The organism is Petrotoga sp. 9PWA.NaAc.5.4 (assembly GCF_002895485.1).
GTDB lineage: Bacteria > Thermotogota > Thermotogae > Petrotogales > Petrotogaceae > AZRK01.
In genome coordinates, this window is the sequence record NZ_AZRK01000015.1 from 41,214 (window position 1) to 148,726 (window position 107,513).

Here is a 107,513-nt window from a genome sequence, read left to right on the forward strand (position 1 = left end):
ATCTCTATGCGATAAACCCAGATGGTTCACTCAAATGGAAGTATAAGACAGACTATTGGATTTATTCAAGCCCAACAATAGGCAGTGATGGAACTATATATGTGGGATCATTGGATAGTTATCTCTATGCTATAAACCCAGATGGTTCACTCAAATGGAAGTATAAGACAGACGATGGGATTGCTTCAAGCCCAGCGATAGGCAGTGATGGAACTATATATGTGGGATCATTGGATAGTTATCTCTATGCGATAAACCCAGATGGTTCACTCAAATGGAAGTATGAAACTGGCTCTGGGATTGATTTCTCAAGTCCAGCGATAGGCAGTGATGGAACTATATATGTGGGATCAAGGGATAATTATCTCTATGCTATAAACCCAGATGGTTCAGTCAAATGGAGGTATAAGACAGAAGATGGGATTGCTTCAAGCCCAGCGATAGGCAGTGATGGAACTATATATGTGGGATCATATGATAGTTATCTCTATGCGATAAACCCAGATGGTTCACTCCAATGGAAGTATAAGACAGACGATGGGATTATTTCAAACCCAGCGATAGGCAGTGATGGAACTATATATGTGGGATCAGGGGATAATTATCTCTATGCAATAAACCCAAATGGTTCACTCAAATGGAAGTATAAGACAGACTATTGGATTATTTCAAGTCCAGCGATAGGCAGTGATGGAACTATATATGTGGGATCATATGATAGTTATCTCTATGCGATACAAGGAGAAAGTGAGGGGTTAGCAGACACATCTTGGCCGAAATTTAGAAAGAACAACAGAAATACAGGTAATTATGATGCTGCTGAATAAGTTTGTTTATATTATACAGGAATGTTATACACATTCCTGTTTTTCCTTTAATAATTGGTAACATTATAAGAAAACAAATAATAGATATTATAGTCAACCATTACGGCCTGACACCCTGTTATATTGGAAAACATTTTCAATGTTTTCAAAAGAATTCAATCAACAACAAAGAACAATCTTGTTTTGAAATAAAAAGAGCTTGAACTCATATGAAAATAATTCAACTGAGAAAGAGAGTTAAAAGGTATAGAATATTCATTTGAAAAATCTTTTCTCTATTTGGGGTGATTATGATAAAGTAATAACAGTAAAAATAAAATAAGAAAATTGGCGAGATATATTATTTATGGTTCTAAAAAAGAAGTAAGTCTGCTCAAAAAACTTTGCAATAGAGCAGACTTACGTCACAACTAATTGTATCTGGTTTTAATATTTTTATTAGCTTTTACCTCATCAAGCCTTTTAACTGGCGTTTTATGAGGAGCTTGCTTTAAAATGTCAGGATTGTTTCGAGCTTCGTTATACACACTTTCATATATTTGTGCAATTTGATCCAAAGTTTCCTTGCTTTCAGTTTCTGTAGGTTCAATCATCATTGCTTCATCAACTATTAAAGGAAAATACACTGTTGGTGGATGAATTCCATAATCTAACAGTCTTTTTGCAAAATCTAATGTACTTACTCCGTATTGCTTTAAAGAGGAACCTTTTACGACAAATTCATGTTTACATACACTTGGATATGCAATATCCAAAAATTTTGATAATTTATTTTTCAAATAATTGGCATTAAGAGTTGCCAATTCACTTGCTTTTTTTAATCCCTCTTTGCCCATAGACAAAATATAACTGTATGCTTTTACCAGCACTAAAAAATTCCCATAAAAACTTCTAACTCTCCCAATACTCTTTGGAATATCATAATTGAAATAATAGACACCTTCATTATTCTTTTCAACAATTGGCCTTGGAAGATAATCCTTTAAAAATGATTTTACAGCTATAGGACCGCTTCCGGGACCTCCCATGCCATGTGGAGTAGAAAAAGTCTTATGGAGGTTTAAATGGACAACATCAAATCCATTATCTCCCGGACGAACTTTTCCCATAACTGCATTTAAATTAGCTCCATCATAGTATAAAAGTGCATTTTTGCTATGTGCCATTTCTGCAATTTCTTTTATATTCTTTTCAAATATTCCTAAGGTATTTGGATTTGTAAGCATTATAGCAGCGGTATTATTGTTTATTAAGTCTCTCAGGGTATTCAAGTCAACGCATCCTTCTTTATTAGATCTAACTTCCACTACTTTAAAACCAGCCATAGCAGCAGACGCTGGGTTAGTTCCATGAGCAGAGTCCGGTATAATTACTTCATCTTTGTAGCCCATATTTTTATCTTCTAAGTATTTTTTTATTATGAGCATTCCAGTTAATTCTCCATGAGCACCAGCAGCTGGTTGCAAGGTTATATAATTCATGCCGGTAATTTCTATTAAAAAGTTTTGTAATTCGTACATAAGCTCCAATGCACCTTGGATAGTTTCTTCTTCTTGATATGGATGAATCATTTTAAAACCATCAAGTGAAGCTAATTCTTCATTCACTATTGGATTATATTTCATTGTGCAAGAACCCAAAGGATAGAACCCTCTATCTACAGAATAATTAAGAGAAGCTAATTCATTGTAGTGCCTTACAATATCAACTTCATAAAGTTCTGGAAGATTGGGAGGTTCTTTTCTAATCAAATGTTCGGGTATATCGATATTGGTTTTTTCTATCTCTGATTTTGGAAGATTAAAAGCACTCCTTCCTTTCTTTGACTTTTCGAATATTAATTTCATGATAATCCCTCCAAAAATGTGCATAAAAATTCAATATCTCTTTTTTTTGTTAATTCAGTAGCGCAAAATAAAACCTCATTCTTTTTATCTGGAAAATATTTCATAAGAGGTAGAGGTCCAAAATAATTTTGTTTTAACAATTCAGAGTTTATTCGTTGAGGGTCTATATAAGATTTTAAAACAAATTCGTTGAAAAATGGTGCCTCAAAGGCGAGCTCGAATTTTTCGGTTTCTAACAATTTTTTTAACAAGTAATGTGCATTATAATAATTTTGTAAAGCAATTTCTTTAATTCCATCTTTGCCAACTACGTTTAGATATATCGACGCAAGCAAAGCATTAAACGCATGGTTAGAGCAAATATTAGATGTAGACTTTTCTCTTCGAATGTGTTGCTCTCTTGTTTGGAGAATCATAACAAACCCTCGTTTGTTTTCTTTGTCTGTTGTTTCACCAATAATTCTTCCAGGCATTTTTCTTATATATTTTTCTCTTGTTGCAAAGAATCCTAAACCAGGGCCACCCAAAGACGGAACGTTTCCCAAGGATTGACCTTCACCAACTACTATATCTGCGCCAAATTTACCCGGTGCCTCTAATAAGCCTAAGGAAATAGGATATGTTGAGACAATGAAAACGATATTTTCTGGTATATTATTTCTAATTTCTCGAAGATCTTCTATGATCCCAAAAAAATTAGGATAAGACACAACAACGCATGATGTTTCACTTGTAATTTTTTCCCTTAAATCTTTTAAATCTACTTGACCAGTTTCTTTTATATAATCAATTTTTATTAATTTCATTTCTTGGGCCTCAACATAGGTTTGAGATACTTCATAGTATTCTGGATGAACTAAACTCGAAATTAGAACTTCGTTTTTACCGTTTATTCTTTTAGACATTAAAATAGCTTCAGCTAATGCTGACGCACCATCATACATAGAAGAATTCGATACTTCCATTGCAGTAAGTTCACTTATAAGTGTTTGATATTCAAATAATATTTGAAGCGTCCCCTGGGAAACTTCAGCTTGATAAGGCGTATATGCTGTTAAAAAATTTCTATTTGAAGCTAAGGAATAAACTAACGCAGGAATATAATGATTATAAATGCCTGCTCCTCTGAAAATCCCAAATTCTTGTATATTTTTGTTTAAATTTGATAGGTCTTTTAATCTTTCTTTCAATTCCATTTCTGACATAGCTGAAGGTATATTAAGTTCTTTATCAAAAAGGGAAGGAACGTCAGCGTACAATTCGTTAATTTCTTTAATGTTGAGAAAATCCATCATTTCTTTTATATCTTCATTGGTATGGGGCAAATATGGAAATTTATTCATCTAAAAAATTCACCTCTTTAAAATATTTTAAAAGATAATCATTTTTTACTTTTTACAGAACCTTTATAGAAGGGAGTTTTTACTACTTGAGCTTCAAGATCCTTATTTTTAGCTTTTATCGTTAAATTTGTACCAATTTTTGAAAAAGGTATATTTACATATCCTAAAGCAAGATTTTTTTGTAGAGTTGGTGATTTTAAGCCACTTGTAATATAACCTATCTTTTCATTTTCGTTGTAGATTTCATATCCATGTCTTACAGGCATTTTATCAAAAATTTCAATTCCTACAAGTTTCCTTTTTATTCCTTCTTCTTGCTGATTTATTAGAGCCTTTTTTCCTATAAAATCTTTTTCAAAATCGACAGTCCACTTTAAAGCAGCTTCCAAGGGAGTTGTGTTTTCGTCTATATCGTTACCATATAAAAGTAACTTTGCCTCAAATCTTAAAGTATCTCTACTTCCAAGACCACAAGGTTTACCGTCTATTTCTTTTGCTAAATCTAATAATTTATCCCACAATTTAGAAACGCTATTTACAGAAGAATAAATTTCAAATCCGTCTTCTCCTGTATATCCTGTTCGTGAAAGTATTATATCTTCTCCTTCAACTTTAACAACTTTGAAAGTATAATATTCAATATCATCAAGTAGCACATCTTCGAGATATTTTTGTAACTGACTTTGAGATTTCGGACCTTGGAAAGCTATTTGACAAACTTCTTTACTTTTGTTAGTAACAGAAACATCAAAATGATTTTTATGAGAGTTTATCCATTGAAAATCCTTTTCAGTGTTACCGGCATTAACTACAAGGAGGATTTTGCTACTCGAAAATTTATAAGCAAGCAAATCATCTATTATACCTCCGTTTTCATTGCACATTGGAGAATATACAATTTCACCTTCTTTTATTTTTTTTACATTGTTAGTGATCAAATAATTTACAAAATCTTCTGCTTGCTTACCTTCAACAAATATTTCACCCATATGAGACACATCGAATATTCCCACAGAACTTCTTACAGCATTGTGCTCTTCCAAAATAGAAGAATACCACAATGGTAATTCCCATCCGGCAAACTCTCCCATTTTTGCTCCAAGTTGTATATGTCTTTCAAATAAGGGCGTTCGTTTTAATTCTTGCAAAGTAGTCCCTCCTTTTTCGAAGTTTTCAATAATATTTAAAGCTTTTTGAAAATCTTTATCATCAACATATATATCAAAAACGGTGCCCTGACCAAAATATTCTTTACCTATTCCACCAGAAGCTTTTAAAAAAACTTCTATACTCTCATCTTCCAAAATCTGTTTTATTATTTGACTTTCTACGTAATTCACAAATTCTTTTAACTTTCTCATAGATACCACCTTAAAATATATTTTATTCAAATAGATTATAGCATTTTTTACGAATAAGAAAAAAGAGAAGGATTCATAAATAAAAGCAGTTAAAGGGAAGTAGAATCATCTAAAAGCTATATACAATTGAAATTCTAATTTTAAGCTTGAAGAACTACATATTTGTTATCTTCTGTAATACCTAAAGCGGTAAGTTTGCCCCCATATACACAACCTGTATCAATATCAATGCTTATTAATTCATTGTTTTCATCTTTTCTCATTATAATTTTATCACTACCGTTTAAATATAATGTCGGTGTATGTCCGTGTACTATTATATAATTTTCATATCTTGTTTTCATATATAAAAATTTCTCTCTTATCCACAAAAAATCCCATTTGTTTTGAACAGAAAGAGGCTTGTCAGGATTTACACCTGCATGTACAAATAAGTAATTATATCTACCTATCTTTTCATTATAAAAGAGAGGTAGTCTTTCCAAAAATTCAACGTATTCATCTTCTACTTTGTTTTCAAAGCTTTTAATAGTTGTAATAGCTCCATTATAAAACCAAACACCATCGTCATAATCATGTGTCTTTCGATAATAATCAACCAACATGTCATCGTGGTTTCCTTTAAGAAAAACATGTTTACCTGCTTTGCTTAGAACAATAAGAAGATCAAGAACCTTTTTTGAATCAGGTCCTCTATCTACATAATCACCCAAAAAAATTATTTTATCGTTATCTTTTATTTTCTTCAAAAGAGAAATTAAATTTTCATACATTCCATGAATATCTGATATAGCCCAAATCATAATCACACCACTTTTTCTAAACTTATTAATGTAATAAAGTATAGATGTTAACTTTCTACATAGTTTTTATATTTTTAAAAAAGGCGGAATAAATTCCGCCTTTATTTTATCAAGATGGGAGGATAACCTATTTCTTCCAACAACTTTTCTATTTTCTCAATACTTTCTGTTGTTTCTACTTCCACCTTTTTTTGTTCTAAATCTACCTTAAAATTATTGGCTAATCCAGATTCTTTTAAATGCTTTTCGATGGTCATTTTACAATGATTACAAGACATATCTGGTACTTCAAATAGATATTTCATATTTTTTCACCTCCTTAATCTTTTGTTTATACTCACTTTAGAAATTCTAAAATTCTTATTATGTGTATGTTTTAGCGTTGATTTTTTACAAAATACCTTTCCACTTCTAACCCTTACTAATTCTTAATTTCTTTAGTTTTCAATACTTGTAGTTAGATAGGAGAGGGCTCCGCCCTGGACCCAATTTAAATCAACTGCTCAATTTTTAAAAACTCTCATTTCTAAAGTCCTTATCTAATACTTACTAACTATGAATTTTTTTAACTTTTTCGCTACATGTACCGAGACAGGGGAGGGCTCCGCCCTGAACCCATCTTAAATTCAAATGCTTATTTTCTGAAGATCATCTTTTCTAAAGTCCTTATCTAATACTTACTAACTACGAATTTTTTTAACTTTTTCGCTACATGTACCGAGATAGGGGAGGGCTCCGCCCTGGACCCAATTTAAATTTAAACGCTTATTTTTAGAAAACCTTTATTTCAAAAGTACTCATCCTTTATATTCCGTTATTTTACTTATTCTACTTGAATTGTAAATTACATTTATAGAACTAAATAACATAGCTATCTCAGCTATAACCGGATGAAGAACTCCCATCATTGCAAATGGTATTGCGATTATATTATAAAAAAAAGCCCAAAATAAATTTTGCTTAATCTTTTTGAATGTAACTTTTGATATTTCAATAGCATCCAATACTTTCGAAATCTCTCCTTTTGAAATTATTACATCAGCACTTTCTATAGTCAAGTCCGTTCCAGTTCCTATTGCTATCCCAATTTCCGCCGATTTAAGTGCGGCGGCATCATTTATACCGTCTCCTACCATGCAAACTTTTTTGCCTTCTATTTGATATTTTCTAACAATTTCGACTTTATTTTCAGGAGATACATTTGCCCAAAATTCATCTATTCTAACGGTCTCACACACATTTTTTGCTGTTATTTCATTGTCACCTGTTACCATAACAGTTTTTATATTCATCTCTTTTAATTTTGTAATAGTTTCTATTGTATCTTCCTTTATTTTATCAGAGATTCTTATATAACCAATACTCTTATCGTTTTTTAGAACTTCTATTATAGTTTCTCCTTTTTCCATAAAATTTTTATATTTATCAGGAACTTGTGGTTTACCAATAAAGTAATTATCGTATTGGTATGTACCTTTAATACCTTCTCCAGTTTTTTCTTCAATGTTTATTACTTGTATGTTTTGCAACTTATTTCTATCGTAATTTTGAAAATAATATTCAACAATAGCTTTAGCTAAAGGATGAGTAGAATTTTCTTCAATTTTTGTAATAATTGAATATGTTTCATCATCCAACGTATGTCCTTTAACGGTAGGATGTCCTTCGGTTATTGTTCCTGTCTTATCAAACAAAACAACATTTATATCCTTAGCAATTTGAATAGCTTCACCATTTTTTATGATTAAACCTTTTTTTGCAGAAATACCGCTTGCAACAACAAGAGCCATTGGCGTTGCTAATCCTAAAGCACATGGGCAAGCGATAACTAAAGTTGCAACAAAAACAAATATAGACATAGATAGCCTTTCCACATCAGTTAAAACCCAAGGAAAAACTTCAGATGCTCTTATTAGAAAAGGTTGAAAACTTTCATAATTAAAAAACCATATTATAGCACTAACCAAAGCCGCAAAAAAAACTATCGGTATAAAATAAAGTGTAATTCTATCTGCAAATGCTTGAATTGGTACTTTTGAGGATTGAGCTTCTTCAACAAGTTTTATCATTTGGTTTATAAATGTGTCTTCCCCAACTTTTTCAACTTTTATCTTTATCAATCCCGATTCTAAAATGGTTCCACTTATCGCTTCTTCTCCTATTTTTTTGTACACAGGTAGAGGTTCTCCGCTTACCATTGATTCGTTAATATAACCTTCACCTTCTACAATGATACCATCTAAAGGAATTTTCTCTCCTTTTCTTACAAGTAGAATCTCTCCTATTTTTACTGTTTCTATAGGAATAGCAACAACACCTTTTTCAGTAACAACATTTGCTTTATCTACTTTAAGAGAAAGCAAAGAAGTAATTTCTTTTGAAGCATTTTTTTTCATTCTTGATTCTATGTATCTTCCAATTAAATTTATAGTAATGAGCATAGTTGCTACAGTACCAAAAGAAAATATATCTATTCCTAAAAGAGCCAGTACAGTAGTAAACCAAGCAGAAAGTGCTCCAATTGTTACTAAAGTGTTCATATTTGAATGTTTATGTGTCAATGCGATCCAAGCACTTTTCAAAGTTTCTCTTCCTGGAATAAAAATTACCAAAGCTCCTGCAATGAGTTCAAAAATTAAGAAATACGGAACATGAATACCCACCATATGTAATATCATAAGAACCATTAAAGGCAAGGTAATCGATATAGAAATCAACATGTTTTTTCTTGCTTTTTTAAAACCTTTTTCTATAAGATCTTCTGAAGGAGATTCTTTAGAAACTTTATAGCCAGCACTTTCTACAGCCTCTTTTATTTCATTAAATGATATAGGTTTCTCAGAAATCACTACCGCCTTTTCTGTGGCTAAGTTCACAGAGACATACTTCACACCTTCTATTTTATTTAAAGCTCTCTCTACATTTCTTACACAAGAAGCACAAGTCATGCCTTGTACGGCAAAAGATATTTTATTCTCTGTAAAATCAATCGTTTGGTTTACATTTGTAGTTGCTTGACTCAAAAAAATCACCTCTTTTTAAGCTGTCTTGTTTAAATAGCCTATAACTTCTTCAAGTTCTTCCAACTTTTGACTTATCAAATTTTGGTCATTAGATGAAGTTGCTTCTTTTACACAAGTTTCTATATGTTTAGTTAAAATATCAGAATGAGCATTTTTCAAAAGTGAAATGGTTGCTAACAACTGTTTTGAAATGTCTATGCAATACCTTTCCTCTTCAATCATTTTTATAGTTGCCTCAATTTGTCCCTTAGCCGTTTTTAATTTTCTTAATGCTTTTTCATGTTTCATAGCTTTTCCTCCTCACATAATATGTATTACTCACTTTAGAAATTGCAAAATTCTTATTATATGTATATTTTAGCGTTGATTCTTTTACAAAATACCTCCTAAGTTCTAATCCTTACTAATTCCTAATTTCTTTACCTTTTTTGGTACTTGTAGCCAAGGAGGGGGGAGGGCTTCCCCCTGGACCCATTTTAAATTCAAAAGCTTATTTTTTAAAAACGCTTTATTTCTAAAGTTCCTATAATATGTATATACCCACTTTAAGAAATTTTAAAAACCGTTTTTTATGTACATTTTATTGTTAAATTTTTATAAAATGTGTGCATAACTCTAAATTTTACTAAATATAAATTTCTTTTCGATATTTTCATCGAAGAAGAAAGAAAAGGACTCTGTATACTTTTTTTCTTAAGCGTTATTCCCTCCCCATATGGGATGGTTTAACAAAATTATAGCTAAGATTTTTGACCTTAAAGTTACTTTTGTGTAAAAAAATACGGATTGCTATACAGCAATCCGTATTTCGATAATTTATAAATTTTTGAATTATTCTACTTTTGAAATATCTATTTTTACCTGTTTTATTCCATTTTTTTCGTTTGTACCTAATAATTCGTTTAGAGCAACCATCATTTTACCCTCTAATTCGTCAGTTATATTAGCCTTTTTAAAATCTTCCACAGAATACGTTGATAATACTAATCTTAAAGTATCAAAAATCCTAGCAAACGAATTATCAACTACACGCTTCATTTCTTCATTTGGAACAACAACAGAAAATTCAGTAATAAATACACGATTTGATATATTTATCCTTACAGGATATTCTCCTTTTATTATATCGATTTTTATATCTTCTTGTTCTTTAACATAACGTATCTCTGGTTCAATAGAACCATAAAATCTAATATCGGTATAACCAAGAAATTGTGGTTTCGCTGGATTTTCTTTAAGAGAATAAACGCCTACGTTTTCATTGGTAAATTTAATGTATAAGTAACCATTGGCAATTTTTACACCATTCGCACCTTTTAAGTCCATTCTTCCTATTACCGAAGGTGAAGAAGGATTAGATACATCTGCTATATCTATACCTTCATTAAATTTTAAAATATATAAATAATTTTCATTTTTTACTACATCAGTTACGTTCCCAGAAGTATTAATAACAGCTATTTCTTTGGGATTGTTAGGATTTGTAACATCGTAAATTGTAACTCCCATAGGTCCACTTGGCGAATAAAGATATATCTTTTCAGCAGGAGCAGAAACGGTTGAAAACCTTATTTTAGAGGTTGATTCTCCTCCTTTCCCATCTTTTGCTACTATTGATAATTCATATTCTTTTGCAGGTTCTAATTTATCGTATTCATAAAAATAATTAGTTATGTTAGAAGCTATTAATTTTTCTGGTTCAGAACCAGATTTTAAATACAAATCAAAAGTGAGAGAATCTCCATCAGGATCCTCCGCCTGCCATACAAAGTAGACTCTATTTTCTGTTAATATCTGATTATTTGTTGGAGATAATACAATAGGTTTAGAAGGGTTTGAGTTCATTTGGAAAACTTGAGAATCTGAAAAATCTAACATCCTACCATCTTTTATTACGGCAAACTTTAACTCTATTCCTTGTGAAGGTATTGAATCTAACACGATAATATTTTGATTATTACTTTGAAAAAGCTCAAATTTCCCATCGAGATTTTTTCTGTAAACAAGATATTTTTCATATCCTACAGGAAGAGTTATATATAGCTTATTATTTTCCCAACGACTACTTATAGAATAAATCAAAGGATCTTTTTTTAAAGTTATATTGTCAAATGTTTTATCTTCGTTTATAAACAAATTAGATTCATGATAATAGTAATAGGCAATATTATTATCATCAACGGCTAATATATTTAAATTGTATGTCCCTTCTTCTATGGATTTAAGTTGTACAGGTTCATTTAGGGGAAATGTTGCTTCGTAAGTGTTAGTCCCTACTAACTCTACTTTTATTTTATTGAATGGTTCTACAACATCTTCTTTTTTATCTATAGTGTAGTTGATAGTTATATTATAACTTTTACCAAAAAAAAGCAAAGTCAAAATAATAACAACAGTAAGAACAATTATAGCTATTAATGTTGAAAATATTATTATCCGATCTCTATTTGGTTTAGGAGTCTTTTCCTGATTTTCGATAAGTTTTTCATATTCTAATTTGTTATCGCTATTTTCTTTATTAAAATCCTTCCCATTGGCATTTTGTTCAGCCATCTTTTATCCCTCCAAAATAAAAAATATTTTTACTCACTTTAGAAATTTTAAAACTTAAGCTTTACCAATAGTTTAGTTTTAAATTTTTTCAAAAATACCTCTTCACTTCTAATTTTCACTAATTCTTAATTTCTTTAACCTTTTCGGTACTTGTACCGAAGGAAGGGGGAGAGGGCTCCGCCCTGGACCCGTTTTAAATTCAAAATTCTATTTTTAGAAAATTATTATTTCTAAAGTCTCTACATAATTCTCACTAATTCTTAATTTCTTTAACCTTTTCGGTACTTGTAGCCAGACAGGGGAGGGCTCCACCCTGAACCCGCTATAAATTCAAATGCTTATTTTCTGAAAAATTATATTTTCTAAAGTCTCTACATAATTCTCACTAATTCTTAATTTCTTTAACCTTTTCGGTACTTGTAGTTGGGTAGGAGAGAGCAGTGCCCTGGATCCGTTTTAAATTCAAATGCTTATTTTCTGAAAAATTATATTTTCTAAAGTCTCTAAAAAAATATTTTTACCTACTCCAGAAATTCTAAAAATTATATTTTATCGTTAACTAATTTTTCTTCTAACATTTTATACAATTGAATATATTTTTCAATTGGAACTTCTTCTGGTCTGATCATATGATTCAAATTAATTCTATCAAATAAATCTTCAATTTTCAAATTAATTCCTTTTAAATTATTTTTTAGGGTCTTTCTCCTTTGAGAAAAACAGATATGAGTGAATTTCATAAATTTTTGTGGAGTCATAATTTTAGTATATTTTTCTGTTGGAATCAATTTCAATATTACAGAATCGACCTTAGGGGAAGGTATAAAGTTTGACTTGGAAACTTCTAATACTTTTTCTACTTCACAAAAAGTTTGAACAAATATACTCAATGGGCTGTAATTTTTTCCTGATTTCGACATTATTCTTTCCGCAAATTCTTTTTGAAACATTAAAATCGCATATAGAAACTTTGGAGATTCGAAAAATATTTTTTCCAATATTGGAGATGAAATGTAATAAGGTATATTCGCTATATATTTTAAATTCCCATAGTTTATCAATTTCGAAAGATCAAAATCTAAAAAATCGACAAAATATATTTCTACATTTTCATAATTTTTAAATCTTTCTTCCAATAAAGGTTTTAATCTTAAATCTATTTCAAAAGTTATAACTTTTTGTGCTTTTTTTGCAATTTCTTCTGTTAGTACACCTGCACCTGTTCCAATCTCAATTACAGTATCATCTTTTTTAACGTCACTTTTTTCAACAATTTTAAAAGCTATATCTGGATTAGAAAGGAAATTCTGTCCTAAACTTTTTTTCAGAGTTATTTGATATCTGTTTAACAACTCAGAGGTTTTCAAACAATTATCACCTTCAAATTAAAAAATTTCGGTTATATTTTGATATGTATCAAAACCGGCGTTAATAAAATTCATAAACATTTGGACTGTACTCATGACTTCTACAACACTTGTTAACGCATTTTTAGGTACAAATATAATATCTTTAGGTTTTATTTCAGGATTCATTCCTGTTTTTACGGGAGCAGCTTTATTTATACCAGCTAAGTCTAAAGAAACAGGTGGATTTTCAGGTCCATCTTTAAATAAATACACTGTCGACATTTGGGCAGTTTTTGAAACGTTACCCGCTTTAAGTATGGCATCTAAAACGGTCATACCTGGATTATAGGTAACTAACCCTGGTCTTACTACTTCTCCGAAAACATAAACTACTAACTCCTCGGTAGGAGGTACATATACTATTGATCCAGGATTTACCAGAACATTTCTTAAAGAATCAATATCTTTAATATTTACTTTTATTTCTGCGTTTTTCTCTGTATAAATATACACTAATTCTTGATTTTTCCAATCTATCTGAGAAGTCGAAAGAATTTCTACTAATGATAGTGGAACATCACTTCTAATACTTTTAGGGTTTATGTTACCTAATACAGCAATATATGAATTTTCTAAATTAGGTTTGACATATACATATGAACCTTGCGGAATTTCTAACATTAAGTTATTTAATAAGTCCTGAGAATCTATTTTGTTTATTATTTTTCCATCTTTGTATATTTCGATTGTACCTTTATCGACTGGAGCAAAACCATTCACTGAAGAAAATACATCTATTAATCTTACAATTTTATTTTGGATAACTTTAGTTTCTCCAGCTTTATAAACTATAACTTCATTTGAAGATGTTTTTGCTATTTCTAAAAATACTTTTCCTGATAAAGTAATTTTTTCCAACTTATCTTTCTCAGAAGCATTTATAACTTCTGATTTATCAGAAATTTGGTATCTAATTTCATAAGATTCATTTAAATTGAAAGGAATAAGTAATTCAAATAATGTTTGCCCATTTTTATATTGTACGACATCGGAAAACTCTCCAAAAATATAGGCAACTTTTAATTCAGTATCAGCAATAATTGTAGAACCAGGTAAAATATTAATATTTTGAAAACTACTCAAATCGTATGGATCAACTTTTAAATTTTTTGAAATACCATTTTCTTCTATTATAATCAAATTTCCTGAAAAATCCTGTGTAAAACCTTTGGATATTGCCAGAATTTTGTCCAATGTGATGTTCTCTTGTGGTAAGAACGTTACCTTACCAGGTTGAACAAATGCACCGCTTAAGTAAACATAGTTTCTTTTTACCTTTATTTGCACAAAATCGCCCGTCTGCAACATTGATTCTAAGCCATATATTTCATTGTTCACCCTCACTTCTTCAACAGAAGACTCATTTATACCTGTCTTCACTAAGAGTGTCCTAACATTCATCGTTTCATTTTTTTCAAAGTCTACTCTTTTTGAAAGTTCCTCCGAACTCAAATATACGTAATTTTGAGATTTATTAATTAAAACTGAGTCTCCGGGTTGTAATAGAAAATCGTTTCCTTTTGTGATATTTTCTAATGACAAATCTATAACATCTGTTCCTCTTATAATCGTTATCTGATCATTTATTTGACTTATAGGCATACTTATACCTGCATTTGAACCAATTAGAGTTATTAAAGATTTAATTCCCATACCTTGAAAAAAGTCTAAAGAAACAGAACCAAAATCTGAAAACACCAGTACTTTATTCGTATAGTTGTAAGGTATTATTAAAGTATCTCCTGGTTTCAAAACGAAGTCTTCTTCTTTAAGTGTTTTTTCAAAATTAACCTCCATTATTTCAGAATTTCTTATTATTATTATATTAGAAGCTATCTTGTTAGTAGGAATATTTATTGAAGCTAATACACTTTTTAAAGTCATTCCTTCAAAATAATTCAACGAAGAAGTACCAAATTCAGAGAATATATTTATGTTATTTGAATAATCGAAAGGAAACAATACAAAATAATTTTGATATATATAAGGATCTTCGCCTTTTTGACCAGTTTTTATCCATTCAATATTTACACGCTGTTCACTACCGTCAGGCGCTTTTATCAAAGCATAAGATGACTTAGATATATCCTTAATACCTCCCACCAAACCAATTAGTTCTGATAACTTTATTCTTTCAGCTCTTATATCTACTATTCCATTAACGTTTGTATTACCCAAAACTGTTACAGGAAATGGAGCATACTGTGTTATACCCACAGTAATTTTGTTAGTCTTAATATAACTTTCCATTTTTAACGAAATCTCTTTTTCCAACTCTTCTAAAGTTTTACCTTCTGCCATAACTCTTCCAATAGGAGGAACCGTAATATCACCTTGTGGACCAACAATCAATTTTTCAATGGAATATTCGGGATATCCTAATACCCAAACACCTAAGGTATCTCCTCTTCTAACAGTATAGGAAAAAGAAAGAGATGACAAAATAATAAAAATAATTAAAAATGAGAAAATATGTTTTTTCATGTGCAATTTCCTCCTCAGATATTTTATTATACTCAATTTAGAAATTCTAAAACCGCCTTGGACCCATTTTAAATTCAAATGCTCATTTTCCGAAAATATTCATTTCTAAAGTCCCTACATTTTATTATTTATATAATCATTTTTTCTATTAAATCTAATTCCTGAGACTCATAACCAGATACTTTTAACATTTTTATAATTTGTAGGGCAAGATCTTTATTATTAATTTTCATAGCAGATTTTACTTTTAATATTAAAATATCAAGTCTTTCTTTATATCCCTTAGGCTCACTTAAAGATAAAACCCCTCTATAATCTTCAAGTTCGTATAAAGAATTGGCAAGATAAATAATTGTTTCGTCTAAACCAATATTTTTATTAATAGCTTCTTGCAATATTTTACTTGCATTAAAATAGTCTTTTTTCATCATAAAACAAACTCCCATATTATGATAAAAAATTGGTTCATCAGGTAAAAACTCAATGGCTTTTAAATAATATTCTATTGCCTCTTTATAATTCTCGGATTCTAACAAATCATTAGCTTTCTGATTCAAATAATACGCATCTTCTTTCATTTCATATCACCGCCAATATAATAAAATAACGTGTCTACCAATATTTTATCTTGTAGAAGTAACGTTATCCTCGTGGACTTAATATCGGAAATTATTGGAGGATATAATGTATACTCTATATAATCGATCAATTTATATGAATCATTTAAATATTGCATCAAATAGTCTTCATATTTCTTATCTACAACCATCCCCCCACTAATATAAGCTAAAGTTTCTAACGATGCCTCTATAGAATCTGTTTCTGTTAAATAAAACAACGAACTATTGGATAATATGAATGGAATTACATCTTCAGCACTTAAACTTTTGTTTAACTCACCGTAGGTTATTATGTTCGCATCAGTATTAATTTGAGGCATATGTATTTTAAAAAAATCATTTATTTCATACTTATAATTAGTAGAAATTGAGTAGTAGCGTATATAATTAAAAGGGACTCTTCCCCCAGCATCCATAACAGTTATATTCTTAGTCAAAAATTCCATTTTTTGACCAGAAACATCACTTATATTTAACTTTCCCCTAACCTTTCGTTCGTCATCGTAGTAAATTAAACCATACAAATTCAAAATATAAAGATCTTTCTTAGAGTCTGCATCGATTCTGTGCAAAATAACTTGATTATTTTCTAAATCATTCAAAGCAACAATACCATTTTTTATTTTTATAATTCCTTTAAAATCAGAAAAATTGCTGTTTTCTAACTCTGTATCCATATTTATGATTTCATTACTTTTACTTAATAACTGAATTCCATTCTCAAGCGAGGAAAGCATTATCATATTCCAAGGTAACACTTCTATAGATAAGTAAAAAGCTTCTGGCAATTCTATAATTTTAACAACTTCATTTTTTAATATATCAAAATGAAAAATAGATGAACTTTCGTATTCTAATAGATACAAACTGTTATGCCAAAATGCCCCATCGATAAAAATAATATCATTTTCAAACTTTTTACTTTGCAATATTTCTCCGTTGAAACCGATCACTTTTATTTCATTTGCATATGGATCGTATCCGATTAATCTTCCAGCGTTATCAACATCATAGATAATAAAAGGGAATCCTTCTATTAAAGTATTTAACTCATTTTCAATTTCTTTTTTCAAAGATATACTTTCAACAGTCCCATCAATAAAAACTTCTTTTCTAATAATAGGCGAAAAACTTTCGAAATAATAAATCCCTTCATTACTACTTACATATATTCTATTCAAATTTTTATCTGAGTTAATCGAATAATATTTTTTATTTTTATCCAATCTTATCCATGTTTCATCTTGCCCATTTGTCTTAAATATTAAATGATTTTGAGGATCTAAAATGTATAAATTAGAATTAAAAACTTCTAAATCAATCGGGACGTAAAATTTTTCAAAAGAATTTTTTACACCATGAACATTCATTAATTCATAAACCCGAGGAAATTCATAATTACTATAAGAGAAATCTTTTATATTATTGATAAAATTTAACAAAGTATTAGCTTCTTCGTTAACTACAGAAAATAATAAGGCATTTTCCAAATCCTGAATGGCTCTTTCAACCATTCCTAATTGTAAATCTAATTTTGCAGCATAATACCAAAATTTTGGAATATCTGTTATATATATTTCGCCGGTCATAGCTTCATTAAGCTTCATTCTTGCTTCATACTTTTTATCAATAAACAACAAATCTAAACTTTCAGAAAAAAGTTTTCTTGATTCCAATTCACTTTCAGAAAGTTCTTGTGAAAACGAAACAACACCTAAAAAAAATAAAAGAAGCACTAAAAAAAACTTTTTCATTTCATTTTTCCTTTTCTTTAATTATTTTTGGAAGATCTGTCTTATTTTCTGTTCCCAAAAATAATCTTTTTACATTTTCTCTATGCTTATATAAACTTAAAAAAGATAAAATTAAAAAGGTTATCCCTAATTTAAAGTCAAAAAAGAACCCTAAAACAGAAGAAATAAATAAACCCAACAAAGAAGCTAAAGAAACATATTTAGTGGTAAGTTCTATAGGAAACCATATTAATAAAAATATTAAACCCAAAAGAGGTTTCAAAGCAAAATATCCTCCTAAGGTTGATGCCACACCTTTTCCACCTTTGAATTTTAAAAATATTGAGTAATCGTGTCCTAAAACAACCAAAATCAAAGAAACATAAGGTATCCATGAATCTAAGCCAAAGATGAACCTTCCAATTAAAACTGGGACAAAGCTTTTTGAAAAGTCAAGAATAATAGATAAAAGCCCCCATTTCAGTCCCAATATCCTTAAAACGTTGGTCCCTCCAACATTTCCGCTACCTTTTTTTCTTATGTCGACCCCATTTAACCAAGGTATTAAAAAACTAAATGGAATAGCTCCGCAAAAATAACAAATAATCAAAAAAACTATGTTCATAGTATTTACTCCCTTGAATTTTAGAGTTTTTAGACTATTTTTTCCTTTGAAAACTTTGCTTGTTCTTTTTCCTCAAACTTTAAAAATATTGGAGAACCTATAAATGGATTAATATTTTTTCTAATCATATTTCGTAATCCTTGCTGATAATATTTTGGGATTTCTCTTGGCAAATTTGAATAAAATACAAAAACAGGAGGTCTAACTCCCACTTGTGCCGCATAGTAAAATTTAATCCTTTTCCCCTTTCGTACAGGAGGGGGAGAAATCATAACGTATCTTTCTAAAACAGAATTTAATAGATTATTAGATATTTTTATATTTCTTGATTCATTAGCAACTATTATAGATTGGACGAGATCTTCTATTCCCTGTTTCTTTGGAGCCGAAGTGAATACTATCGGACTATAATTAACAAAATAAAACTCTTTTTCGAAATATTTTAGGAATTCTTCCTTCTTTTTTTGATTGTTAACTACCAAATCCCATTTATTAAAAACTACCACACTAGACTTACCTAAATTTTCCGATACTCCAATTATACTCTTATCTTGATGCGTTATTCCTTCCGTTGAATCCAATACGAGCACAACAACATCAGACTTCTCGATTGCTTTAAGCGTTCTGGCAATCGAAAACATTTCTATACTACCATAAGTAATTGTACTTTTTTTCCTCATACCTGCTGTATCAATAAATTTAAATTGATGGTTATTTATAATAACATCTTGGTCTATTGCGTCTCTTGTTGTTCCTGAAATTTCTGAAACAACAGCCCTTTCAATTCCTATTATAGAATTAAAAAGAGAAGATTTTCCTACATTTGGTCTACCAATAATCGCTACTTTAATAATTTTTTCTTCACTTAATTTATCAAAATTTTCTTGATCTTCATTTGAAGAATATTGAATATCTTTTTTCAAAATAGCAATAACTTTATCTAAAAGTTCATCGATATTTTTATTATGTTCCGCAGATACCGCTATAGGGTCTCCAAATCCTAAAGAAAAAAGCTCCGGTTTAACCTCTAACTCATACTTTTCAAAGTTTTCGCATTTATTAGCTACCAATAATACATTACCCTTAATTTTTCTCAAATATTCAACAATATGGAAATCTTCTGAAGTCAAACCATTTTTACCATCAACTACAAATAAAATTAGATTTGATTCATTAAGACTATTAAATATCGCTTCTTTTTGTTTTTCTTCTATAATATTTTGAGGTTGTTCGAAAATACCACAAGTATCTACTAAAGTAAAACTCACATCGTCCCACTTAGCTTTAGCGTATATAAAATCCCTTGTAACGCCAGCTATATTGTGAACTATAGATTTCTTTTCTCTTATTATTCTATTAAATAGTGTGGACTTACCCACATTTGGTTTTCCTATGATAAATATTCTTTGCTCATTCATGTTACTACACCTCTTAATTTTCTATCATTTCTTTTAACTATTAATTTCCTTCATAACTTTATAAGCTTCTTCTTTTTCTCTTTCTTCTTGTAAATGGGAAACGCTTATTATCATATTACCTCTTTCATTTTCATTTTCAAGGTTAATTTCTAATACTTTAGCTTCTACTTCATCTCCAATTTTATAAATTTCTCTAATGTCTTTAAAATCTGTAGAAGCTTTACTTGATGGTAAATAAGCTTCTACTTGATATTCTTCCAACACAACAATAGCACCTTTATCAACAAATCTTTGAATTTTACCTTTTACAACATCCCCAACTTTTACTTCGTTTATTACTTTTTTCCAGGGATTTTCACCAACTTTTCTCAAAGATAATCTGATCTTTTTATCCTCTTTATTTATTGATATAATTCTAACTTTTATTTTTTCACCTTCTTTAAGAAGACTTGCTACATCGTCAACAAAATTCCATGAAAGTTCTGAAACATGGAGAAACCCAGTTAAACCTTCTTCTAATGAGACAATAGCTCCGTTGTTTAGAATCTTTTCAACTGTCCCAAAAGTGACGTTGCCTTCACTATATTTTTCTTCTACATCTTCCCATGGATCTTTTTTTACTTGTTTATAACTTAAATTTATTTTCTTTCCATTTTTATCTATGTTTAAAATCTTAACCTCTACTCTGTCACCTATTTCTACTATATCTCTTATTTTCCCCTTATGTCCCCAGAATATCTCTGATTCGTGAACAAGCCCTTCTATACCTTCTCCAATTTCAACTGTAAAACCAAAAGGAAAGATCTTCTTAACTTGGCCTATAACAACGCTTCCAATAGGATATCTTTCTTCTATATTTTCCCAAGGATTTTCTTTTAATTGTTTTATTGATATCAACAATCTTCTTTTTTCTCTATCAATCTTAATAATGACCCCTTTAACTCTTTGACCTTTTTTTATGTAATCGAATATTTCAACTTTATCATTCCAACTTATTTCACTTCTTGGAAGCAAAGCAGTAATATATTCTGACAATTTTACAAAAGCTCCAAAAGGTTTAGTTTCTTCAACTATACCTTCTACAATCATTCCTTCTCTATAATTTTCAAATGCTTCATTTGTTTTTTCTTCAACATAATCTTTTCTGGAAACAACTATATTTCTACCCTTTTTAGATAATACTTTAACCATAACTTCATTATCAGGTAACTTCTCATCATGCTTTAATAGAGATAAAGATTCAGGAAGAAATGCCGTCACTATTCCCTCGATTAGCACTGTATAACCTTTTTTTAATCTATTTTTAAAAATTGCTTTGTAATTTTTCCCTTCTTTTATTTCATTCATTAATTTCTGAAAAAGCGCTTCTTTTTCAGAAGCCATATTAAATCCTTCAGCATCATTTATTTTTAAAATCTTTACTAATATATCCTCACCTATTTGATAATTTTCTTTTGGCTTGACTAAGTTTTCCTGATTTACAAACACATCTCCTGTTGCTTTTTCTAAAGCAACCCATATGCCGTCGTTATCTATCTCAAAAACCTTTCCTTGCAATATTTTCCCTTTTTTTAACTCATTTATTTCTTCTTGTTCTAATAATTCTTTAAAAGATTGTCCTTCCATTAAATTGAACCTCCTTTAGAATCAAAGATTACTTACTTTAGAAATTTTAAAACTTAAGTTTTGATGATCTTTTAGCTTTAAATTTATTCAAAAATACCTTATCACTTCTAATTCTCACTAATTCTTAATTTTTCTAACCTTTTCGATACTTGTACCGACAAGGGAAGAGGGCTCCGCCCTAAACCCATTATAAATTCAAAACCTCGTTTTTAGAACGTACGATAATTGTTTTTTAAGTAATCCAGTACTTCGTGTAGATCTTTATCTGGTGTTGATGAACCAGTGACAATCCCAATTTTATCATAAGCTGATAAATAAATATTTTTGAGTTCCTCTACATTTTCTATGTGAAAAGATCTTTTACAATATTTTTTTGCTATATTGAAAAGCTTGTTAGTATTTGAACTATGTTTGCCCCCCAATACAAGCATAACATCACATTCATTAGAAAGCTTTTCGGTTTCTTTTTCTCTCAAAATAGTTTCTGGACAAATTGTATTTTTTATCAATACTTCTGAAAATTTATTTATATTTATCATTTCTACAACGAATTTCTTATATTCTTCTTCTTCAGCTGTTGTTTGAGCAACAAACAAAACCTTTTTATTATCTATTTTAAGAGCTGACAGAGTAACCAGTACATTTTTTTCATCGATATTACCTATTACGCCTTGAATCTCCGGATGTTCTTTTTTCCCATAAACTACTGTATAATAACCTTCCTCTTGCTTTTTTTTAATATAATTTATTAAATTTTTTACTATAGGACACGTCATATCTATTACCGAAAAAAACTTATTCTTTAAAACATCCTTTTCAAATTTAGTTATTCCATGAGCTCTAATAACCACTGTCTTTGTCTGTGAATCTTTTGGGATATCTTCTAAATATCTTAGAGTTATAGCACCATTTTCAGTGATTTCAGCTATAACATCGTTATTATGAACTAACTCTCCATATATATAAATTTCTTCGCTATTTTTCTGAAGTAGATTTTTGACTTGATCATATGCCTTTGAAACTCCTGAGCAAAAACCAGTTCTGTTAGAAACTTTTATTTCCATTTATTTCTTTTCTCCTCAAAATGCTTAATATTTCTTCAACTACTTCTTGAATAGATTTATTAGTAGTATCTATAATTAACGCATCTTTAGCTGGCTTTAACGGCGCTATAGACCTTTTTGAATCAGCGTTGTCTCTTTCATAGATTTCATTCAATATTTCTTGATAAGAAACATTCTCACCTTTGACCTTTAATTCTTTCCATCTTCTTCTTGCTCTTTCTTCAAGCGTCGCTGTCAAAAAGATTTTTAAATCAGAGTTGGGTAGCACAACTGTACCTATGTCTCTTCCATCAACAACTATGTCAATACTTTTCGATACATCTTTTATTATTTCATTAACCTTTTTCCTAATTGATGGATTTTGAGAAAATGCTGATGCCAATTTCCCCGCTTCCAAAGTTTTTATCTCTTCAGTTACATCTTTTCCATTTAAAAAATACTTATTATCTTTTATCTCAATGTCTATTTCTTGCAAAGCTGTCTCTACCTTTTCTAAATCTTTAGGGCTAATTCCTTGTTGATTCAGATATAGACCTATTATTCTATATAATGCACCACTATTCAAATGAAATATATGTAATAACTCCGAAAGCTTTTCTGCTATCGTTGATTTTCCAGATCCAGCAGGACCATCTATAGCTATTATTAATTTTTTATTTTTTATATACATTATTCCACCTTTTTATAAATTTTATTACAATTATTTTAGTATGAAGATTATTGCCCTGCTAAATCACTCGATATTGTTAAAATAATGTGCAATTCTTCTAATTGCCTACTTGAAACCACAGAAGGAGCTCCTGTCATAGGATCAGAACCGGAAGCTGTTTTAGGAAAAGCTATAACTTCTTTTATTGACTCTTCACCGACTAAAATACTAACAAGTCTATCCATTCCTAAAGCTATTCCTCCATGAGGAGGTACTCCATATTTAAACGCTTCGATTAAAAAACCAAATTTTTCTTCTATTTCACTTTCATTCAGTCCTATTATTCTAAAAACTTCTTTTTGAACTTCTCTATTGTGAATCCTTATACTTCCGCTTGCAATTTCATATCCATTTATTACTAAATCATAAGATTCTGATTTTATCTTCATCGGATCTGTTTTCGCATATCTTTCCAAGTCTTCCAAGTTAGGCATAGTAAAAGGATGATGTTCTGCAACAATTCTTCCTTCTTCCTTATCCCATGCGAACATAGGAAAATCTGTAACCCATAAAAATTCAAACCCTTCTTTTTTTGAAAACTCCTCCTTAATTATTTTGTTTCGCAATTGACCTAATATATTGTTAACTGACTGTAGTTCCCCCATAGTCAAAAGCATTACAGCTTTCTTTTTTATTATACCATGCTCTAATAACATATTTATTTCTTTTTCAGCCACTTTTTTGATATTTGATCTAACCTCATCACCATAAGATATCCATATTAATACAGAGCTCCCCATTTCTTTTGAAAACTCTATAAGCTCATCCAATTTTTTTCTCGAAAACTTTTCTGAACCATTTTTTATTAAAAATCCTTTTATTATGGAACCTTCATCGATTGCTTTTTTTATAAAGTTAGCTTCGGTATTTCTAAAATAGTCAGTTAATTCAAGAAATTCCATACCATATCTGGTATCTGGTTTATCACTTCCATATGTATTTATTAGATAATCATAAGTATACCTTTTAAAAGGTATGTGTACATCAAAAAAATTTATTGACTTTTGAAAAATCTCTTTTATGAGTTTCTCTGTTAAATCAAGAATATCCTCTTTGGTTACAAAAGAAGCTTCTAAATCAATTTGAGTGAATTCCGGTTGCCTATCCGCCCTAAAATCTTCGTCTCTAAAACATCGAGCTATTTGAAAATACTTATCAAATCCTGACACCATCAAAAGTTGTTTGAATAATTGGGGAGATTGCGGCAAAGCATAAAATGTACCGGGTTTAAGACGTGAAGGTACCAAAAAATCCCTTGCACCTTCGGGTGTAGATTTGGTTAAATAAGGAGTTTCAACTTCTAAAAAATCTAAAGAAGAAAGAAAATCTCTGGTTGTTTTCATCACTTTATGACGAGTAATTAAATTTTTTTGCATCTTTTCTTTTCTTAAATCCAAATATCTATATTTTAGCCTTAAATTTTCGGATACTTCTTCTTCAACGTTTATGTATATAGGAGGTGTTTCAGATTCGGATAATATTTCTAAATTAAGAGCCAAAACTTCTATTTCTCCGGTTTCCATGTTTGGATTAATATCTTTTTCTGGCCTTAATCTTACTTTCCCTTTAATTGAAACAACATACTCATTTCTAAGTTTTAAAGCTTTTTCATATAGTTCTTTATTCTCATTGGAATCAAAAACAACTTGTGTTTTACCGTATCTGTCTCTAATAAGAATAAAAATAATTCCTCCTAAATCTCTCACTCTATCTATCCAACCATTTAGAATTACTTCTTGATTTATGTCTTCTTTTCTAAGTTGATTACAATGGTGCGTTCTTTTTTGGAACAATAATAACACCTCCGAATTTTTATTCATTTTATTTTACCATTTTTTGTGATAAAATAAAATAAGTAAAATTTAAAAATTTTATTGTTTATCTAAACCTCTTCTATTTTTGTGGCTAAAATTAATAAAACCATTAGATAAAAATACAGTTAATCAAAATTAGACGGGTGTTTTGGAAAAGAAGCTTTTTGAAGAAAAACATTTTGAATTTATGATAGGTCTATAGTGGTTTTAAAATTTTTAAATTATCTATAATTCTTAATTATACAGGAGGTGTTATTGTGAAAAAGGTAGGTATTGTTCTTTTATTGTTGTTTGTTAGTGTTGGTATGATGGCTCAAAGTTTTAAAGATGTTCCTGTGAACCACTGGGCATACGAAGCGGTAGAAAGGCTTTCAAAGATCGGCATCATAGAGGGCTATCCAGACGGTACTTTTAAAGGATTGGAAAATATGAACAGATATCAGTTAACAGTCGCCCTTTCAAGGACCTTAGACTATACAGAAAAAAGCCTGATCGCTCCTTTAGCTCAGCGTGTAGCAACTTTGGAACAAAGGGTAAATACTTTATCAACTTCTCCTGCTATTCCTTCGGCTGATTTGCAGGAACTTCAAAACAGGTTAAATACAGTTGCAAACAACGTTTCTACGGTTCAAAACAGGGTAGATTCTATTTCAAGTAATGTTTCTAACCTTCAAAGCACAGTAACAAGATTAGACAACTCTGTCAAAGAGCTTCAAAATTCTTATGAATTATTAGGATACACTACAACAAAAATCGACGAACTCGAAAGAAAAGTCAATTCCATAACTGCTTCCACTGTAACTAAAAGTGATATAGATGCTTTAAATACAAGAGTTTCCAGGTTAGAAACTTCTGTTACAAGTTTAAATAGTAACTATCAGAATTTATCACAAACCACATCTTCACTTCAAACACAGATAAGAAATTTAGAAGCCGCTAACGTTACTATACAAAATAACGTTACAAAAGCTAATGAAGAAATAGCAAGAATGAATTCTTTAGTTAACAATCTGAACTCTAAAGTAAATTCAAAAGTAGATGTCACAGATTTTAATCAGCTTAAAAGTACAACGGATCAACTCAGTAGTCAAATAGCTGCGAACACACAAAGAATAACCCAATTAAACTCTAATGTTCAAAGTGTACAAACAAATGTTTCTCAACTTTCTACTGAAGTTAGAGAAGTAAGAACTATAGCTGAAAGTAAACAAGGCGGCGGAATTAATTTCTTAGATATAATTATTTCTGTTGTTATCTCTTCTGCAATTACTTTTGTATTAACAAATTTCTTATAATCATATGATATTTATAAAAAAATGCCGCTTTGTGCGGCATTTTTATTTTATGTTTCTTTTCAAAATTATTATTTCTACCCTATCAGAAGCATCTTCCGCTCTATCTGCTATATCCCCAATTTGTAAGAATAAATCTTTTAGCTGTATTTTTTCGGCTAATTGTAATTTTTCCATATCAAATAATTTTTTTATTAAAGCTTTTTCTAATATATCTTCTTTATGTTCGTACTCTTCAACCTTTTTAACAAATTCATGCCCCTTTTCAATGTTTTCAAATAATGATTCTATAGATTTTTTCAAAAATTTATAACTCTTTTTTACAAGCTGGATTTGACCCAAGAAATCCTCTTTAAATTCTTCAGGAATATTAGGTTTTTGAAACTCTAAAATTTCTGATACACTTTGAATTTTATTCATAACTTTATCTGCGGCTTCAATAAGCCCCAAAAGATCTCCTCTGAAATTCGGTAAAAAAGCCCCTTCGTACATAACACTCTCTGTCTTTCTTCTCAAAGAATCTGCTTCACTCTCGATTTCAGATATTTTTTCAAGTGTCTCCTTGGTTTTTTCCTTGTCATTATTTAAATACGATACAACCATCTCTTCAAACGAAGACAATCCTTCTTCGATTTTGCTTAAATGCTTTGAAAATAGATCTATAATCTTTTCCTCTTTTTTACCAAAAAAAAGTTTCATAAAAACACCTCCAGACAGTAAGGAGAAAAGAACAACTATGTCTTTAACTACTATAATATCTCTTCTATAAAATTATTAACTTTATAGAATAATAATAATTTCACCCATTTCTTTCTTCTTTTAATACGCTTGCACAACGAGGACATACATTGGGAAATTCCGTATCTAATCCTGTATTTGGGTCAACTTTCCAACATCTTTCACATTTTTCTCCTTCTGCTTTTACAACTTTTATTTTCCCATTTCTACCATCAAAACCATTATCTACTATACCTAATTCAAATTGAGAAACTATTAATATGTCCGCAATAAAGGTACTATCATAAGAACTAATAACTTCTTTCAAAAAATCGTCAGACAATTCTACTATTACTTTTGCTTCTAAAGAATTTCCTATTAACTTTTCTTTCCTTTTTTCTTCAAGAGCTTTCAAAACATCGTCTCTAAAGTCCAAAATCTTATCCCATTTTTCTTCTAATCCTTTATCAATATAATTTTCATTATAAGAAGGCCATGTTTCAGCAAAAATAGTTTCATATGTTTTTAATTCATCAAGGTGATCGTACACTTCTTCTGCTGTAAATGGAAGTATCGGCGCCATCATCTTTGTTAGCGCCAGAACAGTCTCATATAAAACTGTTTGCGCAGATCTTCTCAAATTAGAATTTTTACCTTCAACATACAGTCTATCTTTTATTATATCTAAATAAGTAGCGCTCATATCGATTGTACAAAAATTATTTAATAAATAATGTACCTTATAAAATTCATAATTTTCATATGCCTTAGTTATTTCTCTTATTAATTTATGAAGTTTCAATATAGCCCATCTATCTATTTCTAACATATCTTCATAAGCTATCGAATCCTTTTTAGGATCGTAATCGTAAATATTACCTAACAAGAACCTAAGGGTATTTCTCAATTTACGATAAGTTTCAACCTGTTGTTGTAAAATATTGTAAGAAATTTTTATATCCACAGTGTAATCTGCAGATGCAACCCATAACCTAAGTATATCTGCTCCATATTTATCAACCACTTCTTTAGGATTAACTACGTTACCTAAAGATTTTGACATCTTTCTGCCTTCTTCATCTTTTATAAATCCGTGAGTTAATACCGATTTGTAAGGAGCAATACCGTGTTTTGCTACAGACAAAAATATTGAACTTTGAAACCAACCCCTGTGTTGATCGCTTCCTTCAAGGTACAAATCAACTGGGAATTTTTTAAGATCTTCTGTGCTATTAACCACAGCTTCAAAGGAAGCTCCAGAATCTATCCAGACATCTAATATATCTTCTTCTTTTTCAAATTTTGAACTTCCGCATTTTGAGCAAGTAATTCCATGTGGTAATAAATCTTCTATATTTTTTTCAAACCATGCATTAGTTCCATTTTCTTTTACAATTTCAATAAAATTCTCTATAATTTCTGAGTTAAATATGACTTCTCCACAGTTTTTACATTTTACAGCAGGAATAGGGATACCCCAAGCTCTTTGCCTTGAAATTACCCAGTCCGGTCTTTCTTTCACCATAGAAGTTATTCTGTTTTCTCCCCATTTTGGAATCCAGTTAACTTCCTTTATTTGTTCTAAAACTTTTTCGCGATATCCATTCTTTTCTAAGTCAATAAACCACTGTTCTGTCGCTCTAAAAATAATAGGGTTCTTACATCTCCAGCAATGTGGATAAGAATGAGTTATTTTACCAGCAGCTACAAGAAAATGTGAATCATTTAGATCTTTTATAATTACTTTATTTGCATCCCAAATCTTTAAACCTTCATATTTCCCAGCTTCCTTTGTAAAATATCCTTTATCATCTACAGGAGAAATCATAGGCAGATTATATTTTAAACCTGTTTTATAATCATCAACTCCATGACCTGGTGCCGTATGCACACAGCCAGTCCCATCTTCTAAAGTTACATAATCCGCCAAGACGATTAAACTTTCTCTATTCATAAAAGGATGAAAAGCCTTTCTACCTTCTAATTCTTTTCCTTTGTATGTTTCAATTATTTCAAAATTACTTATATTCGCTTCTTGTAATGTTCTTTTTATCAAATCTTTTGCTAAAATCCAATATTCACCATCTACTTTAATTTTCGAATAATCATAATCAGGATGCACAGCAATAGCGGTATTTGCTGGTAGAGTCCATGGTGTGGTCGTCCATATTATAATGTAAGTTTCTTTTTCATCTTTCATTGGAAACTTAACATAGATAGAATCAGATGTATGATCATGGTATTCAACTTCTGCCTCTGCCAAAGCTGTTTTACATTCAGTACACCAGTATATTGGTTTTTTACCTCTATAAACATTTCCTGAATCTACCAAACTTTTTAAAACTTCTAAAACTTTTGCTTCATATTTCGGATCCAAAGTCAAGTAAGGAGTATCCCAGAAACCAATTACTCCTAATCTTTTAAAGCTATTCCTTTGTATATCTACAAATTTTAGTGCATATTCTTCACAAATTTTTCTGATTTGTAATTTGTTTAGTTCGTTAGCTTTTTCTCCAAGTTGTGTAGTAACATTATGCTCTATTGGAAGACCATGAGTGTCCCATCCCGGAATATAAGGAGTGTTAAAACCCTTAAGAGTTTTGTATTTTAAAACAATATCTTTTAGAATTTTATTAAGAGCTGTACCAATGTGTATATCGCCATTTGCATAGGGAGGGCCGTCATGCAAAATGAATTTCTCGCAATCTTTTCTATGATTTTTTATATAGTTAGCAATATCGATTTCTTCCCACTTCTTTAAAATAGTTGGTTCCTTTTCTACTAAATTTGCTTTCATTTTAAAATTTGTTTTGGGAAGATTTATTGTATCTTTATAATCCAAAATGTGCACCTCCGCTTTTTCTATTGAATTTTTGTAAGATGATCAATAGTGTCTTTTATTTCTGTTACATCCATTGATTTTACAACGTATGCATCTGCAGCCCAAGAAGCCATCTCACTCTTATAATGAGAATATGCTGTAAGAAAAACGATTTTCTTATTTGAGTATTTTTTCCTTATTTCAGCCGCTAACTCCAAACCATTTACATCCGGCATCTCGATATCTGTACAAATTATTTCTATATCTTTATTATTTTCTAATATTTCTAAAGCTTTTTTGGCGTTGGGCGCACAAAAAACTTCATATCCTGATTCTTCTAACTCTTCTTTTATCAAAGTTCTTATATTTTCTTCATCATCAACAACTAAAATTTTTGACAATTTTATCCCTCCAATATATCGTTTTTTATATTATCGAACTGAATTCATTTTAAATTCAAACGCTTATTTTTTTAAAAATATTATTTCTAAAGTACCTAATAATTTTTTATTGGAATTTCAAATCTAAAAGTAGTACCGCTTTCATCAGATTTTACCAAATAAATTTTTCCTTTATGTTCTTCTTCTATTATCTTTTTGCAAATAGCCAAGCCTAATCCTGTACCTTTAGATTTTGTTGTGAAAAAAGGACTAAATAAATTTTCTTTAACTTTATCAGAAAGCGGAGTTCCATCATTTGTAATTTCGAATATTACATTTTCACCTTCGACTTTAACTTTTAAGTCAATCTTTCCGTTTTGATTCACAGCTTCTATTGCATTTTTTATTAAGTTAATCAAAACCTGCTTTATTTTATCTTTATCGGCATTAATAAATATCTTTTCTTCCAGCCATTCTGTATTTAGCATAATATCCTTTTGCTTTATAAAATCTTCATACATCATCAAAACTTCTCTTATCGATTCAACTAAATTAACCTGCTCTATTTGTGTAGCTTTAGTGCCTCTAGAGTATTCCAAAATTTCATTAACTATGTTTTCTAATCTTGAAAGTTCTTCACTAATTATTTTGGTATACTTTTTAATATCTTCGTTATCTTCCAATTTTTTGTTTATTCTATTCAAAAATCCGCCTATTACTGTGATAGGATTTCTAATCTCGTGAGCAATTTTAGCAGTCATTTCTCCCATTGAAGCAAGTTTTTCTCTTTTTTGCATTTCTTTTTGAAGGTTGTATAGTTCGGTTATCTCGTCAAGAACTATAATTACCCCTTCAATTACACCTACTTCTTCATTTCTTAAAGGTGAACATTGAATGTCAAATATTCTCTCATCATCGGAAATTTCTATTTTATAGTTTTTTAATTTTAAATAATTTTTCGTTTCATAGACTTTTTCTATAATATTAATAATATCGTTTCCAAAAATATTTACTAATTCATTTATTGAAGAACCAATCATATTTTCCCGTGGAATAGAAAATAAAGATTCAGCCTTTTTATTCCATTCGTTTATTTTACCACTTTTATCAATAACTACAACAGCAAGAGCTAAATTCTGCAAAATATTATCTTTAAATCTTCTATAGTAATCCATTAAATCTTTTTGTTCTTCTAATCTTTTCGTTTTCTGTCTCAACTCTTGATAATTTTCTATCATTTCTAAAGCTAAGCCCATGTTATCTTTAAAAAGTTTCACAATTTCTATATCCATAGGAGTTATAGGGTTTTTATTTATTTTATTATCCACTATAATCACAGATTTTGTCTCCATCATTCCAGTAAGGGGAAATATAAGAAACTCCTCATTTTTTAAAATGTCATAAATATCTTCCAAATCTTCCCATTTTATTTGAAGCATTTGAGGAACTACATGAATTATTTGTTTCTTTTCTACAACCCTTTCTAAAATAGGATGGCCCTTATAAGCTAAAACCTTGCTCTCTAATTTAGTGGTTAATTTATTATTTGTAGGTAATTTTAAAGCTTCTTCTTTTAAATATTGCACCATACTACCATATTTTAAAGAAGTTATGTTGGCTTGTTTCCAAATTTCATTGGTATCTTCTTCATCATCAGGCCCTATCCAAAGTTTTGGAACTAAAAATCCTCGAATTTTATCTTTTTCTAAGTAAAGTGCCCTATTGAATTTTAATCCCCTACCAGAAGTTAGTCCCAGAAGCATAATTTTTATCGCAATGTTCTTATCATAAACTGAACGAACAGCTTGCGAAATTTTATCTAAAGAATTCATTCTATTCAAGTATTCTTTTTGTTCTTCTATAAGTTTTTCATGACTTTCTTTTAACTTTCTTAATTTATCAACTTCACTTTGTAACTTATTGTATAACTTAATTCTATGAATAGAAAAAGCCAACCTTTTAGCACTATCTTTTAAAATACTGAAATCTGTTTCATCAAAATTCTTATATGTTCTAAAATCATATCCTTCTACTCTATTATACGTAGCTATTACTCCATATATTTCGCTGTTTTGCTCAATTTTAGCGTACATAGAAGACTTTAAATCAATATTAAAGGGAATAACGTAATTTTCAAAGCTCTCCCTTCCAACAAATATGAAACTATTCTTTTCAAAAACGACTCTACCTTCGATGGAATTGTTAATACTTAAAGTCTTATGTAAAACTTGATCTTCATTTATTCCTACAAAATTTTGAAGTAATAATTCATCTTGCGATAAATTCCAAAAAGCTACGCATTCAGCATGCAAAGAATCTTTTAAAAAGCACAGTACCTCATTTATAATAATTTCTTCACGATCAATCTTTTCAATAATTTCAGTTAATTTCTCCATAATAGAAACTTTATTTTCAAGTTCTTTGATTTTTAAAGTTTCCAAAGATAAATGAATTAATATACCATAAGAATCAATTTCCTTAACGATTTTATCCTCGTTATTATTTTCGAAAAAACCTGCGGCTGCTATTAATTGATTACTAAAAAAAATAGGGTATATATATAATAAGTTATTATCAACATTATCACACGACTGATCCAATCGAATTAAATTTTTTTGAATATCATAACAAATTTTTTTGCCGGAAAAAAAACTCTTTTTAATCTCTTCATTACCTCTAAGATATACTCTAACTTGTCTATATTCTTCTAAAGAACTCGCCATACATTTTAAAACTTCTCTTGCCGATTCATAAATAAAAACAACATTATGTTGTGAAAGACTTTTCTGAAGTTGCTTAGAAATTTCTTGAAAACTTAACTCTAATATTTTGTTAGGATCTTCACTTGTTATTATATCTAAAAAGTTATTAATCAATTTAATCATCCTCCATAAAAGCTTTCATAACGCCACTTTCAAAAGGTTCAAAACTTAAGTTTTTTCAGTCTTTTATTTTAATTTTTAAAAATATTCCTGTTTTGCTATTCTAAATTTTTATTAACTACCGTTTCATTCAACGTATTAGATCCCAAAGTACCAAAATTTACTTCACCTTCGACGAATACACTCCTCTTATTTATGAAACATAGACTTCAATTCATTATTCTCGTTCAAATATTAATCTTTAAAAGATGTGTTTTCTTAACTTATATATATATTATATCACTTACTTTATTTTATGCTTACTTTAGAAATGATAATTTTTAGAAAATAAACTTTTGAGTTTATAACAACCAAGTTCGAAACCTGACAGAGACGTATTTCTTTCTTTAGAATGGTGTTCTTTAGCTACATGTACCAAAAAACTAAAAAAATTAAGAATTAGTGAGAATTATGTAGAAACTTTATAAAAGATAATTTTTCAGAAATAAGCATTTGAATTTAAAACGGGTCCAGGGCGGAGCCCCCCCTTTGTCTCGGTAAAAGCACCGAAAAGGTTAAAGAAATTAAGAATTAGTGAGAATTATGTAGAGACTTTATAAAAGATAATTTTTCAGAAATAAGCATTTGAATTTAAAACGGGTCCAGGGCGGAGCCCTCTTTCTCTCTTTCGCTACACGTAGCGAAAAAGTTAAAGAAATAGATAATTTAAGATCAAAACTATAAACATAAATAATTTATTTTTTGTCTTGACAAATAAGATAAAAAAGGTTATAATAAAAACAGGATTTAGCACTCATAAATTAAGATTGATAAAACAAAACATTTCTGTATATTTAAAGTGGAGGTGAATAATATGAGATTTAATCCTAACGATTTTACTGAAAAATCTTTGAAAGCAATTCAAGAAGCACAAAATCTATTAGCTTACTCAGGCGGTAATATCATGAAGCCAGAGCATCTTTTGTTGGCTATTTTAAATATGAGCGATCCTGAGGTTGAGAAAATTTTTGAAGGGAAGGATTTGAATCTTTTAAGAAATAAACTTGAAGATGCAATTTCAGAAGAGATGGGAGTTTATTATTCTTTTCCCTACTCAGGAGGAGGGATTTACATTTCGAATAGTTTGGGAAATGCGATAAACATTGCAAAATCAGAAACTATTAAATTGGGAATGAAGAAGATTCCTGTTATTGCACTTGTACTTGGCATTATGTTAGAAGGTAATTCTTATGCTTCAAAACTTTTGTCGTCTTTTACTTCAGAAAGAAGAGTCCGAGAAGTTCTTCAAGAGCTTATGGAAAACGGCGATGAAGAAGTAGATGCTGAAGGTGCAGATCCACTCAAAAGATTTGCTATAGACTTAACAAAAGAAGCAAAGAAAGGGAAACTACTGCCTGTAATTGGAAGAGAAAAAGAAATAAAAAGAATTATTGAAATATTGTCTCGAAAACAAAAAAACAATCCGGTGTTAGTCGGAGATGCAGGTGTTGGAAAAACTGCAATTGTAGAAGGATTAGCTCAATTGATAGTAGATGAAAGTGCCCCGGATTATCTAAAAAATAAAAAAATTTTACAACTGGATATGGCAGCTTTATTAGCCGGAACAAAGTTTAGAGGAGAATTTGAAGAGAGATTAAAAGCTGTTATTGATACTGTAAAAAAACATAAAGATGAGATTATCTTATTTATAGATGAATTGCATAATATAATCGGTGCAGGTGTAGCTGAAGGGAACGCAATGGATGCTGCAAATATTTTGAAGCCTGCCTTAGCAAGAGGTGAAATAAAAGTAATAGGTGCCACTACATACGATGAATACGTAAAATATATCGAAAAAGATAAAGCTTTGGCAAGAAGATTTCAACCAATATTTGTTCAGGAGCCAACTGTAGAAGATAGCATTGAAATATTAAAAGGACTTAAAGAATCCTATGAAAAACATCATAGAGTAGAAATACTCGACGAAGCTATAGAAGCTGCTGTAAAACTTTCACAGAGATATATTACAGACAGATTCTTACCCGATAAAGCTATAGATTTGATTGATGAAGCATGCGCAAGGGTAAAATTAAGAAGCTCAGGAAAACCTGAAAAAGTAATCGAATTAGAGAGAAAAATGCAGAAATTAGAAGAAGAAATTAATAAATTAACCCTTGAAGAGAAGTATGAAGAAGCTTCAAAGAAAAAGGCAGAATATTTTGATTTACAAAAAGAATTAGAAAAAACCGAAAAAATGGCAAAAAGTTTGCAAACAGAAAGTAATAATGTAGTTGATGAAGATGTTATTGCTTCTATAGTCCAAGAATGGACCGGAATACCTGTTACAAGAATGGTTGAAGATGAAAAGAAAAAACTTGCAAATCTTGAATCAGAAATTCATAAGAGGTTGGTTGATCAGGATGAAGCTGTTAAAACTATCGCAGAACACATAAGAAAAGCAAGAGCAGGATTGAAAGATCCTCGTAAACCGGTTGGATCTTTTTTATTCTTAGGGCCAACCGGAGTAGGTAAAACAGAGTTAGCAAAAACCTTAGCTGAAATTTTGTTTGGAACAGAAGATGCTCTAATAAGAATAGATATGAGTGAATATATGGAGAAATTTAACGTTTCAAGATTAATAGGTGCTGCTCCCGGTTATGTAGGATACGAAGAAGGAGGCCAATTAACAGAAGCAGTAAGAAGAAGACCTTATTCAGTAGTATTGTTTGACGAAATAGAAAAAGCTCATCCCGATGTGTTCAATATGTTATTACAGGTTCTTGATGATGGAAGATTGACAGATTCACAAGGAAGGACTGTCAACTTTAGTAATACTGTCATAATAATGACATCAAATATAGGTTCTGAACAGATAAATAAAAGTAAAAGAAATTTAGGATTCATAGGAGAAGAAAGCGAAGAACAAAACTATGAAAATATAAAAAATGAAGTTATGACTCAAGTTAGAAATGTTTTTAGACCCGAATTTATAAACAGATTAGATGATATTATTGTATTTAAACCATTAAATGTAGAACACATTAAGGAAATAATTAATATAATGATTAATAAATTGCAAGAAAGATTAAAAGAAAAAAATATAAAGATTCAAATCACTGAAGCTGCTAAGGATGTCATTGCAAAAGAAGGGTTTGATCAAGTTTACGGTGCAAGACCTTTAGCAAGAGTTATCGAAAGAAAAATAGAATCACCTCTTGCAAACATGATAATTGAAGATACAATTGGTGAAGGAGATACTGTTATAGTTGATTCAAAAGATAGAGAAACTTTAGAAATAAGAAAAGCAGGAGGAGAATTATTAAAAAAACGGGATTAATAAATCCCGTTTTTTTAATATCGATGATTTTTAATCCATTACTTCAAAATCTTCTTTTGAAGCTCCACACACAGGACAAGTCCAATCATCTGGTAAATCTTCAAAAGAAGTTCCAGCTTCTACTCCGTTATCTGGATCGCCTACTTCTGGATCATAAATATACCCACAAATCGTGCATCTATACTTTTTCATTTTTATCAACTCCTAAATTCACTTAATTTACTGTCACTTTTTTCGTATTTTCCCATAATCCATGAATATTACAATGTGAAAGAGCAATAAGTGTAGCAGATTTTGACAATCTGATCTTAGCTTTTACATAAGGTTCTCCCACTACAGGTCCAAAAATATACCTTCCTAAGTGAACAGTGTTGGGATCATCTTCGTATTGAGCAAAAAGATCTATCCATTCTATATGGTGTTCAACGGTGTTAGGATGTTTTATTTCTTTTCCAACTTGTACTTCAACTTCAAATTCTTCGTTTGCTTTAACGATATCTGGGCAATCGATTGTTGGAACGTGTTTCTCTTCTTTAAAATCTTTAATTTTGATTACTTCACCTAACAATCTTATACCCCCTTTCCTTTCAAAAAGTATAAAAATTAAAATTCATATACATTTTAAAAACAACTATATTTTCAAAAACCTTCGTTCCTACAAAACATCAAGTTAAAATTCTACAAACTTACTCTTTGGGGCTCCACAAACCGGACATTTTTCAGGAGCTTCTCCTTCCACAGTATAACCACACACGTCACAAATAAAGATCTTACCAACCTCTACATCTTTACCTTGATCTGCAACCTTTTTAGCATTTTTGTACCATTCTGCGTGTATTTTTTCAGCTTCTAAAGCAAAATGAGTGGTTCTTACAGCTTCCTTTTCTCCTTGAAAATCAGCAGCATTTTTGTATACTGGATACATCTCTTCTATTTCAAAAGTTTCGCCGTCAATACATTGTTGCAAATTATCCGTTGTTGAACCAATATAACCCAACGCCCTATAATGGTTTCTTGCATGAACATATTCTGCATGAGCTATAGCCTTCCACATTCTTGCTAAATTTTTAAGTCCTTTTTCCTCAGCCTCAGCAGCAAAAATCAAATATTTCATATGTGCTTTAGATTCTCCACAAAAAGCATCCTCTAAAAATTGCTTTGTCATAGCTCTATTAACCATTGAATCAACCCCCTTTTTACAAAATTTTTAAAAAATACAAGTTCTTTAATGTAAATTATAGCATGATTATTTTTAGTAAAGATTAAAATTTTTTAAAAATATACTGAATTAATTAGTTCTTGCTTGAAAAATTGCTTTTGAGAGATTGAATAAAACGTTGAATTTGTTCGATGTTGTCCAATACAACCCTTATATTATTTATGAATTCTTTTACAGAAGAAGAAATTTCTTGAGCTGTGGCGGATCCCTCTTCTGAAATAGCTAACAAACTTTGAGTATTTTTACTTATTTCTTCTAATTTTTTCCCTTCGGTTTGAAGTTCTACTAATATTTTAGAAATTTCAACTGAAATGTTTTCTATATTATCTGCAGAGATTTTATTTTCTTCCGAACTAATTTTAAGATTTTTTGCCCCTTCTTTCATAGATTGAAACTCTTTCGCTATACTTTCAGAAAGATTCTTGATTACACTCGAAATTTTATTAAGAATTTTATCAATTTGGGAAGCTGCGTCTTTACTTTCTTCGGCAAGAGATCTTATCTCATCTGCTACAACCGCAAAACCTCTGCCGGCTTCTCCAGCTCGAGATGCCTCTATAGCCGCATTTAAAGCTAACAAATTTGTTTGATCAGCTATTCTTCTTACAGTATCAACTACCTTTAGTATTTCCCGTGTATCGTTTTCTAAATTATTACTGTCTTGAACTAATATATCAAACCTCTTACTCATATTTTCAATTTCCAGAGAAGATTTTTCAACTCTTACTGAAGAATTTGTTATTTTTTTAACAGCATCCTGTAAAGATACAACCATATCATTTTCTCTTGAAATAATGTTTTGAATAGTATTAACATTCACTTCTACTACATTTGATATAGATTCGGCATCGTTTGCGGTCTGTTGAGAACTTATCGCTACTTGTTCTATCAATTCATTTATTGAATCACTTATGGACTTCATTTCTTGGGCATTTTCCGCAACTCTTCTCGTAAAAGTTTCTATTTCCTCTATATCTCCAGTAATATTTATCATTAATCCATTTAATTCACTTCTCAATTTATCTATCTCATATGAATGTCCTTCTAACATCTTTTCACCTTTTAAAAGCTCAGGTTCATCAAAATTCCTTTCAGAGAGTTTTTTAATTCCACTATTAGAGGCACTAAATATATTTTTAAAGTATCTTCCCATAGAAAAAATAAATATCCCCGAAGAAATTGCTGTAATTGCTGAAACTAATAAATTGTTATTAAAAATACTTCCCAAAATCCACGACACAAAAAATACAATTAGAATCGTATAAAAGGTAAGTGAAGTAAAAAATGTTTTCATAAAAGAAAGACTAATTGCTATAAAAAATCGGGCTTTATTTATTTTTGCATAGGGTTTTTCACTTTTCAATTTTATCTTCATGAAACTACCTGTTTTACTTTTTCCTTGATCTATTATTTCATAATCAATCTTTTCCCCAAAAAGCTCTGACGATCCTTCTAAAAGACCTAAAAAATAATATCCCATGTCTCTAAAAGAACGATAAATGATATAAGCAGAATTACTATCTATGATTTCAAACTCAATCGCAGGAGGTTTTGCACCGTTAATTCGTTTAGTTAAAGACTTATGAACATCGTTCATGGTTGATAGGAAAGCTAACAATCCTTTTCTTTTAAAAAAATTAGGATAATATTTTTTAAAGGTATAAATATTATTTTTTCCAAGTTCTTTCATAAGTTCTTCTTTGCTTTTATTTGCCTTTTTTGAAGCCAAATCAAGCATCTGAAAAACCTTATCGTCTTCTAAGTCTTCAAAAGGCGAAAAATGTTTATTTTTAGAAATTCCAATCTGAGAAAGCATATCATTCACAAAATCTTGTCCATAAGTATTTTTAAACGTTTCTAACCATGTTTCAACAATCATTCCTTTCATAAACTTTCCCCCTTATATATTATATAAAATTATATAAAAGTCATGCATTTTTACAGCTTCAAAATTTTGAAAACAAATATAATTTTATTTAAAAAATAAAAATAATCTAAACTTCTTGTTCTTAAAATTATACCATAAAAACAAATAAGCTATTAAAAAAATTTTTTGAAATGGTATAATTAAATTGGTACAACGTACTAAACAGGTTAAAGGAATATAAAAACTAATCATCAAAACATTTATAGAATCAGAGTTTCATAATTTCTAAAGCAAGTAAAAATTATATAGAGACTTTAGAAACGGAGAGTTTTCCTAAAATAAGGTTTTGAATTTAAATTGGGTCCAGGGCGGAGCCCCTCTCCCCTCTCGGTACAAGTGCCGAATAACTTAAGAAATAAACAATTTGCCAAAATAGATAAAGACTTTAAAATGGAGAACTTTTTAAAAATAATCTTTTGAATTTAAATTGGGTCCAGGGCGGAGCCCCTCTCCCCCTCTTTCGCTATACATAGCGAAAAACTAAAGAAATTAAGAATTATTGAGAATTAGAACTTAGAATGACTAAAAAAGAAGTAGAGACTTTAGAAATGAGAGTTTTCAAAAAATAAGCTTTTGAATTTAAAATGGGTCCAGGGCGGAGCCCCTCTCCTCTCTCGGTACAAGTGCCGAATAACTTAAGAAATAAACAATTTGCCAAAATAGATAAAGACTTTAAAATGGAGAACTTTTTAAAAATAATCTTTTGAATTTAAAATGGGTCCAGGGCGAAGCCCTCTCCCCCTCTTTGGCCACAAGTACCAAAAGAGTTAAAAAATTCATATCTTGTAAGGATTGAAGTTATGGAGGTATTTTTAAAAAACTTTAAAACTAAAATATTGGCAAAACTTAAGTTTTATAATTTTTAAAGTAAGTGAAAAATTATATTTTAGGAGGATAAAATGTCAGATTATTCAGATTATGACGATAAAAACCTTGAATTACATATGTTAAAAGAAAAAATCGAAGCTTTAGAAAAGAAAGAAATGACAGTTAGACAAGAAATCGAAGATTTAAAATATCATCAAATGCAGGTAAACAATCAATTGAATCAAATTTTTCATTTACTTAAAATAATCTTTTGGTTAAGTATCGCTTTATCTGTATCTTTGTTGATCTTTTTGATTTTTATTCCACCTGTTATAATTGGCCTATGGATTATTTTTGGTATATTATTCTTAACTATAACTCTTTTATATTTTGGAATTAGATTTACTTCTAAAAAAATTGAATGAGAGGCGATTTTGTTGACAAAGCAAGAGGCTATTGACTTACTTCATGAAAATATTAAAACAGAAAGTCTTATAATACACTCATTATCTGTAAGCGCTATAATGAAAGAGCTTGCAAAAAGATTAGAAAAAGATGAAGAAAAATGGGAAATAACTGGGTTATTGCATGATCTTGATTATGAATTTACAAAAGAAAATCCCGAAATTCATGCAATAAAAACTGTAGAAATGCTTGATGATAAAGTAGAAGATGAAATTAAAGATGCAATCTTAGCTCACAATGAAAAAAAAGATATCGAAAAAGATATTGAAATTGCACTTTATGCTGCCGATCAACTTGCTGGGTTGATAACAGCCGCAATACTTGTTAGACCTAATAAAGACATAGAAGGTTTAACCGTTAAATCTTTAAAGAAAAAGTTCAAGGATAAAGCCTTTGCTAAAGGAGCAGACAGAGAAAAGATACAACAAATCCAAAGGCTAAATATAGAATTAGAAGAATTTTTTCAAATAGGAATAAACGGTATGATCAATATCAAGGATAAATTATCTTTTGATAAAGCTTAGAGACTAATTTTTGTGTTCATCTTCATTGCTATCATCTTTATTATCTTCTAATTCTTTTATTCTTAAGTTTACAATAGTAAAAAAAGATATGGATATCACTCCGAAGGTTGAAAATATCCATATAATAAGCGAAAACCAAAAAATTTTTTTAAACAAAAAAAAGAAGACTAAAAGAAGAGCAATTGAAATACTGAAATAAAATAAAAGAAATTTAAATATTCTTTTTTTGTTGTTATCCAAAACTATATTGCCTCCTTCTTTGAAGGTATGGAAAGTTCTACCTTAATCCCACATAAGTTTAAAAGCTTATTTTTATAAAACTACGTTATTTTCTTATGAACTAATTACAATAAAATTATAAATAAAAGGTGATGTCCTTGCAAGCTTTATTGACAATATTACCGGATCCTTTTTATACCAGAATAACAAATATTTGGATAGACTTGGAAAAAAGGTTTGGAATAAAATGGATAAAAGAAAATGTTCCATTTCCACATATAACTTGGAATGTGGCAGAAAAATATAATACAGAAAATTTTGAGCAAACATTAAAAAACTCATTAAAAAATTTAGTTTCAATAAACATAAAAACAGAAGGTTTAGGGATTTTTACTGGTGAAAAAATCGTACTGTATTTACCTATTAAACCATCAAAAGAAGTTTTAGAATTTCATGAATTTTTTTGGAATTTAGTTAACGTAAATCAAACAAAATTAAATAAATATTATGCACCTACTAACTGGTTTCCTCATATAACTTTAGCCGTAGAAGACATTAACAAAGAAAATATTGGACAAGTAGTTAGCTATTTATCTGATAAAAAATTTAAATATAACATAAAATTAGAGTCAGTTTCCATAGTTCAACGAGAATTAGGAAAAGAAGTAATTATTAAAAACACCTTCGGCATACCAAAAAAACCAAAAATACGAAATAATTAAGTGTTCCTTGATTTTCTTCCCAATCTTTCTAATAAAACAACAAATAATACGCCTATTAAACCAAATATTATAAGGACCGTTAAATTATCTATTCGAGACAAAGGGGCTCTCAAACCTCCTACCATTAATCCTATTAAGAAATACATTGTAAAAGCATAGAATTTTTTCAACAACCATTGTAAAAATTTGCTCATAACGGCTATACCTAATATGGCACCTAACACAAAAACCATTAAAACTATAAAATTCAATTCATTTACAGCCTTAACTATATAATCATATTGGTTCATCATTAACAGTACAAAAGATCCAGATATTCCTGGAAGAACCATCGCACAAATTGCAAAAAAACCAGATAATAAAATTACTGGTAAAGAATGATCAACTGTTAGGGTTTTCAAACCCGAGATGTAAAAAGCCAATAAAAATCCTAATACAGAAGAAAAAATAAACAAGATAGTTTTATTCTGAGAAACTTCATGCTTCTCTTTTTTAGATATTTCACCAAACAAAAAGAAAATACTGGCAATGATTAAACCTGTAAAAAAAGAAAATACACCATTTTCATAATTGGTCATTAAAAAACCTATAACGTTTAAAGATGCAAATAAACCAACAAAAACTCCTATATAAAGTATTAATAGAAATCTAAATTCCTTACTTTTTATTAACTTTTTCAAATGCGAAATATTACTAAAAAAGTAAGACCATGAAGAAATAAACTTTTCATAAATACCAACTATTAATGCAATAGTAGCTCCTGAAATTCCAGGAATTGAATCAGCTATGCCCATGAGTATTCCGTCTATAAATACAATGAATTTTTGTAAATTCATATTGCCTCCTTAAACTTCTTTTCTTTAACTTCTTCGCTGCGTGTAGCGAAAGAGGAATGAGGGCTCCGCCCTGGACCCGCTATAAATTCAAAAGCTCATTTTCTGAAAACCTTCATTTCTAAAGTTCTTATCTAATTCTCACTAATTCTTAATTTTTTTGACTTTTTCGGTACTTGTACCGAAGAAAGGAGAGAGGGCTCCGCCCTGGACCCGCTATAAATTCAAATGCTTATTTTCTGAAAATCTTCATTTCTAAAGTTCTTATCTAATTCTCACTAATTCTTAATTTTTTTGACTTTTTCGGTACTTGTACCGAAGAAAGGAGAGAGGGCTCTGCCCTGGACCCGTTTTAAATTCAACCGCTTGTTTTTATAAAATTCTCGTTTTCAAGGTTCCTGTCTAACTACGATTTTTTTACTTCTTCGCTGCGTGTAACGAAAGAGGAATGAGGGCTCTGCCCTGGACCCTTTTTAAATTCAAAAGCTCATTTTCTGAAAATCTTCATTTCTAAAGTTCTTATCTAATTCTCACTAATTCTTAATTTCTTTAACTTTTTCAGTACTTGTACCGAAGAAAGGAGAGAGGGCTCCGCCCTGGACCCGCTATAAATTCAAAAGCTCATTTTCTGAAAATCTTCATTTCTAAAGTTCTTATCTAATTCTCACTAATTCTTAATTTCTTTAACTTTTTCAGTACTTGTACCGAAGAAAGGAGAGAGGGCTCTGCCCTGGACCCGTTTTAAATTCAAACGCTTGTTTTTATAAAATTCTCGTTTCCAAAGTTCCTACTTCTTTCCTAAAAAATACCTAAAAAAAACCCCGCATAATGCGGGATAAGTTGGGGATTTTATTGGGGGTTATTATTTTTCTATTAGAAATTTTATATTCAAAAACTTAATGTTTCCTTAAAATTTTAAGAAAAGGTTCTATGTCCATTATATCGACGTTCAACCCCAATTCAATGCCAACTTTATTTTCCCCATGATAGTCGGAACCCGCTGTCATAATTAATTCATATTTTTTTGCCAATTGCTTATATTCTTGGACCATGGTTTTTGTATGAGATGAGTAATACACTTCTATGCCATCTAATCCCATAGCCTTTAAGTCAGAAATGAGTTTTTCTAAATCTTTACCATATACCTTTGTTTGATACGGATGGGCTAAAACAACAATTCCACCTGCTTCTTTTATAAGTTTTATTGCTTGTTCTGGCTCTAATCTTTTTTTGTCTAAATAGAGCGGTGCTCCTTTTTTTAAGTATTTATCAAAAGCTTCTTGTTTATCTTTAACATATTTCTTTTGGACCATCAAGTTAGCGAAATGCGGTCTGCCTATTAATTCTTTCCCGGCTTCTTGCTGTAATTCTTCCAAAGTTATATCAAACCCATAATTTTTCATATTTTGTATCATTTGATCATTTCTTTGTTGCCTATATTCCTGAAGATTTTTTAATATATCATTCAAATTTTTATCTCTTATATCAAAATTATATCCGAGTAAATGCAGTGTTGTTGGAAATTCAGCACTTATCTCTACTCCTGTAACAAAAAACAATTCGTTCGGGAATATCTCTTGTGAATCTAAAATGGACTTTACTCCATCAACGGTATCGTGATCAGTTATTGAAAAATATTCTATGCCTTTATTTAAGCCGATTCTTATCAATTCTTGAGGGCTATCCGTCCCATCAGAAGCGGTTGAATGAACATGCAAATCTATTCTCAGTTCTTTCCTCATTTATGTTTTCTCCATAACACTTTATTTCTTTTATCGTCATAGATTTCCATAACATCTTCTGGCAAGTCTAAATCATCAATATGTTTTGTAATAACCTCAATTATTAAATCTTCTGGAAGTGATGTAACAAACCACAAATCGCTTAAATATACTTGATTCTCTCCTCTAATAGGAGATTTATATATTGCACTTTCTATTGCTTTAGCAAAAGTCATTAGAGGAACTTCTTTTACAAAACCTTTTCCTGAATCTTCACCATAAAAATTACTCATTTGATATAATTGTACTCCTTTCTAAGATTTTGGCCTGCCCTCTTTCCCATACAAAGCAGCCGATGCAGCGCCAAGAATACCAGCATCTTCCACTAAAGAAGATTGTTCAATAATATAAGTATCGGCAAAACTGCTCATTACATATCTTTTTGTCATTTCACGCAGTGGCACAAATAGAGCATCACCTGCTTTACTCAGTCCCCCACCAATTATGATTTTTTCCGGATTAAAAGCGTGTATATACCCTCCTATTGCACGAGCCAAAGAATCAATAGCAAAATTAACTACAATCGTTGCTAAGGGATCCATTTTCTTATAAGCTTCAAAAACATGTTTAGATTCTATCTTTTCTTTAGAACCTGCAAGTTTTAGAACTAAACTATCAGGAAATCTGTCGATTAAATTCTTTGCTTCTCTTGCAATGGATTTTGCGGAAGAAGTTGCTTCTACACATCCCCTATTTCCACATCCACATTCCGGACCATTTGGTACTACAACAATATGCCCTAACTCAGGTGCTAACCCGTCTTTTCCAGTAAGAAAAATATTATTACAAACTACCCCCGAACCAATCCCTGTACCTAAAGTTAAAGCAATAAAATCTTTAAGACCTTTGGCTTTACCAAAATACCATTCACCAAGTGCAAACGCATTAGCATCGTTTTCAACAAACACCTCTTTTTGAACATTTTTCTTTATTTCTTTCGCCAATTCAAAATTGCGCCAATTAGGGAAGTTAGGAGAAAATTTAACAATTCCATTATCTCGATCAATTGATCCAGGAGACCCTATTCCTACTGATGAAACGTTTGTATCTTTAGCTAATTCCCGGATTACATTGGAAATATTTTCAATAACCTTATAATTACCCAGTTCTACTTGTGTTGGATAAGAAACTTTATTAATAATACCCTTTTCCTCATCGACTAATCCACCTTTAATCTCAGTACCTCCTAAATCTATTCCTACAACGACCACTTTTATCACTCCTCAAAATCATTCTCTCCTATAACCACTGTTTTGTTCTTAATTATTATACCAGATGGTACAATTAATAATACGAAATAAACATTTTTTTGTCAAAAATTAACAATTTCTTTAACATTTATACGCACAATTGGTTCCTATGAAACTTCATTTTTTTAAAAAATTGTTTTTGAATTAAAATAAGCATCTGAATTGTTCTCATAAAATATCTTATTATATTATCGTAAAAAACAATTACACAGTTCTTAAAATAAATGTTTGATGATTTGTAAAAAGTAAAAAGAAAAGAATTTACTATTAAGAATTATTATCAAAAAAATTTGATGGAAAATTATCAGAAGAATTGAAAGAGAAAATTCAAAACGCGGAAGATGAAACAATAAATTACATAGCTGTCAATTACGCATCTTAAAATCAATGTTTTAAGGGTTGTTAAAAATATTAATCGTTTGAACGTTTTCAAAACCACGAGATACACAGGCTGCATATGAAACTAATTACCTTTCAATTTAAATCAGTGTTTAAAACTATTTACTGTATTATATTGCATTTGATTTTTTACTCTTCAATCTAACAATTTTAAAGTTATCTTTGTAAATTCAAGAAAATCGTTTAGATGTTCTTCAATAATTTTTTGAACTATGCTCAAATTAAGAGTTCGATAATCATGAACAGCTATATTTCGAAATCCCACCATTGCTTTCAATCTGTCAGCTAACCTTTCATCAATAATGTTCGCTTCATTTAGAATATCAAAAACTTGACGAGTTGTCTGTGGAACTCCTAATTTATTAGTAGAAACAATATGCATGGCTATATCAATACAAGCTTCACACGCTCTTTGAATATTTAATATTATTGAGTCTTGCTTTGTATAATTTTTTAAATTTGCTGGATCATTGTTATATTCTTCGTTTATTCTATAAATACATCTCTCAATAATCGCAGTTTTATTTATTATAATATCATTTTGCATATATGCTCCCGCTTTCTTTTATTTTATTTAGAATTTCTTCTCTTTCTTCATTTAACCTTGCATAACTTTTATAGGTAATCATTTCAAAGATGGCTCTTTTTTTCTCATCATAAGAGTAAATTACAAGTCCGGTACTTATGATTTGAGTTTGAAAAACAGTAGATGCTTTTTTAATATCTATTAAATCTACTTCTCTGCCTACTAAATCAGCTAATTTCTGAGATAAAAGGAAAAGATCAAACGCATCTACGGATTTTTCACTCAAAAAGGCAATATCAATATCACTATCTTCTCTCATTATGTTTTTTACTGAAGATCCAAAAAGATATATTACATCTACATCTAAATTTTTGATTAAAAAGTTTTTTATAATTTCAATTTGCTGCTGGGTTATCATTTTAACATCCCCTCTTATTCGATTTTCAAATATTTTGCAATAGAGTCATTAAACGTTATTTTTGCTAATTTTATTATATCATACAGTTTTAAATTTAAAGAGAAGAGACCTTTGGTTTATTAATTGCAGAAGATGAAACAATAAATTACATAGGAGACAATCTATATTCTTAAAGTTGGCTCCATAATTTAAATTCTGAAAAATATAGTAAAATATTTATTGATAGATTATTTAGAAATAAAAATAATCAAGAGGTGAAAATTGAAATGAAAATCCTTCATACCGCAGATCTTCATTTGAAAGAATATGAAGATGAAAGATGGAAGAGTTTAAAACAAATTATAGAAGTTGGAAAACAAGAGAATATTGAGCTTCTTTTAATAAGTGGAGATCTTTTTGATAAAGATATGGACTCAGAAAAACTTAGACCAAAAATTCGAGAAATCTTTTCAAATAACAAATTCAGAATAATTATTCTTCCAGGCAATCATGACAGCGATTCATATAAAAATGGTTTGTATTTTGGAGAAAACGTAACTGTTTTAAATAATCCAGATCTTTCGCTTGAATTTAACAATGTCTGCATATGGGGCTTCCCTTTTGAACCTTTATCTTCAGAAGATATTCTAAGTAAAATTAGACTGTTTTCTTCTAAATTAGATAATACCAAAATAAACATATTAATGATTCATGGTGAATTACTTGATGCCTTCTATTCAAGAGATGATTTTGGAGATGAGGGTAAAGAGAGGTACATGCCTATAAAACTATCTTACTTTAAATCTTGTGGTTTTGATTATGTACTTGCGGGACATTTTCACACAAACTTTAATAATTATGAATTTGAAAAAAATAAATATTTTGTATATCCAGGCTCGCCGGTGTCAATTACTAAAAAAGAAGTCAAACAAAGAAAGGTTAATGTTTTTGAAGTGGGCCAACCACCTCATGATTATTTGATAGATACATTCCATTATGTAGAAATTAAGATTAACTTAAACCCTTTTGACGATACTAACCCAGTTGAGTTAGTAAAAAAAGAAATAGAGAAAGCTCATAAAAATGCTAAGATGATTTTTACTATTACTGGGTACATAAACAGTGACTCGATTCATATGAGTGAACAAGAGATAGTTCAACAGCTAAAAAAGCTTGAGGGATACAATGCAGAATTTCCTAATTTGGAATTTATAGACATAAAAAGAATACTCGAAGACTCGCTTTTCGATAAGTTTTATAAGAAGGTTAAAGCTAAAAATTATCCACCTGAGAAAGAAAAAGAATTGTTAGATTTTGCAATTAGAGCAATGATGGAGGTTGTGAAAAAATGAAAATCAAAGAATTTTTTATAAGTCACTATGGCCCTTTGGAAAACAGAGAAAAGATAAAATTAGCGGATTTTAACTTAATATGGAGTAAAAACGAGGGAGGCAAAACACTTACTATAGAAGCCATTATTAAGCTTTTATTCAAAAAAGGAGTTAAAGAGTTTGAAAACTTAAACAGGGTAGAGGAAGTCCCTGAAGGATATATGATTTTAGAAAGCATCGATGGAAAAGAACATAAACTTTCTAACAGGGGAGAGTTCAACGAATTAAAAGAGTTTACTCCTACAGATTTTAAAAATATTTTTATCGTTAGAAATAGTGATATATCTATTGAACAAAGTAAAAATAGCGGTATTTCTTATTACGAGAACATAACAGAAAGACTTACAGGTTTAAGAACAAACGAGATAAATAAGATTTCTCAAAAAGTTGGAGAAATGGCAAGATTAACTCATAAAGGACTTTTTAGAGATGTAGGAGAGGAAAAGTTAAAGACAAGAATAGATGAAGCTAAAAAATTGATCGAGAAAATTGAAGAAATTATAAAAGATAGCCAGGAAAAAGGTTTAGAACAGTTAGAAGTAAAAATTGTGACATTGAAAGAAAAATTAAAAGAAATTGATAATCAAATCAACCTACTTGAAGAAGTTAGAAAAAGAGAAAAATATGAAACAGGTAGCAAAGCTTTAAATACTCTTAAAACTCTGATAAAAGAAATAAAAGAGCTGGACATATACAATGAAGCAGAAGCAAAAGAATGGGAAACATTAGAACAAAGGCTAAAAAATTATAATTCTGAAAAAGAACAAAAAGAAAAAGATCTTCAAGCTAAAGAAACCGAACTTGACGAGACAACACACAAGCAAACTGCTTTGACAGAAGAATTCAAATTGTACGAAGAGAAAAAACGAAAAATAGATGGAGTGATAAGGCCAAAAATAGAAGAGTATAAATCTTTAAAAGAAGATAATATAAAGCAAGAAAAGCAAAGCAAAACGTATACTATTTTATCAATTGTTTCTGTTACCTTTTTTGCTTTTTTTCTTTTGGCTTCAATATTTCAAAGGTCTGCCGTGTTTTACACATTAACAGGTGTTTCTGCTATCGCATCTTTTTCTTTTATATTCTTAAGATACATAACTTTAAAAAGCAAAAGCCATACGATGCGTTCAATTGAAGAGTTTATAACAAGTTTAAAAGAACTTGAATTATTAGCAAGCAGCGTTAATGATATTTACTCTAAAATCCAAGACTTTGAAAGACTATATCGTCAGAAATCTGAAGAATTAACTCGTTTTAACGTACATAAAGAGAATTTAGAAAAAGAAATCAACAAGATTAAACTGGAAGATATTCCAGAAAAAGAGCAAAATATCAAAGAAACTAAGTTAAAAATACAAGAGATAAAAGACAAATCAAAAGAGACTTCATTAGAATCTTACAACGAAAAATTAAAGTTAAAAATGGAGATTCAAAAAGACATTGAAAAACAAGAGTCTGTACTGAAAAGCCATTTTGGAAATGTAGAAGGGGGATTAGAAAAAGCGATCCAATATTGGGAAGACGAAATATCTAAATTTGAAATATTCAAAGATGCTTATAAAGACTTGAAATATAGCGAAGAAGAATTGTCTAAACTACAAAGCGAAACGAAAAAGTGCCAAATCGAGCTTGAAAAGATAAAAAACGAGCTTAATACACTTCAAAAACGATTTGAAGAAGTAGAAAGGCAAGCTAATTATATATTAAATTCACAAGAGCCGATAATCTGTAATACATTAGTCGATCTGCAAGCAATTAAAGAATTACTTTTTAAATTTGTAGATACACATGAAAATAATAGAAAGAATGCTTTAGAAGTTATCGATATATTTACAGAAATAGCAAACGAAGAAAAAACAAAAATTTCACAGCTTTTTGGAAAAGACAGCCGCATATCAAAGTATTTTAGAGAAATTACTAACAATATGTATGAAGAAGCTATATTTGATGTAGATGAAAATAAAATAAAAGTAAAAAGAAAAGATGGTGTTATACTTAGCATTGAACAATTGTCAGGAGGAACGTACGATCAACTTTACTTCTCAATTCGATTGGCTTTAGGGGAAGCCTTGATGGCCAGCCAAAGTGGGTTTTTTATTCTTGATGATCCGTTTGTTAAATCTGATTCAGAAAGATTGATTAAACAGATAGCAATATTAAAAAATATAGTAAAATCAGGTTGGCAGGTTATATATTTTAGTTCGAAAGACGAAGTAAAAGATTTGTTAAAAGAAGATATAGCTAAAAAAGAAGTTAATTTTATCGAACTGCCGCCACTAATCGAATTAGACTCCTTAAAACAGTAAGCATTTTATAAATAAAGATTTTAGAAAATAAGCTTTTGAATTTAAAACGGGTCCAGGGCGGAGCCCTCTCCTCACTCTTTGGCTACACTTAGCGAAAAACTAAAAAATAGTTAACTTGTCAAAATTAGAATTACATAAGCATTTTATAAATAAAGATTTTAGAAAATAAGCTTTTGAATTTAAACGGGTCCAGGGCGGAGCCCTTCTCTTTCTCACTACACGTAGCAAAGAGGTTAAAGAAATCAAGAATTAGTGAGAATTAGAACTTAGAATAACTAGAAAAGAAGTAGAGACTTTAGAAATGAGAGTTTTCAAAAAATAATCTTTTGAATTTAAAACGGGTCCAGGGCGGAGCCCTCCTCACTCTTTGGCTACACTTAGCGAAAAACTAAAGAAATTAAGAATTAGTGAGAATTAGAACTTAGAATAACTAGAAAAGAAGTAGAGACTTTAGAAATGAGAGTTTTCAAAAAATAAGCTTTTGAATTTAAACGGGTCCAGGGCGGAGCCCTCTCCTCACTCTTTGGCTACACTTAGCGAAAAACTAAAGAAATTAAGAATTAGTGAGAATTAGAACTTAGAATAACTAGAAAAGAAGTAGAGACTTTAGAAATGAGAGTTTTCAAAAAATAATCTTTTGAATTTAAAACGGGTCCAGGGCGGAGCCCCCCTCCTCTCTTTCGTTAAGCTTAGCAAAGAAGTTAAAATTTATAGTTAGTCAGGAACTTTAGAAACGAAAAATTTTATAAAAACGAGGTTTTGAATTTAAAATAGATAAAACATCTTACAAGGAGGCATTACCGTGAAGAAAGCTTCTAAACCCGAACCCTTTAGGATTAAAATGGCCGAACCAATAAAGTTAATATCAAAAGAAGAAAGAGAATCAGCTTTGAAAAGGGCAGGATACAATGTATTTGCTCTAAAAGCAGAAGAAGTATTTATTGACCTTTTAACCGATAGTGGAACAGGCGCTATGAGCGACAATCAATGGTCTGGCATGATGCTGGGAGATGAATCTTACGCTGGTAGTAAAAACTTTTTACATTTAACAGATACCTGCCAAGAGATTTTTAATTACAAATACTTTATACCCACACATCAAGGAAGAGGTGCAGAAAAAGTTTTGTTCCCGGCTTTAATAAACAAACCTGGTCAATATGTTTTAAGCAACATGCATTTTGATACAACAAAGGCACATGTTGAATTAGCACATGCACGAGCTATAGATTGTGTGATAGAAGAAGCTTTTGACACCGCTTCATATCATCCCTTTAAAGGAAATGTGGATATTAAAAAAATGGAAAGATTTATTAAAGAAAAAGGCAGCGAAAACATAGCTTTTATTATAATCACTATTACTTGTAACAGTGCAGGGGGACAACCTGTTTCTATGAAAAACATCAAAGAAACAAGTCATTTAGCAAAAAAATATGGAATTCGTGTTTTTTTGGATGCAGCACGTTTTGCAGAAAACGCTTATTTTATTAAAACAAGAGAAGAAGGCTATAATAATAAAACAATTAAAGAGATAGTTCAAGAAATGTTTAGTTATGCCGATGGTTTTACAATGAGCGCGAAAAAAGATGCTATAGTAAACATAGGAGGATTAATAGGCATAAAAGACAATGAAGAACTTTATCATCAAGCATGTTCAAACTTAGTTCCTTTGGAAGGGTTTATAACATATGGCGGATTAGCTGGCAGAGATATGGAAGCTATAGCAAGAGGTTTAAAAGAAGGAATAGATTTTGATTATCTTGAATATAGAATAGCACAAGTAGAATATTTGGGTGATATTTTGAAAGATGCTGGCATTCCCATACAATATCCTACAGGTGGACACGCTGTTTTTGTGGATGCAAAAAAAATGTTACCACATATTCCATATTATCAGTTCCCAGCTCAAGTACTTACTAACGAACTTTATTTGCAATCAGGTGTTAGAGCGGTAGAAGTAGGTTCTTTAATGTTGGGACGCGATCCTGATACGGGTGAACAATTAGAATCTGATTTCGAATTTTTAAGGCTTACTATACCTCGAAGGGTCTATACAAATAACCATATGGATTATGTAGCTCAAGGATTGATTGATGTAAGTAAAAGGTCAGAAACATTGAAAGGCTTAGAATTTGTCTACGAACCAAAAATTTTAAGACACTTTACTGCGAGATTGAAACCTGTTGAATAATTTAAAAAGCGGTAGAAATTTCTACCGCTTTTATATCAATAATAACTTTATCTAACAGGAATCCAATTTGCGTAATCATTTAACCATTTTGTTAAATCAAAAGACGTTTGATTAGGATTGGTTAAAAATCTTATAATATCTTCAGTTAGTTTTTCTTTTTTGTCTTGTTTCAACCAATCTACTGTTAAGATTCTCCCAGTAGCCACTTCTCCAGGTTTTGTCGGAGCCGGTATTGTTCTTCCTTCTTTCAACATTTGTTCAAGCTTTTGATATTTTTGAAGCTCTAATTCCGTTACAAGATTTATCTTTACAGACACCTCAGAACCTGACCACAATGTATCTGCTTTTTTTAATATCAAAGAATCTCCCGTAAGTTCAAAACTATCATAAGCATCTAACCTATAGACTTTTAGTGTATTATCATTTATTATCAAGAATTTTTCTGCATACATAAACACAGAAAGAAGGACTATTGAAATAACTATCAAAAATATCTTTTTCTTCATTTTTATCTCCCCTTCATAATATTTTTTTACAGAATACAAGTTGGGTATTTATGCCAACTTGTACATGTTTTTAATAAAACGTTACTTTGTTAGTTCAAAAAAATCAAGATCCACTTCGTAGCCAGTTTTTACTTTTATTAATTCTTCAATTTCATCTTTTCTACCCTCTAAAGGATTGTATCCTTCAATTGCAGCTCCCGCTGGCGGGAAGTCGTATCTAAAAGCAAACCAAAAACCTTCAACATCATAAAATCCGTTATTTCCTTCATATTCTCCTGCCATTAAATCGTTACTATCATCAGATTCATTGTGGAAAATACCTGTTAACTCATAACTATATACGTCTAACCTTTCCATAGTGAATTCAACTTTATTCCCATTCATACTAAAAGTAGCTGTAATTTCTTCAATTGGGTCACCATATTTGTCCACAGCAACTGGCACATAACCATCGTCATCATCATTCACATCAATAGCGATATAGAAATAGTTTTCCAGATCATCGTATACACCGTTATTGTTTTCATCTTTAAGTAATGTAACCAACCAACCACCGACAGGTTCTTGAGAAACTCCTCTTAAAACTCCGTTACCTGCACAACCAAAAAGTAATAATACAGCTGCTCCTAAAATCATAAAAAATCCTACCCTTTTCATAACTATCCCTCCTCATGAAAATTATTATACTTACTTTAAAAATTTCGAAACCTAAGTTTTACCAATCTTTTAGTTTTAAATTTATTCAAAATACCTCCACGACTCTAATACTTACTAACTATGAATTTCTTTAACTTTTTCGCTACGTGTAACTAAAGAGGGGAAAGGGCTCCGCCCTGGACCCATTTTAAATTCAAAACTTCGTTTTTATAAAATTTCTTGTTTCCAAAGCTTCTGACTAACTATGAGTTTTTAAGTTCTTTGCTAAACTTAACAAAACAGGAGAAGGCTGCGACCTGTACCCTTTTTAAATTCAAAACCTTATTTTCTGAAAAATTTTCATTTCTAAAGTCCGTAAAGAATAAGAAGTTTACCTCATAATAAAATCCATCTAAATTATAACATAAAAATGATGAAAAATTAATGAAAAAATTTTTTGCCAATTTAATTCGCTTAAACTTTATTTTTAAAATGTGGCAGCTGATTTTCTCATATAAAAACTATCAAAAATTTAAGTTTTTAACTCAAAACAAATCTTAGAAACTATCCAATATACTGTAACCTGTTTTGAAAATAACGTAATGTAAAATATTAATCAATTTTTCTTCATAATGATATAATTATTATATCCCATGCTATAAAATAAATTAAAATTTTAATCAAAATGCTTTTTGAATTGAATTATGGTTTGAGGTGTGGAGGTATTTTATAAAAGTGAATAAACTAAATAAGAACTTTAGAAAAGAGAGCTTTTTAAAAATAATCTTTTGATTTTAAAAACGGGTCCAGGGCAGAGCCCTCCCCCCTCTTTGGCTACAAGCACCGAAAAAGCTAAAGAAATAAACAATTGGCCAAAATTAGATAAAGACTTTAAAATGGAGAACTTTTTAAAAATAATCTTTTGATTTTAAAATGGGTCCAGGGCGAAGCCCTCCCCCCTCTTTGGCTACAAGTACCGAAAAAGCTAAAGAAATAAACAATTGGTCAAAATTAAATAAAGACTTTAAAATGGAGAACTTTTTAAAAATAATCTTTTGATTTTAAAAGCGGGTCCAGGGCAGAGCCCTTCCCCCTCTTTAGTTACACGTAGCGAAAAAGTTAAAGAGATTCATAGTTAGTAAGTATTAGATAAGTACTTTAGAAATGATAATTTTCAAAAAATAGGAATTCGAATTTAAAATGGGTCCAGGGCGAAGCCCTCCCCCCTCTTTGGCTACAAGTACCGAAGAGCTAAAGAAATCAAGAATTAGTAAAGATTATAAGTGGGAAGGTATCTTGTAAAAGAATCTCCGCTAAAATATACATATAATAAGAGTTCCGGAATTTCTAAAGACAATGAATAAACTAAAATGTAGGAGGTCTAAAAATGAAAGAATTTTTAGTAAAAAATCTTCATGGAAGTCATTTTTATATGAAAACACCTTCTGGACATGATATCCATATTGATGCAGACCCAGAAGTATATGGTTATGATTCTGGTGCAAGGCCTATGGAATTTTTGATAGCTGGTTTAGCAGGATGTACAGGAATTGATGTTGTAAGTATTCTTAAGAAAATGAAAGTTGAGTACGACGAGTTCAACTTGAGACTTTTGACAGAAAGAAGCGAAGAACACCCAAAGAAATATACAAAGATTCATGTGATCTACGAATTTAAAGGGAAAGATTTACCCTTAGATAAATTACAACGTGCAGCACAACTATCTCAAGAAAAATATTGTAGTGCTATAGCTACCTTTAGAGGTTCTGTAGATATTACTCATGAAGTAAAAATTGTAGAATAAAAGTTATAGATAAGTACTTTAAAAATGCGCATTTTATAAAAACAGGGTTTTGAATTTAAAATGGGTCCAGGGCGGAGCCCTTTTTTCTTTCCTTTGATACTTGCAACAAAGAAATTAAAAAAATAGAGAATAGTTCAAAATTAGAATTACGGAGGTATTTTTATAAAAATTTTAAACTTAAAATATTAATAAAACTTAGATTTTAGAACTTCTAAAAACATTTAAAATTATAGGAATAAAGGAGAAAGAATATGGCAAATATACAAGAAATGAAAGAAAAAGTAAATCGCAAATTAGAAAATATAAACAACGTGATTTTAGTGATGAGTGGGAAAGGTGGTGTTGGAAAAACCACTGTTGCTGTTAATTTGGCAGTCGCACTTGCATTGGAAGGCAAAAAAGTCGGCCTTATGGATGTTGATTTACATGGGCCAGACGTTGTAAGAATGCTTGGAGGAAGAGATGTTCAACTTTCCCAAGTTGGAGATGAGATATTACCTCCAGAAGTCAATGGGATCAAAGTTATTTCTATATCTCAGTTTTTGGAAGGAGACAATCAAGCTGTTATCTGGAGAGGTCCTTTGAAAACAGGCGCAATTTTACAGTTCATAGGAGATGTTGCGTGGGAAGATTTAGATTATTTAATAATAGATGCTCCTCCTGGCACTGGAGATGAACCTTTAACTGTTTTTCAAAACATTAATAAAATAAAAGGTGCCTTGATAGTTACATCTCCTTCTCAAGTTTCTCAAGATGATGTTGAAAGGGCGATTAACTTCGTTGAGAAGATGAATAAAAAAGTTATTGGTATAGTGGAAAATATGTCTTATTTTATTTGTCCTAACTGTAAAACAAAGCACTATATTTTTGGTGAGGGTGGAGGAAGAAAATTAGCTCAAAAGTATAACTTAGAATTAATCGCAGAAATACCTTTAAATACGATGATCAGAGAAAATATGGACGACGGAAAACCTGTAGCATATTTTGGAACACCTGAGATAACTGATTCATTTGTTTCTTTAGCAAGAAGAATTATTGATAAAATTGAAGTGGAATAATAACGTAATCTCAATTCGGTAAGGAGGAATTTTCTCATGAAAAAAATATTTTTTGTTTTTTTAATCATGATTCCTTTCATACTGTCTTTTAGTGTAAACTCTTCATTTTTGTATTCAAAAGATGCTACTTCGGTGTATTTAATAGGTAGTTTCAACAACTTTGAACCCATTGAAATGCAAAAAAGTTTTACAGGGCTTTGGAGATACAATGTTGATTTAGAGCCAGGAGAGTATCTGTATAAGTTCATAGTCGATGGTGAAAAGATCATAGATTACTCAAATACCAATATCGCTGTATACAATGGTGAAATCTTTAACGTTAGAGTTGTGAAAGATCCTTTTGCTTTTCCACAACTTGGAGATGGCAAAGTTAAAGAGGTTAATTTTAAAAACGAACGCAAATATATAAACCCAGTAAAACCCGGTGAAATATATCTTTCTATAGAATTTGAAAAAAATGATGTTCAAGATGTTAACCTACAAGCTAATGCCACCTCAATTGAAAAGGATGTAATAGAAATAGATAATAAAATTCTATACAGATTCCATGTATTTACCGAAGCAAACGTCTTAAAATATAGATTTGCGATAGAAGATGGAAAAGAAATAATATACGGTTATAACGAAACAGAAAATTTCTTTGAATTTGACTTTTCTCATCCTATAGTTCCTTATTTTGATATACCCGAATGGGCAAAAGGCAGAATATATTATCAAATATTTCCAGATAGGTTTAGAAACGGTGATCCATACAACGATCCCAAAAACACATACAGTTGGTATGGTCCTCACAATAGAAATTCTTTGTCTTTTGGATTTTATGGTGGAGACCTGCAAGGTATTATTGATTCCATTGATTATTTGAATTACTTAGGAGTTGAAGCAATATATCTCAATCCTATTTTTGAAGCTCCAAGTACTCATAAATACGACACAAAAGACTATTTAAAAATAGATCCTTCATTTGGTGATGAAGAAGTATTTAAAGATATGTTGGATATTCTTCATGAATATGATATAAAAGTTATTTTAGATGGAGTGTTTAACCATACAGGGACAGAATTTTTTGCTATGGCAGAAAACTTTGAGAAACAAGAAAAATCCAGATATTTGGATTGGTATTATATCAACACATTTCCTATTCAAAAGTCCGTTGAAAGTTATAAAGGTTGGCATGGTTATGCAGATTTACCTATTTTAAACAACAATAATCCTAAAGTGAGAGCTTATATAAATCAAGTAATAGGAAAATGGATGAGCTTTGGTATAGATGGTTGGAGACTCGATGCTGTTGACCAATTACCAGTGGATTATTGGTCAGCTTTATATGAAAACTTCAAAAACATTGACCAAGAAACATTCATCGTTGGAGAATTTTGGAGAGACGCAACTTCGTATTTTGAAGATCCAAGTTTCGATTCAGTTATGAACTATATCTTTAGAGATGCCGTTGTATCATATGTAAAAGGCGGTAGTGCCACTAATTTTGTCAACACAACTAATGCCTATATAAACAAATATCCTCCACAAGTACTCCATGGACTATGGAATATTTTGGGTTCACACGATACCGAAAGAATTTTAACTACATTGGGTGAGGATACCGATAGAATGAAGTTAGCAGCTGTTCTTCAAATGACCTTTATCGGTTCTCCCATTATATATTATGGTGACGAGATAGGTATGACAGGATTAACGGATCCCTTCTGTCGAATTCCATTTTATTGGGATGAAAGTAAATGGAATATGGAAATTTTCGAGTTGTATGTTGATTTAATCCAACTAAGAAAAGAAAGCAATGCTCTAAGAATAGGGGATTATAAGGTATTGTATGCTGACGGTTCTGTTTTAATTTATCAAAGAAGTTATCAAGAAGAAAAAATTATCGTTGCCATAAATTCAAAAAATTCTTATGTAAATATTGATTATAACTTAGATGGTAATTATTATGATCTTTTCTCCCAAAATACAATAAACACAATTACTGATTTACCAGCCAAAGGATTTTGTATATTGAAAGCACTCTAAAGAACATTTGCACCAAGTTTGGAGGCAAAGTATGTATTTTTTTTACGACATTGTTCCTATAGGGCAAAGAATTTATAAACCATATACGTATAAATATTATAAAAGTCTTGAAATAGGACAAAGAGTAGTCATAGACCTTAGAGGAAAATTTGTACCTGGAATGGTATATAGACAAGCAGAATCAACTTTTCAAGATAATATTAAAATAAAAGATATTGAATTTCCTTTAGATGAAAGAAGTTTTTTAAATGAATATCATATAAAACTTTTAGAAAAAGTTTGCTCGTATTTTATAGCACCTATTGGAGAGATAGCAAAACTTTTGTTTCCTCCTTCATCTTCAGATGTTTATAAACTTAGGATAATTCCAAAAAATCCTTTGGCTCCTTATCAAAAGCCTGTTTTCTACAAAGAATTTTTAAAACGTTACCTCAATTCTGCTACAGCAAACAAAGAATTGAGAAACCTTTTAGATTCCAACTTGGTAACCTTAGAAGTGTATAGAAAAAATACACGAGAGTTAAAAGATAATTTTGTTGTTTTGAATATGGATTTAAAAGATATTTGGAAGTACAATTTATCTAAAACGGCAAGAGAAGTGGTGAACTTTCTTTCAATAAATGGAAGCGTCCTTGAAAGTGAGTTGTACAATAAAGGGGTTTTAAAAAAAGGTTCTACAGTTTTGACTACTTTAGTTAAAAAAGGTATAATAAATATAACAGAAAAGATAGAGCCAAAAGAAAATAGTATCGAAGTTTCGCTTTCCGATGAACAGTTAAACTCTGCAAATTTTATTAAAAATAATAAGGATAAACCCCATTTGTTGTACGGCATCACTGGAAGCGGGAAGACAGAGGTCTTTTTTGAAGTTTCCCGTGAGATTTTGGAAAATGGCGGAAAAGTTCTCTTATTAGTTCCTGAAATTTCTTTGACTTCGGAATTAATGAATAGGTTAAAAAAAAGATTTTCTAATTATAAAGCGTTGTTTTACCACTCAAGTTTAACAAGCTCTGAAAGAGTAAATACCTGGTATTCAGCTGTTAACGGGGATGTTGATATCATAATAGGTACAAGAAGCGCAATATGGTTACCTATAAAAGATTTAAAAATGATAATAATCGATGAAGAGCATGATCAATCTTATTATCAAATTGAAAATGTAACTTATGATGCCGTAGAAACCGCTATTTTCAGAAAAGAAATTGAAAATCTCCAATTAATACTTTCATCGGCTACACCAAGAGTTCTAGATCTATATAAAGTAAAAAATAATTCAATGTATTTAGAGACGATAAAATCTCGGTATTTTAGTGAAATGCCTGAAGTGGAAATTGTGGATATGAAGAAAGAAGAAAAGTATAACTGGATATTCAGCAAAAAAGTCATTGAAAGTATAAAAGAAGTGTTAAAAAAAGATAGAAAAGCCATAATATTTACTCCGACAAGAGGGTATGCTAATTATATAATTTGCAGTGATTGTGGATATATATTTAAATGTAAAAATTGTGATGTTTCATTGACCTTTCATAAAAAAGATAGAAAATTGACATGTCACTATTGCGGTAAAGAAAGTTCAATACCAAATTTTTGTCCAAAATGCGGTGGATTTAAACTGCAAAGTAGAGGCTATGGCACAGAGCGAGTGATAGCGGAACTTGGAAAATTGTTCCCTTCCGATCCACTTGTTAGAGTAGATAGAACGGTTATAAAAACGTTTAACGATTTAAACAAAACTTTCAATTTTATGAAAGAGCCCGGAAAGAAGATAATTGTTGGGACGAGGATGATAACAAAAGGTTTGGATATTCAGGATTTGGATTTAGTTATAATTCTTGATGCAGATAGGTATTCTAATTTGCCAGATTATAATTCAGAAGAAAGTACTGCTTCTTTGATAATGCAAGTTGCGGGAAGATCTGGTAGAAAAGAAAAAGGTAAAGTATTGATTCAAACCTTTGAACCTGACAATGAAGTCTACAAAGCGGTTCAGTCACATGATTACAATTTAATAGCGGAAAAAGAACTTGAACAAAGAAAATTTTTTAAATATCCCCCTTTTATTGATTTATACTTAATTATAGTTAGTGATTCAAAAATAGAGAAGGTTCAGAGCATTTCTGAAGAAATAGTAAAAGAGATTGAAACCCAAGTAGATAATAAAAACCTTGAAATATTAGGTCCTGTGACACCCGTAATTTCAAAGTTAAGAGGTAATTATAGATATCAAATTATAATAAAAAGTTATCAAGAACATTTAGATTTTTTGCCTAAAGTTGTAGAAAAATACGACAAATTTATAAAATTATATGTCAATCCTCCAACAACAATTATATAAATTTGCTATTTTACTTATTTTAAAAGTGATAATTTTATAAAAATACTTTGTAAATTTACCATGTGTTAAATGTGACACTGTTTAAAAATATTCAAGCTTAGAATCCCTAAGAAAGTAAAATTTACACTCATGGAGGTGGTAACGATGGAATACAAAGTTTTTACAAAATCCGTAGATTTAACAGATGCTTTAAAAAACTATCTTGAAAAAAGGATGACGAAACCTGATCATCTTCTTAAAAGGCACCGTGATTTGGTTTCAGCTGCAGACGTGAGGATCACAAAAGAAAGAGGAATTTATAAAGTTGAAATAACAACACACGTCAAAGGTTTAAATAAGATTATAAAAGTTGAAGAAAGAAACAATGATTTATACCAAGCTATTGATGAAGCTACCGATTCTTTAGAAAGAAGAATTAGAAAGATAAAAAATCGAGTTCAAGAATCTTATAAGAGTGAAAATATTTCTGTTACAAAGGTTCCTGTTGAGAATATGGAAAAGAAAATTCTTGAAAATTCAATTTATGAAGAAGTTACAGATGTTGAAGAAGAAAAGTTATCGGCTCCAAAAATCGTTAGAACTAAAAATTATGATTTGACAATAATGAATGTTGAGGAAGCTATGCTTCAAATGCAGTTGTTGGGACATTCTTTCTTTGTTTTTAGAAATTCTGAAAACAATGCAGTATGTGTTCTATACGAGAGAAAAGACGGAGATTTAGGGTTGATAGAATTTAACGAATAAGAAACGCTGAATTGGTTCAATAGAATTAATAGGACTTACATAAAAAATTGGGGAAATATTTCCCCAATTTTTTATATTATCTTTTGTTATTAAAATTATTCTGCTGTTAAATCTGTAGATTGAGAAGTACTTGTTACGGCGTTAGAAATTTGTTCGTCTATAATTTTTTGAGTCTCTTCAATTAACTGATCAATATTACTATAGTAATTAGGAGCTAATTCTTTTATGGTTTCCAAATAATAGAGTTTAATTTCATTTAATCCTAATAACTCACTCAAATCCAACCCGATTTCTAAAGCTTCTAATTTTGTATCCGTATCGGCTTGCGCAGAATCTACAACAATTTGTACGTTAATCAAAATTTCATTAATAGGCTGTTGAAAATACGCAAATAAAATCTGAGGCCCAAAATACATATAATATTGCTTCAATTGATTAAGTTGTAACTTTGAGTAACTTACTATTACTTTAGGATCTTGAGGATTTATCTGATAATATAATTGTACGACTGTGTTAGACGATGGATACTGTGCAAATAAATCTGCTAAAACTTTTGTGAGTTTATTAGTATACTCATTAACTTTATCTTGTAAATCTGTTCTCAACGTACTAGCTTCTTCCGTACTATTAACTCCTAACTTTTGAGCGCTTGTTAAATTGTTAAGATATTCTCTAAAATTTTCATATTTTGTTAATTCTTCTTCTATGTTGTTTATACTCGTTTCTTCTTGTAAAATAGTCGTCAATTCATCTATTTTTTGGTTAACTTCTTCTAAAGTTAAAGAAGATAAATTAGCATCTAAATTTTGTTCAGAAATGATATAACTACTCAATACCCTCAATTGTTCATCGTAAGTCCCTAATAATTGAGTAACAACCAACGTATAAATAGCAAGATAATCCGACTCAGCTTCAAGAGAAATTCCATCACCGTCAAACACAATATTTTCAAGTTCTTTTGCTAATTCTTCCAGTTTTTCTCTATCTTCTCCTACAATTGACAATTCATGAATATACATGAGTTTTAGGTCATAATAATTTCTTCCAAAATCTTCTTGTTGCTTGTACTCAACTAACCAAGAACTAAACTTTTGTTCTTCCAAAATACTTTCTATTTCAGCATAAACATCATCGTATAAAAACACATCTTCGGGATTTGAAAAAACCTTTTTGTCTAATACTCTTATTAGATGATAACCTTCAAAAGTTTCAACTGGTCCCACTATTTCTCCCACATTTGCATTAAATACGGCTTCTTCAAAAGTACTTTCATATTCTCCACGTTTTATCCATCCGATTTCTCCAGAATTAGTAGCATTTACAGTATCTTCGGAATACAACGACGCAGCTTCCTCAAAACTTATTTGATTAGATAAAATCTCTTCTTTTAAGTTGCTTGCCGTAGCTTCATCGAAAATAAGTATATGCTGTATTCTAACTTGTTCATAATTATTTTTTATACTGTCAAAATTTTCTTGTATATAATTAAGCCCCTCTTGTCTGGAAACAGAAGCCACGCTTTCTTTAACTTTTCGGTTAATTAAGTCATTTTCTATAGTAGCTTGTAAAGAAGTAACCAAAATGTTTCTTATATTTTGCTCACTTCCATAATACTGTACCATACTATTCCAACTAATTGGATCAGATTTATACTGTTGAATATATAGATTAACTTGCTTATTTAACTCTTCTTCAATCATTTTAGAATCAGGTAAAAGATTTTTACTTTCTGCATAGTATCTAACAACTTTTTCATCGTAAAGCAGATCTGTTACTAAGTTCTTTAAGATTAAATAATCAAAAACAGGGTCTAATTTTTGTCCATAATACTGTTGATAAATTTGAGCTTGCTGTTGAGTAATATTCTCTACTTCGTTTTGCATAATCCAATAAGGATAATTTAATTCTACATTTGCTTTAGTTATTACTAAAACAGAATCTTCTTTTCTCAAGGAATTACTCCGAACATCTGATACCGGATTTCTTGACGTAAGATAGGTAGCAACTGACCACCAAACAATTCCCGCTAAAAATCCTGCCACAACTAATATTGTAATAACTTTTTCGTGTTTTTTAAACCAATTATTCATTATGCTACTGCCTCCTGAACATTTATAATTTTAGTTTCTTTTAAATTTTTAAAACTTAAATTTATGCGATGTTTTAAAATATACCTATGTATTTTATCACAAACAATATTATTTTTTAATTAAAATATATAAAAAAATAAAAAAGGGGATGATAAAAACATCCCCTCATTAAAAATAATTCAAATTTTTTTCCTAATAGGTTTATCCTTAGATATTTCTTCCAAAGCTAATAATCTATCCCATTTTGCATCCACATAATGTTGTAATTCCTCTAAGATTTCATTTGCATCAGATCTTTTCATTAATTTACTGTACCTACCTAATTTTAATACATACTCTTTAACTGGTTTGAAGGTTTTAGGTTTTTTTGTAACTTTGTAAATTCCCATGTTATATTCCCACAAAGGCCAGTATTTTGTTTCTACAGCTAATTTTGTAACTTCAACTCCATAATCGTCAGGAATTCTCCAAAATCTTACACATGGGGCTAATATTGAAATAAAAGCTGGACCTGGAAATTCCAAAGCTGCCTGCATTTTTCTCATAAAATCCCATGGTTCAGAAGTTACTGCTGTTGCAGCATATACTCCCTCATGACCTGCTATAATGTCAACTATACTCTTTTTTAATTGTAATTTACCAGGTAATACTTTTCCCACAGGTTCTGTAGTAGAATCAGCTCCAGGAGGGGTGGATCCAGATCTTTGGTTACCCGTATTCATGTAACCTTCGTTATCGTATAGAATATATACAAAATCATGTCCTCTTTCTATAGCTCCTGACAAAGCTTGTAGCCCTATGTCATACGTTCCCCCATCTCCTCCAATTGCTATAAACTTAATCTTATCGTTATTTATCTTTTTTCTATTCATTAAAGACCTATAAGCTGCTTCAGCTCCCGAAATCGTAGCCGCTACATTCTCAAATGCATTATGAATGTAAGGTACATTCCAGGCAGTGTATGGATAAATTGTTGAAGAAACTTCTAAACAACCCGTGGCAAGTCCTACTACAGGATGGTATCCTAAACTCTTTGCAGTTAAAGTAGCCCAATTTGCAACCATTGGTGCATTACAGCCAGGACACAATCTGTGACCTTGGGTAAATGCCCAATCATTATTTTCAACGTATCCTACCAAATCTCTAATGCTTGGCACAATAATTCACCTCCAATTATTCTCTCAATCCTAAATATCTTTGTTCGTCAGCTATTAAATTCCCTTTCAAAGCATCTTCAAAGGCTTGCCTTAACATTTCAGGAGTAACGTCTCTTCCCCCTAAACCATAAATATAAGATCCTAAAGAAGGTTTAGAAGCTATTTCATATAAAGAAGATTTAATTAATGAATATAAAGGTGCTTCTTTTCCAAAAGACATCGCTCTATCTAAAACCACAACAGATTTTCTTCCATTTAATACTTGTTGAATTTCTTTTTTTGGGAAAGGAGTAAAAACCTGAGGTTTAACAAGTCCTACTTTTTTACCTTCTTCCCTCAATTCATCTACAACATATTTTGCAGTAGATGCAGTAGAGTTTAAAACAATCATTATATGTTCCGCATCTTCTGTTTTATATAAATCAAGAAAATCATATTTTCTACCAGATATTTTTGCAAACTCTTCAAAAACTCCCGGAAGTTCTTTATATGCATTTTTCATGGCTTCTTCCTGTTGCCTGTGATGTTCAAAATAATAATCAAAAAGATCCAATGGTCCATAAGTAACAGGATGCTCTACATCTAACAAAGAATATTTGGGTTTCCATGTTCCAACAAATTCTCTTACCACTTCATCATCAAGCATTTCAAAACTTTCCACTCCATGAGAAGTAATAAAACCATCTAAATTAACCATAACGGGCAAAAGTACATTTTCTTTTTCAGCAATTTTTGTAGCCATTATTGTAAAGTCATAAGCTTCTTGATGATTTTCTGTAAAAAATTGAATCCATCCCGAGTCTCTAACTAACATCGCATCTGAATGGTCACAATGTATGTTTATTGGTCCAGAAAGAGCTCTATTCGCTACTGGCATTACTATTGGAAGTCTGTATGAAGCCGCAATATATACTATTTCTGCCATTAAAGCTAAACCGTTGGCTGCAGTTGCTGTCATTGTTCTTGCTCCAGCAGCTGCGGCACCAATTAACGCACTCATAGCAGAATGCTCTGATTCAACTGGTACCAAAACTGTGTCAACAATCCCATCAGAAACAAAACTTGCAAAATATTCGACTATTGGAGTCTGAGGAGTTATAGGATATGCCGCCACAACATCAGGATTGATTTGCCTCATAGCATGGGCAACAGCAGCGGCTCCTGTAACTGTTAATTTCACTGGCATTTATTTTAACCTCCCTTATTTTTTCATTCTTACTGTCTTTAAAAATTTTAAAACCTAAGTTTTATTAATATTTTTGATCAACTATCATTTTTAATGTATTCGGTATATTGTACTGAAAAAGGAGAAAGGGCTCCGCCCTGGACCCGCTTTAAATTCAAAATCTTGTTTTCGAAAAGTTTCATTTCTAAAGTTCCTATTTTTTATTCTCACTGTCTTTAAAAATTCCAAAACTGAGCTATTCAGTACTTTACCGATTTTTATTTTTATATAAAATTAAATAAACTCTGATTCTGGTTTCATTTCAATCGCACTAACAGGACACACAGCTGCACAAACCCCGCAACCTTTACAGTAATCCATATTGAATTCGCCTAATTTCATTCTTTTTCCATCTAAGCTACCACTAATGGCCATATCCGGGCAATATAGCCAACATTGCATACAATTAGTACATTTTTCTCTATCTATAACTGGCCTTTGAATTCTCCACTCACCAGTTTTATAACGTCTCGCTGTTGCTGGTTTGTCTATTACTCCACCGATAGGTATATCTTTCCAACCATTATTCACTAAATTTCACCTCCTGATATCCTCTTTCCAAAGCTCTAATATTTGCTCTTACAATCTCTTCTGAAAATTTTTTAGAAAACGCTGCTCTAATCTTTTCCTTTACTGCATCTAAAGAAACTATATTAGTAGCCCTGATAAGCGCTCCTATCATAACAGTATTTGGAATTCCTTTCCCAATTTCTTCTAAAGCTATCTCTGTTGCTGAAATAATGCCTATTTTACCTTTAAAGTTGGATAGTTTTCTTACTTCTTCTATGCTTCTGGTTGTATTAACCAATAATAGTTTATCTTCTGAAAGACCATCGGTAACTTCCGGATTTTTCAATAGTGTATCATCTATAACACATACTACATCTGGCTTTTCAACATTACTTTTTACTCTTATTGGTACATCTGCAACTCGATTAAATGCTTTCATGGGAGCACCTGATCTTTCAGCTCCATATTCTGGAAATGAACTTGAATATTTTCCCGCTTCTTCAGCTGCTTCTGTTAAAAACTGGGAAGCGCTTTTTGCTCCTTGGCCTGCTCTTGCATGCCATCTGATTTCGAAATATTTTTCTGGCAATTTACTTGTCCTCCTTCCACCTAACTATATATTTTTATATTTACCGAAAAGTTTTTTACTTGAGATATTCTATGAAAATATGGAATAATCTATATCTTTAAAAATATCGTCAACCCATTCATAATATGATAGTTTTTTTTCGTCTATTTTCTTTTCTTGAAGCATATTATCTAATTCTAAAAATCTAACCACACAATCTTTGATCCTTTTATTTGCATATTCTACAGTAGTTCCTGTTGATATTATAAATGGCCAATCACTAGATTGTGCTAACAAAACTTCTCTTGCCATCTGATTAAGAATTCTCTTTTCTAACTCTGAAGGATTTCTATAAACTTTTGCTTTTTCTATCATTATTTCAGTTATTTCATGAATATGTTTATATATCCAATCATTAGAACCATTTAACCATACTTCATGATAACCATTTGCTCCCCACGAAGACTCACTCGGAGTAACTATTTGAACCTTTTCAATGCTTTCTATAACTTCTGAAGGAGTAGAAAAAGATACAGTCTCATTTTTTGCAGCCTGCCTAAAAATATGTTCTAAAAAACGGGGACCTTCATACCACCAATGTCCAAATAGCTCAGCATCGAAGGGAGCCACTATAATAGGCTCTAAATCATCAAAAATTTTTGATAACTTTTCTATTTGAGAAACTTTTTTAAAAATAAAATCTCTCGAATGTTCTTTTACAGCTTTTTCAGCTTCTTTCAAATCATAGAAATCTTTTTTATCTAAAGGAAATGTTTTATCTGTTATTCTATAATATTTTATTCCCGTATTACACCTTATTCCACTTTTATCTATATATGGTTTAATGTAATCCTCTTCTCTATCAAATCCTATATCTCTATAAAACTCTCTATATCTGGAATCTCCGGGATATCCCACGGTAGCGCTCCACACCTGTTCACTTGATTCTGGGTCTCTTGCAAACACATATACTCCATTAGGAGTAATTATAGGTCTATAAACCCCATATCGAGGGGGAGTTTGTGCATACAAAAACGCGTGAGAATCTACAAAAAAATAATTAATTCCTTCATCTGCTAAATACTTATCTAATCCTTCAAAATAAGCGCATTCCGCTAACCACATACCCTTAAGATCTTTATTAAAATATTTTTTATAAGTCAAAGTACCTAATCTTATCTGCGCATTTATTGCCTGTGCAAAATTTCTATAAAATGGTAGATATGCATGAGTAGCATTAGATGTTATCACTTCTATGTAACCTTTATCTTGAAATTCTTTAAAAGCTTTCAATATATCTTGACCATATTGCTCAACATATATTTCTCTATCTTCGATAAATTCATTTCTATAGTGTTTAGCAACTTCATTTTTTTTGATATTTTCATTTTTGGTTCTTTCAACTTCTTTCTGTGATAATTCTATCAATTTCAAAAGATGTTTGTGATATTTTTCTCTTAAATCCTGAGAATTAAGCATTTCCATAAGTGGTGGTGAAAAACTGATAGTTAATTTAAAAGGAATTTTATCTTTTTCAAGAGTCTTAAATACCTTTATCAAAGGTAAATATGTTTCTGTAATTGCTTCAAAAAGCCATCTTTCTTCCATAAAAGTTTCGAAGTCTGGATGATGGACATAAGGTAAGTGCGCATGTAATACAAGCAAAAGTTGCCCTTTTATTCTTTTCACTTTAAAAACCCTCCACTTAAAATCAAGGGATTCAAATTTTTACCTATTTCATCAAACTTTTTTTTATACATTTGACTTATTTCTTCATAAGTTGAGGGCTTTGAAGTAAGTTTTTCTACAACTATTTCATGCTTTTTGACGAAGAACCATCTTTCTTCTTGTGGCTCTTTTTGTGAAAGTGGCGGAATCTTGAGTTCATTTGATTCTAATATAGGCTTGAAAACTCCTTTTTTACTTTCAATTTCTAATTGTACAACATAGTTAGAGTCATCTTTTGGAACATTAAAATAATAACTTTTTGTGTTTTCTAAATCTGCAGTATCAAAAAAAACTGTTTCTTTACTTTGAATCTTATCTTCTCTATCTATTTTAATTAATCTTATATATATTTTGTTCTTTGAATATTTCTTGATATCATTTTTAGTCTTTTCAGAAAAATCCCAATAAGCATATGTCCATTTAGGATTAACCAACATTAATCTGCAAACATCTTTATTGTACGTTTCTGGTAATGTAACTACTCTATCTTTTTTAGTTTTTTTACTTTCTTTCTCTTTTTTTGAGACAGTTGATATAATAGCCGTGCCTTTTGACTTATTATCAATATACTCATTTACGCTTTTTTCTAATTTTCTAATTTCTTGGATTACCAATTTTAAAATATCGTTTTTTTTCATGTTTCTTTTCAAGTTCAAACCTAAATTTTTAGCAACATTTCTCAATTGCTGAATGGTCGGCTCTTCTGATTTAAAAGCTGTAAGTATATCTTTGCTCACTTTTTCTACTTTCATAGAACCACCCTATCTATGTTTAAATTTTTATTCCAATTAATTCTATCATAAAAAAATCAAAATCTTACCACAAATATTTTTTTGTCAGTTAACAAAAAATGAAATTTACAAATTAATATTGACAAAAGAAAATGGTTGTGATATTATATAATTTGAGAATTTGAGAAAGGCGGAGCGTAGCGCAGCTGGGAGCGCGCCGGTCTTGGGCACCGGAGGTCGCTGGTTCAAATCCAGTCGCTCCGACCATTATATTAATTCCATTTGCGGCCGTAGCTCAACTGGTAGAGTATTGGCCTTCCAAGCCAAGGGTTGCGGGTTCGATCCCCGTCGGCCGCTCCAGCGCCTGTAGCTCAAGGGATAGAGCATTGGATTTCTAATCCAAGGGTTGGGGGTTCGAATCCCTCCAGGCGCGCCAATTTTATGGTGGCTGTAGTTCAGCGGCAGAACGCCTGACTGTGACTCAGGATGTCGTGGGTTCAAACCCCACCAGCCACCCCATCTTCTTTATTATAAGGATTTAATAGGCTTAATATTAATTAAGAACCCCATATTAAAATTTTAGAAACGATAAATTTCAGATAATAAGATTTCAGATACAAAGTAGCCACTATTTTATTAGAAGAGCAAGACATTTTTTGAAATATAAGTTTTATAATTTCTAAAAACAATAAACCTCACATATTAGTGAGGTTTTTTAATTTCCATAATATACATAAACTTCCGTACCTAAGGAAGCCATAAAGTCTATCTCTTCGACATCAAAATTAAACATCCTAATACAACCGTGAGAAATTCTTTTGCCTATCTCCCAAGGTTTTGTGGTCCCATGAATACCGTATTGTGGATTGGAAAGTTGTAACCATCTCGTTCCTATGCCGTTCATCATAGATCCGGGAGGTATGTATTCATCATACCAATATAAAGCAGGGTCTTTCTCTTTATAAGAAATCCTATAATAACCAGGTGGCGTATAGTCACTCATACCAACAGCCACAACATAGGTCTTTACTAAATTTTTATGAAAGTAAAGATACATCTTATTCTTTGATAAATCTATTTCTAAATGTACTGGGCTCTCATAATACTCTACTTTACCTATTTGTAAAGGCTGGCCGGGATAGATTAAAGAAGGATCTTTTAAACCATTTATGTTTACTAGATCACCTGGTAAAACATTATAATCTCTCGCAATTTTATAAATACTTTCTCCTTTTTGAACAATATGATATCCATAAATTTCAGTTTTTTGCTGTGGTTTTAAAGTATTTTCAGTTATCACTATATCTTTTATTTTTAAAAAAACTATTTCATGTTCAAAATTTATGGCATACTTATTTTTAAAGTTAAATATAACATTATAAACTCCTTCTTTAAGCGACCTCAAACTCCTTAAGAATTCGTCAGAACTTTCAAAAAAAATGTTGTTGACTCTTATACCCGTCAAAATCATATCCTTAGGCTCATAATCTAAATAATATTCATAACCTAATTCTCCTAAGGAAGTCGTTATTTCTACTTTTATTTCGGGCGAAAAAACCTTCTTTTCTAAAAAATTATTGAAAAAATCAGAAATGTATTCACCCTTATTGGTGGTAGCCGAAACGGAAAATGACAAAAAATCTCTGTTGTATCCATTTAGATTTACATAAAAAAAGTATTCTTTTGGACTAAATTCATATATTGTTAGTTTTCTCCTGGTGCTACCATCATAAATATATACTTCCGGTTTACCCGATAATTCATAATAGCTTTCTAGATTTATTTTTACTGTTTTTTGTGATTGATCATATTCACTGAGGTAAAGGAAAAAATGGTTTTCAGAAAAAATTGTTATGGATATAATCACAAATAATAACAGCGATATCCCTTTTAAAATTTTTCTCAACATATTGTTCCTCCTTAATAGAGAAAATAGTTACCTCATTTTCATCAGATTCAAAGCCTATTCCTGATTTTGAAACATCATTTAATATTATCATATCAAGACCTTTCTCTGAAAGTTTCTTTTTTGCATTTTCTTTTGCATCATGAGTTTCAGCTGCAAAACCCACTATTATTTGTCCTTCTTTTTTATTTGAACTTAACTTTTTTAAGATATCCGGGTTTTTTTCGAGTTCCAAAGTCTTTATTTGATCCTTTTTTATTTTTTGCTCTGAATAATTTTTTACTCTAAAATCACTGACAGCAGCTGTCATAATAATTATATTGTTATCGCTGCTTCTTGAAATCATGGCATATTCCATATCTTTAGCACTCTCAACACTTACAAACTCTTTTAAAAGTGAAGGAGGATTTAAATGAGTGGGACCTGACACAAGAGTCACTTGAGCACCTCTTGCCGCAAACTCTCGAGAAAGTTCGTAACCCATTTTACCACTAGATTTATTCGTTATATATCTTACCGGATCAATTTTTTCAATTGTTGGCCCCGCACTTATCAATACTTTTTTATTTAAATAATCTTTCTTGGTAACTAAATATTCACAATACTCTAATATTTTTTGATTATCTGGATACCGACCTTTTCCAAATTCTCCATCTGCAAGATGCCCTTCTTCTGGTTCCAAAACAAACCATCCATCATTTTTTAATTGTGTTAGATTTCTTTGATTTACCGGATTTTCATACATTCTAAAATTCATAGTTGGAACAATTAATTTGGAGGATTTAGAAAAAGCAACAGCTGTTGAAGAAAGTAAATCGTCTGCTATTCCATTGGCTATCTTTGCTATAATATTAGCAGTAGCTGGTGCAATTATAAACAAATCGGCCCAGGCTGATAATTCTGTATGAGGAATCCATCCATCTTTAACTGCAAAAGTTTGCTTGTAAACTTCACAGTTACCTACCGCAGAAAAAAGTTGGTCAGAGATCCATATATTTGCATTTTCAGTCATAATAATCTTTATATTAACATCAGTTTGCCTTAACTTTGACACTAAATCTATAGCTTTGTAAATTGCTACCCCACTGGATACTCCAAGTAAAACATTTTTCCCTTTCAAATATGGAAACCTCATAATATCTCCTTCTTAACCATTTTGTGTTATTTTAAAACTTATTTTTAAAAAGTTATCAGTTCTAAAGATTCTATATAATTTTAACCAATCGAAAAAATGAGACCCTCCTTGACCTATTATAACTTAAAACCCTATTTTGGCATGTTTAAAAAAGTCTTAATGCTCTATTTAATCTATTTAACGTTTCTTCTTTTCCCAATGTTTCCAAGGATTCATATAATCCAGGGGTAACTAACCTTCCTAAGACAGCACCTCTTATTGCTTGAAAAATATTTTTTTTGGTAGTGGTATTTTGGTTAGAAATCTCTTTTAAAGTAACTTCTATATTTTTGAAATCAAATACTTCTACATTTGATAGTTTATTAATAGCTAAATTTATGACGTCTTTGAACCATTCTTTACTTGCGTATTTTTCAATGAATTCTTGTTCGTATTCAAAATCACTTCTAAAAAAATTTTTAGAAAATTCATATAGTTGTTTCAAAGTCTGAACCTTTTTTCTTGAAATTTCAACAACTTTTTTTACATAGGATTTATCTGAGGTCTTCAAGTCAATTTTGGAATAATCAATCCATGCTTCAAAATCTTTTAATACTTTATCGATTGCATCATTCCTTAAATGAGCCTCATTTATCCATAGAAGCTTATTATAATCAAATACAGCGGGATTTTTTGAAACATTTTTAAGATCAAAATCTCTAATTTTTTCTCTATAGTCGAATACTTGTTCTTCAGCATTCCATCCTAATAAACTCAAATAATTTAACAACGCATTGGGAAGATATCCTTCTCTCCTGAAATACGTTATAGAAACTTCCCCGTGCCTTTTAGACAAAGGTGTTCTATCTTCTCCAACGATTAATGGCAGATGAGCGAACTCAGGGATATCAAAAGAAAATGCTTTGTATAATAATATCTGTTTAGGAGTATTTGAAATGTGATCTTCTCCCCTTATAATGTGACTAATTTTCATTAGATAATCATCAATAACAACGGTAAAATTATATACAGGAATGCCATTTGATCTAACAATGACAAAATCTTCTATATAATTTGTATCGAATTCTATAGGTCCTCTTATAAGATCGTTAAACGATAAGATATTATTTTTTTCTACTTTAAATTTTATAACTATTGAATAATTTTTATTGTTTTTATATTTGTCTTCTAAAATATTATTTTCATATACTATATTTTCTTTATCATATACACAATAATATGCTTTATTTTCATTCAATAACTGTTCCACATATTTTTTGTATATTTCAAGTCTCTCACTTTGTCGGTATGGACCATATTCCCCAGGACAATCTATGCTTTCATCGTAATCTAAGCCTGACCATTTCAACTCTTCTATTATTGCTTGTTCATATTCATTTTTAGATCTTTCTAAATCAGTATCTTCTATTCTTATGATGAATTTGCCACCAGTTTTCCTGGCAAAATACCAATTAAATAAAGCTGTTCTTAATCCTCCTACATGTAAATGTCCCGTTGGACTAGGCGCGAACCTTACTCTGACCAATTATTTTTCACCTCTGCTTCAACTTTTTTCAAAAGTTCTTCGAGCATCTCTATAGAAAAGACTTGTTTTATTTCAACTAATTTTCTATTATCTAAAAATTTATCTTCTATTAAAACATTAGTTATTCTGTCTGTCCAACCACCAGAATTTCTCATTAATAAAACAGGTTTTTTATAAGAATAAGCTCCGAGTATTTCTATTGCTGTTCCTATTTCCCCTCCTATGCTTATTACTATATCTACATTTTTTAACATTAAAAAAGATCTCATATTCAAATCTAAACCTGTTTTTAGTGAGATATCTAAATAATTGTTACCTTCTTGCTCCCAAGGTAAAATACCGATAACTTTACCTCCATGGTTGTTAGCGGATTTAGAAACAAGCTGCATTATTCCATCTCTTCCACCATTTATTAACAACCAACCATTTTTTGCTATAAGCTGCCCAATTTCATCACACATAGGGGTTAATGACTTTATAGGATCTTTAAAAATATTACCTGAATATCCTATAACTCCAACATTCAAAATTTTCACCAACCTAAATAGTTTTCTTTCACTTTTTTATCGTTTAAAACTTCGTTGGGGGTACCGTTAGCTATTACTGCCCCTTTATGCAAGACATATAATTCATCAACTACCTCCACAATTTCATCAACGCTATGGTCAGTAACGATTATTGATATATTATTTTTAGCGAGTTTACGAATTATTTGTTGAATATCTTTAACTGTAATTGGATCTATTCCAACAAAAGGTTCGTCTAAAAGAATTACTTTTGGATCGGTTATTAGTGTCCTTGCAAATTCTAATTTCCTTTTTTCTCCACCTGAAAGCGAATACGCATATTGACGCTCTAAACTTTCCAAACCGAATTCACTCATTATTTCAGAGATTTTCTGATCGGCATTGGAAATTTTTAGTAAATCTGATATCATTTTAAGGTTGTCTCTTACAGTTAAATTTCTAAAGACGGAAGGCTCTTGTGGCAAATATGCCAAGCCATTTTGTGCCCTTTTATGTATGGGAAGGTATGTAATATCCTTACCATTAAGACTTATGGTTCCAGAATTTGGAACCACCAATCCTAATATTATTTTAAATAAAGTAGTTTTACCAGCTCCATTTGGGCCTAATAATCCTGTTACACAGCTTTCTTTAGATTGAAAAGATACATTCTCCAGAACTATTTTTCTACCATATTTTTTACTAATTTGTCTACATTCCACTACGTTTTTTATCATAAATTATCATAAATATTTATTTTTTATTGATATATTCAATAATTTTATCTGTTAGATCTATTTCTGGCTTAAAATACAAAACTGCATTTTCATTTAAAATTAAATCATATTGATTTTCTTTAGCGTACTGTGATATTTTAAAGAGAACTTCTGAAGCTATAGAATCAATTTTCCTTTGATACTCAGATTGTAAATCTTGTTGATACTGATTAATTCGTTGCTGCGTTCTTAAATAATTTTGTTGAAGTACCTCTTGAGAAGCACCTGACCTTTGAAGTTGGTTAAGTTCTTCTTGTAGTTCATTTATCTTACTCTGGTAATATTGCAAATCAAGTTGATATAAAGATTCTAAATCTTTCCACTTATAATAACTTTCTACGGTTTTCGAAAAATTAACATACCCAATTTTTAAATTTTGAGTAGTTTGAGAGAAGACTATAGAAAAACCCAAAACAAAAAACATTAACGAAACCAAAACCTTTTTTGAAATTTTAGAATACATAATTTACACCTCCACATAATTTTCAGACTATATTTTTATTCTTTTTTATTTCAAAAAGAATTATGCCTGCACTAACAGAAACATTTAAAGATTCTACATTATTTAACATTGGAATACTAATCAATTCATCACAGTGATTTTTTACATTTTTTCTAATACCTTCTCCTTCGTTACCAAAAACAATGCAAACACTTCCTGAATAATCTATTTGATAGTAAGGTTTTCCTAAGGAATCAGCCCCATATACCCAAACATTTTTCTTTTTTAATATTTCTATAGTACGAGAAATATTAGTTACTTTGATTATAGGGATTTTAAATATTTGCCCTGCCGAGGCTTTTACAACTATTGGTGTGACATCTACTGCATTATCCTTAGGAATAATTATAGCGTCAACACCGGCTGCAACAGAAGATCTTACAATTGCACCAAAATTATGAGGATCGTGTATCTGATCCAATATTACTACAAAAAGTTCCTTTTTAGAATCTAAAATTTCTACGTTACTATAATTAAATTCTTCACCAATATCAATTACTACACCTTGATGCTTATTTGTAAAAACCATTTTCTCCAAAGCTTCATTTGAAGTGAAACTAAACGAATAGCCCAAGCTTTCAACAAAATCAATTAGTTCAGACAATTTTCCTCTTTCTGCTTTAGAATTACTAAAAAAGATATGCTTTAGGGGATAACCCGAGTTGATTATTTCTTTTAGAGTGTTTTTTCCATAAACATACAACTATCTATCACTCCCAAAAGCTCCTGTATTCTTCGGTAATTTTTAGTCAAAAATAAATATCCTATTACAGCCTCAAAACCTGTAGATTTCCTATACTCATAATCATTCCCACGTTTTTTTGCTCCTTGAGAGTTAACTGCACGCTTATAATACTGTTTCTCAATTTCATTAAAACTATCATATATTAAGTCTATGAACTTTGAATGAGCTTGCGCACTCAAAAACTTTTTTGAATTTTCAAACATGTTTCCTACTTTATTTCTACCGTCCCCGAATAACTTAACTTTATATATTAAACCAATAACAGCATCTCCTATATAAGAAAAATTCTCAATGGGAATTTCTCTTAAATCTGAAATTTGAAAATTAAAAATCTGATCAACTTCTTTCATACCTCTATTATCTCCTTTTGATACAAATCTAAAATTTTATCAACACATTTTTCTATAGAATAATTCTTAGAAACAAATTCTTTTGTCTTTTTTCTCAAATCTTTATATAAAGAAGAATCTTTTATTAATCTTATTATAGCATCTGCAAAATCATCTTCTTTTAACTCTTTTAACATTATACCACCTGTATCCTTTTGAGATAGTATATCATAAACTCCTAATTTCCCCAAAGCGATTACAGGTGTACCTGCCGCCATTGATTCCAAAATTACCAAGCCTTGTGTTTCGGTATAAGAAGCAAAAATAAAAAGATAAGCCTGTTTATATGCATCAATTACCTTTTCTCGAGGTTGAGCATCTGTAAAAATAACATAATCCTGAATGTTCAGTTTCTTAGTTAACTCTTGCAAATTTTCTTTTTCAGGACCTCCTCCAACAATTACAAATTTCACATCTTTTTCTTGAATTAAAACTTTATTAAAAACTTTAATCAAAAAATCTATATTCTTCTCTTTTGCCAATCTCCCAACAAACAATAATATTTTATCTTCTTCTTTTATTTGTTTATATTCTTTTCTTAAATCCCATACTGTTATTTTATTAAAAGACTCTATATCTATCCCCGTTGGTATAACTTCAATATGAGAAGGAGGAACTCCATAGTTCACAAGAGTTTGTTTAATATTAGGCGTAGGAGCTATTACTTTATCTAATTTTACACACCAATTTTTTATAAGTCTCTGCATAAATTCCGGCTTAGGTCTTACCAAAGGTGGAAGATAATGTAAGTAATATTCATACATAGTATGATGCGTTCCTATATGTTTTAAATCTAACATCTTTGAAACTATTCGTGCAAGAATTCCCATAGAAAATGGATCATGAGAATGAATGATATCTAAATCTAATTCCTTTACTTTAAACAAATCCAATGAAAACGGGAACGCAACTCTTTGTTCTTTTTCAAAAAAAAGTTTAACAGCTGGGAATTCAAAAACGTTTTTTTCTTCTCTATTATAGTCCGAATCATATTTAGGAACAAACAAATATACATTGTTACCTCTTTTTTCCATTTCATCCTTGTATAATCTTAAGGCCGTAGCCACGCCATTTCTTTGCGGAACGTATGTATCTGAAAACATTCCTATATTCATTTTTTCCTCCTTAAACTCTATATTTTAATCACTTTAAAAATCTTAAAAAGCTTTTTTCATGTATATTTTATCGTTGAATTTTTATAAAATACCTCTATAACTCTAATCCTTACTAACTATGAATCCATTTAACTTCTTTGCTACGTGTAACTAAAGGGGGAGAGGGCTCCGCCCTGGACCCATTTTAAATTCAAAAGCTTATTTTCAGAAAATTCTTATTCCTAAAATCTCTATCTAATCCTTACTAACTACAATTTTTTAACTTCGTCGGTACTTGTAGGCAAAAAGGGAGAAAAGGGCTCCACTCTGAACCTACTATAAATTCAAAAGCTTATTTTTTATAAAATATCTCCATAATTATAATACTTACTAAACACCTATTTCTTTAACTTGGTCTATATTTCAAGTCGAGAATATCTCACAGCATGCGTTAGAGGAATTCATCCTTGTAAAAAGAGACTTGAGTTTGACTCCGAACCTGTTACAAATTAAAATATTAATCTCTGAAATTATCATTCATACAGTCAACTTGAAGATAAACCAAATTAGTTGTATCTACATTGTTAGAAATAAAAACTGAAAATTTGAGGCATACTTTAATTTAATCGTGATAAGAACGTATTATACGCACATCTTATTAAAAAATATAGATAATCATAGTATAATTATAACAAAAAAAATGATGATTTATAAGGATTTTTCATACTAAGATGTTATAATGAATTTGCATTTGTCTTGCTTTTATTTTAGAACCTTTAAAAATGGATCTTTGAATTTATAAAGTAAGTATATTTTAGTTTAGTTGGAGGTGCTTTTTATGAAAATAAAAGAATTACCAAAAGAAACTGTTATGAAAATTGCTGCCGGAGAAGTTGTTTCTGGTCCTTATTCTGTTGTAAAAGAATTAATTGAAAATTCCTTAGACGCAGAGGCAGATACTATAAACATCGAAATATTTGATGGAGGAAAATCTTTAATAAAAGTGGAAGATAATGGTTATGGAATGACGGAAGAAGAAATGAAATTATCTATACTACCTCATACAACTAGTAAAATTTCTTCCTTCGATGATTTATACAATCTAAATACTTTTGGTTTTAGAGGAGAAGCACTGGCTTCTATTTCGAGGGTTTCAAAAATTAAAATGACATCTAAAACTTCTCAAGAAGAATTAGGAACTCAATTAACAATATTTGGGGGTAATATTGTAGAAACAAAAAAAGTGAAGTCTAATACTGGAACTAAAATTGAGATAACGGATCTTTTTTTTAATATTCCAGCTAGACGAAAATTTTTGAAATCCGCTTCTGTTGAAGGAAGGTATGTCACAGAAATTATTGAGAAATTTGCTATAGCAAATTCAATAAATCTTACCTACATTAGAGATAACCAAGAAATATATAAATTTGTAAACAATATGGATCTGATAAGTAAATGCTTAAAAGTTTATCCCGAACTTAAAAGAGAAGATTTATTAGAAATCGAATACAATGCTTCGGATATAAAAATATCTGGAATAATTTCCAGCCCTAAAATAGCAAGAAGCAATCGAACAGCTCAAACATTTTTTGTAAATAAAAGATACATTAAAGTAGCATCTCTTTTTTCAGTATTTGAAAAAGGATATGGCGAAATGCTCGAAAAATCTAAACACCCGTATTGCATAATTTTCATAGATATTTCTCCTGAAATGATAGATGTAAACGTACACCCTCAAAAGTTAGAGGTCAAGTTCAAAGATGAACAAAAAATAGCCGCCTTGTTGAAAGATATTATAAGAAAATCTTTAATAGAAAAAACCAGTTTTAAAATGGAGTTTGTAAAAGATATAAACAATAGCAAAGTTTCAACTTCGGATAACGAGAATGAACAAAACACGAATTTTGATATTCAAAATTTGTACAATAAAAGTTCATCAGAAAAATCTGTTTATAAGGATTTATTAAAGGATTTATTAAAAGAAGAAAATACAACATTTTCATCTGCAAACAATTCTCAAACAGAAAATAAACCTTCTATAAATTACAAAAATGAAAACAGGAACATTTTTGAACCACGAAAAAACCTTAATTTTGCAACCTTTCAATATCCAAATGAAAGCGAACAATTATTTGCTACTACTTCAAAATTGGAAACGCTTGAAAATTTAAGAATTGTCGGAATAGTAGCGGAAAGATACGTCGTTGTTGAAACGAAAGATAAACTACTTTTAGTAGATTTTCATGCTGCTCATGAGAGATTCATTTTCGAAGAATTAAAGAAAGAAATAGCGAATAAAGGAAGTCTTAGCTACAATCTTTTGATTTCACCTTATTTGATAAAAATTGATGAAGTGAGAAAGACTGTTTTGATAGAACATAAAGAAACTTTAGAAAAAGTTGGTATAAAAATTGAACTAAAAAATAATGAGTTATTCTTAAAGGGGCTTCCCTCCAACTTGAAATTTGACAATTTAGAAGCACTTATTTTTGATTTAGCAGACGATTTAAGACTTTCTGAATTAGAAGAAGTCAAAAATATATTTGATAAAAATTTGGCTACAATAGCGTGTAGGTCAGCTGTAAAAACAAAAGATAATCCTACCGGAATTGAAACACTTTTAAAAAATATTTTTGAACAAAAATTGCTAACTTGCCCTCATGGTAGACCCATAATGATTGAAATAACTTTTAAAACTTTGGATAAATATTTTGAAAGAATATAAAATAAAAGGGATACAACCAACGTATCCCTTTTATTTTATAAAGATAAATCATCTATTTAACTCGATCCAATTCTATCAATCTTTCTTCTGAAGTATAATCTTCTATTACTCCCAAATAAGCTATGTATTCCCTTAAAGCATCGGCATCTCTAAAATAAGTATCGTAACCAGGTTTACCTGCAAGCATCGTGTAACCGTCACCACCAGCAGCTACATAATTGTTAGTAACTACCTTATAAGTTTTATTCAAATCTAAAGGCTCCCCATTTACTTTAACATTCTGCGGCTTACCATCCTTTATCTCTGCGGTTAAACCTGAAACATGCAATTTAGCTCCTTGCCCATCAGGAATTGTAGCAGCATAATTTAAAACATCCATAATATCTTTTCCTGTTAATTCTAAAACATACAGGGTATTTCCAAATGGCATGACGGTCAATATATCTCTGTAAGTTATTTCACCAACATCAATAGAAGCTCTTATGCCTCCACCGTTCATAAACGCAATATCTGCTCCTGTTTTCCAAATCATTCCATCGGTAATTAAATTACTGAGGTTAGTTTCATTACTTCTAACCTTAGACCTTTCACCATCTAAGAAAACCTTTGTTTCACCTACAACTTCGTCTAAAGCTGCGGAACCTAATTGATAAAACATATCAGCAATCATTTTAATAAAAGGATCTTCTGGAATATCTGAAGTCACGGGTATCACTCGCCCTCGCCAGTCTAATATTTGGCCATCTTCAACCCACAAATCAAGTCTTCCCAAATAATTGGCATGTTGACCGGCCTGTGCAATTATAACGTCATTAATTACAACAGGTTTTTCAAGAAGTGTATGTGTATGACCATCTATAATTACATCAATTCCTTCAAAATATTCTGCTAATTCATTAGTTGTCGTAAATTTGATGGGCAAATTAGGAATTTGGTTTTCTTCATAGTATCCTAAATGTGAAAGTACTATTACTATATCAGATTTTTTCTGAACTATTGGAAGATATTTTTCTAAAACTTCTTTGGCGTTAACAATTGTTTTATCTTCTAAATAAATAGGTTCTAAAACATTTGTTTGTTCAGTAGCAAGTCCTATAATTCCAACTTTTAGCCCTTCATAATCTTTTATAATATAAGGTTCAAAAACAGGTCCACCTTTTTCTTTGTCAACAAAATTTGCCGCAACAAAAGGAAATTCCGCTACTTTTTTCTGCATCTCTAAAACCTCAAAAGGTTTGTCGAATTCATGATTTCCGAGAGTCATAGCATCCAATCCCATATAGTGTAAAGTTAAAAAGTCGGGAATTGCATCTAACTGATCTGATTCCGGTATTCCCGTGTTCACATCACCGGCGTGTAAAAAAAGAACATAACCATTTTCATTTTTAACTTCTTCTCTTGCTTGATTTATAATAGTTGCAATCCTTGCAAACCCTCCGCCTTCTTCACTACCCCAAACATGTCCATGAGTATCATTGAGATGGAAAATAACCAAATGCGTTGGCTGCGAAAAAATAAATCCAACAAGCAAAAACAACACTATGATACTTGTTAATCTTTTCATTTTACTTCCCCTCCTCATGTTTTTATTTAATACCCACTTTAGAAATTCCAAAATCCTTATTATATGTATATTTTAGCGTTGATTCTTTTACAAAATATCTCCCCACTTCTAATCCTTACTAATTCCTAATTTCTTTACCTTTTTTGGTACTTGTACCGAAGTAAGGGGGAGAGGGCTCCGCCCTTGACCCACATTATAAATCAAAATCTTTATTTCTAAAGTCATATCTAATTATTCATTTTTTAACTTTTTCACTACGTTTAGCGAAGGAGAGAAAAAAAGGTTCTGCTTTAAACCCATTATAAATTCAAGATCTTATTTTTTAGAAAGTTCCATTCTCAAATCTATATTTCGTTTATTTACTAAGTCTCGAATTCTTTAAAAAGAATTTTTTAATTTAGCAAAACTCTCTATTTTTTTAAATATCAAAGCTCCTTTGTTAACCTCAAAAAAATTTGATATTGATTTACAATCTACAATAAAAGAAAAATAAATGGGCTTATTCAGATTCTCTTGATACAAACTTTCAAAATTCTGCTGCCCTTTTGCTATAATTATATCAGCTTTATCAAAAATATTTTTAAAGGTATTATTCGTTAATTCCAGGTGAGTCCCTATATATTTAGAACCACTTTCAAAAGGCAATGAAACTTCTTTTAAAAAGATTTCTTCAGAATCTTTGCTCGTAGCACATTTATATATGGGCTTTGATTTTAATGCTGAATGTATTATTATATCTGGTTTAAATTCTTTAATAATTTTAATAAAGACCTTATCAAAAACTATTTCTCCTGCATAATTATGTATAAAAAGTAAGAATTTTGCATTTTCCAGATCTTTTTTAAAGCTTTCATAATCATTTATGGATATTTCTTTATTCTTAAAAAAACTTTGTATTTCTATTTCCAATTCTCCAAAAGAATTTTCTGAATTATGTGAAAAAAGTTCTCCCAATAATGATAGTTTAAAAGCAGAATATAGTGGATCTTCACTTGACATGCAAAAATCCAGCAAATCGTCATATATTTCTATAAAAAGTGAATTTGTGTTGGTTTTTTCGGTTTCAAAATAATCTTTTTCCCCAAAAATTTTAAAAAATGCGTCGTAAAAAATTTTTAGAAGGTCTGAAGAATCAGTAGAATAATCAACCTGAAGTAAAGTATCAACGAGTAATTCTTTATATTTATTAAATAATTCATCATCAGATACACCTTTACTATTTTTAATTTTAGATATCAATTCGAATCCGTAACTGAATGTACAATTAAGACAGTCATAATTCATTTTCATTTATTTCACTCCTTCAACTACTCCAATATAACTATATTAAACCATTATTGACAGATTTAAATTTAAACCATTATTCTTAAAATTATCATTTATGAGTATTTAATAATCTCATAATCAATTTTATTCTAACATTGTTAATTTAAATTCTTATAAGATATTATTAGAAAAGTGTTAAAATCTTTTGTCCAAAAAAAATTTGTTACTTCCTTTTATTGACATTAAAACATTTAATCATTATAATATATTCGATAACTTTGAAATCGATAATAATAAATTGGAGGTGGAGCAATGAAAAGAACTTATCAACCCTCAAGGAGAAAAAGGAGTAGAACTCATGGATTTTTAGCAAGAAAAAGGACTCCTGGAGGAAGAAACGTTCTCAGACGAAGAAGAGCAAAGGGCAGAAAACGATTAGCAGTTTAAAATAAAGTTTATGGAAAACAACAAATTCAGTAAAAAAGAAAGGATAAGATATCAAAAAGATATTAAAAAGGTTTTTGAAAAAGGTGATCGTTTAATAAATATCTATTTTGTAGCTGTGTATTTAAAAAATGGTTTAAACTATAGTAGAATAGCCATAGTAGTTAGAAAAAAGTTTGGAAAAGCTAATCAGAGAAATAAAATTAAACGATATGTTAGAGAAATCTATAGAACAAATAAATCAGAGTTTCCAAAAGGATACGATCTGATATTTTTGCCAAGAAAGTATTTATCTGATAACTTCAATAATATATCTTATGCGGAATTAAGAGAGAGTATACTAACTGCGTTTAAGGAGTTAAAATTAAATGATGAGAAATTTGGTTCTAAAGGCAATCAAATTTTATCAAACTAAAATTTCTCCAGCTACTCTCCCAAAATGTCGATATTTACCAACTTGTTCCTCTTATACATACGAAGCAGTTGAGAAATTTGGAACAATTAAAGGTCTATACCTCGGTTTTAGAAGATTTTTAAGGTGCAATCCTTTTCACCATGGAGGATATGATCCTGTACCGGATGTTTTTTATTTTCTTGCTCATAAGTATAAGAAACCTGTTAACGAAAAAAAATAAACTAATAAACATAAAGTATATTCAAAATAATAGTCACTTTAGAAATGAGAATTTTCTAAAAATAAGCTTTTGAATTTAAAGTGGGTTCAGGGCAGAGCCCTCCCCTTTCCCTCTTTCCGTACAAGTATATAAGAAGTTAAAGAAATAGAGAATTGTCAGAATTAGAATTGTGAAAGTATTTTATAAAAAATTAAACAATAAACTATTTATAAAATGTGAATTTTAGAATTTCTAAAGTGATTATATATCAATAATTGAAGGAGTGTAAAGGTTGAAAAAATTTTTGTTTTTGACATTGTGTCTATTTTTTACTAATATATTAGTCTTTTCGATTCCGACGATAAATATAAGTGAAAGTTCTTTAAATCAGGAATTAAATATTGAAATGAAACTATATAGATTAAAACTTGACCAAAAAGGCCATATCCTATCTTTTGAGCTTTTTGATAGTAGAACCAAAAAGTTCAATCTGGTCTATGAATATATTAGTGATAGTTTTGATGTTTTAGATCCGAATACTTTGGAAGAAATATTACCTGTAGATTACTACTATACAATACCAGATAACCAGTCTTATATAGAAATTAATTATTTATTCCCTGGCGGAGGCAGAAAAACTTATAGGTTTTATAATGATCCAAACTATCATTTTGATGTAGAATTTGATGGTATAAATGCTTTTATTTCTATTCCTTCTATATCATTTTCAGATGGTATTAGATACGATAAAAATGTTTTTGTGTCTTACATCAATAAATCTCCTCTAACTGGCGTAGCTTTAGATGCCACGTTAGCTCTACACTTACCAAACAACGTCGAACTAAATCAAAATAACTACCTTTTTAAAGTTAATGGTAGAAATAATATTGTAACTTCATATTTAGGACCTACCAAAAAAATTTTTATTAGAGAAACTTTTGGACATATAGAAGAAGGTAATATATATTCAAACATCATTACTTTAATGAAAGATTTAGGGAAATTTGGATTTTTCTCTAATATTTTTTATTGGTTCGTATCCTTTTTCTGGTGGCTCTTTAAAGTAACTGGTAACTTCGGGTGGGCTATAATCTTGTTTACACTTATAGTGAACGCAATATTATTTCCAATTTATGGAAGACAAAAAAAATCTGCGATCGAAATGAGAAAACTCCAGCCTGAAATTGATAAAATAAGAAAAAAATATAAAAATCCTCAAAAGCAGCAAGAAGAAACTTTAAAATTGTATAAAGAAAAAGGTGTAAACCCCGCAAGCGGTTGTTTAACTTCATTGATACCTTTACCGATCATGATTATCTTATGGCAGGTTATATATTACTTTGAGGGAAGTTACGCTTATAACCCGCATTTTATTTTTTGGAACGATCTTTCCGTTGGAGGATTTGGAGCTAATTTTCCTTTGCTGTTAATAGCCATAATTGCTTCTTTAATAAACGCTTTATTAATGTCTCAAGATGCTCGAACTGCTTGGACATCAGTAATAATGTCGGTAGTATTCCCATTCATATTAATAGGATTACCGGTAGGAGTATTTGTATACTATGCAATGAATTCAATTATACAGACTTTTTTAACCTTTGTTTACAATAAAATATACAAAGTTAAAGGTATTACTGTTAGAGAACTTTTTGGGTTGGGCGCAAAGCCAATCAGGAGGTGAATTATTGAGTTGTTAAAAGTAAAACAAGAAAAAACATTTGAAGCAGATAACTTAGAAAATGCACTAAAAAAAGCTGTTCAAGAATTTGAAGCCACCTCAATTGAGGAAATAACTTATACAGTAGTTCAAGAACCATCAAAAGGTTTATTTTTTGGAATCGGTAAAAAACCTATTATTATTGAAGCTTATCCAAATGAACATTATTTATCAAATAAAGTTAAAGGTTTTTTGAGTCTTATACTCTCTTATTTTGATGAAAATGTTAATGTAAGAATCAAGTGTTACAATAAAAATATAATTGTATATTTAGAAGGCGACAACTTAGGTAAAATAATAGGAAAACAAGGTAGGAATTTAGCTGCATTACAGCATTTAATGATGATTTTTGTTAACAGAATGACAGATACTAAATTTGAAGTCAAATTAGATGTCGGAGAATATAGAAGAAAAAGGAAAAAGAATTTGGAAACTATAGCTGAACAAGCTGCGGAAAAAGTTTTGAAAACTAATTCTAAAGTTGAATTGGCTCCCATGTTTTCGTTTGAAAGAAGAGCTATCCATGAGTATATTAAAAAAAATTATCCAAAACTGATAACTGATTCTATTGGTCTTGAACCTTATCGCAAGGTCGTGATTTATCCCTCCAAAAACGGTACAAAAGTTTAATAACCTTGATTGTATATAAAAAGAAGAGGTGGAACTGTTGAAAACTTTATATAAGTATCAGGAAAAAATTCTTTCTATGGCTACTTATGAGAAGATTCCTGATTTGGCCATACTTGGAGGAATAGAAATCGAACATATAATAGAAATTAATAATAATAAAACAAAGATAAAAACAGAAGTTGGTGGACCAGGAGGAAGATTAGCTATCTATTTGAAGGATCATTATTCCCTTACTCCTTCAATACTTAGTTTTTTGGGAAATGACGAATACATGGATTTAATAATAAAAACATTAAATACAAGACAAATATCCATAATATGGGCAGAGAATCCTAAAGGAAATACTAGAAAAGTAAGAAATTTGGAAGAAAATAAAGAATACTTAGATTCAAGAGAAGAAAATTTAAAAATAGATCCGGATTTTTTGGCAGAGTATTTATACAATATCAAGAATATTTTTATTTCGTATAATTCATGGAACGAAAAAATCATAGAACTTCTAAATACAAAAAATAGAAAAGTTTATGTAGATGTTAGAGAAGATAAAATATCAGAAAATTCTCAGTTTTCGTGTGATTTCGTGTTTTTGGTAGCAGAAAACAATTTCAAAGAACTTCAAGAAAAAACTAAAAATATCCGATCAGATAACAAAATTATTTTAACAAAAGATTTTTTATCTTTTCAAAATAAAGTCCTTGAGATTAAAATTAATCAGAAAAAATATTTTGAAGAAGCAGTTTCGGCATATGAAGCTAACTTCATCAATTGTATAATAAAAGGAAGTACACTAAAAAATGCCCATGATTGGGCTTCAAATTTATATATTCACGTTTTGGAATGCGGAAGTATTCCTAAGGAGAAACTTTAAAAAAATCCCCTGAAAAGGGGATTTTATATTTTATAGTGGCAGCCCCACAGGGAATCGAACCCTGACTCTTGGACTGAGAATCCAATGGACTAACCATTATCCTATGGGGCCATTTTTATAGATAAATTTTCAGAAATTATTATATCATTTGCGCCAGCGTCTGTCAATTATTTCAAAAGAAAATGTTTTTAATATTCATTTATTATATTTTCAATCATCTTTTTTCGCGCAGGATGCTTCAATTTTCTTATAGACTTAGATTCTATTTGACGTATTCTTTCTCTTGTAACGTTAAAATATTCTCCTACTTCCTCTAAAGTTTTCTGTTTTCCATCTAAAAAGCCAAACCGCATTTTTAAAATTAAAGCTTCTTTTGGAGAAAGAGTATCAATAACTTTTTCTACCTTCTCTCTGATAATCATCCTTCTGCCTTCTTCTTGTGGAGTGGGAATATCAGTATCAATAAAATCAAGCAGTTCATTTTCACCTTCATTTTCAAAGTCATTAGAAATAGGAGCATTTAAAGAGAAAATATTTTTAGCACTTGTAAGAATTTCTTTCATTTTATCAAGTGGTTTATCCATTAATTGTGCAAGTTCTTCAAGATTTGGAACATCTCCATTTTCTTGAACATATTTGTTAACTATTCTATTCATCCTATTAATAGTTTCAACCAAATGAACAGGTATTCTAACTGTCCTGCCTTGATCAGCTATTGCACGAGTTATAGACTGTCTTATCCACCAATAAGAATACGTAGAAAATTTATACCCTTTACGCCAATCAAATTTATCAACTGCTTTCATTAAACCCATATTCCCTTCTTGTATAAGATCTAAAAAGCTCAAACCATGCCCAACATATTTTTTGGCTATGCTAATTACCAATCTCAAATTAGCCTTTACAAGTTCTTCCCTCGCCCTTCTGTCACCAGCTTTAGCTCTTCTTGCAAGCTTTCTTTCCCTTGAAGGTGTCAAAAGCTTACTTTTACTAATTTCTTTTAAATAAATTTTAATCGGATCTTGCATAGAAATATTGTCACACATTTCAACTTCTAAATCTGAAAATTCATCGAAAATTTCCTCAAAATTTTCTATTTCTTCTTCATTTGAATCCAAGTCTTCTTCCTTTACTTCTAAATCTTCTTCATTTTCTTTAGAATCTTCTTTATTTAAATCTTCGCTTTCAATTAATTCTTTACATTTATCTAAATCTGAAGCATCCACTACAGAAATATTAGACTTTTTTAACTCTTCATAGAATTTCACTAAAAATTCCATTGTAAATTCGTCATTTATAAACAAAGGCAACGATTCATCAACTTCTTCAAAAGTAATAACATTATTATTTTTTTGAGCTTTATTCTTAATTTTTTTTATAATCGATTCAACGGTCACTAAATTCTTGTCGTCTCTGAATCTCAAGGTTATACTTTCTAATTCATCATCTGATTTTAACAAACAATCATCCGTCTCTTCATCTAACTTAATATAAACTTTTTCGTTTTCTAACATTAAAATTCACCTTCTATAGAATTATAGAATACTTACTTTAAAAATTCTAAAATCCTTATTATATTAGAATTGATTTTTTATAAAAGATCCTCTCACTTCTAATACCCACTAATTCTTAATTTTTTTAACTTTTTCGCTACTTTTAGCTAAAAAAGATGGGGGCTTTACCCTCAACCTGCTCTAAATTCAAATGCTTATTTTCCGAAGTTATTATTTCTAAAGTCTCTAAATTATAGAATAATTAGATAATAAACTAAAGTAAACAAAAAACAATTTATATTAACACATTATACCATTCTATTAATAATTATTTTTTAAAAAGCTTGGACGTTAAATTTACATCCAATATATATTTCACTGTTAATTATTATAACGTTTATATATTAACTAAAAATTAAAAAAAGATTAATAAACAAAAATGTAAAAATAATCTTTAATATTCTTTTTAAATTTTTTCTTTGTTTTTTTGTGATATAATTTTTTTTTGGAAATTATTATAATTTACAGAATAAAAATAATAAAGTAGAAGGAGGAAATATTGTGCAAGTTTTCACTTTTAAGGGAGGCGTTCATCCTCCTCAAAAAAAGGATTCCACAAGTAATAAGCATATTCAAAGTCTTCCTCTTCCTGATTATGTTTATTTATTTACCTCAAACCATGCTGGTACCCCAGCTAAACCAGTTGTTAAAGAAGGGGATAAAGTTAAAACCGGACAAATTGTTGCACAAGCAGTTGGGAATATTTCTGCAAATATTCACTCTTCTGTAACAGGTGAAGTCGTTGGTATAGAATCTATGGTTAACGCATCTACCGGAAGAAAGGATAATGCCATAGTAATCAAACGAACTTCAGAAGATGAATGGGAGTATGTAGAACATGCGGAAGACTTCCAAAAATTTTCTAAAAAAGAAATTATTGAAATCATAAAGAAAGCCGGGATAGTTGGTTTAGGAGGCGCAATGTTTCCTACTCATGTCAAATTAAATATACCAGATGATAAGATAGTTGAATATTTAATAATAAACGGAGCAGAATGTGAACCCTATATAACAATTGACGATATGCTTATGCGAGAAAAAACTAAAGAGATAATAACGGGAATAAAAATCCTTCAGCATACCTTAAACCCCAAAAAAACAGTTATAGGAATAGAAGATAATAAATTAGAAGCCTTAGAAACCCTTAGAGGAGTAATAAAAAGTGAAGATACTGTAGAATTAGCTCAACTCAAAACAAAATATCCGCAAGGTGCGGAAAAACAACTCATAAATGCTATAACAAAAAGGGAAGTCCCATCTGGTGGCCTACCCATTGATATTGGTACTTTAGTTATTAACGTCTCTACTGTTTATGCTATCTATGATGCTGTAATAAATGGGAAACCTCTGGTAGAAAGAGGAATAACTTTAACTGGTAGCGGAGTTAAAAATCCTGGAAATTACTGGTTTAGAATAGGAACAAAAGTCTCTTATCTTTTAAACTTTGTTGGGTTAGTCAAAGAAGATGAAATTGAAAAAGTTTTATACGGAGGACCTATGATGGGAATTCCTCTCTCCAGTATAGACTTACCTACTTTTAAAGGAAATAACGCAATTACTGTATTGACAAAAGAAGAAATCATTTCGAGAAAAGAATATCCATGTATTAGATGCGCTTCTTGTGTCAAGGTTTGCCCAATGGGCCTTCAGCCTTATTATCTAAAAAAACTTGCGGACAGTAGGAAAAATGATGTAGCTGAAGAAAATGGTATTTTAGATTGTATTGAATGTGGTTGCTGTTCTTACATATGTCCATCAAATATAGAACTCTCAAAAACTTTTAGTACTACCAAGAAAGTTATTAAAGTCATAAAACAAAGGAGGGGTTGAGTTGAATCTTAGTCTACAAGCTGCTCCACACTTTAGAACTACTGATACCACACGAAACGTAATGTTGGACGTTTTAATAGCGTTAGTACCGGCCGTAATAGTATCTACCTGGATATTCGGTATTAGAGCGTTAGGTATTATGCTATTTTGTATGTTTTTTGCTGAATTTCTTGAATTTTTTATCGTTCGTGTTCTAAAAAGGCAAAAAGATTTTGTACCCGATTTTTCAGCTTCAGTTACAGGATTACTCTTAGGAATGAACCTTTCTTTAGCAGTTAATTGGTGGCAAATATTATTAGGAATAGGTGTTGCGATAATAATAGCCAAACATGCTTTTGGCGGATTGGGCCAAAACTTTTTTAATCCTGCTTTAGTGGGTAGAGTTTTTATGATTATCTCATTTCCAACTGCAATGACAACATGGTATGTTCCTTTTTACTATAAAAACCCTGACATATTAACAGCAGCCTCTCCTTTATCTCTTTTTTCTGAACAGGGCTTAGAACAAGCTATACAAAATTATAGTTATTGGGATATGTTCCTCGGTAGGATACCAGGTTCAATAGGCGAAGTGAGTGCTTTAGCATTGATAATCGGTTTTGTATATTTACTTGTAAAAGGAAGAATAAAAATAATGATCCCAGTTTTTTATATAGCAACGATTATGATATTTAGTTCTATTTTTTATTTTATAAATCCTTCTACTTTTGGTACTCCCTTGTTTCATTTGTTATCAGGAGGTTTAATCTTAGGAGCTTTATTTATGGCTACAGATATGGTCACTTCTCCAATGACGTTTAAAGGTCAAGCTGTGTTTGGAATTGGAGCCGGAACTTTGACAATGATAATAAGATTTTTCGGTAACTATCCAGAAGGAGTTTCATTTTCTATTCTTATTATGAATGCTTTAGTACCATTAATAGATGATTGGCTTAAACCTCGTATTTATGGCACTCATAAAGGTGGTGCTAAAAATGCGTGATTATATAAAAACTGGTTTTATTTTAGCAGCTTTTATGATTGCATCTGCCCTTTTAGTTTCTGTTGTATATAATTTTGTACAATCCACTATAGAGGCTACTGAATTTAGCAATGTTCTTAAAGCTGTTGAAAAAGTTTTGGAGGATCCTATAACTGGAGAATATTTAATAACTAATATCCCAAAAGACAAAGAAAGTTTAGATTCTAAAATATGGAAAGAAGATCCAAGTGGTGTACTATACTCAACTTCCAAAAGTGCAAAGGTTTATTCCCCTGCTTATAAATTCGTAGAAGGGGATAAAGAAATATACGTGTTGAATATATCTGGAGTTGGATACGGAGGAGACGTAAAAGCAATTGCATCTTTTGTAAAAAATGAAGATGGGATTAAACTAAATAAAATAGAAATCACAGACTATTCTCAAGAAACTCCCGGATTGGGAGCACGAATAGGTGAAGAACAGGTAAAAAGAAGATTTTATCCAATACCCGAACAAGGATTGCTTTCAGGTGTTAAAGTTGATCGCGATGTTGGAGCGAACATACCTCAAAATGCAATCGAAGAATATAAAAACCAAGGAATTATTAAAACAAACGATGTAATGACAGGTTCAACTATTACTTCAAGAGCTGTAACAAATGCTATTAACACTGCAGTTGAATTTCTTAAAACCGAAGGAGTGATTTAAAAATGGCAGACGTAAAAAATTTTACTAACGGCTTAATTAAAAATAATCCCACCTTCGTTCAATTTTTAGGTATGTGTCCTACTTTAGCCACAACAACCAGTGCAATAAATGCTTTAGGAATGGGCATAGCTACCCTTTTAATTTTACTTGTTTCAAACATCGTTATTTCTTTGATAAGAAAAATCGTTCCTAAAAATATAAGAATTCCTATATATATAGTAGTTATTTCTTCGTTCGTTACTGTTATAGATCTATTAATGCATGCTTTTACTTATGACTTATGGCAAACATTGGGAATTTTTATACCGTTAATTGTTGTTAACTGTATCATAATGGGAAGAGCTGAATCCTTTGCTTCTAAAAATAATGTTATCGATTCTATTTTTGATGCTTTAGGAATGGGTTTGGGATTTACAGGTTCTTTATTATTAGTCGGATCGGTAAGAGAACTTTTAGGAAATGGAACCATCTTTGGATTAACCGTATGGAGTGATGCTTTTAAATTGCCTCTTTTTATATTACCACCAGGTGCTTTTATTACGTTGGGATTATTGTTGAGTATGTTCAATTCAATTGGTATAGCAAGAGAAAGTAAGAAGAAAAAGGAAGGTGCTAAAAAATGAATTTAATTTTATTATTCATATCTGCATCCTTAGTTAATAATATAATTCTTTCTCGATTTTTAGGAATATGTCCTTTTTTAGGTGTTTCAAGGAGCAAAAGTTCTGCTATCGGTATGTCCATAGCCGTTATTTTTGTTATGACTATGGCAGGAGTCATAACGTGGTTTCTAAATCAACTGCTTGTTATTATGGGATTAGAATTTTTAAAAACTATTGTGTTTATTTTAATAATCGCTGTATTAGTACAATTCGTAGAATTTTTTATTAGAAAAACTAGCCCTGCACTTTACGAAGCTCTTGGAATATATCTTCCACTAATAACAACCAATTGTGCGATTTTAGGAGTTGCTTTATTAAATACTCAGACAAATTATACTCTTATCGAAACTTTAATAAATTCTTTTGCATCTGGATTGGGGTTTGCTATAGCTTTGATAATATTTTCATCTATCAGAGAGAAAATGCAATTAAACAATATCCCTCGAGCTTTTCAAGGAACGGCTTTAGCTTTAATAACTGCCGGACTGTTGTCAATGTCTTTTATGGGATTTTCAGGGTTAGTATAGATACTTTAGTAATAATAATTTTCATCAAATAAGCTTTTAAATTTATAGTAGATCGCAAGCGAAAGTATTTTTATAAAAATCCAGCTCTAAAACAAAGACAATGTAATAGCTAATAAATATTAGAAGAGACCTGTGCCTCTTCTAATATTTTATATATTTTATAGTTAAAGTAGTACAAATGATTTTTAAGTTCTTAATTTAGAAACCATACATATCTATATTGCTATTATTTTTCATAAACTTTTTCAAAGATATAAAATTCATCTATTATTTGATTTATTTCTTCATATTTTTCAGGAAAAAGAGGGTTTTCAACTTTTGCCACTGCTTTTACTGCTACTTTTATATAATCTTCATATACTTCAAAATGCACGTAATGTAACTTACCAATCTCCTGTTTAACTTGCCAATCTAAAGGAGGCGCTTCGTGGCTTGTATTCAATTTAGCTCCTCCACCACCTGTTGTTATAAACATTATATCGTCTTTGAAATATCTTTCATAAGCATGAATATGCCCATTTATTACTACATCAACTCCATATTCTTTAAAAATAGGGAGCCAATTTTTGGTGTTGTAATGTCCTTCGGACAAATTCTCTTTCATATTTCCATATTCAGTTGCTGTAGTCCAAAAAGGATGATGAAAAATGACAAAAATAAATTTTTTCTCTTGACTATTTCTTAAATCCTTCTCCAACCAATTCAATTGTTCTTTATACAAAGGGGAATCTTCTAAAACATTAGAATCTAAAATTACAAAATGCGAATTCCCATAATCAAAAGAATACCATCTTTTTGAGTAATCTCCTCCTCCTTTAGGCAAGTTAAAGGCCTTATAATATATTGTGTTATTTCTTTCATGATTTCCGAGTGCCAAATAATAAGGAATTTCTGAACTTAAAGGATACGCCGCTTCAAAAAACTTAGACCAACTTTTTTCGGAAGTTCCTTCTTCTGTATGATCCCCTGGCTTTATCACAAAAGCAGGATTGATTTTATCTTTTACAATCCTTTCAACCACATAGGCATGCCTTTCATCATAAATTTGAGTGTCTCCATAACTTACAAAATCAAAACTTTGTATATCTTCATCAACAGGTTTAGTTTGAAACTCTTTTTCTACGGTCTGTAAAATATTCTCAGTATAAGTATCCTCAACGGTTACTACATACAAGTATGTTTTACCGGGTTTTAGCCCAGAAATTCGGATATTATTGTATTCTAAAGGAATTGAACTTTTAAATTCTGAAAATGAATCTGGATTTTCTTTTAAATAAACTTTTATGTTTACCTTAGAGGGAATAAAAGTTCTAAAGTTTATGGTAATACCTTCTTCAGTTTTATTTGTGAGAAAAGGCATAAAATAAAAATAATTTTCTGAAACGTGGGCTCTTAAAACTTTTTCGTTTAAAATACTTACAGGTTCTGTTTGAAGATTACCAAAATCTACTTTTACATCAAAATCTTCGTCTTTAGCCCCCGGAAGATAGAATAAAGCTTCTCCATCTTTATTAACAAACTGTACTGACTTTATTGTTTTAATTTTGTCTTGTAGCACAACCCTTGTCCCTTGTGATGATTTTCCGTTTGATAGTTCAACCTTTACTTTTATTTTTTCGTAGTCAATTTTAAATTTTTCAAAATAAGCTTTTTCAAGATCTGCCACGCTTTTTTCAACAGTTATAATCCTTTTGAATTCTATAGTTTCAAAAGGATGCACATTAATTATTGAAATAGAAGTCGACATTTTATCGTTAGCGATCAATCTCTCAAAGCTGGGATTTTCTGATAAATAATAACCTAAACTTCCATATTCTTGTTGCAAAAAGAACGCATAGTTATCAGATATTTTTGTCTTAAAGAAATATGGGAATGTTTCAGAGTAATTTAATATTTCATTTATTTGAATTCTTTTATTTGAATCCGTTTTGTTTTTTATTTTGGTTTTTATATGTAAGGTTTTATCTTTCAATAGATATTCTGTGTAGATCTCAAAATCAGTACCCTTAGAAACAAAAGAAATTGAATTTTCCGAAATAGTAGAAATTTCGTTTATTAATTGTACTCCTGATATTACAAATTTATGATTGTTTATAAGAGGATATAAATACTCGTTGTTGGAAATGTTATTCACAAAACCTGCATTATCACCTTTTAATTCTATTTGTACACTCATATTTTGATTAGATAAAATGTAATTATTTATCTCAAGCTCAAGAAACTCTGAATTTACCGAGAAGCTAAAAACTAAGAATAAAACAACAATTGTTACACTAAAAATTTTTTTCATTTTTCTTGCCTCCAAGTTATAATAATAAAATTTATATTATGATATAATTTATTTTGAAAAGTTTATTTAGATTTATATATGAATTAAGCTATCCAAGAAAAGGTTTTTATGTTTTTAGTTTTCTTATATTATATCAACTAATTTGACTCATCTTCATATAGATTTTATAAATGAAGATTTTCGAAAATGATTAAAGATTAAGTAAGGACTTTAGAAATAATAATTTTCTGAAAATAAGTTTTTGAATTTAAAATGGGTCCAGGGCGGAGCCCTCCCCCCTCTTTCACTACACGTAGCGAAGAAGTTAAAGAAATTCATAGTTGGTAAGTATTAGATAAGGACTTTAGAAATGATGATTTTTCAGAAAATAAGTTTTTGAATTTAAAATGGGTCCAGAACGGAGCCCTCCCCCCTCTTTCACTACACGTAGCGAAGAAGTTAAAGAAATTCATAGTTGGTAAGTATTAGATAAGGACTTTAGAAATGATGATTTTTCAGAAAATAAGTTTTTTGAATTTAAAATGGGTCCAGAACGGAGCCCTCCTTCCTCTCTTTCGCTACACGTAGCGAAGAATTTAAGAGAACTCATAATTAGTAAAGATTATATAGGGACTTTAGAAATGATAATTTTTCAGAAAATAAGCATTTGAATTTAAAATGGGTTCAGGGCGGAGCCCTTTCCCCCTTCCTTCGGTAAAAATACCGAAAAAGGTAAAGAAATTAGTAATTAGTAAGGATTAGAAGTGGAGAGGTATTTTATAAAAAGTTAAACGCTGAAATATTTATAAAATGTGAAGTTTAGAATTTTTAAAGTGAGTAAAGATTATAAGTGAGGAGATTTTAGAATTTCTAAAGTGATCATAAAGATTAAGCTATAGGAGGTGCAATTATGGCAAAAAAAAGTAGTTATGCAATAGAAGCAGAAGAAAAAATGAAAAAAACTCTCGAACATTTTGAAGAAGAACTGAGAAAAATTAGAACAGGAAGACCAAGTACTGCTATTTTTGAAGACATAAAAGTAGATTATTATGGTGTTCCAACACCTATAAACCAATTAGCTACTTTAAACATAGGTGAAGAAAGAACCGTAATAATTACACCTTGGGACAAAAAAATGTTGGAACCAATAGAAAAAGCTATCAATGCTTCCAATTTCGGTTTTCATGCTATTAACGATGGAAATGTAATTAGAGTAAAGTTTCCCACTCCAACTTTAGAAGAAAGAAAAAAGTTAGTAAAAGTCGTTAAAAGTATGTTAGAAGAAACGAAAGTTGCTCTTAGAAACATTAGAAGAGATGATATTAAGGTTGTTAAAGATCAAAAAAATAACTCTTCTTTAAGTGAAGACGAAGCAAAGAAAATAGAAGAAGAAATTCAAGATGCTCTTAAACAAATGGAAGAAGCAGCAGAAAAAATTTATGAAAGAAAAGAAAAAGAGATAATGGAGTCTTAAATGGATAACATTTCAATTGATTATTCAAAGTTTCCTTCACATGTTGGAATAATAATGGATGGTAACGGAAGATGGGCGATAAAAAATAATAAAGATAGAAATTATGGGCATCTTAAAGGTGCAGAAACAGCTGAGAAGGTTATAGAATGGTCAAAAAATTTTGGCATTAAATACCTTACATTATACACTTTTTCAGAAGAAAATTGGAAAAGACCAAAAGAAGAAATAGAATTTCTTTTTGATCTATTAGTTCGTTATTTTGAAAGTAATTACGTCAAAATGACACAAAATGGCGTAAAAGTTCGATTCTTAGGTAGAATAAATAAACTTCCTCCAAAAGTGTCACAAGCATGCTTAAAAACTGAACAAATGACTCAAGAAGCTAACAACATTAATTTAATAATGGCTATGAATTATAGTGGAAGACAAGAAATAGTAGATGCAGTTAATAAAATAATTAAAGAAGGAAAAAAAGAAATAACTATCAAAGATATTGAGAAAAATCTATATTTACCAGACGTTCCTTATCCAGACTTAATCATAAGAACTGCGGGTGAAAAGAGATTAAGTAATTTTTTGTTGTGGGAATCAGCATATTCTGAGTTTTATTTTACAGATGTTTTATGGCCAGATTTCACATATGAAGAGTATCTGCTTTCCCTTTTAGATTACTCAAAAAGAGAACGACGGTTTGGAGGAATCCCAATTCATAACCCAAACGATGGAGTGACCCCATTTGAATAAAAAAGAACTAATTACAAGAGTTTTATCAGGTATTATTATAGGACCTTTGGTTGTATTTTCATACCTTAGTTATCCAACGCTTTTAGGATTAGTAACCACTATAGTAATGCTATCAGCTTTTGAGTTGATTGAGATGTTCACAAAAGATGTAGATAACAATTTAGTAAAACTTATACTGACATTTATAATAGGTACTTCGAGTTTAATATATGGTTTTGCTTTGGAAGCAGAATATAGAGGAATTTTACCTTTTGAAGCTGAATTAATTTTTTTCTTAGCATTTGCATGTTCTGTTTTTTCCATACTTTTGTTAACTAAAAATACCTCCCAATCAAAAAGATTTATAGAATCTTCTACGTTAGGTTTATTGTATATTTCATTTTTTCTTTCAAATTTTTATTTGATTCATATAAATTATGGTGTGGCTATGTCTATATTAGCTCTAACTTCCGTTTGGGCTTATGATGCAGGAGCATACTTTGTGGGATCAAAATTTGGAAAACATAAATTAGCTCCAGTTTTTTCCCCTAAAAAGAGTTGGGAAGGATTAATAGGGGGAATCTTTTTTACTTTTATTTATATATTAATATTTAGTTTAATTGCAACTTCTTTTGATCTTTTATCAAAGATCACATGGTTACAAACTATAATAATTTCTATTATGGTTGGTTTCTTTGATACCCTTGGGGATCTCGCCGAATCAATAATCAAAAGATACTATAATGTTAAAGACTCTGGTGAGATTTTACCTGGACACGGAGGCATGTTGGATAGAATAGACGGTTTGTTAACAGTTACTCCAATGTGGTACTTTCTTTTAAGAATACTTTGGGTATAATAATATGGTTTTAATGAGTTTTGGGAAAGATTAAAACGAAAACACTTACAAATTCAGGGGGGCATAAAATGAAGGGGAAAAAACTTAAAGAAGGTTTCACCTTAATAGAAGTTTTACTCGTTTTAGGAATTATAGCAATTCTTACAAGCATTGCTGTGCCATCTGTAAAAGGAATTATTAATCAAGCTCAGGCAACAAAAATTGTTACAGATATGAAGAATGTACAAGTAGCTTTAATGAATTATTATATTTATAACAATGACTTTTCAAATTTAAGCATACCCAAATTAATTGATGAAGGATATTTAGATACCGCTCCAGCAAATAATATAGGATTATCAAACGGATCATTAAGAGAAATAAAAATAACATATACAGGGCTTACTATTCCTGCAACTAACTTGCGAAGAATTGATAATTCTATTATGGTTGAAGGGGATAATGCTTATTTAACAGTTTCTTTCTAATTTTATATCTTTTTATATCTTTGTTGTCCTATTCGATTAGAAATGAATATTTTCCAAAGTGAGTATTTTGAATCTATAAGGAGGCTTCAAATCAATGAAAAAGCTTTATATTTCATTCTTCATTAACTCACTTCTAATTCTGTCAACTCTATTTTTTGCAGAATCTATAACTTTAATAGACATGATGGGAAGAGAAATTGAAGTCCCTGCTAAAATTGATAGAATAGTAGCTGCTTACAAACCGGCTACACAATTCATTTTTGCCTTAAATGCTCAAGAAAAGCTTGTTGGTGTAGACGATGGTTCTTTTACAGAAAAGTTATTCATTGCTTTGTATCCAAAGATAACAGAGTTACCAAAAGTAGGTTCAAAAAAGAACGGAATAAACATAGAGACTGTAGCTTCTTTACACCCAGATATAGTTATTCTTTTTCCCCATAATCAAGCTGAAGAAACTGCAGCTATATTAGAAAAAATAAATATTTCTACTATAATTATTAATCCAGAAAGTCTTGAAGAGATTCGAGAAACGAATTTGCTATTGGGCGAAGTTTTAGGCCTTCAGGAAAAATCTAATATTATCGACCAAAAGTTTGAGTATATTTTGAATTTATTAGAAAGAACAAAGTCTTTACCTAAAGAAAAAAGAAAAGTTGTTTATTTCGCAAATTCTGAACTTTTAGATACCGTAGGAAAAGGAATGCTTCAAAACGATCTAATAGAGTGGGCTGGGGGTATTAATCCCGTCGCAGAAAGCAAAAGCGGTTTTGTAAAGATATCTCCCGAACAGCTAATAGCTTGGAATCCTGAAGTAATAGTTACTTCACAGCTTTTTCAAGGAGATATATCTGCTTTATTAAATGAAAAAAAATATCAAGGCATTAAGGCATTTCAAAACAATGAAATATACCGTTTCCCTTCAAAACTTGAACCATGGGATTTCCCAAATCCCTCTTCATATTTAGCCATGCTTTGGTTAGCAATGAAATTATATCCTGACTTATTCACCGACGTCGACTTTATAGAAATAGCAGACGATTTTTACTACACACTATACGGATTGAATTATACCGATCTCTTAAACATTATTGAAAACTAAAAGAGTGAAATGATGAATGTGAAGAACCCAAGAAAAATTTTATGGTTATTAGGTTTTTTATTATTACTTACTTTTATAATGTCTCTTTTTGTTGGAAGATACTCGATATCTTTTACCGAAGTAGCAAATACGATTAAAAATATTCTTTTAAACAACGAAACCGCAAAAAGTAATGATTGGTTAGTTTTTTATCACATTCGTCTGCCACGAATTCTTTTGGTCACAATCGTGGGAGCTGTGTTATCAATCACAGGAGCCACTTATCAAAGTGTTTTTAGAAATCCTTTGGCATCTGCCACCATCTTAGGTGTTTCTGCCGGCTCAGCTTTTGGAGTGGCTTTAGCAATTTTAATTAGTTTTAGTATGTTTGGCACCTATTTATTATCATTTATATTTGGTTTAATAGCAGTTTCATTTACTTTTTTTATCTCTCTTTGGAGTAAGGTAAAAGGTATCACCATTCTTGTCTTAGCTGGAATGGCAGTTAGTTCATTTTTTAATGCATCAGTTTCTTTAATACAATATTTGGCTGATCCTTATGAAAAATTACCAAACATTGTGTTTTGGTTAATGGGAAGTTTTAACAGAGCTGGATGGAGAGAAGTCTATATTGCTGTTATTACTATGATACCAGGATTAGTTATTCTTATTATTCTAAGATGGTATTTGAATGTAATGTCAATGGGTGAAGAAGAAGCCATATCAATGGGAATAAATGTTAATAGAATGCGGATTTTTTTGATAATTGTAAGTACTATCATGGTTGCCCCAACTGTTGCAGTTGCAGGACAAATTAGTTGGATAGGTTTGGTTACCCCACATATTGCAAGATATTTAATAGGTGCAAATCATAGATATATGTTGCCAGCTTCTGGTATATTAGGCTCGATACTTTTATTAATAATGGATAACATTGCACGAACTATAACGACTTCAGAAGTCCCAATAAGTATTGTTACTGCTTTTATAGGAGCCCCATTTTTTGTCTATCTTTTAGTTAAAAAAAGAGAAAGCGGGTGGGATCAATGATAACCGTTCAAAAATTATATTTTTCTTATGAAAAGAATAAAAATATTCTTAAAAATATAAACTTTTCGCTAAACAGGGGAGAACTGTTAGGCCTTTTAGGACCTAATGGTTCGGGAAAAACTACAATTTTAAAATGTTTAAATGGAGTATTAAAACCGAATAACGGAGAAATATACTTGGAAGGCTTTAATATTAAACATTTAAAGAATAAAGAGATAGCAAAGCTTATAAGCATGGTCCCCCAAGAACATACATCAGTGTTTTCATATTTAGTAATAGATATTGTAGCAATGGGAGTTACACCATATTTATCATTTGGAAGCATGCCAACAAAATCAGATTATAAAAAAGCACTCAGTATTTTAGAATTTTTCCAAATTCACCATTTCGCAGAAAAGAATTACAACCAATTAAGCGGAGGGGAAAAACAAATGGTGTTGATTGCGAGAGCTTTAATGCAAAATACAGATTACTTGATTATGGATGAACCAACATCTAATTTAGATTTTAAAAATCAACACCTTTTGATGAAAGAATTAAAAAAATTAAGCATGAGAGGGAAAGGGATCATAACCGCATTGCATGACCCAAATTTAGCTCTGAGATTTTGCGATAGAATAATAATGATAAAAAACGGTGAAATAATCTCCAGTGGCGAAAAAGAAAAAGTAATGAATGCAAAAAATTTGCAAATGTTATACGATGCAGATATTTCAATCAACAACACGAATAATAGAAGCACAATATACCTTAATTGAACGGTTATTTTAGCTCTTTTAAAAGTATCGAACCCTTCTTCAACTTATCACTTGTTTAAATATGAATTGTCAAACCTTCAATCCCTTCTTCTGCACCAAGAATTGTTTCTGTTAATGTAGGATGAGGATGTATAGAATCTGCTAGCTGATCAACACTCATTCCATATCTAACAGCTAAAACACCTCATAATCACCCCTCATAATACTTTTCACTGTCCTTCTATCATTCCCATACATCCTTGCTAATTCAGAAAAATTTGACTTCATTCCCATCACCTTTATTATTTCTAACTGCTTTTTTAATTCTTTCATCTTTGGTATCCTTCTCCTCCTTTTCTTTCTATTTCTACTCACTTTAGAAATTCCAAAATCCTTATTATATATATGTTTTAGAATTAATTTTTTTACAAAATACCTCCTCAATTCTAATCCTTATTAATTCCTAATTTTTTTAACTTTTTCGCTATGTGTAGCGAAAGAGAGGGGAGAGGGCTCCGCCCTGGGCCCATTTTAAATTCAAAACCTTATTTTCTGAAGATTATCATTTCTAAAGTCCTTATTTCTATTTCCTCTCCTAAAGAAGGATACCATTTTTATGTTCATTTCTGTACATTTTTATTTGCAACTTTTTATACCTTTTTATTTTATCATTTACAGCTAACACAGGAGAACCAAATATTTCCTGCCAATCAGAAAAAGGTGTATTTGTTATTATTATCGTACTATGTTTTTCGTATCTTTCTGAAATCAATTGAAAAAATAGGTTAGAACTGTCATTATCTATTGGCAAATATCCTATCTCATCTATTACAAGTACTTTGTACTTTGCAAAATGTTTTAGTCTTTTTTGTAGTCTATTTTCTAATATCTCCTGTTTGTTTATTCCTGGCTGAAAAGCAAAGTCAAAATCTTCTACACCTTTCAAAAAAGGAAAGTTTGCTATTCTTACACATGAATACATCGCTCTTTTTTCTTTCGCTTTTATTTCTAAACTACTTAATTCATATAGCGCATCTACAAAACTCTTTTCTCCTTCTTTTACTAAATTCAAATATTTATCTAAATTGTTCTTGATTTCATTAAGATTCAATTCTTCTAAATTGTTTTGAAGTTTTATGTAATTACTCATATTCCCTCCTATTACAAAACATAATCACTCCAAATAGAGATTGGAGAAAAATGAAGGAAATGATAAAATAAAAGTAAGGGATGAGAACATGAAAAATAAAAAGGTTTATTCCAGTGAATTTAATAAGATGTTCGGGAACAATTCAGATACTTATTTTAATTCAAAAACTATTTTTGTGAAAAGTAAGATTTCTTTATTTATTCTCCAATAACAGGGGGACAGGCCGAGTTACATCTGTGAAGAAGAAGGAAAAATAATAGGCACAATTTTATGCGGCGAAGACAGTAGAAGAGGCTATCTCTACCATCTCGCTGTTGATAAAGATTACAGAAGAAAAGGAATAGGAACGAAACTGGTAAACTTGGTTTTTGATAATCTAAAGAAAAAAGACATAATAAAATGCCACCTTTTTGTTTATTATGAAAACGAATTGGGTAAAACATTTTGCGAAAAAACTGGTTGGTACAAGCGCGATGAATTACTAATCTATTCTAAGGATATAAAATAAATATAAAGGTAACTTTGGTTTTTATATGTCCATTTCTATTGTCTATAAGAAGAGAGATATTTTTCTCTTAAAATGGAAGAATCTTCTGATGATATTTCAGATATTTTTAAACCACTCTTTAATGCCTCTAAAAAAATTTGAGCAGTTTTTTCGCATATTAACGAAGCTACCAGTGCTTCAGACGAAGTTTCACCAACAGTTATTATTCCATGATTTTTTAGAATGACCGCATTATTGCTTCCTAAAGCGTAAACACTGTTTTCCCCCAATCTCTTTGTCCCTGGCAATGCATATTCCGCAACGTTTATTTTACTTCCTAATAACATAACACTGTCTTCAACTAACGGCGGAATATGATCGACGATCAATGAAACTGCAGTAGAATAAATTGGATGTGTGTGAATCACTACTTTTACATCTGCTCTTGCAGCATATATTTTTAAATGCGTAGGTAACTCCGAAGAAGGATTTTTGCCCGATAAAATATTCCCCTCCAAATCTACTTCAACTATATCGTTCTCTTTCAGGGTATCATAAGGAACACCCGACGGAGTGATGTATATTTTTTCTCCATTTTTAATAGAAACATTACCCCATGTTCCTTTAACAAGTCCGAATTCATTTATTTTTTTAGTAATGTTTAAAATCTCTTCTTTTATCATAGTTTTATATTATCTCCTTCTATTTTTAATCTTTTTGGTGCCTTTATAAATATAAAAAATGCTTTTAATAATTAAACCAAACTTCAGATTTATAAAAATATTCTTCGCTTTCACATCTTTATCTAACGTTTTTGTTTTCCCATTTTTCTAACTTTTATATTTTAAAATGTTATCATTAGCTGCTATAAAAAAATAATTAAAGATAGCTCCTATTAATGAATCCTTTTTCTATTCAAATAAAACTTAAATAAAGCAGCGTTATAATAATCTAATGAATAAATAATAGGCAAACTTGAATAATCATAAACAGTTTGCTTTAATAATAAAAATAAAATATCTTCACTTATTTTCAAATTTTTAGCTTCTTTTTTATCGAAAAAAAACGGCTGAATTTCCGCTAAAGCACCATTTATGGTTATTCCTAAATCCTCTTCAAAATATTTGATCATAGATTCTTTTGGAAAAAATTTTGGTATATTCTCTTTGAAAATTTTTATTGGAACTGAACTTATAGAATACACGGCAAACTCTTTATTCGCGTATCTCTTGCGATAGTAAGTAACAATTTTTTCACCTTCTTTAAGATCTAACTTTTCTTTTATTTCTTTAGTTGGTTCTGTAATTTCTACTTTTATGTATTCGGTGCTTGGTTCATAATTAAGATTTTCGATAACCTCTGTGACACCACCTAAATTTTCCAATCCGCTTTCCATCTTTAATGGCTTTTTTCTTAAAAAAGTTCCCTTTCCTTGCTTTTTACAAACTATGCCTTCTTGAGATAGTTGAGCTATAGCTTCTCTTAACGTTACTCTACTAACATTAAATATATTTACAAAATCTGTTTCTGAAGGGAGCTTTTCTCCTGGTTTTAAATTCTTCTGTTCTATGTATTCTATAATTTTTTCTTTCACTATAACACTTAATGGTGATCTTCTTCTTTCTAAAAAATCTGCCAACTTAATATTCACCTTCTCTAATATTAAAGTTTCCTTGCTTATTATCAATCATATCTTATATCTTAAAGCTTTCAACTAACCCTTTCAACTCTGAAGATATCTCATTCAATTCTTTAGCATCTTCATTTATCCCTATAGCTTGTTCTACTTGGTTGTCTATTATCTTTCTTGACGTTTCTAACTGCTGACTT

The 107,513-nt window shown here is 30.3% G+C and carries 92 protein-coding genes, 5 tRNA genes and 1 pseudogene; 38 read left to right on the plus strand and 60 right to left on the minus strand.

Annotated elements, in window-relative coordinates; all coding sequences use genetic code 11:
• Window positions 1-59: 59 nt before the first annotated feature.
• Window positions 60-827 (plus strand): PQQ-binding-like beta-propeller repeat protein, encoded by a 768-nt coding sequence (locus X924_RS05845; RefSeq protein ID WP_233186597.1) that lies wholly within the window; start codon window positions 60-62, stop codon window positions 825-827.
• Between the two features lie 410 nt (window positions 828-1,237).
• On the opposite strand, the gene gcvPB is transcribed toward X924_RS05845, so the two are convergent.
• From gcvPB to aspS, 18 genes are all read right to left on the minus strand, one after another.
• Window positions 1,238-2,674 carry an aminomethyl-transferring glycine dehydrogenase subunit GcvPB gene (gene gcvPB / locus X924_RS05850; RefSeq protein ID WP_121958001.1) on the minus strand — a complete coding sequence of 479 codons (1,437 nt, stop codon included), beginning with the start codon at window positions 2,672-2,674 and terminating at the stop codon, window positions 1,238-1,240.
• Window positions 2,671-4,017: an aminomethyl-transferring glycine dehydrogenase subunit GcvPA gene (gene gcvPA, locus X924_RS05855; RefSeq protein WP_121958002.1), complete on the minus strand. Its 1,347-nt coding sequence runs from the start codon at window positions 4,015-4,017 to the stop codon at window positions 2,671-2,673. Before gcvPA ends, gcvPB begins: the two co-directional genes overlap by 4 nt.
• 38 nt (window positions 4,018-4,055) lie before the next feature.
• Window positions 4,056-5,378, minus strand: coding sequence for a glycine cleavage system aminomethyltransferase GcvT (gcvT, locus tag X924_RS05860; protein WP_121958003.1), 1,323 nt, complete (start codon window positions 5,376-5,378; stop codon window positions 4,056-4,058).
• Between the two features lie 140 nt (window positions 5,379-5,518).
• Complete coding sequence (locus X924_RS05865; protein ID WP_121958004.1) at window positions 5,519-6,181, minus strand: metallophosphoesterase family protein; 663 nt, start codon at window positions 6,179-6,181, stop codon at window positions 5,519-5,521.
• A gap of 101 nt (window positions 6,182-6,282) precedes the next feature.
• On the minus strand, window positions 6,283-6,486 hold the full coding sequence (locus tag X924_RS05870; protein WP_121958005.1) for a heavy-metal-associated domain-containing protein: 204 nt from the start codon (window positions 6,484-6,486) through the stop codon (window positions 6,283-6,285).
• 492 nt (window positions 6,487-6,978) lie between these two features.
• Entirely contained in the window at window positions 6,979-9,204 is a 2,226-nt protein-coding gene (locus X924_RS05875) for a cation-translocating P-type ATPase (protein WP_233186592.1), read from the minus strand.
• A gap of 15 nt (window positions 9,205-9,219) precedes the next feature.
• Window positions 9,220-9,492 carry a metal-sensing transcriptional repressor gene (locus X924_RS05880; protein ID WP_121958006.1) on the minus strand — a complete coding sequence of 91 codons (273 nt, stop codon included), beginning with the start codon at window positions 9,490-9,492 and terminating at the stop codon, window positions 9,220-9,222.
• Window positions 9,493-10,035: 543 nt separating this feature from the next.
• A complete protein-coding gene (locus X924_RS05885) occupies window positions 10,036-11,757 on the minus strand; it encodes a hypothetical protein (protein ID WP_121958007.1) in 1,722 nt (573 codons plus the stop codon).
• A gap of 542 nt (window positions 11,758-12,299) precedes the next feature.
• Window positions 12,300-13,124, minus strand: coding sequence for a 16S rRNA (adenine(1518)-N(6)/adenine(1519)-N(6))-dimethyltransferase RsmA (gene rsmA / locus X924_RS05890; RefSeq protein ID WP_121958008.1), 825 nt, complete (start codon window positions 13,122-13,124; stop codon window positions 12,300-12,302).
• Between the two features lie 18 nt (window positions 13,125-13,142).
• Entirely contained in the window at window positions 13,143-15,650 is a 2,508-nt protein-coding gene (locus X924_RS05895) for a polysaccharide biosynthesis/export family protein (protein WP_121958009.1), read from the minus strand.
• Between the two features lie 128 nt (window positions 15,651-15,778).
• A complete protein-coding gene (locus X924_RS05900; RefSeq protein ID WP_121958010.1) occupies window positions 15,779-16,228 on the minus strand; it encodes a tetratricopeptide repeat protein in 450 nt (149 codons plus the stop codon).
• Entirely contained in the window at window positions 16,225-18,024 is a 1,800-nt protein-coding gene (locus X924_RS05905; RefSeq protein WP_121958011.1) for a hypothetical protein, read from the minus strand. The genes X924_RS05900 and X924_RS05905 overlap by 4 nt, the downstream gene beginning before the upstream one ends.
• 1 nt (window position 18,025) lies before the next feature.
• Window positions 18,026-18,628, minus strand: a complete 603-nt coding sequence (plsY, locus tag X924_RS05910) for a glycerol-3-phosphate 1-O-acyltransferase PlsY (RefSeq protein ID WP_121958012.1) — start codon at window positions 18,626-18,628, stop codon at window positions 18,026-18,028.
• Between the two features lie 29 nt (window positions 18,629-18,657).
• Window positions 18,658-20,046: a ribosome biogenesis GTPase Der gene (gene der, locus X924_RS05915; protein WP_121958013.1), complete on the minus strand. Its 1,389-nt coding sequence runs from the start codon at window positions 20,044-20,046 to the stop codon at window positions 18,658-18,660.
• A 33-nt stretch (window positions 20,047-20,079) separates the two neighbouring features.
• Complete coding sequence (locus X924_RS05920) at window positions 20,080-21,672, minus strand: S1 RNA-binding domain-containing protein (protein ID WP_121958014.1); 1,593 nt, start codon at window positions 21,670-21,672, stop codon at window positions 20,080-20,082.
• Between the two features lie 209 nt (window positions 21,673-21,881).
• Window positions 21,882-22,736, minus strand: a complete 855-nt coding sequence (gene ispH / locus X924_RS05925; protein WP_121958015.1) for a 4-hydroxy-3-methylbut-2-enyl diphosphate reductase — start codon at window positions 22,734-22,736, stop codon at window positions 21,882-21,884.
• Window positions 22,717-23,406 (minus strand): (d)CMP kinase, encoded by a 690-nt coding sequence (cmk, locus tag X924_RS05930; RefSeq protein WP_121958016.1) that lies wholly within the window; start codon window positions 23,404-23,406, stop codon window positions 22,717-22,719. Before cmk ends, ispH begins: the two co-directional genes overlap by 20 nt.
• Window positions 23,407-23,453: 47 nt before the next feature.
• Window positions 23,454-25,238, minus strand: coding sequence for an aspartate--tRNA ligase (gene aspS / locus X924_RS05935; protein ID WP_121958017.1), 1,785 nt, complete (start codon window positions 25,236-25,238; stop codon window positions 23,454-23,456).
• Between the two features lie 278 nt (window positions 25,239-25,516).
• On the opposite strand from aspS, the gene X924_RS05940 reads away from it, so the two are divergent.
• Window positions 25,517-26,554 carry an S-layer homology domain-containing protein gene (locus X924_RS05940; protein ID WP_121958018.1) on the plus strand — a complete coding sequence of 346 codons (1,038 nt, stop codon included), beginning with the start codon at window positions 25,517-25,519 and terminating at the stop codon, window positions 26,552-26,554.
• A gap of 42 nt (window positions 26,555-26,596) precedes the next feature.
• Here X924_RS05940 and X924_RS05945 read toward each other — a convergent pair whose 3' ends face one another.
• The 4 genes from X924_RS05945 to X924_RS05960 all read right to left on the minus strand — a co-directional run bounded on the left by X924_RS05945 (window position 26,597) and on the right by X924_RS05960 (window position 33,345).
• Window positions 26,597-27,250, minus strand: coding sequence for a TIGR00153 family protein (locus tag X924_RS05945; protein ID WP_121958019.1), 654 nt, complete (start codon window positions 27,248-27,250; stop codon window positions 26,597-26,599).
• A gap of 100 nt (window positions 27,251-27,350) precedes the next feature.
• The gene (ileS, locus tag X924_RS05950) at window positions 27,351-30,110 is read right to left on the minus strand and encodes an isoleucine--tRNA ligase (RefSeq protein WP_121958020.1); all 2,760 of its coding nucleotides are present in this window, start codon (window positions 30,108-30,110) and stop codon (window positions 27,351-27,353) included.
• A 20-nt stretch (window positions 30,111-30,130) separates the two neighbouring features.
• The gene (locus X924_RS05955; RefSeq protein ID WP_121958021.1) at window positions 30,131-30,490 is read right to left on the minus strand and encodes a response regulator; all 360 of its coding nucleotides are present in this window, start codon (window positions 30,488-30,490) and stop codon (window positions 30,131-30,133) included.
• Window positions 30,491-30,585: 95 nt separating this feature from the next.
• Window positions 30,586-33,345, minus strand: coding sequence for an ATP-binding protein (locus tag X924_RS05960; RefSeq protein WP_158245331.1), 2,760 nt, complete (start codon window positions 33,343-33,345; stop codon window positions 30,586-30,588).
• An 859-nt stretch (window positions 33,346-34,204) separates the two neighbouring features.
• Here X924_RS05960 and X924_RS05965 point away from each other — a divergent pair.
• Window positions 34,205-36,667 (plus strand): ATP-dependent Clp protease ATP-binding subunit, encoded by a 2,463-nt coding sequence (locus tag X924_RS05965; protein ID WP_199172650.1) that lies wholly within the window; start codon window positions 34,205-34,207, stop codon window positions 36,665-36,667.
• A 30-nt stretch (window positions 36,668-36,697) separates the two neighbouring features.
• Here the strand turns inward: X924_RS05965 and rd are convergent, their stop codons facing one another.
• The 4 genes from rd to X924_RS05985 all read right to left on the minus strand — a co-directional run bounded on the left by rd (window position 36,698) and on the right by X924_RS05985 (window position 39,774).
• Entirely contained in the window at window positions 36,698-36,859 is a 162-nt protein-coding gene (gene rd, locus X924_RS05970; protein WP_121958024.1) for a rubredoxin, read from the minus strand.
• Window positions 36,860-36,881: 22 nt separating this feature from the next.
• Entirely contained in the window at window positions 36,882-37,235 is a 354-nt protein-coding gene (locus X924_RS05975) for a class II SORL domain-containing protein (RefSeq protein ID WP_121958025.1), read from the minus strand.
• A gap of 102 nt (window positions 37,236-37,337) precedes the next feature.
• A complete protein-coding gene (locus X924_RS10310; protein WP_121958026.1) occupies window positions 37,338-37,847 on the minus strand; it encodes a rubrerythrin family protein in 510 nt (169 codons plus the stop codon).
• A gap of 112 nt (window positions 37,848-37,959) precedes the next feature.
• A complete protein-coding gene (locus tag X924_RS05985) occupies window positions 37,960-39,774 on the minus strand; it encodes a heme NO-binding domain-containing protein (RefSeq protein WP_121958027.1) in 1,815 nt (604 codons plus the stop codon).
• A gap of 938 nt (window positions 39,775-40,712) precedes the next feature.
• Here X924_RS05985 and X924_RS05990 point away from each other — a divergent pair.
• Together X924_RS05990 and X924_RS05995 are read left to right on the plus strand one after the other, a co-directional pair.
• On the plus strand, window positions 40,713-41,045 hold the full coding sequence (locus X924_RS05990; protein ID WP_121958028.1) for a hypothetical protein: 333 nt from the start codon (window positions 40,713-40,715) through the stop codon (window positions 41,043-41,045).
• 12 nt (window positions 41,046-41,057) lie between these two features.
• Entirely contained in the window at window positions 41,058-41,609 is a 552-nt protein-coding gene (locus X924_RS05995; protein ID WP_121958029.1) for an HD domain-containing protein, read from the plus strand.
• A 3-nt stretch (window positions 41,610-41,612) separates the two neighbouring features.
• Here X924_RS05995 and X924_RS06000 read toward each other — a convergent pair whose 3' ends face one another.
• Window positions 41,613-41,849: a hypothetical protein gene (locus X924_RS06000; RefSeq protein WP_121958030.1), complete on the minus strand. Its 237-nt coding sequence runs from the start codon at window positions 41,847-41,849 to the stop codon at window positions 41,613-41,615.
• 137 nt (window positions 41,850-41,986) lie between these two features.
• Between X924_RS06000 and X924_RS06005 the strand changes: the two genes are divergently transcribed.
• Window positions 41,987-42,550: a 2'-5' RNA ligase family protein gene (locus X924_RS06005; RefSeq protein WP_158245332.1), complete on the plus strand. Its 564-nt coding sequence runs from the start codon at window positions 41,987-41,989 to the stop codon at window positions 42,548-42,550.
• Here the strand turns inward: X924_RS06005 and X924_RS06010 are convergent.
• The 6 genes from X924_RS06010 to X924_RS06035 all read right to left on the minus strand — a co-directional run bounded on the left by X924_RS06010 (window position 42,547) and on the right by X924_RS06035 (window position 47,757).
• Window positions 42,547-43,386, minus strand: a complete 840-nt coding sequence (locus tag X924_RS06010) for a DUF368 domain-containing protein (RefSeq protein WP_121958032.1) — start codon at window positions 43,384-43,386, stop codon at window positions 42,547-42,549. The two genes, X924_RS06005 and X924_RS06010, sit on opposite strands and share 4 nt — an antisense overlap.
• Before the next feature lie 893 nt (window positions 43,387-44,279).
• Window positions 44,280-45,125, minus strand: a complete 846-nt coding sequence (locus tag X924_RS06015) for a PHP domain-containing protein (RefSeq protein ID WP_233186593.1) — start codon at window positions 45,123-45,125, stop codon at window positions 44,280-44,282.
• Window positions 45,122-45,397, minus strand: a complete 276-nt coding sequence (locus X924_RS06020; protein ID WP_121958033.1) for a hypothetical protein — start codon at window positions 45,395-45,397, stop codon at window positions 45,122-45,124. Before X924_RS06020 ends, X924_RS06015 begins: the two co-directional genes overlap by 4 nt.
• Window positions 45,398-45,418: 21 nt before the next feature.
• Complete coding sequence (locus X924_RS06025; protein WP_121958034.1) at window positions 45,419-46,375, minus strand: ROK family protein; 957 nt, start codon at window positions 46,373-46,375, stop codon at window positions 45,419-45,421.
• Between the two features lie 574 nt (window positions 46,376-46,949).
• Entirely contained in the window at window positions 46,950-47,360 is a 411-nt protein-coding gene (locus tag X924_RS06030; RefSeq protein ID WP_121958035.1) for a DUF86 domain-containing protein, read from the minus strand.
• Window positions 47,350-47,757, minus strand: coding sequence for a nucleotidyltransferase domain-containing protein (locus X924_RS06035; RefSeq protein WP_121958036.1), 408 nt, complete (start codon window positions 47,755-47,757; stop codon window positions 47,350-47,352). The genes X924_RS06030 and X924_RS06035 overlap by 11 nt, the downstream gene beginning before the upstream one ends.
• A 266-nt stretch (window positions 47,758-48,023) precedes the next feature.
• On the opposite strand from X924_RS06035, the gene X924_RS06040 reads away from it, so the two are divergent.
• The 3 genes from X924_RS06040 (at window position 48,024) to X924_RS06050 (ending at window position 53,621) form a co-directional block, all read left to right on the plus strand.
• On the plus strand, window positions 48,024-49,088 hold the full coding sequence (locus tag X924_RS06040) for a DNA repair exonuclease (RefSeq protein WP_121958037.1): 1,065 nt from the start codon (window positions 48,024-48,026) through the stop codon (window positions 49,086-49,088).
• Entirely contained in the window at window positions 49,085-51,433 is a 2,349-nt protein-coding gene (locus X924_RS06045; RefSeq protein ID WP_121958038.1) for an AAA family ATPase, read from the plus strand. The genes X924_RS06040 and X924_RS06045 overlap by 4 nt, the downstream gene beginning before the upstream one ends.
• An 802-nt stretch (window positions 51,434-52,235) precedes the next feature.
• Complete coding sequence (locus tag X924_RS06050; RefSeq protein ID WP_121958039.1) at window positions 52,236-53,621, plus strand: tryptophanase; 1,386 nt, start codon at window positions 52,236-52,238, stop codon at window positions 53,619-53,621.
• Between the two features lie 47 nt (window positions 53,622-53,668).
• On the opposite strand, the gene X924_RS06055 is transcribed toward X924_RS06050, so the two are convergent.
• Together X924_RS06055 and X924_RS06060 are read right to left on the minus strand one after the other, a co-directional pair.
• Window positions 53,669-54,127, minus strand: a complete 459-nt coding sequence (locus X924_RS06055) for a hypothetical protein (RefSeq protein WP_121958040.1) — start codon at window positions 54,125-54,127, stop codon at window positions 53,669-53,671.
• Between the two features lie 81 nt (window positions 54,128-54,208).
• Window positions 54,209-54,784, minus strand: coding sequence for a hypothetical protein (locus X924_RS06060; RefSeq protein ID WP_121958041.1), 576 nt, complete (start codon window positions 54,782-54,784; stop codon window positions 54,209-54,211).
• 1,366 nt (window positions 54,785-56,150) lie between these two features.
• On the opposite strand from X924_RS06060, the gene X924_RS06065 reads away from it, so the two are divergent.
• The 5 genes from X924_RS06065 to hpf all read left to right on the plus strand — a co-directional run bounded on the left by X924_RS06065 (window position 56,151) and on the right by hpf (window position 62,732).
• Complete coding sequence (locus tag X924_RS06065) at window positions 56,151-56,567, plus strand: OsmC family protein (RefSeq protein WP_121958042.1); 417 nt, start codon at window positions 56,151-56,153, stop codon at window positions 56,565-56,567.
• Between the two features lie 251 nt (window positions 56,568-56,818).
• Window positions 56,819-57,625 carry an Mrp/NBP35 family ATP-binding protein gene (locus X924_RS06070; protein WP_121958043.1) on the plus strand — a complete coding sequence of 269 codons (807 nt, stop codon included), beginning with the start codon at window positions 56,819-56,821 and terminating at the stop codon, window positions 57,623-57,625.
• Window positions 57,626-57,661: 36 nt separating this feature from the next.
• Complete coding sequence (locus tag X924_RS06075; RefSeq protein WP_121958044.1) at window positions 57,662-59,653, plus strand: alpha-amylase family glycosyl hydrolase; 1,992 nt, start codon at window positions 57,662-57,664, stop codon at window positions 59,651-59,653.
• A gap of 31 nt (window positions 59,654-59,684) precedes the next feature.
• Window positions 59,685-61,988 carry a primosomal protein N' gene (priA, locus tag X924_RS06080; RefSeq protein WP_121958045.1) on the plus strand — a complete coding sequence of 768 codons (2,304 nt, stop codon included), beginning with the start codon at window positions 59,685-59,687 and terminating at the stop codon, window positions 61,986-61,988.
• A gap of 144 nt (window positions 61,989-62,132) precedes the next feature.
• Window positions 62,133-62,732: a ribosome hibernation-promoting factor, HPF/YfiA family gene (hpf, locus tag X924_RS06085; RefSeq protein ID WP_121958046.1), complete on the plus strand. Its 600-nt coding sequence runs from the start codon at window positions 62,133-62,135 to the stop codon at window positions 62,730-62,732.
• Window positions 62,733-62,827: 95 nt separating this feature from the next.
• Here the strand turns inward: hpf and X924_RS06090 are convergent, their stop codons facing one another.
• The 7 genes from X924_RS06090 to X924_RS06120 form a co-directional block, all read right to left on the minus strand.
• The gene (locus tag X924_RS06090) at window positions 62,828-64,822 is read right to left on the minus strand and encodes a peptidylprolyl isomerase (RefSeq protein ID WP_121958047.1); all 1,995 of its coding nucleotides are present in this window, start codon (window positions 64,820-64,822) and stop codon (window positions 62,828-62,830) included.
• A 179-nt stretch (window positions 64,823-65,001) separates the two neighbouring features.
• Window positions 65,002-65,982: a thiamine pyrophosphate-dependent enzyme gene (locus X924_RS06095; RefSeq protein ID WP_369826027.1), complete on the minus strand. Its 981-nt coding sequence runs from the start codon at window positions 65,980-65,982 to the stop codon at window positions 65,002-65,004.
• A 13-nt stretch (window positions 65,983-65,995) separates the two neighbouring features.
• The gene (porA, locus tag X924_RS06100) at window positions 65,996-67,165 is read right to left on the minus strand and encodes a pyruvate ferredoxin oxidoreductase (RefSeq protein WP_121958049.1); all 1,170 of its coding nucleotides are present in this window, start codon (window positions 67,163-67,165) and stop codon (window positions 65,996-65,998) included.
• Window positions 67,166-67,438: 273 nt separating this feature from the next.
• Complete coding sequence (locus tag X924_RS06105; RefSeq protein WP_121958050.1) at window positions 67,439-67,735, minus strand: 4Fe-4S binding protein; 297 nt, start codon at window positions 67,733-67,735, stop codon at window positions 67,439-67,441.
• Window positions 67,728-68,303 carry a 2-oxoacid:acceptor oxidoreductase family protein gene (locus tag X924_RS06110; protein WP_121958051.1) on the minus strand — a complete coding sequence of 192 codons (576 nt, stop codon included), beginning with the start codon at window positions 68,301-68,303 and terminating at the stop codon, window positions 67,728-67,730. The genes X924_RS06105 and X924_RS06110 overlap by 8 nt, the downstream gene beginning before the upstream one ends.
• Before the next feature lie 69 nt (window positions 68,304-68,372).
• Window positions 68,373-69,962 (minus strand): glycoside hydrolase family 57 protein, encoded by a 1,590-nt coding sequence (locus X924_RS06115; RefSeq protein ID WP_121958091.1) that lies wholly within the window; start codon window positions 69,960-69,962, stop codon window positions 68,373-68,375.
• A gap of 5 nt (window positions 69,963-69,967) precedes the next feature.
• The gene (locus X924_RS06120) at window positions 69,968-70,762 is read right to left on the minus strand and encodes a DUF4912 domain-containing protein (RefSeq protein ID WP_121958052.1); all 795 of its coding nucleotides are present in this window, start codon (window positions 70,760-70,762) and stop codon (window positions 69,968-69,970) included.
• Between the two features lie 170 nt (window positions 70,763-70,932).
• Between X924_RS06120 and X924_RS06125 the strand changes: the two genes are divergently transcribed.
• The 4 genes from X924_RS06125 to X924_RS06140 all read left to right on the plus strand — a co-directional run bounded on the left by X924_RS06125 (window position 70,933) and on the right by X924_RS06140 (window position 71,260).
• Window positions 70,933-71,008: transfer RNA gene (locus X924_RS06125), tRNA-Pro, on the plus strand.
• Between the two features lie 17 nt (window positions 71,009-71,025).
• A tRNA-Gly gene (locus tag X924_RS06130) sits at window positions 71,026-71,101 on the plus strand.
• Window positions 71,102-71,177: transfer RNA gene (locus tag X924_RS06135), tRNA-Arg, on the plus strand.
• Window positions 71,178-71,185: 8 nt separating this feature from the next.
• Window positions 71,186-71,260: transfer RNA gene (locus X924_RS06140), tRNA-His, on the plus strand.
• Between the two features lie 196 nt (window positions 71,261-71,456).
• Here X924_RS06140 and X924_RS06145 read toward each other — a convergent pair.
• The 9 genes from X924_RS06145 to X924_RS06185 form a co-directional block, all read right to left on the minus strand.
• Window positions 71,457-72,650 (minus strand): L,D-transpeptidase family protein, encoded by a 1,194-nt coding sequence (locus X924_RS06145; RefSeq protein ID WP_121958053.1) that lies wholly within the window; start codon window positions 72,648-72,650, stop codon window positions 71,457-71,459.
• The gene (gene coaBC, locus X924_RS06150; RefSeq protein WP_121958054.1) at window positions 72,580-73,782 is read right to left on the minus strand and encodes a bifunctional phosphopantothenoylcysteine decarboxylase/phosphopantothenate--cysteine ligase CoaBC; all 1,203 of its coding nucleotides are present in this window, start codon (window positions 73,780-73,782) and stop codon (window positions 72,580-72,582) included. Before coaBC ends, X924_RS06145 begins: the two co-directional genes overlap by 71 nt.
• Before the next feature lie 145 nt (window positions 73,783-73,927).
• Entirely contained in the window at window positions 73,928-75,307 is a 1,380-nt protein-coding gene (gene gltX / locus X924_RS06155; protein WP_121958055.1) for a glutamate--tRNA ligase, read from the minus strand.
• On the minus strand, window positions 75,295-75,843 hold the full coding sequence (locus tag X924_RS06160) for a TIGR00725 family protein (RefSeq protein WP_233186594.1): 549 nt from the start codon (window positions 75,841-75,843) through the stop codon (window positions 75,295-75,297). Before X924_RS06160 ends, gltX begins: the two co-directional genes overlap by 13 nt.
• The gene (gene lptB / locus X924_RS06165) at window positions 75,840-76,550 is read right to left on the minus strand and encodes an LPS export ABC transporter ATP-binding protein (protein WP_121958057.1); all 711 of its coding nucleotides are present in this window, start codon (window positions 76,548-76,550) and stop codon (window positions 75,840-75,842) included. Before lptB ends, X924_RS06160 begins: the two co-directional genes overlap by 4 nt.
• Before the next feature lie 16 nt (window positions 76,551-76,566).
• On the minus strand, window positions 76,567-77,052 hold the full coding sequence (locus X924_RS06170) for an OmpH family outer membrane protein (RefSeq protein WP_121958058.1): 486 nt from the start codon (window positions 77,050-77,052) through the stop codon (window positions 76,567-76,569).
• Window positions 77,053-77,074: 22 nt separating this feature from the next.
• Window positions 77,075-77,794 carry a 23S rRNA (guanosine(2251)-2'-O)-methyltransferase RlmB gene (gene rlmB / locus X924_RS06175; RefSeq protein WP_121958059.1) on the minus strand — a complete coding sequence of 240 codons (720 nt, stop codon included), beginning with the start codon at window positions 77,792-77,794 and terminating at the stop codon, window positions 77,075-77,077.
• Window positions 77,767-78,186, minus strand: coding sequence for a Mini-ribonuclease 3 (locus tag X924_RS06180; protein WP_121958060.1), 420 nt, complete (start codon window positions 78,184-78,186; stop codon window positions 77,767-77,769). The genes rlmB and X924_RS06180 overlap by 28 nt, the downstream gene beginning before the upstream one ends.
• On the minus strand, window positions 78,183-79,340 hold the full coding sequence (locus X924_RS06185) for a glycosyltransferase (RefSeq protein WP_121958061.1): 1,158 nt from the start codon (window positions 79,338-79,340) through the stop codon (window positions 78,183-78,185). The genes X924_RS06180 and X924_RS06185 overlap by 4 nt, the downstream gene beginning before the upstream one ends.
• Before the next feature lie 817 nt (window positions 79,341-80,157).
• On the opposite strand from X924_RS06185, the gene mutL reads away from it, so the two are divergent.
• On the plus strand, window positions 80,158-82,044 hold the full coding sequence (mutL, locus tag X924_RS06190) for a DNA mismatch repair endonuclease MutL (RefSeq protein ID WP_121958062.1): 1,887 nt from the start codon (window positions 80,158-80,160) through the stop codon (window positions 82,042-82,044).
• Between the two features lie 52 nt (window positions 82,045-82,096).
• Here mutL and X924_RS06195 read toward each other — a convergent pair whose 3' ends face one another.
• Together X924_RS06195 and X924_RS06200 are read right to left on the minus strand one after the other, a co-directional pair.
• Window positions 82,097-83,608: a 5'-nucleotidase C-terminal domain-containing protein gene (locus tag X924_RS06195; protein WP_121958063.1), complete on the minus strand. Its 1,512-nt coding sequence runs from the start codon at window positions 83,606-83,608 to the stop codon at window positions 82,097-82,099.
• Between the two features lie 378 nt (window positions 83,609-83,986).
• Window positions 83,987-84,898: a DUF89 domain-containing protein gene (locus X924_RS06200; RefSeq protein WP_121958064.1), complete on the minus strand. Its 912-nt coding sequence runs from the start codon at window positions 84,896-84,898 to the stop codon at window positions 83,987-83,989.
• A gap of 288 nt (window positions 84,899-85,186) precedes the next feature.
• Here X924_RS06200 and rpmH point away from each other — a divergent pair, with 288 nt between their 5' ends.
• The 6 genes from rpmH to X924_RS06230 all read left to right on the plus strand — a co-directional run bounded on the left by rpmH (window position 85,187) and on the right by X924_RS06230 (window position 89,147).
• Entirely contained in the window at window positions 85,187-85,321 is a 135-nt protein-coding gene (gene rpmH, locus X924_RS06205) for a 50S ribosomal protein L34 (protein WP_121958065.1), read from the plus strand.
• Between the two features lie 10 nt (window positions 85,322-85,331).
• Window positions 85,332-85,733 carry a ribonuclease P protein component gene (gene rnpA / locus X924_RS06210; protein ID WP_121958066.1) on the plus strand — a complete coding sequence of 134 codons (402 nt, stop codon included), beginning with the start codon at window positions 85,332-85,334 and terminating at the stop codon, window positions 85,731-85,733.
• A complete protein-coding gene (gene yidD, locus X924_RS06215) occupies window positions 85,690-85,953 on the plus strand; it encodes a membrane protein insertion efficiency factor YidD (protein ID WP_121958092.1) in 264 nt (87 codons plus the stop codon). The genes rnpA and yidD overlap by 44 nt, the downstream gene beginning before the upstream one ends.
• A 271-nt stretch (window positions 85,954-86,224) precedes the next feature.
• Window positions 86,225-87,613, plus strand: a complete 1,389-nt coding sequence (yidC, locus tag X924_RS06220; protein ID WP_121958067.1) for a membrane protein insertase YidC — start codon at window positions 86,225-86,227, stop codon at window positions 87,611-87,613.
• Between the two features lie 9 nt (window positions 87,614-87,622).
• The gene (jag, locus tag X924_RS06225) at window positions 87,623-88,279 is read left to right on the plus strand and encodes an RNA-binding cell elongation regulator Jag/EloR (protein WP_121958068.1); all 657 of its coding nucleotides are present in this window, start codon (window positions 87,623-87,625) and stop codon (window positions 88,277-88,279) included.
• A 37-nt stretch (window positions 88,280-88,316) separates the two neighbouring features.
• Window positions 88,317-89,147, plus strand: a complete 831-nt coding sequence (locus tag X924_RS06230) for a hypothetical protein (RefSeq protein WP_121958069.1) — start codon at window positions 88,317-88,319, stop codon at window positions 89,145-89,147.
• A gap of 36 nt (window positions 89,148-89,183) precedes the next feature.
• Here the strand turns inward: X924_RS06230 and X924_RS06235 are convergent.
• Window positions 89,184-89,258 (minus strand) — tRNA-Glu (locus X924_RS06235).
• A 77-nt stretch (window positions 89,259-89,335) separates the two neighbouring features.
• Window positions 89,336-90,661, minus strand: a complete 1,326-nt coding sequence (locus tag X924_RS06240) for a sigma-70 family RNA polymerase sigma factor (RefSeq protein ID WP_121958070.1) — start codon at window positions 90,659-90,661, stop codon at window positions 89,336-89,338.
• Between the two features lie 540 nt (window positions 90,662-91,201).
• On the opposite strand from X924_RS06240, the gene rsxC reads away from it, so the two are divergent.
• From rsxC to rsxA, 5 genes are read left to right on the plus strand one after another with little or no spacing between them, the layout of a single operon-like run.
• Window positions 91,202-92,530, plus strand: coding sequence for an electron transport complex subunit RsxC (gene rsxC, locus X924_RS06245; protein WP_121958071.1), 1,329 nt, complete (start codon window positions 91,202-91,204; stop codon window positions 92,528-92,530).
• 1 nt (window position 92,531) lies between these two features.
• On the plus strand, window positions 92,532-93,512 hold the full coding sequence (locus X924_RS06250; protein WP_121958072.1) for an RnfABCDGE type electron transport complex subunit D: 981 nt from the start codon (window positions 92,532-92,534) through the stop codon (window positions 93,510-93,512).
• Window positions 93,505-94,200 (plus strand): RnfABCDGE type electron transport complex subunit G, encoded by a 696-nt coding sequence (locus X924_RS06255; protein ID WP_121958073.1) that lies wholly within the window; start codon window positions 93,505-93,507, stop codon window positions 94,198-94,200. Before X924_RS06250 ends, X924_RS06255 begins: the two co-directional genes overlap by 8 nt.
• A gap of 2 nt (window positions 94,201-94,202) precedes the next feature.
• A complete protein-coding gene (gene rsxE, locus X924_RS06260) occupies window positions 94,203-94,823 on the plus strand; it encodes an electron transport complex subunit RsxE (RefSeq protein ID WP_121958074.1) in 621 nt (206 codons plus the stop codon).
• Window positions 94,820-95,389: an electron transport complex subunit RsxA gene (gene rsxA, locus X924_RS06265; RefSeq protein WP_121958075.1), complete on the plus strand. Its 570-nt coding sequence runs from the start codon at window positions 94,820-94,822 to the stop codon at window positions 95,387-95,389. Before rsxE ends, rsxA begins: the two co-directional genes overlap by 4 nt.
• 226 nt (window positions 95,390-95,615) lie before the next feature.
• Here rsxA and X924_RS06270 read toward each other — a convergent pair whose 3' ends face one another.
• Window positions 95,616-97,679, minus strand: coding sequence for a metallophosphoesterase (locus tag X924_RS06270; protein ID WP_121958076.1), 2,064 nt, complete (start codon window positions 97,677-97,679; stop codon window positions 95,616-95,618).
• An 889-nt stretch (window positions 97,680-98,568) separates the two neighbouring features.
• Here X924_RS06270 and frr point away from each other — a divergent pair.
• The 7 genes from frr to X924_RS06305 all read left to right on the plus strand — a co-directional run bounded on the left by frr (window position 98,569) and on the right by X924_RS06305 (window position 104,067).
• Entirely contained in the window at window positions 98,569-99,132 is a 564-nt protein-coding gene (frr, locus tag X924_RS06275) for a ribosome recycling factor (RefSeq protein WP_121958077.1), read from the plus strand.
• On the plus strand, window positions 99,133-99,876 hold the full coding sequence (gene uppS / locus X924_RS06280; protein ID WP_121958078.1) for a polyprenyl diphosphate synthase: 744 nt from the start codon (window positions 99,133-99,135) through the stop codon (window positions 99,874-99,876).
• A complete protein-coding gene (locus X924_RS06285; protein WP_121958079.1) occupies window positions 99,869-100,714 on the plus strand; it encodes a phosphatidate cytidylyltransferase in 846 nt (281 codons plus the stop codon). The genes uppS and X924_RS06285 overlap by 8 nt, the downstream gene beginning before the upstream one ends.
• A gap of 68 nt (window positions 100,715-100,782) precedes the next feature.
• Window positions 100,783-101,181 carry a type II secretion system protein gene (locus X924_RS06290; RefSeq protein WP_121958080.1) on the plus strand — a complete coding sequence of 133 codons (399 nt, stop codon included), beginning with the start codon at window positions 100,783-100,785 and terminating at the stop codon, window positions 101,179-101,181.
• 94 nt (window positions 101,182-101,275) lie between these two features.
• Window positions 101,276-102,280 (plus strand): ABC transporter substrate-binding protein, encoded by a 1,005-nt coding sequence (locus X924_RS06295; RefSeq protein WP_121958081.1) that lies wholly within the window; start codon window positions 101,276-101,278, stop codon window positions 102,278-102,280.
• Between the two features lie 12 nt (window positions 102,281-102,292).
• A complete protein-coding gene (locus X924_RS06300) occupies window positions 102,293-103,309 on the plus strand; it encodes an iron ABC transporter permease (RefSeq protein ID WP_233186596.1) in 1,017 nt (338 codons plus the stop codon).
• A complete protein-coding gene (locus X924_RS06305) occupies window positions 103,306-104,067 on the plus strand; it encodes an ABC transporter ATP-binding protein (protein ID WP_121958083.1) in 762 nt (253 codons plus the stop codon). Before X924_RS06300 ends, X924_RS06305 begins: the two co-directional genes overlap by 4 nt.
• A 174-nt stretch (window positions 104,068-104,241) precedes the next feature.
• Here X924_RS06305 and X924_RS10155 read toward each other — a convergent pair whose 3' ends face one another.
• Both X924_RS10155 and X924_RS06310 read right to left on the minus strand, forming a co-directional pair.
• The gene (locus X924_RS10155; RefSeq protein WP_158245333.1) at window positions 104,242-104,379 is read right to left on the minus strand and encodes a hypothetical protein; all 138 of its coding nucleotides are present in this window, start codon (window positions 104,377-104,379) and stop codon (window positions 104,242-104,244) included.
• Window positions 104,380-104,641: 262 nt separating this feature from the next.
• A complete protein-coding gene (locus X924_RS06310; protein WP_304528441.1) occupies window positions 104,642-105,196 on the minus strand; it encodes an ATP-binding protein in 555 nt (184 codons plus the stop codon).
• A 229-nt stretch (window positions 105,197-105,425) separates the two neighbouring features.
• On the opposite strand from X924_RS06310, the pseudogene X924_RS06315 reads away from it, so the two are divergent.
• Window positions 105,426-105,704: pseudogene (locus X924_RS06315) on the plus strand (GNAT family N-acetyltransferase); the annotation flags it as partial.
• A 35-nt stretch (window positions 105,705-105,739) separates the two neighbouring features.
• On the opposite strand, the gene X924_RS06320 reads toward X924_RS06315, so the two are convergent.
• Window positions 105,740-106,366, minus strand: coding sequence for a class II aldolase/adducin family protein (locus tag X924_RS06320; protein ID WP_199172652.1), 627 nt, complete (start codon window positions 106,364-106,366; stop codon window positions 105,740-105,742).
• Window positions 106,367-106,578: 212 nt separating this feature from the next.
• A complete protein-coding gene (locus tag X924_RS06325) occupies window positions 106,579-107,322 on the minus strand; it encodes a GntR family transcriptional regulator (protein WP_158245334.1) in 744 nt (247 codons plus the stop codon).
• Window positions 107,323-107,513: the final 191 nt, after the last annotated feature.

Excerpts from the sequence above, each read along its gene's own strand:
- gcvPB (WP_121958001.1), bottom strand. The coding sequence starts at position 2,674 with ATGAAATTAATATTCGAAAAGTCAAAGAAAGGAAGGAGTGCTTTTAAT.
- gcvPA (WP_121958002.1), bottom strand. The coding sequence starts at position 4,017 with ATGAATAAATTTCCATATTTGCCCCATACCAATGAAGATATAAAAGAA.
- gcvT (WP_121958003.1), bottom strand. The coding sequence starts at position 5,378 with ATGAGAAAGTTAAAAGAATTTGTGAATTACGTAGAAAGTCAAATAATA.
- X924_RS05865 (WP_121958004.1), bottom strand. The coding sequence starts at position 6,181 with ATGATTTGGGCTATATCAGATATTCATGGAATGTATGAAAATTTAATT.
- X924_RS05870 (WP_121958005.1), bottom strand. The coding sequence starts at position 6,486 with ATGAAATATCTATTTGAAGTACCAGATATGTCTTGTAATCATTGTAAA.
- X924_RS05880 (WP_121958006.1), bottom strand. The coding sequence starts at position 9,492 with ATGAAACATGAAAAAGCATTAAGAAAATTAAAAACGGCTAAGGGACAA.
- X924_RS05885 (WP_121958007.1), bottom strand. The coding sequence starts at position 11,757 with ATGGCTGAACAAAATGCCAATGGGAAGGATTTTAATAAAGAAAATAGC.
- X924_RS05895 (WP_121958009.1), bottom strand. The coding sequence starts at position 15,650 with ATGAAAAAACATATTTTCTCATTTTTAATTATTTTTATTATTTTGTCA.
- X924_RS05900 (WP_121958010.1), bottom strand. The coding sequence starts at position 16,228 with ATGAAAGAAGATGCGTATTATTTGAATCAGAAAGCTAATGATTTGTTA.
- X924_RS05905 (WP_121958011.1), bottom strand. The coding sequence starts at position 18,024 with ATGAAAAAGTTTTTTTTAGTGCTTCTTTTATTTTTTTTAGGTGTTGTT.
- plsY (WP_121958012.1), bottom strand. The coding sequence starts at position 18,628 with ATGAACATAGTTTTTTTGATTATTTGTTATTTTTGCGGAGCTATTCCA.
- der (WP_121958013.1), bottom strand. The coding sequence starts at position 20,046 with ATGAATGAGCAAAGAATATTTATCATAGGAAAACCAAATGTGGGTAAG.
- X924_RS05920 (WP_121958014.1), bottom strand. The coding sequence starts at position 21,672 with ATGGAAGGACAATCTTTTAAAGAATTATTAGAACAAGAAGAAATAAAT.
- ispH (WP_121958015.1), bottom strand. The coding sequence starts at position 22,736 with ATGGAAATAAAAGTTTCTAACAGAACTGGTTTTTGCTCAGGAGTTTCA.
- cmk (WP_121958016.1), bottom strand. The coding sequence starts at position 23,406 with ATGTATATAAAAAATAAAAAATTAATAATAGCTATAGATGGTCCTGCT.
- X924_RS05945 (WP_121958019.1), bottom strand. The coding sequence starts at position 27,250 with ATGAAACTTTTTTTTGGTAAAAAAGAGGAAAAGATTATAGATCTATTT.
- X924_RS05965 (WP_199172650.1), top strand. The coding sequence starts at position 34,205 with ATGAGATTTAATCCTAACGATTTTACTGAAAAATCTTTGAAAGCAATT.
- rd (WP_121958024.1), bottom strand. The coding sequence starts at position 36,859 with ATGAAAAAGTATAGATGCACGATTTGTGGGTATATTTATGATCCAGAA.
- X924_RS10310 (WP_121958026.1), bottom strand. The coding sequence starts at position 37,847 with ATGGTTAATAGAGCTATGACAAAGCAATTTTTAGAGGATGCTTTTTGT.
- X924_RS05985 (WP_121958027.1), bottom strand. The coding sequence starts at position 39,774 with ATGAAAGGAATGATTGTTGAAACATGGTTAGAAACGTTTAAAAATACT.
- X924_RS05990 (WP_121958028.1), top strand. The coding sequence starts at position 40,713 with ATGTCAGATTATTCAGATTATGACGATAAAAACCTTGAATTACATATG.
- X924_RS06010 (WP_121958032.1), bottom strand. The coding sequence starts at position 43,386 with ATGAATTTACAAAAATTCATTGTATTTATAGACGGAATACTCATGGGC.
- X924_RS06015 (WP_233186593.1), bottom strand. The coding sequence starts at position 45,125 with ATGAGGAAAGAACTGAGAATAGATTTGCATGTTCATTCAACCGCTTCT.
- X924_RS06020 (WP_121958033.1), bottom strand. The coding sequence starts at position 45,397 with ATGAGTAATTTTTATGGTGAAGATTCAGGAAAAGGTTTTGTAAAAGAA.
- X924_RS06030 (WP_121958035.1), bottom strand. The coding sequence starts at position 47,360 with ATGCAAAATGATATTATAATAAATAAAACTGCGATTATTGAGAGATGT.
- X924_RS06035 (WP_121958036.1), bottom strand. The coding sequence starts at position 47,757 with ATGATAACCCAGCAGCAAATTGAAATTATAAAAAACTTTTTAATCAAA.
- X924_RS06040 (WP_121958037.1), top strand. The coding sequence starts at position 48,024 with ATGAAAATCCTTCATACCGCAGATCTTCATTTGAAAGAATATGAAGAT.
- X924_RS06045 (WP_121958038.1), top strand. The coding sequence starts at position 49,085 with ATGAAAATCAAAGAATTTTTTATAAGTCACTATGGCCCTTTGGAAAAC.
- X924_RS06055 (WP_121958040.1), bottom strand. The coding sequence starts at position 54,127 with ATGAAGAAAAAGATATTTTTGATAGTTATTTCAATAGTCCTTCTTTCT.
- X924_RS06060 (WP_121958041.1), bottom strand. The coding sequence starts at position 54,784 with ATGAAAAGGGTAGGATTTTTTATGATTTTAGGAGCAGCTGTATTATTA.
- X924_RS06065 (WP_121958042.1), top strand. The coding sequence starts at position 56,151 with ATGAAAGAATTTTTAGTAAAAAATCTTCATGGAAGTCATTTTTATATG.
- X924_RS06070 (WP_121958043.1), top strand. The coding sequence starts at position 56,819 with ATGGCAAATATACAAGAAATGAAAGAAAAAGTAAATCGCAAATTAGAA.
- X924_RS06075 (WP_121958044.1), top strand. The coding sequence starts at position 57,662 with ATGAAAAAAATATTTTTTGTTTTTTTAATCATGATTCCTTTCATACTG.
- priA (WP_121958045.1), top strand. The coding sequence starts at position 59,685 with ATGTATTTTTTTTACGACATTGTTCCTATAGGGCAAAGAATTTATAAA.
- hpf (WP_121958046.1), top strand. The coding sequence starts at position 62,133 with ATGGAATACAAAGTTTTTACAAAATCCGTAGATTTAACAGATGCTTTA.
- X924_RS06090 (WP_121958047.1), bottom strand. The coding sequence starts at position 64,822 with ATGAATAATTGGTTTAAAAAACACGAAAAAGTTATTACAATATTAGTT.
- porA (WP_121958049.1), bottom strand. The coding sequence starts at position 67,165 with ATGCCAGTGAAATTAACAGTTACAGGAGCCGCTGCTGTTGCCCATGCT.
- X924_RS06120 (WP_121958052.1), bottom strand. The coding sequence starts at position 70,762 with ATGAAAGTAGAAAAAGTGAGCAAAGATATACTTACAGCTTTTAAATCA.
- X924_RS06145 (WP_121958053.1), bottom strand. The coding sequence starts at position 72,650 with ATGTTGAGAAAAATTTTAAAAGGGATATCGCTGTTATTATTTGTGATT.
- coaBC (WP_121958054.1), bottom strand. The coding sequence starts at position 73,782 with ATGAGGTTTCCATATTTGAAAGGGAAAAATGTTTTACTTGGAGTATCC.
- lptB (WP_121958057.1), bottom strand. The coding sequence starts at position 76,550 with ATGATAAAAAACGTAGTGGAATGTAGACAAATTAGTAAAAAATATGGT.
- X924_RS06170 (WP_121958058.1), bottom strand. The coding sequence starts at position 77,052 with ATGTATTCTAAAATTTCAAAAAAGGTTTTGGTTTCGTTAATGTTTTTT.
- X924_RS06180 (WP_121958060.1), bottom strand. The coding sequence starts at position 78,186 with ATGAAAGAAGTTGATCAGATTTTTAATTTTCAAATTTCAGATTTAAGA.
- X924_RS06185 (WP_121958061.1), bottom strand. The coding sequence starts at position 79,340 with ATGAATATAGGAATGTTTTCAGATACATACGTTCCGCAAAGAAATGGC.
- mutL (WP_121958062.1), top strand. The coding sequence starts at position 80,158 with ATGAAAATAAAAGAATTACCAAAAGAAACTGTTATGAAAATTGCTGCC.
- X924_RS06195 (WP_121958063.1), bottom strand. The coding sequence starts at position 83,608 with ATGAAAAGATTAACAAGTATCATAGTGTTGTTTTTGCTTGTTGGATTT.
- X924_RS06200 (WP_121958064.1), bottom strand. The coding sequence starts at position 84,898 with ATGAAAATGAATTATGACTGTCTTAATTGTACATTCAGTTACGGATTC.
- rpmH (WP_121958065.1), top strand. The coding sequence starts at position 85,187 with ATGAAAAGAACTTATCAACCCTCAAGGAGAAAAAGGAGTAGAACTCAT.
- rnpA (WP_121958066.1), top strand. The coding sequence starts at position 85,332 with ATGGAAAACAACAAATTCAGTAAAAAAGAAAGGATAAGATATCAAAAA.
- yidD (WP_121958092.1), top strand. The coding sequence starts at position 85,690 with ATGAGAAATTTGGTTCTAAAGGCAATCAAATTTTATCAAACTAAAATT.
- X924_RS06240 (WP_121958070.1), bottom strand. The coding sequence starts at position 90,661 with ATGTTAGAAAACGAAAAAGTTTATATTAAGTTAGATGAAGAGACGGAT.
- X924_RS06255 (WP_121958073.1), top strand. The coding sequence starts at position 93,505 with ATGCGTGATTATATAAAAACTGGTTTTATTTTAGCAGCTTTTATGATT.
- rsxE (WP_121958074.1), top strand. The coding sequence starts at position 94,203 with ATGGCAGACGTAAAAAATTTTACTAACGGCTTAATTAAAAATAATCCC.
- rsxA (WP_121958075.1), top strand. The coding sequence starts at position 94,820 with ATGAATTTAATTTTATTATTCATATCTGCATCCTTAGTTAATAATATA.
- X924_RS06270 (WP_121958076.1), bottom strand. The coding sequence starts at position 97,679 with ATGAAAAAAATTTTTAGTGTAACAATTGTTGTTTTATTCTTAGTTTTT.
- frr (WP_121958077.1), top strand. The coding sequence starts at position 98,569 with ATGGCAAAAAAAAGTAGTTATGCAATAGAAGCAGAAGAAAAAATGAAA.
- uppS (WP_121958078.1), top strand. The coding sequence starts at position 99,133 with ATGGATAACATTTCAATTGATTATTCAAAGTTTCCTTCACATGTTGGA.
- X924_RS06290 (WP_121958080.1), top strand. The coding sequence starts at position 100,783 with ATGAAGGGGAAAAAACTTAAAGAAGGTTTCACCTTAATAGAAGTTTTA.
- X924_RS06295 (WP_121958081.1), top strand. The coding sequence starts at position 101,276 with ATGAAAAAGCTTTATATTTCATTCTTCATTAACTCACTTCTAATTCTG.
- X924_RS06300 (WP_233186596.1), top strand. The coding sequence starts at position 102,293 with ATGAATGTGAAGAACCCAAGAAAAATTTTATGGTTATTAGGTTTTTTA.
- X924_RS06305 (WP_121958083.1), top strand. The coding sequence starts at position 103,306 with ATGATAACCGTTCAAAAATTATATTTTTCTTATGAAAAGAATAAAAAT.
- X924_RS10155 (WP_158245333.1), bottom strand. The coding sequence starts at position 104,379 with ATGAAAGAATTAAAAAAGCAGTTAGAAATAATAAAGGTGATGGGAATG.
- X924_RS06310 (WP_304528441.1), bottom strand. The coding sequence starts at position 105,196 with ATGAGTAATTACATAAAACTTCAAAACAATTTAGAAGAATTGAATCTT.
- X924_RS06320 (WP_199172652.1), bottom strand. The coding sequence starts at position 106,366 with ATGATAAAAGAAGAGATTTTAAACATTACTAAAAAAATAAATGAATTC.